At 59.5% G+C, this 115343-nt stretch carries 97 protein-coding genes and 1 tRNA gene (2 of these 98 running past the window's edge); 36 read left to right on the plus strand and 62 right to left on the minus strand.

What is annotated here, in order from left to right; genetic code table 11:
- Positions 1-2769, plus strand: partial view of a DNA topoisomerase III gene (locus VJU77_15745; protein HKP04806.1) — the 3' portion only. Its footprint begins 21 nt before the window's first position; only the last 2769 of its 2790 coding nucleotides appear in the window; its start codon lies beyond the left edge, outside the window; it ends in the stop codon at positions 2767-2769.
- Positions 2770-3131: 362 nt separating this feature from the next.
- Here the strand turns inward: VJU77_15745 and VJU77_15750 are convergent, their stop codons facing one another.
- The 3 genes from VJU77_15750 to VJU77_15760 form a co-directional block, all read right to left on the minus strand.
- Positions 3132-4019: a hypothetical protein gene (locus VJU77_15750; GenBank protein HKP04807.1), complete on the minus strand. Its 888-nt coding sequence runs from the start codon at positions 4017-4019 to the stop codon at positions 3132-3134.
- A 513-nt stretch (positions 4020-4532) separates the two neighbouring features.
- The gene (locus VJU77_15755; GenBank protein HKP04808.1) at positions 4533-5105 is read right to left on the minus strand and encodes a hypothetical protein; all 573 of its coding nucleotides are present in this window, start codon (positions 5103-5105) and stop codon (positions 4533-4535) included.
- Between the two features lie 141 nt (positions 5106-5246).
- Positions 5247-6392, minus strand: a complete 1146-nt coding sequence (locus tag VJU77_15760; GenBank protein ID HKP04809.1) for a TIR domain-containing protein — start codon at positions 6390-6392, stop codon at positions 5247-5249.
- Between the two features lie 112 nt (positions 6393-6504).
- Here VJU77_15760 and nrdR point away from each other — a divergent pair, with 112 nt between their 5' ends.
- The 3 genes from nrdR to VJU77_15775 are packed head-to-tail and all read left to right on the plus strand — an operon-like array spanning position 6505 to position 7991.
- A complete protein-coding gene (gene nrdR / locus VJU77_15765; protein HKP04810.1) occupies positions 6505-7059 on the plus strand; it encodes a transcriptional regulator NrdR in 555 nt (184 codons plus the stop codon).
- Positions 7046-7606: a hypothetical protein gene (locus VJU77_15770; GenBank protein HKP04811.1), complete on the plus strand. Its 561-nt coding sequence runs from the start codon at positions 7046-7048 to the stop codon at positions 7604-7606. The genes nrdR and VJU77_15770 overlap by 14 nt, the downstream gene beginning before the upstream one ends.
- Before the next feature lie 46 nt (positions 7607-7652).
- The gene (locus tag VJU77_15775) at positions 7653-7991 is read left to right on the plus strand and encodes a histidine triad nucleotide-binding protein (protein ID HKP04812.1); all 339 of its coding nucleotides are present in this window, start codon (positions 7653-7655) and stop codon (positions 7989-7991) included.
- On the opposite strand, the gene VJU77_15780 is transcribed toward VJU77_15775, so the two are convergent.
- The 3 genes from VJU77_15780 to VJU77_15790 form a co-directional block, all read right to left on the minus strand.
- Positions 7988-8584, minus strand: coding sequence for a hypothetical protein (locus tag VJU77_15780; protein ID HKP04813.1), 597 nt, complete (start codon positions 8582-8584; stop codon positions 7988-7990). The two genes, VJU77_15775 and VJU77_15780, sit on opposite strands and share 4 nt — an antisense overlap.
- Positions 8571-9101, minus strand: coding sequence for an RNA polymerase sigma factor (locus VJU77_15785; GenBank protein HKP04814.1), 531 nt, complete (start codon positions 9099-9101; stop codon positions 8571-8573). Before VJU77_15785 ends, VJU77_15780 begins: the two co-directional genes overlap by 14 nt.
- A 142-nt stretch (positions 9102-9243) precedes the next feature.
- Complete coding sequence (locus tag VJU77_15790) at positions 9244-10686, minus strand: L,D-transpeptidase family protein (GenBank protein ID HKP04815.1); 1443 nt, start codon at positions 10684-10686, stop codon at positions 9244-9246.
- Between the two features lie 183 nt (positions 10687-10869).
- Here VJU77_15790 and VJU77_15795 point away from each other — a divergent pair, with 183 nt between their 5' ends.
- Complete coding sequence (locus VJU77_15795; protein HKP04816.1) at positions 10870-11163, plus strand: hypothetical protein; 294 nt, start codon at positions 10870-10872, stop codon at positions 11161-11163.
- 117 nt (positions 11164-11280) lie between these two features.
- On the opposite strand, the gene VJU77_15800 is transcribed toward VJU77_15795, so the two are convergent.
- Both VJU77_15800 and VJU77_15805 read right to left on the minus strand, forming a co-directional pair.
- Complete coding sequence (locus VJU77_15800) at positions 11281-13989, minus strand: FlgO family outer membrane protein (GenBank protein ID HKP04817.1); 2709 nt, start codon at positions 13987-13989, stop codon at positions 11281-11283.
- Between the two features lie 115 nt (positions 13990-14104).
- Positions 14105-14195 (minus strand) — tRNA-Ser (locus VJU77_15805).
- A 52-nt stretch (positions 14196-14247) separates the two neighbouring features.
- Here VJU77_15805 and glp point away from each other — a divergent pair.
- The 4 genes from glp to VJU77_15825 all read left to right on the plus strand — a co-directional run bounded on the left by glp (position 14248) and on the right by VJU77_15825 (position 18427).
- Positions 14248-15429 (plus strand): gephyrin-like molybdotransferase Glp, encoded by a 1182-nt coding sequence (gene glp, locus VJU77_15810; GenBank protein HKP04818.1) that lies wholly within the window; start codon positions 14248-14250, stop codon positions 15427-15429.
- Between the two features lie 59 nt (positions 15430-15488).
- Complete coding sequence (locus tag VJU77_15815; protein ID HKP04819.1) at positions 15489-16037, plus strand: MarR family transcriptional regulator; 549 nt, start codon at positions 15489-15491, stop codon at positions 16035-16037.
- Positions 16038-16220: 183 nt separating this feature from the next.
- A complete protein-coding gene (locus VJU77_15820; GenBank protein ID HKP04820.1) occupies positions 16221-17765 on the plus strand; it encodes a TolC family protein in 1545 nt (514 codons plus the stop codon).
- On the plus strand, positions 17762-18427 hold the full coding sequence (locus tag VJU77_15825; protein ID HKP04821.1) for a polyphenol oxidase family protein: 666 nt from the start codon (positions 17762-17764) through the stop codon (positions 18425-18427). The genes VJU77_15820 and VJU77_15825 overlap by 4 nt, the downstream gene beginning before the upstream one ends.
- A gap of 100 nt (positions 18428-18527) precedes the next feature.
- Here the strand turns inward: VJU77_15825 and lpxA are convergent, their stop codons facing one another.
- From lpxA to pyrF, 5 genes are all read right to left on the minus strand, one after another.
- On the minus strand, positions 18528-19313 hold the full coding sequence (lpxA, locus tag VJU77_15830) for an acyl-ACP--UDP-N-acetylglucosamine O-acyltransferase (protein HKP04822.1): 786 nt from the start codon (positions 19311-19313) through the stop codon (positions 18528-18530).
- Entirely contained in the window at positions 19310-20005 is a 696-nt protein-coding gene (gene radC, locus VJU77_15835) for a DNA repair protein RadC (GenBank protein ID HKP04823.1), read from the minus strand. The genes lpxA and radC overlap by 4 nt, the downstream gene beginning before the upstream one ends.
- A gap of 43 nt (positions 20006-20048) precedes the next feature.
- Positions 20049-21074: a polyprenyl synthetase family protein gene (locus VJU77_15840; protein ID HKP04824.1), complete on the minus strand. Its 1026-nt coding sequence runs from the start codon at positions 21072-21074 to the stop codon at positions 20049-20051.
- Positions 21075-21237: 163 nt separating this feature from the next.
- Positions 21238-21897 (minus strand): hypothetical protein, encoded by a 660-nt coding sequence (locus tag VJU77_15845; protein HKP04825.1) that lies wholly within the window; start codon positions 21895-21897, stop codon positions 21238-21240.
- A gap of 9 nt (positions 21898-21906) precedes the next feature.
- Positions 21907-22599 carry an orotidine-5'-phosphate decarboxylase gene (gene pyrF, locus VJU77_15850; protein HKP04826.1) on the minus strand — a complete coding sequence of 231 codons (693 nt, stop codon included), beginning with the start codon at positions 22597-22599 and terminating at the stop codon, positions 21907-21909.
- A 39-nt stretch (positions 22600-22638) separates the two neighbouring features.
- Between pyrF and ispE the strand changes: the two genes are divergently transcribed.
- Positions 22639-23469, plus strand: coding sequence for a 4-(cytidine 5'-diphospho)-2-C-methyl-D-erythritol kinase (gene ispE, locus VJU77_15855; protein ID HKP04827.1), 831 nt, complete (start codon positions 22639-22641; stop codon positions 23467-23469).
- A gap of 3 nt (positions 23470-23472) precedes the next feature.
- On the opposite strand, the gene VJU77_15860 is transcribed toward ispE, so the two are convergent.
- The 13 genes from VJU77_15860 to VJU77_15920 form a co-directional block, all read right to left on the minus strand.
- Positions 23473-24228, minus strand: a complete 756-nt coding sequence (locus tag VJU77_15860) for a succinate dehydrogenase/fumarate reductase iron-sulfur subunit (GenBank protein ID HKP04828.1) — start codon at positions 24226-24228, stop codon at positions 23473-23475.
- Positions 24225-26150 (minus strand): fumarate reductase/succinate dehydrogenase flavoprotein subunit, encoded by a 1926-nt coding sequence (locus VJU77_15865; protein ID HKP04829.1) that lies wholly within the window; start codon positions 26148-26150, stop codon positions 24225-24227. Before VJU77_15865 ends, VJU77_15860 begins: the two co-directional genes overlap by 4 nt.
- The gene (locus VJU77_15870; protein ID HKP04830.1) at positions 26147-26842 is read right to left on the minus strand and encodes a succinate dehydrogenase cytochrome b subunit; all 696 of its coding nucleotides are present in this window, start codon (positions 26840-26842) and stop codon (positions 26147-26149) included. Before VJU77_15870 ends, VJU77_15865 begins: the two co-directional genes overlap by 4 nt.
- Positions 26843-26934: 92 nt before the next feature.
- Complete coding sequence (locus VJU77_15875) at positions 26935-27738, minus strand: methyltransferase domain-containing protein (protein HKP04831.1); 804 nt, start codon at positions 27736-27738, stop codon at positions 26935-26937.
- Positions 27710-28939, minus strand: coding sequence for a glycosyltransferase family 4 protein (locus VJU77_15880; protein HKP04832.1), 1230 nt, complete (start codon positions 28937-28939; stop codon positions 27710-27712). The genes VJU77_15875 and VJU77_15880 overlap by 29 nt, the downstream gene beginning before the upstream one ends.
- On the minus strand, positions 28909-31332 hold the full coding sequence (locus VJU77_15885) for a glycosyltransferase family 2 protein (GenBank protein ID HKP04833.1): 2424 nt from the start codon (positions 31330-31332) through the stop codon (positions 28909-28911). Before VJU77_15885 ends, VJU77_15880 begins: the two co-directional genes overlap by 31 nt.
- Before the next feature lie 39 nt (positions 31333-31371).
- Positions 31372-34335 (minus strand): hypothetical protein, encoded by a 2964-nt coding sequence (locus tag VJU77_15890; protein ID HKP04834.1) that lies wholly within the window; start codon positions 34333-34335, stop codon positions 31372-31374.
- Between the two features lie 246 nt (positions 34336-34581).
- Positions 34582-37458, minus strand: coding sequence for a hypothetical protein (locus tag VJU77_15895; GenBank protein ID HKP04835.1), 2877 nt, complete (start codon positions 37456-37458; stop codon positions 34582-34584).
- A 129-nt stretch (positions 37459-37587) separates the two neighbouring features.
- Entirely contained in the window at positions 37588-38391 is an 804-nt protein-coding gene (locus tag VJU77_15900; GenBank protein HKP04836.1) for a class I SAM-dependent methyltransferase, read from the minus strand.
- Between the two features lie 24 nt (positions 38392-38415).
- Positions 38416-39264 (minus strand): glycosyltransferase family 2 protein, encoded by an 849-nt coding sequence (locus tag VJU77_15905; protein HKP04837.1) that lies wholly within the window; start codon positions 39262-39264, stop codon positions 38416-38418.
- A complete protein-coding gene (locus VJU77_15910; protein HKP04838.1) occupies positions 39261-40328 on the minus strand; it encodes an NAD-dependent epimerase/dehydratase family protein in 1068 nt (355 codons plus the stop codon). The genes VJU77_15905 and VJU77_15910 overlap by 4 nt, the downstream gene beginning before the upstream one ends.
- Positions 40325-40891, minus strand: coding sequence for an orotate phosphoribosyltransferase (gene pyrE, locus VJU77_15915; protein ID HKP04839.1), 567 nt, complete (start codon positions 40889-40891; stop codon positions 40325-40327). Before pyrE ends, VJU77_15910 begins: the two co-directional genes overlap by 4 nt.
- Positions 40891-41310: a RidA family protein gene (locus tag VJU77_15920; protein ID HKP04840.1), complete on the minus strand. Its 420-nt coding sequence runs from the start codon at positions 41308-41310 to the stop codon at positions 40891-40893. Before VJU77_15920 ends, pyrE begins: the two co-directional genes overlap by 1 nt.
- 142 nt (positions 41311-41452) lie before the next feature.
- Here VJU77_15920 and VJU77_15925 point away from each other — a divergent pair, with 142 nt between their 5' ends.
- From VJU77_15925 to VJU77_15935, 3 genes are all read left to right on the plus strand, one after another.
- Positions 41453-42259 carry a phytanoyl-CoA dioxygenase family protein gene (locus VJU77_15925; GenBank protein ID HKP04841.1) on the plus strand — a complete coding sequence of 269 codons (807 nt, stop codon included), beginning with the start codon at positions 41453-41455 and terminating at the stop codon, positions 42257-42259.
- Between the two features lie 86 nt (positions 42260-42345).
- Entirely contained in the window at positions 42346-45357 is a 3012-nt protein-coding gene (secA, locus tag VJU77_15930; GenBank protein ID HKP04842.1) for a preprotein translocase subunit SecA, read from the plus strand.
- Positions 45358-45469: 112 nt separating this feature from the next.
- Positions 45470-47605, plus strand: a complete 2136-nt coding sequence (locus tag VJU77_15935; GenBank protein ID HKP04843.1) for a RecQ family ATP-dependent DNA helicase — start codon at positions 45470-45472, stop codon at positions 47603-47605.
- Position 47606: 1 nt separating this feature from the next.
- Here the strand turns inward: VJU77_15935 and VJU77_15940 are convergent, their stop codons facing one another.
- The 3 genes from VJU77_15940 to VJU77_15950 all read right to left on the minus strand — a co-directional run bounded on the left by VJU77_15940 (position 47607) and on the right by VJU77_15950 (position 53044).
- On the minus strand, positions 47607-47879 hold the full coding sequence (locus VJU77_15940) for a hypothetical protein (GenBank protein HKP04844.1): 273 nt from the start codon (positions 47877-47879) through the stop codon (positions 47607-47609).
- Positions 47880-51071, minus strand: a complete 3192-nt coding sequence (locus VJU77_15945; GenBank protein HKP04845.1) for a hypothetical protein — start codon at positions 51069-51071, stop codon at positions 47880-47882.
- A 182-nt stretch (positions 51072-51253) separates the two neighbouring features.
- Positions 51254-53044, minus strand: coding sequence for a tetratricopeptide repeat protein (locus VJU77_15950; GenBank protein ID HKP04846.1), 1791 nt, complete (start codon positions 53042-53044; stop codon positions 51254-51256).
- Positions 53045-53096: 52 nt separating this feature from the next.
- Here VJU77_15950 and VJU77_15955 point away from each other — a divergent pair, with 52 nt between their 5' ends.
- Entirely contained in the window at positions 53097-53858 is a 762-nt protein-coding gene (locus tag VJU77_15955; protein ID HKP04847.1) for a L,D-transpeptidase family protein, read from the plus strand.
- 60 nt (positions 53859-53918) lie between these two features.
- The gene (locus VJU77_15960) at positions 53919-54218 is read left to right on the plus strand and encodes a hypothetical protein (protein HKP04848.1); all 300 of its coding nucleotides are present in this window, start codon (positions 53919-53921) and stop codon (positions 54216-54218) included.
- 63 nt (positions 54219-54281) lie between these two features.
- On the opposite strand, the gene rsmA is transcribed toward VJU77_15960, so the two are convergent.
- On the minus strand, positions 54282-55631 hold the full coding sequence (rsmA, locus tag VJU77_15965; protein ID HKP04849.1) for a 16S rRNA (adenine(1518)-N(6)/adenine(1519)-N(6))-dimethyltransferase RsmA: 1350 nt from the start codon (positions 55629-55631) through the stop codon (positions 54282-54284).
- 125 nt (positions 55632-55756) lie between these two features.
- Positions 55757-56998 carry a hypothetical protein gene (locus tag VJU77_15970; GenBank protein ID HKP04850.1) on the minus strand — a complete coding sequence of 414 codons (1242 nt, stop codon included), beginning with the start codon at positions 56996-56998 and terminating at the stop codon, positions 55757-55759.
- A gap of 57 nt (positions 56999-57055) precedes the next feature.
- On the opposite strand from VJU77_15970, the gene tkt reads away from it, so the two are divergent.
- A complete protein-coding gene (gene tkt, locus VJU77_15975; GenBank protein HKP04851.1) occupies positions 57056-59041 on the plus strand; it encodes a transketolase in 1986 nt (661 codons plus the stop codon).
- A 213-nt stretch (positions 59042-59254) separates the two neighbouring features.
- Here the strand turns inward: tkt and dnaB are convergent, their stop codons facing one another.
- From dnaB to VJU77_16040, 13 genes are all read right to left on the minus strand, one after another.
- Entirely contained in the window at positions 59255-60739 is a 1485-nt protein-coding gene (gene dnaB / locus VJU77_15980; GenBank protein HKP04852.1) for a replicative DNA helicase, read from the minus strand.
- Positions 60740-60743: 4 nt separating this feature from the next.
- A complete protein-coding gene (rplI, locus tag VJU77_15985; protein HKP04853.1) occupies positions 60744-61286 on the minus strand; it encodes a 50S ribosomal protein L9 in 543 nt (180 codons plus the stop codon).
- 182 nt (positions 61287-61468) lie between these two features.
- On the minus strand, positions 61469-62374 hold the full coding sequence (locus VJU77_15990; protein HKP04854.1) for a hypothetical protein: 906 nt from the start codon (positions 62372-62374) through the stop codon (positions 61469-61471).
- Positions 62375-62626: 252 nt separating this feature from the next.
- Complete coding sequence (locus VJU77_15995; protein HKP04855.1) at positions 62627-65410, minus strand: protein kinase; 2784 nt, start codon at positions 65408-65410, stop codon at positions 62627-62629.
- A 20-nt stretch (positions 65411-65430) separates the two neighbouring features.
- Positions 65431-66186 (minus strand): hypothetical protein, encoded by a 756-nt coding sequence (locus VJU77_16000; GenBank protein HKP04856.1) that lies wholly within the window; start codon positions 66184-66186, stop codon positions 65431-65433.
- 80 nt (positions 66187-66266) lie between these two features.
- Positions 66267-66824, minus strand: a complete 558-nt coding sequence (gene sufT / locus VJU77_16005; protein HKP04857.1) for a putative Fe-S cluster assembly protein SufT — start codon at positions 66822-66824, stop codon at positions 66267-66269.
- A 62-nt stretch (positions 66825-66886) separates the two neighbouring features.
- On the minus strand, positions 66887-67387 hold the full coding sequence (locus VJU77_16010) for an iron-sulfur cluster assembly scaffold protein (GenBank protein HKP04858.1): 501 nt from the start codon (positions 67385-67387) through the stop codon (positions 66887-66889).
- Positions 67384-67932: a rhodanese-like domain-containing protein gene (locus VJU77_16015; GenBank protein HKP04859.1), complete on the minus strand. Its 549-nt coding sequence runs from the start codon at positions 67930-67932 to the stop codon at positions 67384-67386. The genes VJU77_16010 and VJU77_16015 overlap by 4 nt, the downstream gene beginning before the upstream one ends.
- A 152-nt stretch (positions 67933-68084) precedes the next feature.
- Positions 68085-69344, minus strand: a complete 1260-nt coding sequence (locus tag VJU77_16020; GenBank protein HKP04860.1) for a 2-oxo acid dehydrogenase subunit E2 — start codon at positions 69342-69344, stop codon at positions 68085-68087.
- A 2-nt stretch (positions 69345-69346) separates the two neighbouring features.
- Positions 69347-70315, minus strand: a complete 969-nt coding sequence (locus tag VJU77_16025) for a transketolase C-terminal domain-containing protein (protein ID HKP04861.1) — start codon at positions 70313-70315, stop codon at positions 69347-69349.
- A 10-nt stretch (positions 70316-70325) separates the two neighbouring features.
- Positions 70326-71357, minus strand: a complete 1032-nt coding sequence (locus VJU77_16030; protein HKP04862.1) for a thiamine pyrophosphate-dependent dehydrogenase E1 component subunit alpha — start codon at positions 71355-71357, stop codon at positions 70326-70328.
- A 560-nt stretch (positions 71358-71917) separates the two neighbouring features.
- Positions 71918-75742 carry a chromosome segregation protein SMC gene (smc, locus tag VJU77_16035; GenBank protein HKP04863.1) on the minus strand — a complete coding sequence of 1275 codons (3825 nt, stop codon included), beginning with the start codon at positions 75740-75742 and terminating at the stop codon, positions 71918-71920.
- 121 nt (positions 75743-75863) lie between these two features.
- Positions 75864-77183, minus strand: coding sequence for an amino acid permease (locus VJU77_16040; protein HKP04864.1), 1320 nt, complete (start codon positions 77181-77183; stop codon positions 75864-75866).
- Positions 77184-77294: 111 nt separating this feature from the next.
- Here VJU77_16040 and VJU77_16045 point away from each other — a divergent pair, with 111 nt between their 5' ends.
- Positions 77295-78632, plus strand: a complete 1338-nt coding sequence (locus VJU77_16045) for a dipeptidase (protein ID HKP04865.1) — start codon at positions 77295-77297, stop codon at positions 78630-78632.
- Positions 78633-78743: 111 nt separating this feature from the next.
- On the plus strand, positions 78744-79781 hold the full coding sequence (locus tag VJU77_16050; GenBank protein ID HKP04866.1) for an NlpC/P60 family protein: 1038 nt from the start codon (positions 78744-78746) through the stop codon (positions 79779-79781).
- A gap of 12 nt (positions 79782-79793) precedes the next feature.
- Here the strand turns inward: VJU77_16050 and VJU77_16055 are convergent, their stop codons facing one another.
- The 4 genes from VJU77_16055 to VJU77_16070 all read right to left on the minus strand — a co-directional run bounded on the left by VJU77_16055 (position 79794) and on the right by VJU77_16070 (position 82091).
- Positions 79794-79994 (minus strand): hypothetical protein, encoded by a 201-nt coding sequence (locus VJU77_16055; protein HKP04867.1) that lies wholly within the window; start codon positions 79992-79994, stop codon positions 79794-79796.
- Entirely contained in the window at positions 79991-80668 is a 678-nt protein-coding gene (gene queC / locus VJU77_16060) for a 7-cyano-7-deazaguanine synthase QueC (GenBank protein ID HKP04868.1), read from the minus strand. The genes VJU77_16055 and queC overlap by 4 nt, the downstream gene beginning before the upstream one ends.
- A gap of 75 nt (positions 80669-80743) precedes the next feature.
- A complete protein-coding gene (queF, locus tag VJU77_16065; GenBank protein ID HKP04869.1) occupies positions 80744-81154 on the minus strand; it encodes a preQ(1) synthase in 411 nt (136 codons plus the stop codon).
- A 79-nt stretch (positions 81155-81233) separates the two neighbouring features.
- Complete coding sequence (locus tag VJU77_16070) at positions 81234-82091, minus strand: hypothetical protein (protein HKP04870.1); 858 nt, start codon at positions 82089-82091, stop codon at positions 81234-81236.
- 79 nt (positions 82092-82170) lie between these two features.
- On the opposite strand from VJU77_16070, the gene VJU77_16075 reads away from it, so the two are divergent.
- On the plus strand, positions 82171-82566 hold the full coding sequence (locus tag VJU77_16075; GenBank protein ID HKP04871.1) for a DUF6572 domain-containing protein: 396 nt from the start codon (positions 82171-82173) through the stop codon (positions 82564-82566).
- Between the two features lie 5 nt (positions 82567-82571).
- On the opposite strand, the gene VJU77_16080 is transcribed toward VJU77_16075, so the two are convergent.
- Entirely contained in the window at positions 82572-83102 is a 531-nt protein-coding gene (locus VJU77_16080) for an adenine phosphoribosyltransferase (GenBank protein HKP04872.1), read from the minus strand.
- 112 nt (positions 83103-83214) lie between these two features.
- Between VJU77_16080 and VJU77_16085 the strand changes: the two genes are divergently transcribed.
- Positions 83215-83670 (plus strand): DUF3828 domain-containing protein, encoded by a 456-nt coding sequence (locus tag VJU77_16085; GenBank protein HKP04873.1) that lies wholly within the window; start codon positions 83215-83217, stop codon positions 83668-83670.
- Between the two features lie 9 nt (positions 83671-83679).
- On the opposite strand, the gene VJU77_16090 is transcribed toward VJU77_16085, so the two are convergent.
- Positions 83680-84612, minus strand: coding sequence for a hypothetical protein (locus tag VJU77_16090; protein HKP04874.1), 933 nt, complete (start codon positions 84610-84612; stop codon positions 83680-83682).
- A gap of 67 nt (positions 84613-84679) precedes the next feature.
- Here VJU77_16090 and ccsA point away from each other — a divergent pair, with 67 nt between their 5' ends.
- The 7 genes from ccsA (at position 84680) to VJU77_16125 (ending at position 92972) form a co-directional block, all read left to right on the plus strand.
- Positions 84680-85468, plus strand: a complete 789-nt coding sequence (gene ccsA, locus VJU77_16095; protein ID HKP04875.1) for a cytochrome c biogenesis protein CcsA — start codon at positions 84680-84682, stop codon at positions 85466-85468.
- Positions 85465-86508: a glutamyl-tRNA reductase gene (hemA, locus tag VJU77_16100; GenBank protein ID HKP04876.1), complete on the plus strand. Its 1044-nt coding sequence runs from the start codon at positions 85465-85467 to the stop codon at positions 86506-86508. The genes ccsA and hemA overlap by 4 nt, the downstream gene beginning before the upstream one ends.
- A 6-nt stretch (positions 86509-86514) precedes the next feature.
- Entirely contained in the window at positions 86515-87426 is a 912-nt protein-coding gene (hemC, locus tag VJU77_16105; GenBank protein HKP04877.1) for a hydroxymethylbilane synthase, read from the plus strand.
- A complete protein-coding gene (gene cobA, locus VJU77_16110) occupies positions 87419-88939 on the plus strand; it encodes a uroporphyrinogen-III C-methyltransferase (protein HKP04878.1) in 1521 nt (506 codons plus the stop codon). The genes hemC and cobA overlap by 8 nt, the downstream gene beginning before the upstream one ends.
- A 3-nt stretch (positions 88940-88942) precedes the next feature.
- Entirely contained in the window at positions 88943-89656 is a 714-nt protein-coding gene (gene grpE / locus VJU77_16115; GenBank protein ID HKP04879.1) for a nucleotide exchange factor GrpE, read from the plus strand.
- 126 nt (positions 89657-89782) lie between these two features.
- The gene (locus VJU77_16120) at positions 89783-91345 is read left to right on the plus strand and encodes an Hsp70 family protein (GenBank protein HKP04880.1); all 1563 of its coding nucleotides are present in this window, start codon (positions 89783-89785) and stop codon (positions 91343-91345) included.
- Between the two features lies 1 nt (position 91346).
- Positions 91347-92972 carry a formylglycine-generating enzyme family protein gene (locus VJU77_16125; protein ID HKP04881.1) on the plus strand — a complete coding sequence of 542 codons (1626 nt, stop codon included), beginning with the start codon at positions 91347-91349 and terminating at the stop codon, positions 92970-92972.
- 127 nt (positions 92973-93099) lie between these two features.
- Here VJU77_16125 and rpsU read toward each other — a convergent pair whose 3' ends face one another.
- The 3 genes from rpsU to yajC form a co-directional block, all read right to left on the minus strand.
- Entirely contained in the window at positions 93100-93297 is a 198-nt protein-coding gene (rpsU, locus tag VJU77_16130; protein HKP04882.1) for a 30S ribosomal protein S21, read from the minus strand.
- A gap of 153 nt (positions 93298-93450) precedes the next feature.
- Positions 93451-95805 carry a protein translocase subunit SecD gene (gene secD / locus VJU77_16135; protein HKP04883.1) on the minus strand — a complete coding sequence of 785 codons (2355 nt, stop codon included), beginning with the start codon at positions 95803-95805 and terminating at the stop codon, positions 93451-93453.
- Between the two features lie 15 nt (positions 95806-95820).
- Entirely contained in the window at positions 95821-96153 is a 333-nt protein-coding gene (gene yajC / locus VJU77_16140) for a preprotein translocase subunit YajC (GenBank protein HKP04884.1), read from the minus strand.
- Positions 96154-96387: 234 nt separating this feature from the next.
- On the opposite strand from yajC, the gene VJU77_16145 reads away from it, so the two are divergent.
- Together VJU77_16145 and VJU77_16150 are read left to right on the plus strand one after the other, a co-directional pair.
- Entirely contained in the window at positions 96388-97443 is a 1056-nt protein-coding gene (locus VJU77_16145; GenBank protein ID HKP04885.1) for a DUF4365 domain-containing protein, read from the plus strand.
- Positions 97444-97452: 9 nt separating this feature from the next.
- Entirely contained in the window at positions 97453-98664 is a 1212-nt protein-coding gene (locus VJU77_16150) for a restriction endonuclease (GenBank protein HKP04886.1), read from the plus strand.
- A gap of 127 nt (positions 98665-98791) precedes the next feature.
- Here the strand turns inward: VJU77_16150 and VJU77_16155 are convergent, their stop codons facing one another.
- Together VJU77_16155 and VJU77_16160 are read right to left on the minus strand one after the other, a co-directional pair.
- Positions 98792-100540, minus strand: a complete 1749-nt coding sequence (locus tag VJU77_16155) for a hypothetical protein (GenBank protein HKP04887.1) — start codon at positions 100538-100540, stop codon at positions 98792-98794.
- Between the two features lie 10 nt (positions 100541-100550).
- Positions 100551-102026 carry an MBOAT family protein gene (locus VJU77_16160; protein HKP04888.1) on the minus strand — a complete coding sequence of 492 codons (1476 nt, stop codon included), beginning with the start codon at positions 102024-102026 and terminating at the stop codon, positions 100551-100553.
- A gap of 221 nt (positions 102027-102247) precedes the next feature.
- Here VJU77_16160 and VJU77_16165 point away from each other — a divergent pair, with 221 nt between their 5' ends.
- From VJU77_16165 to VJU77_16175, 3 genes are all read left to right on the plus strand, one after another.
- Positions 102248-103276, plus strand: coding sequence for a hypothetical protein (locus VJU77_16165; protein ID HKP04889.1), 1029 nt, complete (start codon positions 102248-102250; stop codon positions 103274-103276).
- 213 nt (positions 103277-103489) lie between these two features.
- Positions 103490-103858 carry a hypothetical protein gene (locus VJU77_16170; protein ID HKP04890.1) on the plus strand — a complete coding sequence of 123 codons (369 nt, stop codon included), beginning with the start codon at positions 103490-103492 and terminating at the stop codon, positions 103856-103858.
- Positions 103859-103874: 16 nt separating this feature from the next.
- Positions 103875-104144: a hypothetical protein gene (locus VJU77_16175; GenBank protein ID HKP04891.1), complete on the plus strand. Its 270-nt coding sequence runs from the start codon at positions 103875-103877 to the stop codon at positions 104142-104144.
- 38 nt (positions 104145-104182) lie between these two features.
- On the opposite strand, the gene VJU77_16180 is transcribed toward VJU77_16175, so the two are convergent.
- The gene (locus VJU77_16180; GenBank protein ID HKP04892.1) at positions 104183-105595 is read right to left on the minus strand and encodes an HAD family acid phosphatase; all 1413 of its coding nucleotides are present in this window, start codon (positions 105593-105595) and stop codon (positions 104183-104185) included.
- A gap of 5 nt (positions 105596-105600) precedes the next feature.
- Between VJU77_16180 and VJU77_16185 the strand changes: the two genes are divergently transcribed.
- Both VJU77_16185 and VJU77_16190 read left to right on the plus strand, forming a co-directional pair.
- Positions 105601-106857 carry a hypothetical protein gene (locus VJU77_16185; GenBank protein ID HKP04893.1) on the plus strand — a complete coding sequence of 419 codons (1257 nt, stop codon included), beginning with the start codon at positions 105601-105603 and terminating at the stop codon, positions 106855-106857.
- Positions 106847-107665: an SGNH/GDSL hydrolase family protein gene (locus VJU77_16190; GenBank protein ID HKP04894.1), complete on the plus strand. Its 819-nt coding sequence runs from the start codon at positions 106847-106849 to the stop codon at positions 107663-107665. The genes VJU77_16185 and VJU77_16190 overlap by 11 nt, the downstream gene beginning before the upstream one ends.
- A 134-nt stretch (positions 107666-107799) precedes the next feature.
- On the opposite strand, the gene VJU77_16195 is transcribed toward VJU77_16190, so the two are convergent.
- Positions 107800-109011: a tRNA guanosine(34) transglycosylase Tgt gene (locus VJU77_16195; GenBank protein HKP04895.1), complete on the minus strand. Its 1212-nt coding sequence runs from the start codon at positions 109009-109011 to the stop codon at positions 107800-107802.
- Between the two features lie 61 nt (positions 109012-109072).
- Between VJU77_16195 and VJU77_16200 the strand changes: the two genes are divergently transcribed.
- Both VJU77_16200 and VJU77_16205 read left to right on the plus strand, forming a co-directional pair.
- On the plus strand, positions 109073-110962 hold the full coding sequence (locus tag VJU77_16200; GenBank protein HKP04896.1) for an ATP-binding cassette domain-containing protein: 1890 nt from the start codon (positions 109073-109075) through the stop codon (positions 110960-110962).
- On the plus strand, positions 110959-112596 hold the full coding sequence (locus tag VJU77_16205; protein ID HKP04897.1) for a hypothetical protein: 1638 nt from the start codon (positions 110959-110961) through the stop codon (positions 112594-112596). Before VJU77_16200 ends, VJU77_16205 begins: the two co-directional genes overlap by 4 nt.
- Here the strand turns inward: VJU77_16205 and VJU77_16210 are convergent.
- The 5 genes in view from VJU77_16210 to VJU77_16230 are tightly spaced (at most 6 nt apart) and all read right to left on the minus strand, a layout consistent with a single transcriptional unit that may run on beyond the window.
- The gene (locus VJU77_16210; protein HKP04898.1) at positions 112545-113312 is read right to left on the minus strand and encodes a DUF2071 domain-containing protein; all 768 of its coding nucleotides are present in this window, start codon (positions 113310-113312) and stop codon (positions 112545-112547) included. The two genes, VJU77_16205 and VJU77_16210, sit on opposite strands and share 52 nt — an antisense overlap.
- Positions 113313-113318: 6 nt before the next feature.
- A complete protein-coding gene (locus VJU77_16215; protein ID HKP04899.1) occupies positions 113319-113705 on the minus strand; it encodes a DoxX-like family protein in 387 nt (128 codons plus the stop codon).
- Positions 113706-114122: a hypothetical protein gene (locus tag VJU77_16220; protein ID HKP04900.1), complete on the minus strand. Its 417-nt coding sequence runs from the start codon at positions 114120-114122 to the stop codon at positions 113706-113708.
- Entirely contained in the window at positions 114119-115012 is an 894-nt protein-coding gene (locus VJU77_16225; GenBank protein ID HKP04901.1) for a TIGR01777 family oxidoreductase, read from the minus strand. The genes VJU77_16220 and VJU77_16225 overlap by 4 nt, the downstream gene beginning before the upstream one ends.
- Positions 115009-115343, minus strand: the 3' portion of a protein-coding gene (locus tag VJU77_16230; GenBank protein HKP04902.1) for a hypothetical protein. Its footprint extends 76 nt past the window's final position; the window shows 335 of its 411 coding nt (coding positions 77-411); its start codon lies off the right edge, out of view — the gene reads right to left on this strand; the stop codon is at positions 115009-115011. Before VJU77_16230 ends, VJU77_16225 begins: the two co-directional genes overlap by 4 nt.

Here is a 115343-nt window from a genome sequence, read left to right on the forward strand (position 1 = left end):
GCCGAGAAACCCAGCGTGGCCGCCGACCTGGCGCGCGCCCTGGGCAAGGTCCCGAAAAAGGGCGACCACTTCGAGAATGAGGAATACGTCATTTCCTCGGCGGTCGGTCATGTCGCCGAGCTGCTGATGCCGGAGGACATCGACAAAAAGAAATACGGGTTCTGGCGGCTGGAGACGCTTCCCATTATTCCCGAGAAGTTCGAGCTCAAGCCGATCGACAAATCGAAGGACGTCTTCGCGCGGCTGAAGAAGCTCATCGCCCGGAAAGACATCACCCAGGTCATTAACGCCTGCGACGCCGGCCGAGAGGGCGAGCTCATTTTCAATAACCTTTGCGGGCTGGCGAAGAACAAACACCCGGTCAAACGCCTTTGGCTGCAATCGATGACGCCGCAGGCCATTCGCGACGCCTTTGGTCATCTCCGCGAAGAGAGCGAGATGCGCGGCCTCGCCGATGCCGCCCGGTCGCGGAGCGAAAGCGATTGGCTCATCGGCATCAACGGCACGCGCGCCATCACCAAGCGGATGTTCGGGTCGCGCGCCGGGAACGTGGCGTCGGTCGGCCGGGTGCAGACGCCGACGCTTGCCATTGTTTACGAGCGCGAGCTGGAGATTCGGAATTTCAAACCGCGGGATTATTGGCGCGTCACGGCGAAGTTCGAGATTAGCCAAGGCCAATACGAAGGCACTTATCAGCGGCCGGATTTCAAAAAGGGCGCCGACGAACACGATCGGGCCGATCGGATTTGGGAAAAGAACGCGGCCGAAGCCGTGTTGGCGGCCTGCCAGGGAAATCCAACGGCGAACGTCACGGAAGAGAAAAAGGCCAGCTCGCAGATCGCGCCCCGGCTTTACGATCTGACCACGTTGCAGCGGGAAGCCAACGGCCGTTTCGGGTTTTCGGCGAAACGGACGCTCCAAATCGCGCAGGCCCTGTACGAGAAGCATAAAATGCTGACCTATCCCCGCACCGATTCGCGGGCCCTGCCGGAAGATTATCTCGGGACCGCGCGCCAGACGCTCGGCAACCTTTCCGGGACGCTCGGAGATCACGCCCAAAAAGCGCTAAAGAATGACTGGGTCCGGCCTAACAAGCGAATTTTCAACAACGCGCAGATCAGCGATCACTTCGCGATCATTCCAACGACCTCGGAAGCGAAGCATCTCGACGACGCCGAAGCGAAAATCTACGACATGGTGGCGCGGCGTTTCGTCGCCGTTTTCTTCCCGGCGGCCGAGTTCGATGTCACCACGCGGTTCAGCCAGGTGGCGGAACACAAATTCAAGACCGAAGGAAAAGTCCTGACCGCGCCCGGTTGGCTGGAAGTTTATGGGCGGGCGGCGGTGGACGAAGATTCGAAGGACGGCAAGGCGCTGCCCGCGTTGAAACCGGAAGATCACAACAAGGCGAAAACCCTCGAGGCAAGTCTGCTGGCGGAAACGACCAAGCCGCCGCCACGTTATACGGAAGCAACCCTGCTTTCCGCGATGGAAACGGCCGGCAAACTCGTCGAGGACGAAGAACTGGCCGACGCGATGAAAGAACGCGGACTCGGCACTCCCGCGACCCGCGCCGACATTATCGACGGCCTCATTTACCAAAAGTACATGGACCGGAACCAGCGCGAACTGGTGCCGAGCGCGAAGGCTGAGCAGCTCATCCAATTTCTCGAGGCGGTGAAAGCGTCCGACCTGACGAGCCCGGCGATGACGGGGGAATGGGAGCATCAGCTCCGCGAAATGACCCGCGGCAAATTCTCGCGCGAGAAATTCATGGCCGGCATCGTTGAGGAAACAAAGGGCATCGTCGAGCGGGTGAAGAATTTCGAGGAAGACGATTCGGTCGCGCGCGAGACCGACATTCTCTCGCCTACCGACAAGAAGCCGCTCCGCGAAACGTTGCGCGGCTACAAATCGCAGGATGGCGAGTTCATGATCTACAAGGTCATCGGCGGCCGCCGGATGGAGGAATCCGAGATTCGCGAGCTGGTGGAAAAGGGCGAGATCGGTCCGCTCGATGGATTTATTTCCGCGAAAACGCGGGCCAGTTTCGCCGCCAAGCTCAAGCTCGGTCGCGATGAAAAGACCGGGAAATGGAAAGCCGAGTACGACTTTGGTGACAACGTCGATCTCGGTTCGGTCGAATCTTTCTGGACCGATCCGGCCACGGGCGCCGAGCTTTGCGAGATCGGTTCGAATTACGTCCTGCGCGAAAAGGAGAACGGCGAATGGAAGCAGGCGTTTCGTGTTCCGCGCCTGATGTGCAAAAAGGAAGTTACCCGGGAACAGGCCATCCGCCTGATCGAGCAGGGGAAGACCGACCTCATCCAGGGGTTCACGTCGAAGAAGGGCCGGCCGTTCGATGCCTTCCTCGTGCGCAACGACGCCCGAATCCGCTGGGAGTTCCCCCCTCGCGCGCCGAAGAAAGACAAGGACGGGAAGCCGATCGAGCGCAAGCCGCGCGCGAAAGTCGATCTTTCAAAAGCGCACGTTCTCGGCGAAAGCAAAGCGCACAAAGGCGGCGAGCTGGTCGAAATGGAAGACGCCTATTACGTGCGCAAACCGGACCAGGATAACCGCGCCGTCTTCAAGCTCACCAAAAAACTTTGCGAACACGAGATCACGCCCGAGGAAGTAAAAGAACTTCTCGTCGAAGGACGTTCGCACCTGATCGAGGATTTCATTTCCAAGCGCGGCAACAAATTCGCCGCCCACCTCGTCCTCTCCGCAAAAAAAGACAAAGCCGAATTCGAATTCCCACCGCGCTGATCGAGGCGAAGCGCTTTGGCGCGCAGGGGTGGTCGCCGTTTGTCAGGGCATTCAGATCGGCGGCCTAGTCCAGAACAAACGGCGTGGGATTCTTTTGGCGCAGGCGTTTCTCGGGAGAACCGAAATCGCGCATATAGGACTTGCGAGAGTGGGCGAAGTTTTGGATCGCATCGGGCCAGGACATTTTCGACGGCCAGTGCTTCATCTGCCGAAGCTCAAACTGCAGGCAGGCTCAGGTCCACGCCCAGCGCTATGGCCGGGATCGGTGATCCGGGCTTGGGTGAGCAGAAAGAAGGGCGCCGGCCACACCACCCGAAGTGTGGTTGATTGTCCTCCGCAAGATTTGCGTTGCGCCCCAGTGCTTACGATTTCAGCCGAATCTGTTCAGGCAACGACGCCAAGACCGTACAAAGTCGCTTCCGGAGATATTCATGGAAGTCATTGTGACGCGGATCATCAAGTGAATAAACGTCGCCGTAGCAGTCGTGATAAAGAAAGGTTAGTAGATCCGTAAGCGTTTTTCGGTTCAACCGATCCCCCCACGGCGTTTCGTCAGCTCTTGCCATTAAGAGGACGAGTTCTTCTTCCTTCGCAAGCGGGTCGTCTGCCACAGAAAGCCGGGGTCTTGTGTACGTAAAATCGAGCTCGCGGATCAAAATGCTCAGCTGTTTTCCCACGTCTTTGAAACGCCGTATCCGCGCGACGCGCTTTCTGCGTTCCTCGACATCCACCGTCAGATTCGGCTTTTGGACTTCGAACACAACCGTGCGGCATGCAGGCGTGCATTTCCGAAGGGTGTTGAATAACTGGCGGACAAGGCGAATGCCTACACCAAGTCGTGCCTCTTTCACCGATTTATCGATGCCGTAGTATGGGATAATCGCCGATCGACGGCTCGGATAGTAGCACGACCAAATAAAGCCGATCACTTCCCCGCGAATTTTCGCGATGAAAAACATGTTTTCGACCGCAACATGGCGCGATGGACTTGTTTCCGCGTCATCGCCCAAAAACTCGGCGATTTCGTTCTCGGTGTAATTCGTACCATCTGGGGGAAAAAGGCTGGAGTATAATGCCAACAATTCATCGACATCCCGACCAGTTCCGATTCGCAGTCGGCGAATTGTGATTCGGCGCGAGCGCCACCATCTGACTCCAAACCCGACTAGCGCGGCGACTGCTGCGGCAGCTATTCCACCCAGCATGTTTTCCACTACCGACCGACTCATTAAAGCCTTGAGGAATTCCACAGTATATTCTGGCCGGGAGTGACGTCCCGGGCGGGCGGCATGGGGTTTCGAAAATCGGCGCCGTTATTGGTTCCGACAATTCCGACACGTTTGATCATGTCGAAGCGCACCTGTTCGCGTGCGTTCACGAAGGGGTTCTTCTTGGTTGTGGCTGGTTATGGGGTTAGGGCTCCGACCACCGAAAGAGCGGGGGGTTCCAGGAGATCTCCGTTCAATCTGGGGAGGAAACTAATTACTGGTGGGAGAGTAAGGGGAGCGGGCGATGTGTGTCACGAAAAAAACCAAAGCGCGTACCGGAAGTCGCCGATGCCGGCCGTTTTGGCTCCAGCTAAATCCATTCGCGAGGGCCGCGCGGGAGTCAGTCACGCAAGCGGGAAACGTTTTCGCTGACATCGAATTTTTTGGCCGGCGCGAAGTGCCATAGGGAGCGAAGCCGAACTTGGGACGAGGGGCGGCGTCGACTTCGCGACGCGGCTACAGGAGGGAAAGCGCGGCTGCGGGGGCGGGGGGACGCTACTGTTGAAACGTGCTCCCTGACTTGGCGGGGCAGGTGCGGGTTTCGGTGGTGGAAGTGCCCGCGGGGCCGCTCCGGAGTATCCAACACTCGCCGAGCGTGGAGCAGTAGCAGATCTCCATCTCGACGCGGAAACGCTCCTTATCCAAGGCAGTCCGAAGGGCAGCGTCTTTTTCCAAAGTCAGCGGGCCGCCATCGGAACCGTGCGGGACGAGGATGTCCATGGATTCGCCGGCAGCAAAAACGTGGCTGCTGACAGTGCTCAGGCTGAAAAGGTAGCGGCCGGGCCCCATCAGTTTCACGAAGGCTTCGGTCCAGGTGCGCACCGGTTGGCCGTCAACCTTCATCAGGACATGGCGGACGATCGCGGGTCCCACGCCTTTGTTTTCAACGACAAACTTAATCTGCGGTTCGTTGCTGGTGTTGTACTCGAGAATCGGCCAGACTGCGGCGCGGACCTGCTGGCGTTGCACGTAGGCGGTGTAACCGGAAACAAAGAGAGCCGAGACGCCGACCAGCGTGGCGATGATCGTTTCGTATCGGACAACGCGCGTTGCGGATTCGTTGGACACTGCGCGATGGTAAGGGGGGCGAGGGGCGACGGGCGAGGGAAAATGACGAATGACGAATGACGAAGAAATGGCGGGCCGGGAGCGGTCGACCTAAAATTCTCCGGGAGAAAGTTTCTCGCAGAAACCGTCGACCGCCGGGGTTTACCGTGCGTGTGGCTTGGTTCGGACGTTGAGGCCTACCAGCTTCCAGCTCGCCTCCTCGTTCTCGTACTTCACCTCGAAAAAGACGTCCTGAGCCGGGAGATTGTAGCGACCCTTGAATACGAGCCAGCCGTTGTTGTCTATGGCGGGAGACCCGTCAAGGGTCGGGTCTACATCGGCGATCTCCGCGAAGTCGATGTTCTGATCCACGAACTCGTGAAAAATTTCCTGGAGCTTGCGCGGAGTGGTTTCCCTTTTCCAGGCGGTTCCGAGACTGGCGTGGAAAGCTTTGAAGTTCCTGGCTTGGACGGCCTCGTTAAAAAGCAGGAGCGTGTCGAGGGCGAGCTTTTTGAGCGCTTTCTCCGGTGGGATTCCGTCGGTGTTTTCCCCGGCAGATTTTAGTTTCGCCTCAGGCCCACTCGGAGGGGCGGTGAGTTTTGAGGGCGGAGACAGTCGGCTGGGCGCCGGCGAAGAGGAGACGTGGGACGTGGTGGGAGAAGCACGAAGAAGATAAAACACCACTCCAGTGATCGCGACGCCGGCGATCAGAAGGAGAGCGAGGATCCCGACAATAATCAGCGTCCAATTTGTTTTTCCTGGGCGTTGCGGCGCGGCTGGCGCCGGTGAGGGGCGGCTCTGCGGTGCGGAGTAAGTTTGCGATGGCGGAATAGGCAGAGACGGCGGGGGCGGTGGCACCATGACTGGGCGCGGTGGAACGATCTCTTCCGTCGAGCCAGCTCTTGGCGTCGAGAGGATAGCCTTGAGCGTTCGCGCCAGGCTATCGAGATGCTGGCCAAGCGGCTGCGAAAAGGCATCCAGCCAGTGCGCGGTGGAGATGAAATACTCCAGCGCTTTCGTCGGTTGGACGTCTTCGATCCGGAAGGGAATGGTGTAAACGCCTTTGTCGACAGCGCGTTCGATCTCACGCTTTATCTGGGGCGATCCATTCGCGCTGGCGGAAAAAATCAAAACCATAATCCGGCTCGATTCGATCGCATCAATGATCGATTCCCCCCAGTCGGCGCCCGGCACGACATCACGAGGCGCCACCCAGCACCGGATGCCTTCGGCCTCAAGCCGAGCCACCAGAGCGTCGGAGACGGTCTTGTCTTTGGCGGAGTGACTTACAAAAACATCGTGCGCCATTTGGGATCAGGAGTGGTGGTAACATCGGCGCGACAAAACAGCGAGCGAAAACTTTTCTCGCAGAAAGCGTTGACGCCACAACTAATGGTGTGCTACTTACTCCGCCGACACTATGCGTTGTCCCAAGTGCGGTTTTCGTGACGACAAGGTCATCGACTCCCGCCAGTCTCGTGATAGCTCCAGCATCCGCCGCCGCCGCGTTTGTTTACAGTGCGCGTACCGCTTCACCACTTACGAGCAAATCGAGCGCTCCGATCTTCGCGTCGTGAAACGCGACCGCACGCATGAACCATTCGATCGTCGTAAACTCGTGAACAGCCTGGCGAAAGCATGCGAGAAACGCTCGATCAGTCTCGTCACGCTCGAACAGGCAGTGGATGAAATTGTCCACGAGCTCGAGACCAGCGGGCGCGAAGTTTCCTCGGCGACGATCGGCACGAAAGTGCTGGAGAAATTGCGGGTGATCGATGAGGTGGCCTATCTGCGCTACGCATCAGTCCACCGCCGCTTTGAAGAGGTCGATCAATTTGTCGACGCCATTCAGGCGCTCGGCCGCCGCGTCAAACCAAATGCGCTCCAGCCCGAATTATTCGAGCCGGAGATGGCGCCGGCCGGTTCGGGCGCCCGCGAAACCGAAACCAAAGTCGAAAGCCATGGTCGCGTTTAAAGAAGAATTTCCCTATCTCCGCTGCGATTCCGGACAGCTGTTTGAGTTCGATCAGGCGTGGCTCCACGCCGCGATTACGCGGGCCGCGGACCAGGCTGGTTATCCGCGGTGGTGGTTGACCGATCACGTCACCGAAAGCATCGCGTTTTATCTGCGGCTCCGAAACGACGAGTCGGTCGTGCCGTTCGATCAACTTTCCCAAACTGTCCGCTACGTTTTGAAGGTGATCGGCTACAAGGAAATCGTGCCGTATTTTGTGCCGTCGCCGCCGCCGATCTCGTTTTCGCTGCTCGAGATTGCGCAGGAAGCAGGCGCCGGCTACGAGCTCGCGTTTTTTGATGGCCTGGAAAAACGAATCAGCGCGCTGGTGAGCGCGGGCGCCGACAGTCTGCATCTCTGCGATCTGCAAGCCTGCGTCAAACATCTGCGCGGCGCGAAGACCTGGACGCGCACCTGCGACACGTTGCGCGAGGAAGTGATTTGCTTCGTTCGCGAAAAGCTCGCGATGGATCCTGAGCTTCAGCATCTGCGCTGCTTCATGCGGTAGGGAAGTTGAGAGTTGTTGGTTGAGAGTTGAGAGCCGTCGTAGAGCGATGACCATCTTCGAGAAAATCATCCGGCGTGAGATTCCGGCGGAGATTGTCTGGGAAGATGATGAAGTGCTGGCGTTCCGCGATGTGAATCCGCAGGCGCCGGTGCATGTGTTGATCGTCCCGAAACGGGTAATCCCGCGCCTGGCCGATGCGACGGCCGACGATGCGGCGTTGCTCGGAAAGCTCGTGTTCGCGTCGCGGGCGGTGGCTGAGAAACTGGACCTTCTGAAATCAGGCTACCGGGTGGTGATCAACAGCGGACCGGACGCGGGCGAGAGCGTGCCGCATTTGCATCTGCATGTCCTCGGCAAGCGAGCGCTGGCCTGGCCGCCGGGTTAGGATTGTTGACGAAGTTCAGCGAGCATCTGGCGCAGGCTCGCCCGGCGCGGTTCGAGATGTTTCCGGACGGCGCGTTGATTCAACCAATAGATTCCGATGGAAAGCACGATCATGGTTCCGAAGAAAGTCGTCAGATGAGAGGGATCGACGCTCCGTGGCAGGCGGTCGTGCGCGGAGGCTCGATCCAGGACGATGGCAAGGGTACCGATGGCGCACGGCAGCAAATACCACCAAAAAACCGAGCGCAGTAAACGGATCTGCGTTTCGGTTCCCCGGATCATCTGCTGAAGCTGATCGGCCACGCTGGCCTGATCCGCGCGAAACCTCTCTCCGACTCGGCTTCTGATGATAAACCCCGCCACGAACAGACAACTCGCCACCGCAATCCAGCGAAACCCGGTTTGCCCAACATTTCCGAACACGGCCGCGAGAATGAGAGCCGCTCCGATCTCCCGTAGATCTCGCCACCAAATTGTTCGCCGAAATTTCCGGTCCCCCGAGCGGACGGCGGCTGCAATCTTCGCGATATCTTTCGGGTCCGGTTTGATCGGTCCTTGCTCGTTCCAGATATTTTCCAAATCAGACGGGTTCATGAGGCCGCGGGGTTCCTTTCATTAATCTGCCCAGGTTATCGCGAACGCGGGTGAGGCGACTTCCGACAGCGTTGGCGGAGATCCCGATGGTGCCGGCGATCTCTTCATAGGAAAAACCCTCGAGGTGCAGGAGGATCAAGGCTCGTTCTGCGGGGCGGAGTTGCTGAATCGCCCGGTAAAGGTCGTCGATCGCATCGCGTCCAGACGAATCGACCGGCTGCACAACGGTCTCGACCAACTGCGCAAAAGGCGCGGAGCGATCGATAATGCGTCCGCGCCGACTTTCCCGACGCTGCCAGGTCAGGGCCGCGTTCAGACTGACGCGATAGAGCCACGGTCGCGGGTTTTCAATTCGCGGGAAATTGGGGATCGACCTCCACCATTGGAGCAGAATTTCCTGCAGGAGATCTGCCTGAGCGCTGGGATTAAATTCGAATGCGCGCGCGATTCGGACGCAAATGAAAGAATACTCGCGGAGCCACGTAGCAAACTGCGTTTCCTGCTGCACCCGGGTCACATCATTTCTCCTCCCAAATAGTAGTCGCAGCGCGGGGAGATTCCTTTCGGTTCGCTGTAGCCGGAGGATCGGTTAGCCCGGCCTTCCTCGAAAACGCGTGTCCGGCCGGATCGAAAATTTCGGCGACACCGCGCCCTTCCAGCTATCGAGCAGGGCTCGGGCTTGGAGAAGGCGCCGGTGAATGTCCGGAAGGACGGGAACGCTTGTGATGTCGAGTCTTGGATGGAGCGGGAGGCGGTGTGGGACGAACGGTAGCCGGCCCTGGAGGGGGACCCGAAGGCCGGACGGGACCCGGCATCTGGGTGAGAGCGGGAGCAGGCGTGCGAAGGGGAACGGGAGAGGGACCGGGACCCGTGGTGCGAACAGGGCCCTGAGGCCGAACCGGGCCCTGCGTCCTGGTCAGAGCCGGGGCAGGTGAGCGGAGGGGAACAGGAGAAGGACCGGGAACCGTGGTGCGAACAGGACCCTGAGGCCGAACCGGGCCCTGCGTCTTTGTGAGAACCGGGGCAGGTGAGCGGAGGGGAACAGGAGACGGACCGGGAACCGTGGTGCGAACGGGACCCGGACCGGGACGAACAGGCGGAGGGGCTGTAGATCGAACGAGATTAGGCGCCGGGGTTCGAAGAGGGGCCGGCGAAGAGGAACGATAAGGAAAGGTTCCGGGCGCGCGGGAAACAACGGGCGCGGGAGAACGAACAGGAGTGGGAGCAGGAACTGTCGTGGTAACGGGACCCGGGCGAACAGGACCAGGGACCCGGGTAAGAACGGGAGCGGGAGAACGAAGCGGAATGGGGGAGGGCGCAGGAACGGTAGTGCGAACTGGGCCGGGACGCACTGGCGCGGGCGCCGTTGACCTCACGACATTCGGCGGAGGAGGAGCAATCGTGGTCAGAGCGGGAGACGGAGTGCTGACCGGACCGGGACGGACAGGCGCATTTCGAACCAGAGCCGGCGCTGGAGGCGCAACCGTGGAAGGAGCGGGAACCTGCGGCGGAGCCGTGACGACGTGCATGACGGCTTCCTGTTTCACAATCACTGGGGTGCCGGGCGCGGAGTTATTGAAAAAGACTTCCGCCATCTCTTTTGGCAGGCGGATGCAACCGTGAGACGCCGCGTACGGCGGCACGTAGCCCTGGTGCATCGCGTAGCCGCCCCGGAAAAACATCGCGAACGGCATCCGCGCTCCATCGTAATGAGAGCCCGGCGGTTTGGAATCCTTGCGCACGTCGATATTCGATTTCGTGACGTTCCCGGCATCGTCGACATAATCGCCGAAGACGCTCGAGACGTGCTCCGCATCCTTCCAGAAAACCGTGTAATAACCGGGCGGCGTCCCAAAGCCCGGCTTGCCGGTGGATACCGTGGATTCGCCGACCAGATTCTTGCCCTTGTAGAAATAAGCGCGCTGCTCGGAAATGCTGACGATAATTTTCGGGGAGCCGGGAACCCCGTCGCCGTTCCAGTAGCCTGGCGGCGGCGTCGGCGGGGCCATTGTGGTCGGGGCGGTAGGGACTTCGGCGCAGCTGGTGATCAAGGCGAGCGCGCCCAGGGCAAGGGAGAGGCGAAATAAGGCGGCGCGGCTCATTTGGATGCGCAGATTAATGTGTTCGGCTTCGTGTTCAATCTCAAAGATTTAAGGTCGCGGCCGGCTTCCCGGAGAGGGCGCGACAGGAGTGAAACGGTCGGAAAATCGCGCGTTGCGACGCAGTTGTTCTTGCCCGGGGCAAAAGTTCCTGATTCTCTCACCGGCGGAGGACAATTTTCACCTATGCATCGTCGTTTGATCGCCATCCTAGCCGCCACGTGTCTCGCCTTTGGGGGCGCGGGATGCGCTTCGAAATCGAACAAAGATTACGACGAAATCCTGATGCCGGCCCAGACCGGCAGCGTTCTTCAACGCCGGGTGCAGGTAAAGAAAATCGAGCCCGAAGAGAAGCCCAAGAAGAAGAAAGACAAGGAGAAGCCGTCCTCCCCCAAGCCGAAGCCGGATGAGGAGCCGTCGGCCGAAGCCACGCCCAAGCCGGAGCCGGAGAGCACTCCGCCGACGGAACGTTTCCGGTAGGTGGAGACGGATTCTGGAGACGGCCTGCCCTCAGGCCGTTGAGAATATGTGTGACCGAGCGCAAGCTCTCCGGCACGAGGGCGTGCCGGCTCCAATGGATTGCGTGCCGGCTCCATCTCATTTTTTCGGCGCGTGAGGGGCAAAGGAGGCCACGATCTTTTCGAAACGGGCATCTCCGCGTAACGGGTCCCAGTAGGGATGCAGGCGCAGTTGCCCATAACTCGAGGAAGCCGGAAATTTCGTGACCGCTTCCAGTTGCTCGGTGGCCAACCCCTTTTCGCCTACCCAGGCATAAATGATGGCGAGGAATTCCCGCACCCGGACTCCATTGAGCGCGTCTTTTTCAATCGGCAGCATCTCCGCCGCGCGCCGTCCTTCTCGTAACGCGTCCTCTTTGCGCCCGAGCCCGGCATCAATCAATCCCAGCACGCAAAGCGCCGGCGGATAATCGTTCTGGGCCGCGAGCACCTTTTCCTGTTGCACGCGCGCGGCGGCGAAAGCGGCCTGCGCCCCGGCGGTATCGCCGCGAACCCGCGCGGCCAAACCTTCCCCGAACTTCGGACTGAACAGGATCGCGTCAGGCCCAAAGGTATGTTCTCCCAAAGCAGCCAGGGCGCGAAGCGCGGCGGCGTGGTCCCGCTCGCACAAGGCCAGGTAAAGCCAATTATCGGCAAAGCTGGCGCCGGCCGTCGGTTGTTTCTCCAGCAGTGCCTCAATCTCCACATGCAAGGGACGGGTGTCAGCCTTCCAATCGAGGAACGCCTGGGCGCGTGATATTTTCGTGTCGATATCCTCCGGCACAATCGAGAGCGCCCGTTCCAGGACTTCGACCATTTCCGCGTAACGACGCAGGCCCTCATAACTCAGGGCAATTTGTTGGAGCGTGCCGAAGTTACGTGGATCAAGCTCGATGGCGCGTTGGAGATGCCGGAGGCCTTCCTCCTGCCGGCCCTGGCGGCGAATGATGTAGCCGCTGAATTCAAAAATACGCGGATCGTTCGGCAGGGTCCGGCTCGCGATCGTCAGCTCAACGAGCGCGCGATCGTAATCGAGGTAGGCCTGATACAGGTGTTGCGCCTGGGCCAGGTGGGCCTCGCCGCTGTCGGGCCGCAAGCGGAGCGCGTTTTGGATCGCTTGCTCCGCCAGCGCCAGCCGGGCCGGCGTGTGGTCGACGCCGCTGAAATAAGCGAAATCGTGAACCCAGGCGAGGTCGCAATAGGCGAGAAGGAAATTCGGGTCTTTCGCCACCGCCTGATCCAACAAATTGGCCGCCCGGGTGAGCTTGTCTTTAAAGCCGGCGCCGAACGCGCTCGTGGCGATGATTGCTTTGGCCTGATTGTAAAGATCCCAGGCTTCCAGGTTGATCGTCGGCGGCTGCTCGATCGCGGCCTTTTCGCCGGCGGAAAGTTTTGCCCGCAACTGCTCGACAATTTTTTTCGCGATCTCGCTTTGGATCGCAAAGACGTCGTCCAGCGGGCGATCGTAATGCTCCGCCCAAAGGTGGGCGTCCGTCCGGGCGTCGATTAACTGTGCGGTGACCCGTACGCGATTGCTATCGCGCTGCACGCTTCCGATGAGGACATGCGCAACCTTCAAGGCCTGCCCGATTTCGGGGAGATTCCGGCTGGCGGTGTTCTTGTATTGCATCACGCTGGTGCGGCTGATGACTTTCAAGTCGGCGACCTTGGCCAGGTTGGTCAGGATTTCGTCCTGCACGCCGTCCGTGAAAAAAGAGTTCTCCTGGTTTGTGCTCAGGCTTTCGAACGGAAGCACGGCGATCGATTTCTCCGGGATTGCCGGCGCGACCGGGCTCGATTCGGTTATTTTCGCGAACTTCGAACGGGCCGAGGGAAAAAGAAGGAAGCCAACGGCCAGAAGAGCGAGAAGGGAAACAACCAGGGCGAGTTTGCGGCGCCCCTTTCGGAAAACTCTCGAAACCCGGCGGGCATCGATCGGTTTGTCATCGAGAAATCGTTCCAGGTCGTCGGCAAAAGCAGCCGCGGTGGGGTAGCGCTCCGCTGGTTCTTTCGCGAGGCATTTCAGGCAAATCGTTTCGAGATCGCGAGGGACACCAGCCCGATGCCGGGTGGGAGAGGCCGGGTTCTCGGTCGCCACCCGGACCATGATGGAGGTGTCGCTTTCGTCCGGCAAAAACGGCGGCCGGCCGGCCAGCATTTCGTAGAGAATCGCGCCGAGCGAATAGATGTCCGCCGCGGCGCCGACATCGCGGCTCGTCCCCCGCGCCTGTTCCGGCGCCATGTAAACCGGCGTGCCAATGACCGCTCCGGTCAGGGTGAGCGCAGTCTCCGCCGTGAGCCGCTTGGCGATTCCGAAATCGGTCACCTTCGGCACGCCTTGCGGATCGAGCAGAATGTTGGCCGGCTTCATGTCCCGATGAACGACCTGGTTTTGATGCGCGAAATCCAGGGCGCGCGCGACCGGGACCAAAAGCTGCGCCGTTTCGCGGGGCGTCAGGATCCCAGCCCGGAGACGATCCGCCAGCGAACCGCCTTTTACATATTCCATCGCGAAATACGGAGCGCCGTCGTGTTCTCCAACGTCGTAAACGTGGATGATGTTGGCGTGGTGCAGGCCGGCGGCGGTCTCTGCCTCCGCGAAGAAGCGCTTTAGTTCGGGCGGACCGTAATAGCCGGTCAACATTTTGAGGGCGACGATCCGGTTCAGCTTTCGCTGCCAGGCGCGGTAAACCACGCCCATCCCGCCGCGCCCGAGTTCTCCCTCGATTTCGTAACCACCGATGGCGCGGTTGCCGCCGCTCGTCACCAGCATCGTCGGATCGGATGAAGTAGAGTCAGGATCAGACACGGTGAATTGAGTTTGCGCAGTTTCGCCGGCTTGCTCAAGAACGCGATGGCGCCGCCGGATTCCTGGGGTCAGAAATTGGAAATCGAAATTCGAAATTCGAAATTCGAAAATGTCATGGCGGTGAGGGAGGGATTCGAACCCTCGGTACCCTTTTGAGGTACGGCGCTTTAGCAAAGCGCTGCTTTCGACCACTCAGCCACCTCACCAACAGATTGCGAGAATATGAGGTTGAGGGATACTCGTCAACCTGACCGGCCCATGATTACCGAAGATGAGGCGCTCAAGCGCATTATGGCAAGCGTTCGGCCGCTGCCGCCGCGGACCGTGCCGCTGATCGAGGCGCGGGAACAGTTTGCCGCTTCCGATGTATTGGCGCGGGTGGCGCTGCCAGCCTTCGACAATTCCGCGATGGATGGTTACGCCGTTGTGGCCGGCGCCTGCGCGGATGGAAAGGGCCAGCGCGTCGTCGGCGAACAACCCGCCGGGGTGGATCGCGGGCTTCGCCTCGCCGCAGGGGCGGCGATTCGAATTTTTACCGGCGCCCCCATCCCGGCAGGGGCAGACGCCGTCGTGATGCAGGAGGACGTGCGAACCGAGGAATCGCAAATTTTCGTGAACACAACGGTTGAGCCCGGTGAGTTTATTCGCCGGCGCGGCTGCGACCTGAGCGAGGGGCAAAAAATTCTCGAAGCCGGCGCTCGCATCCGCTCGCAGACCCTGGCGTTGCTGGCGGCGCAAGGTCTTGCCGAAATTGCAGTGGGCGGCGCCGTCCGGGTGTCGATCGTCACGACCGGCGACGAACTTGTGCCACCGGGGGGATCGCTCGAACCGGGACAGATTTTCGAGAGCAATTCTATTCTCCTGCGAGCGCTTGCCGAAAGGCACGGTGCGACGGTGGCGGACGTGCAGCATTGCCCGGATGACGCGGCTGCCATCGAGGCTGCGTTACGAAAAGGATTGGACCACCATGTCTTGCTGGTAATCGGCGGCATCTCGGTCGGCGCGCGTGATCTCGTAAAGCCCGCTCTCAAGGCGGTGGGCGCCCAAACCGATTTGTGGCGCGTCCTGGTCAAGCCGGGAAAGCCGTTCCTCTTTGGCCGCGCCGGCCAATGCTCGATCTTCGGGCTGCCGGGCAACCCGGTTTCGGCGTTCGTGACCTTTCTCATCTTTGTTCGCCCCGCAATCCTGCGTCTGATGGGTGCGCACGAAGACGAGCTCGCCTTCCCGCAAACGGAAGCAACCCTCGCCGGCGAACTAACGAACGAAGGGGACCGTCCGCATTACGTTCGCGGCCGGCTGGTCGATGGGAGGTTTGGGGTCGTGGGCCGGCAGGAATCGCACGCCCTCTACGGTTTGAGCCGGGCCAACGCCCTTCTTCGGGTTGCGCCCGGGGAGAATCTTCGAAGCGGAGCCATCGTTCCGGTCGTCAAGCTGGATTGATTGCCGTTTTTACCGCGAGGGCGTTTGACACCCTGCGCGGGCATTTTAGCTTATGCGCGTTGAACTCCGAGTCACGCCTTAGCCTCAATGGCACCGACCAGTTCCGCGCCGATGCGGAACGCCTCTCGCACTTCATCCTCGAGATGCAGCGCTGCTTCCTTCTCCATCTCTGCAAGCAATTGGCGCCGGGAAACGTTTCGTTCCCGCAATACTTTCTTTTGGCGGCCCTGGACCAGAAAGAGATCCTCACCATGTCCGCCATCGCGCAAAAGATGGGACACACCACCGCGGCGGCCAGCGGGTTGGTGGATCGGCTGGAAAACTTGAATTACGTGGTGCGTTCGAGCGCTCCCGAGGATCGCCGCAAGGTCATGGTTTGCATCACCGCCAAAGGCTCGGCCCTGGTGCGACGGATTCGAGAAGAGATGGTGGGCAACGTTATGAAGGTGATGAGCCATCTCACGCCCAACGAACAGAAGGCGTGGCTCCAGATTTACTCCAAGATTAATGATTACTGCCAGGCCAAGGAGGAGTCCCAGCCGGCGCCGCGCAGTAAACCGCGACGAAGTCTGCTGGCTTCGCGGCGTTTCGAAAATGGAACGCGTTGATCCCGAACCCGGGAACGATTGGCGGAGCACATCATCAACCCCAAATTTATAAACAGCCATCGACCAGCCGTTTACGTCATGAATTGAGGATGCGGCACGCGGCTTGCATAGCACTCAGCGCTAAAGCTCCCGATCTCTTCGCTCCTTCGCCGATCCGAATCTGTTTATCCTGCGTCTCTTTCCATGCGTAAAGCTTCTGTCTATCTCTTTGTTTGTCTCACGCTCGTGGCGCTCGTGCCTCTGGCTCCGTTCCTTTTTGCCGGAACTGAAACGCTGACCGAATTGCGGATGCGCCAGACAGCGATGCCGCGATTCACGCTCGAACAGGCAGTGCTCACCGCGCTCATGCGCAACGCCGACATCCAGAAGGCGCGCCAGGATATTGAGCGCACTAAGGGTCTTTACATCCAGATGCGTGCGGAAATTTTGCCGAAGATCGAAGCGCTCTATAACGTTCAGAATACTGATCCTCACCTTGGCTCCATCTCGTCGGGCTCGAGTGGCGGCCTTTCCGGGGTCCCGACCCAGTACAGCCTTTCGCTTCAGGCGTCCCAGGTCGTGTTCGCCGGCGGGCGAGTCATTTCGAACATTCGCGCGGCAGCGTTCACGCGGGACAGCAGTTACTTCGGGTTTCGGAACGTCGTGGACACGGTCATTTCCACGGTGAAACAGCAGTTCTACCAGGTCTTGCTCAACCGGGAGCTGATCAACGTCCAGGAGTCTTCCGTGAACCTGCTCAAGAGCCAGTTGCAGGATCAACAGAATCGATTCGAGGCCGGCACCGTCCCGCGGTTCAACGTCCTCCAGGCCCAGGTCGCCCTGTCGAACCAATATCCGCTCCTGATTGCCGCTCAGAATAGTTACCGCATTTCGCTGCTCCAATTAGCCAAGACGCTCGGGCTCGATTTCGATCCGATGCGCGCCGGCCAGCAGCCTTTGGAGGCAGTGGGCACACTGGAGTTCCACCCGCGGCACATTCCGCTGGATATGGCGATCGAGATGGCCAAGGAGCGGCGGCCGTTCCTGAAGCAACAGAAGGCGGTGGTCCTGAGTAATGCCGCCCAGGTCAACGTGGCGCGCTCTGGTTATTTCCCAACCTTCAGCGTCACCGCCGGCGAAGATTTCCGCAGTTCGCCAATCAGCGAAAACATCGACCAGGTCCGCTCGGGGTATGTTTTTGGGGGCACCGGTTCGTGGGCGATCTGGGATTGGGGCGCGACTTACGGGGCGGTCAAACAAGCCAACGCCGTGCTCGAGCAATCAAAGATCACGCTGGACGACGCCAATCGGCAGGTGGAACTGGAAGTGCAGCAACAGGATTCGAACCTGAGACAGAGCGCCGAACTGGTGAAAGCGACCGAGGAAAGTGTCGGGCAAGCCCAGGAAGCGCTGCGCCTCGCGAGCGCGCGTTTGAGCGCGGGCGCCGGAACGCAGTTGGAAGTGCTGAACTCGCGGGTGGAAGTGACCCAGGCGGAGTCGAACCGGATCCAGGCGCTCTTTAATTACAACGTTGCCCTGGCTGAATTCGATCGTGTGACCGCGACCGAGGTGGTCTATTCCAACGAGCTCGATGACGCGCATACGCGCGACAAGACCAGGACCGACGCCAGACCGACCCCGGCGCCGAAGCCGACGCCGCTCCAATTGAACCACGCCGGGAATCGCCCGCCGATTCAAACCCGAACGACGACGACGACGCGCACCACGCGCACGACGGGCAGTAAGTGAGCGAAGCGCGGCTGCCGGTCGAACATTTCCCGGCGCTGAGCGCGCTGCCAGGGATAGTTCACGGTTTCACGCTGCGTTCGCCCGGCATCGAAATGTCGCACGACAAGCAGGAGGCGCTGGCCCGGCTGGATGGCGTCCATCGAGATATCCGGGAGCAACATGGACTCGGTTCGATGCCGTTCGTTACCGCGCAGCAGGTGCACGGAAACCGGATCGGCGTTGTCGATGACGCGACTGCTGACAACGCTTGTTTTGAAAGCTGTGATGGCCTCATCGCGCAGCGGCGGGGCATTTGCCTCGGTATTTATGTTGCCGATTGCTGCGCCGTTTATCTCGTCGATCCGGTCCGCAAGGCGATAGGGTTGGTGCATTCCGGAAAGAAAGGGACCGAGCTTGGTATTGCGGCCAGCGCCATCAAGGCCATGACGGAGCATTTTGGTTCGCGCGCCTCGGATCTCGTCGTCCAACTCAGTCCGTGCATTCGACCCCCGCATTATGAAATCGATTTCGCGGCGGAAATTGTGCGGCAATGCCGCGCTCTCGGGGTGGCGTCCGTGCAGGACTGCGGCGTTTGCACCGCGTGCGACCTGAATCGCTATTATTCCTATCGCGCCCAAAAAGGCCGCACCGGGCGGATGCTGGCGTTCCTGGCGCTTCCATAACGCTCTTCTGTAGCCGTCGCCCTGCGGGCGACGCGAGAGAACGCGCCGCGACAAACGGAATCGATGCGTCGCCCACAGGGCGACGGCTACAGAAAGCCAGCTAATCTTCCGTCGCGCCGCGGCCGTAGCCAACGATCCCGCGCTTCCCGGCGTTCGCCACGAATTCGAAAAACTCACGGCCAATCGGACCGAACTCCTCCGTCGCGGCTTTTTCCAGCGCCTGCTTCGTATTGAGCCCGCTGCGATAGAGCAGCTTGAACGCCCGTTTGACTTCATCGCGCTCCGCCGCGCTCAGGCCGGCCCGGCGCAGACCGACGATGTTCATGCCGTAAACCTCGTTCTTGGCCGCGGCCATAAACGGCGGCAGATTTTTTGTGAACCGACCTTCCGCCATCACGAGCCGCCCCATCCGGATGCCCTGGTGAAAACGCGAGCCTCCGCCGATGAACGCCCGGTCGTCGATTCGCACGTGGCCGGCGAGCAGAGCGTCGTTCGCGATCACAACGCCGTTCCCCAGGATGCAGTTGTGGCCGAGGTGCGTGTTGATCATCAGAAAATTTTCGTCGCCCAGGAGCGTCGCACTTCCTTCCGTGCTGCCACGATGAATAGTGCAATGCTCGCGAATGACATTCCCGCTTCCAATTTCGACCGTGCTTTTGGTTTGCGGAGAAAACCCCAGCTCCTGCGGCGCGGCGCCGATCACCGCGCCATGGCCGATAAAATTCCCCGGGCCCATCTTCACCGAGCCTTCAATCACGACGTGCGATTGAATCACGCATTTCTCGCCAATGATGACTTCGCCACCGATCACTGAATAAGGACCAATCTCAACGTCGGCGCCGATCTGCGCGCCCTCGTCGACAATCGCGGTCGGATGAATCTTCATAGCACGCCGGCCTCCTTGAAACTGAAGTAAGACGGCCGTCCCTCGGCAGGCGCCCCAATGATAATGTGGTCGAGCAATTTGATCTGGAGCAGCTCCGCGGCTTCGACCAAACGTCTCGTCAGGCTGTGGTCCGACTGGCTTGGAGAAGGATCGCCGGAAGGATGGTTATGGACCACGATGACCGCATAGGCCGAAGAGATCACGGCCGGGCGGAAAACATCCCGCGGGTGCGCGATGCTTTCATTGACGCTGCCGAGCGAGACCTCCTCCATGCGAAGCAAATGATAGCGCGTATCGAGCAGAATGACTCGGAGAGATTCCTTATGCAAAGCGCGCATCTCGGCGGCGACGAGATCGTGGACGAGCTCAGGCGAATCGAGTTTCTGGCGGGAAAGCCGCTCGTTAGCGAGGCGCCGGCCAAGATCGAAAGCGGCCACGAGCTGAATTGCCTTCGCCTTGCCGATGCCCGGAATGGCTTCGATTTCTGTCACCGAGCAGCGGCTTAAGCCGGAGAGCGAACCGTATCGTTTCAAAAGTTGGCGTGCCACTTCAACGGCATTTGCGCCCGGCAAACCGGTGCGCAACAAAATTGCGATCAATTCCGGATCGATGAGCGCCGTCGGTCCATGGGCGAGTAATTTTTCGCGGGGCCGCTCGTCCTGCGGCATTTCGCGAATTTTGATTTGGGCCATTCGAGTGACGCCTTGGGGGGAGGCGCCGTCCCATCCAGCAATTTCAGACACGAAACTGATCGAGCATTTCCCGGAGTGCGTCACCCAGTTGGAAAAGCGAATCGGTATAGCGATTGGAGGGGAGCGCATGCAATTCAGCCTGGGCTTCCCGCAAACAATCGTCTCCGGCATCGAGCGAAGATTTCAGGGCGCCATTTGGCGCGTCGATCTTGAGCAATTTGGTAATGGCGCCGGACTTTTCCTCGAGGATGAGCTCGCAGTACCGTTCGCGCTCGGTCGCCGGCGCCGAATGCAAGAGCATGAGAATCGGCAACGTCATCTTTCCTTTTCGCAAATCAGTTCCAAGCGTCTTGCCGATGTCGGCTTCATTGCCGGCGACATCCAGGCAATCATCGAAAATCTGATAAGCGCCGCCGATCTTGCGGCCGAAATCTCGGAGGGTCCGGATGGTTTCGGGATCGGCCCCGTTGAGGACCGCCCCCAGTTCGGCCGCAGCGGCAAAGAGCGAGCCGGTCTTCATTGCGATGATGCGCAGGTAATCGTCGATGCTGAGATGCAGATCGAACCGGCGTTGCGTCTGGATAATTTCACCGGAGCAAACGTCCCGGGCCGCGCGGGCAATGACGCGGCTGATTTCGGCATTGTCGAAATTGGTGGAAAGATTGAGCGCCTGGGCGAAGAGGCAGTCTCCCAAAAGGACGCTCAGGGAATTGCCCCACCGCGCGTTGACCGTGGGTTGGGCCCGGCGCCGTTCGGCTTCGTCCATGATGTCGTCATGCACGAGAGTCGCGATGTGGATCAGCTCCACGATGACGGCGAGGTCGATATGTCCCGAAGTAATCCCGCCGCTGACGCCCCCGCTGAGCAACGCCATCACTGGCCGGAGGCGCTTGCCGCGACTGCCGATGGCGTACGTCACATACCCTTCGACCGCGGGATCGAACTCGGCGGCCTGCCGGGCCACGCGCGCCTCGACTTCATCCAGTTCGGCCTGGACGCCGAGGACGACCCGCGCCAAAGCGCCGTCGCGCGAGGTAGCATGAGCCTTTGAATCAGCGAAAACTTCCACAAACGCAGGATAGAAGGACGGTCTATGGCTGTCAAAACAACAGGAGTAACTGGCATGGAGATCTCTCCACGGCTCGATGGAGACGGCCTGCCCTCAGGCCGTGGAGAGAACGCGACGCGCAAACCCACCGGCACGGTGGCGTGCCGTCTCCATGGCGCTCCCGTTACCGTCGCGTCAGCCACTCGTGAGTTGCATATTTCTTTTCCGCAATCTCCGCGGCTCGGTCGTCCAACTTCGGCGGGGGGGTGAACCGCTCGAATCGCGGACAAAGGAGGGCGGCGAAATCTTCGCGGAAACGGTCCGGCAAATCGTTTCGTTGGATACTGCCCTGGTGTAGAAGACCGGTGCGCGAGCGGCGATGGGCCGCACCTGCGATTTTGTGTCCGCCGCTGATCACATCCGCCCGGACCGCATTCGCGAAGCAGGCTTCGGAAATTTTTGGCGCCGCGCTGCCGGCCAGGAGCGCGTCCACGCCATTCGCCTGGAGCGCCCGGCAAATCGCGTCGTGCACCGCGGCGTAAACCTCGAGTGACGATCGCTGGAAAAATGAATGGTCGCGCGGAACTACGACGGAATAGGTCAGGTCCGAACCGTGCGGAACGATTCCCCCTCCAGTCCAGCGTCGAACGATATCGCGTCGCTCGGATTCCGGCGCGACTTCAGCGTAGCGTCCGAAATAACCGAAGGAGATTGAGGGGCGTCGCCACCTATAAAAACGCAGGACAGGCGTAGTGGAATCAGTGAGCAGCGCCTCATCCATCGCCATATTCAGCGCCGCCGGCTTCGGCTCGACGTCATCGAACACCTGCAATCCGTCGAGCATCGCTCCCGCTCAGGTAAGTTCCGCGAGGACTTGTTGGACGGCCGCCTTCGGATCCGCAGCCGCGACGATTGGGCGCCCAATTACCAAATAATCAGCCCCGGCTTCGATCGCGTCGCGCGGCGTCGCAAAACGCTTTTGATCCCCGGGCGACGAACCCGCCGGCCGAATTCCCGGCGTTACAATCTTGATCTTCTCGCCAAATTCGGCGCGCAGCATTTTGGCTTCATGGGGGCTGGCCACGAGTCCATCGATTCCGTTCGCGACGCCGAGCCGCGCCAGGCGCAAAACCTGTTCGCCGGTTTTCCCAGAAACCCCGGTCTCGGCGAGAGTTTCTTCCGCCGAACTGGTGAGCACCGTTACCCCAAGGAGCAGCAGGTCGTTTTTCCGCGCGGCGACGGCCGCCCGAACCATTTCGCTCCCGCCGCTCAAATGAATTGTCAGCATTTTGACGCCGAGCTCGCCGGCGGACTCAACCGCTTTCGCAACGGTGTTCGGGATGTCGTGCAACTTCAGATCGAGAAAAACCCTTGGGCCGAGATCGGAAATCGAGCGGACCAGCGCGGGCCCGTTGGCGGTGAAACTTTGCAGTCCGATTTTGAAAAAACCGACGTCCTGGGCGAGAAGCGACGCGAGTTTCAGCGCTTCCCTGGTGGTGGCGACATCGAGCGCCACAATAATTTTCTCGGCCAGGCGCGAATTCATTTTATGCTTCCGGAACTTTCGCGGAATTAATCGCACATCATGGAGATTTTGGCACCGGCGAAGATCAATCTGTCTTTTCGAATCAAAGGACGGCGCGCGGACGGTTTCCACGAAATCGAAACCCTCATGGCGCCCATTTCGCTCGCGGACCGGCTGACGATCGAGAGGGCAGGGGACGACGGGCGTATTCGCTTTTCCTGCGACGATCCTTCCCTGCCGGTGGGTGACGACAACCTGGCCGTGCGAGCGGCCAGACTTTTCCAGGAAACCACCCGGATTTCCGCTGGGCTCAGAATCGTTCTCGAAAAAAAGGTTCCGCACGGAGCCGGCCTGGGCGGTGGCAGCAGCGACGCCGCGTCGATCTTGCTCGGCCTGAACGAGCTTTTTGCTACCGGTCTCGACGCGACGAAACTGCTCGAGCTCGGGGCGCAGCTGGGTTCCGACGTTCCGTTTTTTATCGTCCGCTCGCCGGCGATTTGCCGTGGACGGGGTGAGATCGTCGTTCCGACCAACTTGCCCGCGCGTTTTCAACTGCTCCTGGTGAAACCGGCTTTTGGCGTTCCGACGCCGTGGGCTTACGGGAGATGGAAAGAATCCAGGGAGATTCCCGGCGTTGATTATTCCCCGCAGGAATTTGGCGGCGTCCGGTTCGTCAACGATCTCGAGCGGCCGGTGTTCGAGAAATATGTTTTTCTCGCATCCCTCAAGAACTGGCTTCGAGAGCAACCGGGCGTAGGCGCCGCCTTACTTTCGGGTTCTGGCTCGACGGTGCTCGCGGTCCTGCGCGAGAGCGCCGATGGAGAAAGCCTGGCGGCGCTCATCCGGCAGAAACTCGATTCGTCCCTGTGGACGCAGCTTTGCGCTACCTGATTCTCATTCGCCGGCGTTGCGGCGCAGACTGGCAGTGGCGTACTCGCGATTGAGTTTGGCGATGAAACTGGCGCTGATCGAAGCGGGGCAGACGGCTTCGCACTCATAGGTGTTGGTGCAGTTTCCAAAACCTTCCGCATCCATCGCGGTCACCATTTTCAAAACGCGCGCCGTGCGTTCCGGTTGCCCCTGCGGAAGAAACGCAAGGTGCGAGACTTTCGCAGCAGTGAAGAGCATGGCGGACGCGTTGGGACACGCAGCCGCGCACGCTCCGCAGCCGATGCAGGCCGCCGCTTCCATGGCGCGATCGGCGTCGTGTTTCGGAACAAGAGTCGCGTTCGCTTCCGGAGCCGACCCGGCGCGAGCCGCGATAAATCCGCCCGCCTGCACGATGCGATCCAGCGCGCTTCGGTCGACCACCAGGTCTTTGATGAGCGGGAAGGGTTTGGCCCGGAACGGCTCGACCACAATCGTGGCGCCATCTTTGAACCGCCGCATGTAAACCTCGCAGGCCGCACCCGGGTGATCGGGTCCATGGGCTTCGCCGTTAATCGTGAGCGAGCACGTGCCGCAGATCCCCTCACGGCAATCGGAATCAAACGCGATCGGCTCTTCGCCCTTCGCGATCAACCCTTCATTGACCACGTCGAGCATCTCGAGGAACGACGTGTTCGGCGACACGTTCGTCGCCTGGTATTCGACAAGTTTGCCTTTTGTCTTCGGATCCCGTTGCCGCCAGACCTTGAGGCGAAAGTTCATTTGTAGCTCCTCTGGGTTAGCTGCACGGTTTCGAACACCAGCGGTTCGCGATGGAGTTTGGGCGGCGCGATCGAGCCATTTCCCTGGAATTCCCAGGCAAAGACATCCGCGAAATTTTCGTCGTCGCGCAACGCTTCGCCATCCGGGGTCTGGTGTTCTTCGCGGAAATGGCCGCCACACGATTCATCGCGGGTAAGGGCGTCGGTGCACATAAGCTCGGCGAATTCGAGAAAATCGGCGACACGTCCGGCGCGTTCCAGCGATTGATTGTAAGCCTCGCCATCGCCGAGAACGCGCACATCGCGCCAGAATTCGTCACGCAACTGCGGAACCCGGGCCAGCGCTTCCTGAAGTCCGGCGGCGTTTCGGGCCATTCCGCATTTGTCCCAGAGAAGAAGGCCAAGCTCGCGATGAAACGAATCGACCGATCGTTTTCCATTTATCGCGAGCAGCTTTTCCGTCCGGGTCCGAACGTCGCTTTCCGCTTTGCGAAACTCCGGGTGATCGGTGGATGGGCGCTTACCGATCTGCGGAGCGAGGTAAGAGGGCAGCGTGTAAGGCAGGACAAAATAGCCATCGGCCAGGCCCTGCATGAGCGCGCTCGCCCCCAGGCGGTTCGCGCCGTGATCGGAAAAATTTGCCTCGCCGACCACATGCAGCCCAGGGACGTTGCTCATCAGGTTATAGTCCACCCAGAGTCCTCCCATCGTGTAGTGGACCGCCGGATAAATGCGCATCGGGCGCTGGTAGGCATTTTCGCCCGTAATCTTTTCGTAGATGTGAAAAAGATTGCCGTAACGTTCGCGGATCGTGTTTTCGCCCAAACGCGCGATCGCGTCCGCGAAGTCGAGATAAACTCCGCGCCCGCTCTCGCCCACGCCTCGCCCTTCATCGCAAACCTCCTTTGCGCTCCGCGATGAGATGTCGCGTGGCGCCAGATTGCCGAAGCTGGGATATTTTCGCTCGAGATAATAGTCACGCTCGGCCTCGGGAACCTGAGCGGGCGGGCGTTTGTCGCCGGATTGTTTCGGCACCCAAACGCGCCCGTCATTCCGGAGCGATTCCGACATCAAAGTCAGCTTGGATTGATTTTCACCGCTGACGGGGATGCAGGTCGGGTGAATCTGGGTGTAACAGGGGTTGGCAAAGAGCGCGCCTTTTTTGTAGGCGCGATAGGTGGCGGTGACATTGCAGCCCCGAGCGTTGGTCGAGAGATAAAAGACGTTGCCATAGCCGCCCGTCGCCAGAACGACGGCATCGCCGGAATGCGCTTCGATTTTTCCCGTGACCAGGCTGCGGGTGATGATCCCTTTCGCGTGCCCGTCGACCAGGACAAGATCGAGCATCTCGGTCTGCGGAAACATTTTCACGGCGCCCGCCGCGATCTGCCGGCAAAGGGCCTGGTAGGCGCCGAGAAGAAGCTGCTGGCCGGTCTGGCCGCGCGCGTAGAACGTTCGCGAAACCTGGGCGCCTCCGAAGGAGCGGTTCGCGAGCAAGCCGCCGTATTCGCGCGCGAACGGCACTCCCTGCTCGACGCATTGATCGATGATCAGATTACTGACTTCCGCGAGGCGATAGACATTCGCCTCCCGGGCCCGGAAATCGCCGCCTTTGATCGTGTCGTAGAAAAGGCGGAAGACGCTGTCGCCGTCGTTCTGATAATTCTTGGCGGCGTTAATGCCGCCCTGGGCGGCGATGCTGTGGGCCCGGCGCGGGCTGTCCTGGTAGCAGAAGCACTTTACGTTGTAACCGAGCTCGCCCAGAGTGGCCGCGGCCGAGCCCCCGGCCAGACCACTCCCGACGACGATAATCTCAAACTTTCGCCGGTTATTGGGAGCGACCAGCCGGGCGTGGTCCTTATGATTGGTCCATTTGTCAGCAAGAGGACCGGCGGGAATTCTGGCGTCCAGGCGGCCGATCATAGCTGTTGCGCCGGTTTCACGAGATGAAGAAGAACCGCGACCGGGATGGAGGTGTATCCGATGAAAATGAGCCAGGCGAAAATCCGGCCGGCGGTGGCGAGCTTCGGAGTCAGCTTCTTGTCGTTCAATCCGAGCGATTGAAAAAAGCTCGAAGTTCCGTGGCTAAGGTGAAGCGCGAGAAGGAACATTCCCAGGACGTAAAACCCCGAGACAAAGTAATTCTGAAAGCCGTAGACCATCATCGAGTAGACGTCGTAGCGATTGAGCGGGTCGGCTTTCAAAAGGAGAAAGCGTGGATCGGTCACCCGGACGGTGAAATGGGCGAGATGATAAAGGATGAAGGCAAGGACGATCAGCCCGCTCAAAGCCATGGAGCGTGAGGCGAAGGTCGCCTTCACATTGTCTTTTTTCTTGTAGGCCACCGGGCGGGCCCGCCGATTCTCGAGGGCCAGGCTGATGGTGTAAAAAATGTGGAGAAGAACATTCAGGAGGAGGAAACTACGGATCACCCAGAGAAAGGGACCGAGTTGCCGCAGATGCTCGGCATAGGAATTGATCCAGTCGGGACCGAGAAAAATCTGGAGATTGCCCAGGAGGTGGCCAAGCACGAACGCGATCAGGACCACGCCGGTGATCGCCACGATCATTTTTTTGCCGATTGAGGAGCGGTAAAATGAGGAAGACGCGGTCACAGGCTTGAGAAGCTCCAGCCGATCGGCCGCTGGATGCCTGAAATTAGAAGTCGGCCAAAGGGTGTCAAGCAATGCGCGGCGGATGGAACCGCTTAGGGCGCAGGAGAGCGGGCCACGATGGTCTGGAGCGAAACAACCTTGCGAAATGGAAACTCCGCGTAGGGCTGTCCCCCCCGCCAGTTATGATGACCCTGCGGCGAAAGAAAAAATGTTTCCACATCGGCCCGGAGCTGCTCCACCAACTGCGCGATCGGCTCAGGCGCGGTCTGTCCGCCCAGCTTTTGTTGCTCCGTGAGAATTGCTTGCGCCACGGTGAGGTCGTGCGCGTCGCCAATCCCCTGGAGAATGAAATCGAAACAATGAATGGAGAAGCCGTTGGGCGAAAGAAATTCCGCAATGGCCTCGAAACAGTTGGTGAGCGCGGGCGGTGGAAGGTGCTCGAGGACGGAGACCGAAAAAATCGCGTCGAAAGAGCCCGGCGCCAGGCCGCCCATTCCGGGGCGAAAATATTCCCGGCGAATTTTGACGTTCGGATACCGTTCGACGTATTGCTGATAATCAGTCGGGCCGTTTCCGAATCCGTCGTACGGATCGACGAGCGTGACCTCATAACCGAGCTCGTTGAGGAATCCGCTAACGATTGGTTGGCCGCCGCCGATTTCCAGAAGCCGCGCCGGTGGCGGCACATTCGCAAGCAAAGCTTTTACGGCCCAGGGGCGTTGCACATTTTTCAGATCGCCGTCCATGGCCGTGACCTGGGGAAGCTCGTCCAGGCTTTCGCAGTAATCGCGGACCGTTGCGTACGACGTCCCGGGCGGATGGGGCGATTGCGAGAACCGCGCGACGACTTCCGCCGCGGCGGCCGGATTACTTCGAAACCGTGATGGCGGGGACATCTGTCTGGGTTTGCTTTTGCGATTGGGCGGAGACGTCGGCGTAAAAACGCGCCAGGGCCCCGGCGTTGTTTCTCCAGTTGAAATTCTTTCGGCAAAACTCGGTGGCTCCCGCGGCCAGGCGTTCGGCCAGCGATTTGTTTGCGCGCAGGTGGCGAATCGCGTCGACAATGCCGAGCGCGTCAACTCTTGGCAGCACCAGCGCCTCTTCTCCATCGCGAACGAAGCGGCCGACGTTGCAGTTGGGAACGATTACCGGTCTCCCCATGGCGAAAAATTCCGGGAGTTTTCCGGGCAACCGGAATTCGTTGAAGGCATTGTCAGCTCCCGGTTGGACCAGGACATCCGCGAGGCTGAGAATCGCCGGGATTTCCCGGTATTCGACGTATCCCAGGGGGATAGAAATCTTCTGCGCCCATTCTTCGTCCGGGCCGAGGAATGGGTTGAAATCGCGGCCGGTGCGGACCAATCTCGCGGGAATTCCTTCCCGATCCAGGATGGCAGCCGCCAGGTAGAGGCTGCGAACGTCGCGCGCATTGGCGGAATGGACGTTGCCGGTATAACAAAGGACGACCGTCCCCTCCGACAATCCGAGCTGCGCGGGCAGTTCCGGATCTCGCGGCCGCGGAAAGAAAAGCTGGTCGTCGGCGCCCGGCCAAAGGACGAGCTTCGGGATCTCAGGCGGCACGAAGCGGTCGAGGCGATCCATGATCAGGGTTACGCCGGCCGCGGAAGCGATGAACGCGCGATAATGTCGCGGATGGGAAAGATTCGCGGGAATCTCCACGGACCGCGACCGCGCCAGCTTTTCAAAGGAGGTGCCGAGATTCACTTCGAGAATCAGCTCTTCGTTGTCTTCGAGATGAACAAAGAGCGAGAAGGTGCAGAAGCCGGCGAGTTTTTCGCAGAAGAGGCGAACGTTTTCGCGCGGCGTCCAGGCATGGACCACGTCGGGCGAGCGGCCGTCGGGAAAAATGCGGGTCCAATCTCCGTCTACCTGGGGGAAGCGATGGACGGAATAATTTTGGTCGCCTAGTCCAGTCCCGCTGTCGCGGCCATCTGGAAAGGCGACGGCGGTGGAATGGCCGAGGGCCGCGAGCTGATTGGCAAAGTTATGGACATGGACAGCGCTATTGGCGCTGAAGTCGTGGTAAAGGACGAAGAGGATGTTACTCACGCGGAGCGGCGGCTGTAATCGCCGCATTCCAGGTTGAGATTGGGATTGTAGTAGGGGTCGCCGCGCTCGATGACCTCTTCCCATTGATCGAGGAGAAGCATGCGGTCAATCATGTCGTAGTAACTCTGGCGCGAAACGGATTCGTGATGGAAGAGGAGCGCTTGCGGTGTGTAAATGATGCGCAAACCGCGCGCCCGCAAACGCAGGCAGAGATCGACGTCCTGATAAGCGGTGAAGAAATGTTCGTTGAAGCCGCCGATCTCTTCGAAAAGCGATTTCCGAATCATGAGACAGGCCCCCGTGACGGCGGACACCTCCCGCGCGCAAAGGAGACTGCCGGCATAGCCATCCACTTCGATCGGAAAACGTCGCATCGTGTGGTCCGCCGTTCCTCGCATTCCGAGCGCCACGCCCGCGTGCTGCACAGTCCGGTCGGGATAGGCGAGAAGCGCTCCGGTCGCTCCGACATCGTTTTGTTCCGCGTAGTAAGCGAGCTGTTGCAGCCAATCGGCGGTAATGACTTCCGTGTCGTTATTCAAAAAAACCAGGAGCTCGCCGGTCGCGGCTGCAGCCCCCTGGTTGTTCGCGCGGGAAAAATTAAACGGGTTAGGGAAGAGGATCCGGCGAATCGGAAATTCTCTCATGAGGGCCAGCGCACTCTCGTCCGTGGTCTCGTTGTCCATCACGATCACCTCAAAATCCGGGTGGGATGTCGTGGCGAAAATGCTCTTGAGACAACGCCCGAAAACATCCGGAGCATCGCGGGTGGGAATGATGATGCTCACTCGGCGCAATCTTTCCCGGTTTGCGGGGACGAAGTTGAGCCGATGCGGCAGCTTCGATTGCTCCGCTCGCGCGGCCAGGCCCATTCGCTCCAGATGGGCGTTCACCGCCCGCGCCTGCAACGCTCCGAGGTTTGGTTTCGCGTCCGTCGTTGCCGCAATGCTTCCGGGGGTTTTCCGCCAATGGTAAAGCACCTGCGGGATATGCCCGATACGAGGCCCCATCTCGCTTAGCCGGAGCATGAATTCGAAATCCTGGACGCCGTCGAACGCCGAATCGAAGCGCGTTTTCCGGGCAAGGTCGCGGCGGACGCAAAGGAGATGACCGACATACATGACGCCGCGAAAATATTCCGGGGACCAATCGGGTTTGAAAAACGGTTCAACCAGATCGCCCGTCGCGTCTTCGATCTTGTCCTCGTCGGAGTAAACAACGTCATCGCCTTCGCGCAGCTTTTCCTGCATCGCTTCGAGCGCGAAGGGATGGAGCAAATCGTCGTGATCGAGGAAGCAGACGTATTCCCCCCGGGCCAGCTCGAGCGCCTGGTTGTTCGCCGCGCTGATGCCGGCCTTCGCCGAAAAGCAGATCCGGACGCGTGGAGAGATGCGGTCGAGTAGTTCGAGAAGTTTTCGCGTCTGGGGATTCTCCGAGCCATCATCGACGAGGCACCATTCCCAATCGGCGATGGATTGGTTGAGCAGGCTCAGGGCTGCTTCCGCCAGCCATTCCGGCTTCGAGTTGAAGGTTGAAGTCAAAATGCTGAAGAACGGAGCGTCGGAGGTGGCCCGCTGCGCGTGTTTGTCGAAGGCAGGCTGAAGAAGTTCGAAAGCCTTGGCCGCGGAAAGTGAAGGCAGCTTTAGAATTCGCTCAGGAAACCTGGCATCTCCCGCGGATTCTTCCTCGAAGGTCGCGTCTCCTTCTCCGGGTTCTCTTTCCAGCTCATGCTCGAAGAACGGTTGCCACTCCGATCCCTGCTCGATCATTTCCAACCGCACCATCGATCGTCCCGGGGGCACTCGGAGTTCGATAGTGAAACCGCTTCGGCTGGCCAGGGGCCAGTCGCCGAAGGACCCGGCTACGTCCCGCCGCTCGAGTCCGTAGCGCGCCAGCCGGCCTTTGCGTCCGATTTTCGCCCGAACGCCGGCGATCTCTTTTCCGCTCCGCGAAAAGCACCATCCTTTGATCAGCAGAATCTCGCGGCTCGTTTTCCATTGTTTCGGCAGGTCGAGGGCGAACGCGAGATCCCGGTTGTCGATGCGATCCGGTTTCTCGGAACGATGGAAGAGTTTCCAGATCGGCTTGATGATTTTCCACGCGGCCGAGTGTTGGATTTGCTCGAGCAAACGCTCCCGGCTTTTCAAACGGGCGGTCGCATCCGCGCGTTTTACTTTCAGCGACCAGACTTCCTGTTCCGCGCGTTCGAGCTGCGATTCCACTCCGGCCACGCCAGTCTGGAGAAGACGGGCGAGTCTTTTCGCTGTGGCCAGATGGCGATGGGCAGAATCGAGCGCATCCCCGTCCGGGATGCGTTTTTCTTGCGAAGGCTTTGCCGCCTGCCGGCGCAGGTCCATGAGCGAACGCTGGAGTTGCTCCAGCTCCGCCGTTAACTCCAGCAAGTATTCGTTCTGGTCAGGCACGAGAGCGGTGGAGGCCCTGTTGTCTTGGCCAGACCGGAATCACGCCTGGCGGGGTTTGGATTTGAAGACGATTCCGAGCCACAGCAAGAGCGAAACTATTCCGATTGCCGATATCCACAACGAAATCGTCAGGTGCCGCGGCCAGTAGGAAAAGGAGAAGGTGTAATAGCCCGGCTCGGGAAGAAAAATGCCGCGAAAGGCCGCGTTGACTCGGAAATAATTTGCGGGTTTGCCGTTCACGAGCAGTCGGAAATCGTTTTCCGCGTAGGGTTCGGTCAAAACCATCACGCCTCTCTCCGGCGCGTTAACTTTGAAGGAGGTGCTGTTACTCGTAAATCGGTAGCCGATTGCCTGGACGAGGCGCCGGTCGGACGAAGGCGAAGGGTCCTTGAGCGTCCCTAATTCAGCCTGCCTGGCCATTTCCTCATTTGGGACCGCCGCGAACGGTTTTCCGTCGCCTTCTTTCAACAGCTTGACGAAATCGCTATCCGTCTCGTAAGGCGTCACCCGATTTGTGAAAAAGGCGCGCGGCCACGTCTTGCTGGATTCGAAAATATTCAAGTCGAGAGAGGTGATCTTCTTCAACGAAGTAGTCATTTCCGCCTGGCTCTCGGGGCCGCCGAGAAAATAGCGGACGTTGAGCATATCGAAGAGAGGCAGGTCGTTTGAAAGTTGATCGTCAATCGGGCCGATCTGGGAACTACAAAAGAAAAGCTTCGCTCCGGAAGCATCGAGCAACGATTTGTAGTATTTGTTCAGCAACGGATCCGGGCCGTCGATCTGCTCGAGGCCAATGGCTCCGCCATAGCCGGGGAACAGATTATGGTCGAAACCGGCGCTTCGCGAAGGCTCAGCGGAGCGCTCGGCGATCATCTTAACGGCAGGAGATTCAGCGAGAAGATCAGTCCGCTGTTGCGGGTTCATGACGTAGGGGTCGAACGGCGTTCTGGCGTGCATTCCCTGCTTCCAGTGGATGAGGACGAAGAGGAGAACCAAAGAGAACATTCGCCAAAGCTGGGCGCGATTTCCGGTAAGGAGCCGCCGGCCCAGCCATGGGCCGAGAGTCACGGCTGCGACCAGGAGAATGGTATAACCCCAGAAGAAGTTCGATTTTGGAATCTGCTCGCCGATCTGAAGCAACGTTTTCGTGGAGCGTTGGGCGGCTTCGGTCGTTCCAAAATACGCGGCCAGCAGGATGGCCAAGGCAATCAGGAAACGGACGTAGGTTTGCCGGAAATCGGGCGTGCGACCCTCCTCCCAAAAAACTTTGATGCCGCAACCGGCCAGGAGAAGCAGGCAGATGATCGCCACGCACGAAAATGTGTTGTCGATGTGGTAAATATTTCTGAGGAACGGAATCCGAACGATCAGGGAGGGTGGAACGATCCCAAAGACGAACGCGAGGGCAGCCAGACACGTGATGCCGATTCCCCATACGAGCCGCGGACGATCGATCCGGTGCCGGCTCAGGCAAAACCATAAGACTCCTGTGAGGACTAAAAAGTTCGTTGAAGGATCAAGGTGAAGTTCGTTGGCGTTGAATTGCCGGTAAAAGATGTCGTCGAACAATCCGATCAACAGGGCCGGCGAAATCTGAAAGGCGCCGCCGGTGTCGTAAACCGTCCACGAGGTCCGGACGGTATGGAGAAAAGTCAGCCAGACCGGCGTGGCGATCAGAAGGAAGAGGGCCTGGGCCGCGAGCGCCTGGAGCAGTTTCGCGATTCGCTCTGTCTTCGAAACAGCCAGAAGAAGAGTGAGACAGCCGCAAAGGTTGAGGGCGAGGAGGAGGACATAAGCTTCCTTGACGGTGCCGCTGTTCATGACTGTCCAGTTGGCCAGGACCATCATTCCGAGCCAGAGGGCGGAAGCGCGGCCGCGGGGCGCGTCGATCAATCTTAACCAGCAAAGCAACAGCGACGGCGCATAGCACATACTGAAGAATGCCGGGTGGGAGTATCGATAGGCGAAGAAGCCGATGAACGGCGCGGATGCGGCGATGAGCGCCGCCGCGGGAAGGTGCCGGGTGAGCTGAAACACGCAAAGTCCGAGACACGCCGCAAAAAGAAACTTCGCCAGGAGGTACTTCAGGTCCCAGGCGCCGGACGCGCCTTTGGCGAACAGGACAAGAAAATGAAGCGGATCGCCAAACATCGATTGCCCCTGGCCAAGGAGGGGAAGGCCGGCGCAATCGTAGCGGTTCCAGAGAGGCAGCTCGAAGTCTTTGAACAATGACCGCGCCTCTACGACAGATGTCGGCCACGAATACCACATCGGCGCCCCGAGATCGGCGCCTTTCTCGTCGTCTGTCCCCCTCTCCGTGGAACCCGGCACGGTCGGCATCCCACCGTAGAGAAGATAGGTGTGGCTGTGATTATTTGGAGAAAGGAAACTCTTTCCGAAAAAGACGATCGGATAACAACTGGCCACCACGGCGAGAGCTGCGGTAAGGAGGAGAAATTGCAGGGGATGAGCCGATCCCCAGGTCGCTACCGCCTTGCTCCAAAGGGTTGCTCGCGGCCTTATCTTTGAAGCGAGGAAAGGAGCGGCCAGCAAGGCCAGCGCTGTCGCGAAAAAGAAGGAGACAAGAAAACGCCGTAGATTTGTGCCGAAAGAAGGCGTGGCAAAGCTTTGCAGCAGGAGAGGCTCGTCCAGTTCCAGGGTCAGGATCGGATCGTCGGCGTTGGGTGGGGTGGCGAGGCTGACGGCTGTTTCGGTGACCCCGAGCAACTCGATCTGTTGTGAGACTTTGATCTGCGCCGGCGGGATGGCTCGGAAGAGATTTCCCGACCGATCGACAATGCGGGCATTGGATAACCTCATCGTGTTCTTCGCCCGATCGGTCGGATCGAATCGAAAGCTTGAAAATCGTCCCACCGGCAACGGAAACGTGTACTCGACATCGTGATTATCGCCTTCCACCGGGAGGCGAACCGAATTCAATTCGTTGATGCCGGAACCAGTGTCGTAGTAGAGCTGGGCAAAACCGGAGAGCGCCGAACGCATCGTGAGCTGGAAAGAAAAAGCGGGCGTTTGAGGCCGCGGCCAAAAGGTGAAGGCGGTGGCGGCAAGGAGGCCTACCGCCAGGGCCGGGGCGAGTCTGGATCGGACGAACAGGGAATTAATTAGAGGTCGACTCCTGGAGGAGGCCGCCGGGACGTCGGCGTTGGAGTTTTGTGGCACGGGCGCGCAGCCTAGTAAGGGACGCGCCAGATAGCAATCCCTCGCTCCGGCTCGCGGCGCCGGCTCTTCCTAATAGACGTAAGCTTCCAGGACGCCGATGCCGATCCCGCCGTTCTTGCCGCGCAGAATAGCCGTGTAGGCGCCCGGGGGCAGATTGGTCTTCAGGAGCGCTGCTTCCGCATCGTTGGTGGGCTGCAAACCAGTCGCCTGGATCGCTGCCTGGTTTGTTCGCCAATCATCATTCGAATCGATGGTGGCGCCATAGCCATCGTGCAATTCCAACATCGGATCGGCGAGGGGATTGGTGATGCCAAAGGCACTCAGGGATGGGCCAATGCCCCGCACAACCACGTTGGTCGCACCCGGACCGCCTCCCATGATGAATCCGCCGATCATTACGTCGTTGCCTGTCTGGACGAAGCCGCGGGTGCTGATATTGACCAGCTTCGAGGCCGGATCCGGGTCAAGGTCGTAGGCCTCCACCACTGCGATGCCGGTGGCGTTATTAGCCCCCCCCACGACCGCCGTGTAAGCGCCGGGATCAAGCGTCGCAATCAAAGCGGATTCCGCGTTGTTCGATGGAGGAAGGGTCGCGCCGATGTCGATGAACTGGCTCGAAGTCAGGGTTCCGCCGAGGTTGGTGGTCCGCCAGTTGTCGTTCGTCGCGATGATCTGGCCCGTCCGGTCGTGCAGTTCCAGGTAGGGATCCTGCAACACCCCTGTGAATGGCAGAGAAGGGCCGATGGCCCGGACAAGGATGGTCTTGGGACTCGGTCCTTGGACGATGAATCCTCCGATCAGGACCTGCTGGCCGGTCCCTACTGGCAGGCGGGTGGAAATGTTCAGGGCAACACCCGGTGCCGGGATCGTCGAGTAGGATTGGCCGCCGACCGTAAGGGTGTGGGTGGCGTTGGCGGAAGACTGGGCGACGCCAGAGGCGTTTTGCGCCGTGCCGTCCAGCGTGGGCGTCGCGCCGCTCGAGGCCCAACCAAGGTAGGCCGGGAGCGGTAAAGTCTCGCCGGGTGCGCCCGTGGAAGCCGTCATCTGCGGCACCATCAGGACGGCGCCAACGGCGGCCGGCCCAGTGAGGGAGGCGTTCGCTATCGGCGCCTTGACCACCGAGCTTCCATCCGAAAAATGCACGGTCAGTGCATTGATCTCGGGAACGCTTTTCGATCCCAGCGAGTCGATGAAAAAGGCTGACGAATCCGGCGGACTAATCTGATTGGACTTGTACTGCAGCAGGTTGAACGGCGCCGTGGAGCGGTATCCGTCGTAGATCGTGGCGGGACCGCCCGAGTTGTTGCTGATCACGCTGTTTTGAATGAATCCGGTCGCGTTCCAGTCGGGAAGACCACCAGCGGCCGGCTGGGCAGTCACCACGAAGGCCGAACCACCGCCCGGATTCGTGAGGTGGTTTTCCACCAAATTGCAGGCGTCGATATTAAGATTGCCCCCAAAGAGGGTAACGGCGCCGCCCAAAACGCCGGCGGTGTTTTGCGCGAAGGTCGTGTTCAGGATGGTCGCGTCGCAGCCCCAAACAAATTCGAAGCCGCCGCCATACTGTGACGCGCTGCAATTCTCCACGATGCAGGATTCCGTATTGAGCGTGGTGAAAGCGGCGGTCAACGCCCCGCCGGTACCGTTGCCCGCGTCGTCCACGGTCGCGAGATCGGCAAATACGACCCGCTTCAGGGTCGCTCCTGTCCGGTTCTCCGCCTGGGTCCCGTTTGGTTGCACGGTGATGCCGAAAGCGGCATGCGTATCACCCCCAAGGAAAATCGCGCCGCCCTGCCGGGCACTGGGAGTTCCGGGACCCTGGCCCCGAAAGAGGCTATCGGTCACCGTTATCTGCGCCGGGGGGCGATTGAGGGTCCCGCCATTGGTCGTCTGATCCGGATTGTCCGCCGATAGCACACAGAGCGCGCCGCCCAAACTCTCGCCGTTGGTGGCGCTGCCGAAAGCGCGGTTCGCCTGGAAAACGCAGTTCTTGATGTCCGTGATCGAACGGTAACTCCCAATGGCTCCGCCCTGCTGGGCTGAGTTGCTCGTGAAGCGGCAATTGTAAATCCGCGCATTTACCTTGTCCTCCATGAAGACCGCGCCGCCGGAGGTGGGATCAGTATTGGTCCCGGTGGCATCCCGCACCGCCACGTTATTGAGGAAGAGCGAATTGGAGATCTCCAGGTCCATGACTGGCGTTCCCCACGGACCGACCACGTAGATGGCGCCGCCCACATAACCGGCCTGATTGTTCTCGAACCGGCAGTTGGCGATCTTGATTGAACAGGAGTTGCCGTGGATCGCTCCCGCGGCGGAGAAATACGAATGGCCGGGGAGATTTGTCCGGTTCCCGGCAAATCGACAGTCCCGTAGATACACGCGCGAAGCATAGGCGCTGATCGCGCCCGCATAATTCTTGGAGGTGTTGTTGTTGAACACGCATCCCTGAAAGGAAACATTCGAGGTGTCGATCCAAAGAGCGCCGCCCCCGGTCACCGGGGGATTGGCGGCGTTGTTCTCGAATACGCATTGAATGAAATTAGCCTCCACATGGGAGATGCTCACACCACCTCCGTGGAATTCCTCGGTTGAAAGGCCGTTCGTGAAAGTCAGCCGCTCGAAGGTCACCGGCTTGGGAGTCGTGAAAGTCAGGATGCGGGTGCTGTTGTTGCCCGACAGCAGGACATTGGCTCCGGCCGCGGCCCGGACCGTGAAACTCCTGCTTCCGCCACTGAGGTCCGGGTAGATCGTCCATCCTCCGTCGGGCGCGGTGTAGGTCCCCCCGACGAGCTCGATAATGCCGCCTTCCGGCACCTCATCCAGCGCCTGCTGCAAGGCTCCGGCGCTGCTTACCGGGATTATTTGCTGCCCGTCCGCGGGAAAGGGGATCGACCCGGCGGCGGCGCACAGAGCGAGGCAGAGAAATTTTAACGTTTTCGACATAAATAGGCGACCTTTTTGTCGCGTTTTTCGAAGCAATAGTCAAGCCATGGCCCACCGTAGACTGGGCGGCACTGGAATTCCGGAGAGATTTGCCGATTTGTCCCATCGGCGATCGCTGGAGAGAGGCTATCAGGCCTTTCGCAAGATTAGAACGTCCTGGAAAATTTCCCCCGGTCCGCCGGTCGACCAATAGCCGCGGATGTGGCGCTCGAGCCGCAAATTTGCAGAGCGAACCAGTTTCGTTAGCAGGTCGCCATCGAAGGCCACGGCGAAGGTGGGATCATCGCTCTTTTCGGCGAAGAGTTCGCCGGTTGGGGTCCGGTGCTTGAAACTGAATGCGGCCCGCCCGCCCTCGATTCTCGATGCCGCTTCGGCGTCCAAAACGAATACGGTGACAAAAGCCCGGCCACCATTTTTCAGCGCATGGTAAATCGAAGTCAGCATTTCCACGGCAGGTGCGAAATCCAAATGGGTGAAGAGAGAAATAGAAATTGCCAGATCGATGGATTGCGGAGCGACGGCCTCCGCGAGTTTGGCTATCCCTATTTCGCCGCCTTCCGGGCGCCAGGCGTCGTAAGTGCGGTTACTTTCGTTTGAGAGCAGGAACTTAAAGCGTGGAAACCGGGGCGTAATGAATTTGCGTCCGAAGTCGATGAGCCCGGGAACAATGTCTATCCCGGTATAGTGACTCTTTGAGTCGACGTATTGCGTAAGTGCCGCTGCGATTCGCCCGCATCCGCACCCCACATCCAGGATCGAATCGCCGCCCGGGTTCAGCTCTGCGTATTTTACTATCGCCGCTACGACTTCTGCCGCGACCAGCTCCGGATCTCCTCCACCGACAACGTCGGACAAGGGATGACCATTGATCTGTTCTGTCTGCATCGCTCGAAAAATATCGCGAACAGACGCGAGCGAAGGAGATGTTGGCATTATTTTTCCTGCGGCGCGCCGTTTTTATTTGCTGCCCGGCTTCACGACCGGAATCTCAGGCAGGTCGAACGGCAGTTTGTCTCCGGTTTCTCGATTTTCCAAAGGAGAAGGCGGCCGCCGGTAATCCCCGACGCTGAAATATTTTTCCAGCCAAATGTAAAGGCAGATAAACAAATAGCGGCTTCCCATTTCCTTGATCTTCAATTTGGCGACGCCGCTGCGCCGGTTTCTCCAGGTGATGGGAATAACGGTCCAGGTAAATCCGCGAACAATGGCTTTGAGAGGCAGCTCAACGGTGATGTTGAAATGTGGCGCAATCAATGGCCGGCAGCCGTCAATAGCTTCCCTGCGATACGCTTTGAAGGCGTTGGTCGTGTCGTTCAGCCTGATCTGAAAAAGAATCTTCAGAAAGTAATTTGCGAGCCGGTTCAGGAGTAATTTGAACTTCGGATAATCGATTACCCCTCCTCCGCGGACGAAGCGGCTGCCAAAAACACAATCGTAACCCTTGTTCAGTTCCTTCCAGTAGCGCACGACATCCCGGCAATCGTCGGATTCGTCCGCCATCATCATGACAACCGCGTCGCCTTTCATCGAATCGAGGCCTCGAATAACGGCTCGTCCGAACCCATGCGGCCCCGTATTCTGCACTGGCGCCAGGCTCGCGATCCGCCCCTGGACTTGCTCAAGAATCGACCAGGTGCTGTCGGTGCTCCCATCGTCGACGACCACGATTTCATGGGGAATTTGATTGAGACGCAACTCCACCTCGAGTTTTTCCACGGTCGAAGCGATACATCCTTCTTCGTCGCGTGCCGGAATCACCACTGACAGAAGCTTCAGGTCCGCAGGCACGGAATTTTCGCCGTTCATAGGACAGCGGACATTTCGAGCCAGCTTGGATTCGCTTCGGCATGACGCGCGATTCCGTCGAGAATTGATTCCAAGGTTGTGGTCGGCTGCCAGTCCCAGACCCGACTGGCGAGGCTGCAGTCGAGGACCAGCCAGGGAACATCAAAGGCCCGCGCGGCGGCTTCGCTTCCGACTTCGTGGGGGCCAAAGCGGGCGGCGCACCATTCGCTCAGTTGCGCGAGCGACATGCTATTTTCGGTCCCTCCGGCGAAGTTCACGATGCGCGGTTTGGTCGAGTCGATCGTCGCGAACTGTTTTTTCAAGACCGAAACCAGATCTCTGGGGTGGAGGCAATCGCGAGTTTGATGGCCGCCGCCGTCGAATCCCAAATACTTCAAAGGAGCACGCTGCTGCCAGGCATGGATCCAGAAAGAAAAAATTCCCTGGGCGGCGTGCCCGAATTGACCGGCGCCGGCGAGCACGCCGCAGCGGTTGATCCAGACCGGGAAGCCGAAGGTTTCGCCGTATTCCAAGGCGAGACATTCCGAGGCGAGCTTGCTGCTCCCGTAAAGTGAAATGGGCGCGGCGGTGGAGAAATCTTCCGTCACGCCCCGGGGGGACATGCCTCGAGGCAGATCGGAAGCGGGAGCGGGCTGAAACGCTTTCTCCTTTACGACCATCGGGATCGCGGCGAGCGCCTTCAGCGAATAAACCCTGCTCGTGCTTAGCAAAACAAATCCGGCGCCATTTTTTTTGGCCAGCTCGAGCAAATTGACGGTGCCGTTAAGATTATTCTCAACCAACCGGCGGCTGCTGACTGAACCATCCACTCCCGCCAGCACGCTTGGCTCGGCGGCCGCGTCGATTATCCAGTCGATCCCTTCGACCTGCTCGAGATCGCATGGCAAGCGGACGTCCGCATGGAAAACTCTGGCGCCGCGCTGCCGCAACCGTTCGACACTCGTTTGGCTTCCGGCCCGGCTGAAATTATCGCACCCGGTAATCTGGACGGCGGAATCCTCGAGGAGGCTGAGCGCCAGGCTGCTGCCCGCGAATCCGCATATCCCCGAGATAAAAATTTTCATTTGCTGCCGGGTTTGATTGCCGGGCTGCCGGCCAGGTCGGGAGGAAGATCGTCCGCGGCAAAGGTCTCAACATTCATTTCGATGAGACTGACAAACGGACATCCGTAATCGGGGTGGGCGCCGCCGCTGCGATCGACAATGACTCCGACGCCGGAGACCTTCCCGCCCTTCGCTAGGACGATGTCGATGGTTTCCTGGACCCGGCCGCCGCGGGTGACGACGTCTTCGGCGACAATGAATTTCTCGCCCGGCGAAATCGTGAAGCCGCGCCGCAAGACCAGCCCGCCCGCTTCTTTTTCGACAAAGATGTGCCGTTTCCCGAGGGCGCGGCCGACTTCCTGACCGACGATAATCCCGCCCAGCGCCGGTGAGATAACGGCGTCACAATCGATGTCGCGCAATTTGTCCGCCAGCCGCGCGCACACGTCGGCGGCGATCTCCGTGTGCTGGAGGAGGATGGCGCACTGAAAAAATTGGCGGCTGTGCAGGCCGGAACGCAGGACGAAATGACCGTCGAGAAGCGCCCCGGTCCGGCGGAAAAGCGCGAGCAGGTCGTCGCTCATTAGCCCGACGTATCGCTGACGGTTTTTCCCGTCGCCCCACCTTCGTCGAAGGCGATGGCCTCGATTTCGACCCGTGCATTTTTCGGCAATGTGGAGACGCCGACCGTCGAGCGCGCCGGCGGATTCTCCGTGAAGTAGGTCGCATAAACCTCGTTCATTTTCTGGAAGTCGCCGAAGTCGGCCAGGAAAACGGTGGTCTTGACGACATTGGCGAGGGTAAGCCGCTCCGCTTTCAGGATCGCCGTCACGTTGTCGAGCACGCGGCGGGTTTGCTCCGCAATATCTTCGGAAACGATCTGCCCGCTTTTCGGGTCGAGCGGTACTTGCCCCGCGCAAAAAACCAGAGACCCGGCCCGGACCGCCTGCGAGTAAGGCCCGATCGCCGCGGGCGCCTCCGTCGTGGAAATGATTTTCTTCATCCGGCAAGCCTAGCGGGAAAAAGCGGGCTGTCATCCCGCGGCTGGCGGAGCGGGCCGAGGGCCTCGCAAATGGGAGTGGCGTTTGCGCTCGATTACTTTTCGCGTGCGAATGGGGTCGATATCGCCGAGTCATCAACCAGCGTTGAACACGAACCCAATCGATCCCTCCTCCGTGGCTGCGGATTTGGAACGCGACGGCTTCGCCGTCATCAATTTCCCGGAATCAAACCTCGATCGGATGGCGGAAGATATCTGGCAATCATTGCAGCCCTTTTACAAATGGGACGATTACCGGGCCGGAAAGACGGAGGGATTGCGCGTGGGGGACACTTGGAAGTGGAAGAAAAACGTGCGCAGCATCGCGACAAATCCGGTCATTATCGAGTTGCTGAGCAAGCTCTACGAGCGGCGCGCTTTCGCCTTTCAAACTCTGAACTTTGCGGTCGGGACTCAACAGCATGTCCATGCCGACCTGGTTCATTTCTGCGCGCATCCGCCGCACTTCATGTGTGGAGTCTGGCTGGCCCTCGAAGATGTCACGCGCGCAGCCGGTCCGCTGATTTATTATCCCGGTTCACACAAGTGGCCGGTGATCTTGCCAGAGACCATCAACATGCCGCGCGCTTCCGCGGATAATCCCTATGAACATTATCATCTCCTTGAGAAAGCATGGGAGGCCGAGATCGAAGCGCGAGGCGCCACCCCCGTCGCCTTCCTTGCGAAGAAAGGACAAGCCCTGATTTGGGACGCAAACCTCTGGCATGGTGGCGCTCCGCAGACCGACCGCTCGCTTACCCGTCACAGCCAGGTTACGCACTATTTCTTCGACGGTTGCTCGTATTGGTCCCCCTTGACCGGAGAAGAGAAGCACCCGGTGGCGATCGAGCCGCCGCCAGCGAAGGCAAAGCCACAGCCGCGTCGTCGAAAGTTCGCCTGGTTTGGCCGGTAATGCCTCGGGAATAATCGCCTTCGGCGCCCGGCGGGCGGTTCACCGTGGTTGTTTCTCACCGAAATCCGTCAATATTACTCTTTCCCATGGTTGGCTGGATTCTAAAGAAAATACTCGGGTCGAAAAATCAGCGCGAAATCAAGCGCCTGATGCCGACCGTGCGTCGCATCAACGAGCTCGATGAGCAATTCAAGTCGCTCTCGGACGACGAGCTCCGCGCGAAAACGGCCGCCTGGCAGGCCGAGCTGAAAGAGATCCAGGAGCTGCCGGACCAATGGAGAAAGCTCGACGAGATTTTGCCCGAAGCCTTTGCGGTCGTGAAAAATGGGGCGCGCCGGCTGACCGAACGACAGCACGAATTCACGGTCTGCGACCAGCCGATGACCTGGAACATGGTCCATTTCGATGTCCAGCTGGTCGGCGGGATGGTGCTGCATCGCGGGCGAATCGCCGAAATGGCGACCGGTGAAGGCAAGACGCTCGTGGCGACGTTGCCCCTCTATCTGAATGCTCTCACCGGAAAGGGCGCGCATCTCGTGACCGTGAACGATTACCTCGCCCGGCGCGACGCCGAATGGATGGGCCAGCTCTACAATTTCCTCGGCCTGACGACCGGATGCATCCAGCACGATCAATCGCCGGACGAACGCCGCCAGCAATACGGCATGGACATCACCTACGGGACGAACAGTGAGTTCGGCTTCGATTATTTGCGCGACAACGGGATGGCCACGACGCGCGAACAGCAGGTCCAGCGCGGCTACAATTATGCGATCGTCGACGAAGTCGATTCCATCCTGATCGACGAAGCCCGGACCCCGCTCATCATCAGCGGCCCGTCCACGGTTTCGACTCACCAGTACGACCGGTGGAAACCACTCGTGGACCAGCTCGTCCGCAAGCAAAACATGCTCTGCAACCGGCTGGCCAGTGAAGCGAAGGAACTTTTCGAGCAGGGCAAAACCGACGAAGCCGGGCTGGCCCTGTTCAAGGTGAAACTCGGTCAGCCGCGGAATAAACCGCTCCTCCGGATGATGGAAGACCCGGAGAAACGCAAGGCGATCGAGAAAGCCGAGCTCTCCTTTTACCAGGACACGCGCAAGGAGGAGTTGTTCGCCCTCAAGGAGGAACTCTTTTACACGATCGATGAGAAATCGAACGAGTCCGACCTATCGGAACAAGGGCGCGCCTTCCTCAACCCCGACGAACCCGATTCGTTCGTTCTGCCGGATCTGATCAGTGAATTCACCGACATCGATCTCGATCCGTCGCTTTCCGACGAGCAGAAGGAGAAGGCCAAGGTGGAGCGCCAGCAGCATTGCGACGCCCAGGCCGAGCGGATTCACAACATCTCGCAGTTGTTGCGGGCGTATTGCCTCTTCGAAAAGGATGTCGCTTACGTCATCGAAGACAACAAGGTGGTCATCGTCGATGAATATACCGGCCGGAAAATGCCGGGCCGGCGTTGGAGCGACGGGCTACACCAGGCGGTCGAAGCCAAGGAAGGCGTCCAGATCGATCGGGAGACCCAGACGCTCGCCACCATCACGATCCAGAATTATTTCCGGCTCTATCACAAGCTGGCCGGCATGACGGGCACGGCGGACACCGAAGCCGCTGAGTTCCACGACATTTACAAGCTCGATACCAACGTCATCCCGACCAACCGGCCGGTGGCGCGGAAAGATGCCAACGATCGGATCTACAAGACCCGGCGGGAAAAATACAACGCGGTCATTGCCGAGATCAAAGAACGGCACGCGAAAATGCAGCCGGTCCTGGTCGGCACCGTCAGCGTGGAAGCGTCGGAATTACTGAGCCGGATGCTGAAGCGGGAGAAGGTCGCGCACAACGTTCTCAACGCGAAATTTCACATGCAGGAAGCCGAGATCGTGCAACGCGCGGGCCAGGCCGGGACGGTGACCATCTCGACGAACATGGCCGGCCGCGGCACCGACATTAAGCTCGGCGAAGGTGTGGCGGAGCGGGGCGGCCTTTTCGTTATCGGGACCGAGCGTCACGAATCGCGTCGCATCGACCGGCAGTTGCGCGGACGCTGCGCACGGCAGGGCGATCCCGGCGGTTCGCGTTTCTACGTCAGTTTTGAAGACGATCTCATGCGCAACTTTGGCGCGGCCGATCGGATGACGAAAATCATGGAGCGTTTCGGCCTCGAAGAAGGCCAGGAGCTCGAACATCCGTGGCTCAACAAATCTGTCGAAACCGCGCAAAAACGCGTGGAACAGCGCAACTATCTGGCCCGGAAACGGACGCTCGACTTTGACGACGTGATGAACAACCAGCGCGAGGTTGTTTACACTTATCGCAACGACACGATCGATTCAGAAGAACCGCGCAAACTGGTTTACGAGGTCATCGAGGAAGCGGTCCCCTGGAAGGTAAAAGAATTTCTCGGCACCGGGGCAGCGGGGGACGAGCCGAATTACGGTGGGCTCCTTAACTGGGTCAACGTGACGTTCCCTCTCGGCCTCTCGAAGGAGAAGGCTCAATTCGAGACGCGGACTCCGGATGAGAATGCGCAGTTCCTGATCGAGAAAATCAAGGACACCTACGAGCGCAAATCCAGCCACGAAGAACCGAGCGCCGTGAAGAGCCTGGAGCGCTACATCATCCTGAACGCGATCGACCGGCTCTGGCAGGAGCATCTCTACGCGATGGATGCATTGCGCGAAGGCGTTTATCTCCGCAGCTATGCCCAAAAAGATCCTCTGATCGAATACAAGACCGAGGCCTACGACATGTTTGTCGAGTTGATGGCAAATATTAAGAACGAAGTGCTGCACAACCTGTTTCGGAGCACTTCGAATTTGCAGGCCTTCGAGAATTTCCTGTCGACGCTTCCGCAATTTCTTCTCCGCGAACATGCGCCCTCGGCGTCGACGGCAACCGGTCCGACGCCGGGCTTTCACGGTGACCGAATGTCCGGTGGCGACACTATGTCTGGCAACGGCGATGGTTCCGAATTGAAGCTCGACCTGGCGCCCGTTCGGCGAGAGGTCCCAAAGGTCGGCCGGAACGAACCGTGCCCCTGCGGCAGCGGCAAGAAATTCAAGAATTGTTGCGGCCGGGTGGCGTAAGCAAGGAGCGGCGGTTTACAAACCGCCGCAAATCGAAAAGGGCGGTTTGGAAAGCGCCCCTCCTTGGGTCGCACTTGTGCGCGTCTCGCCATTCCGGCAGAATTCAATCCGCATGACCCCTCACGACGTTCTCGAAAAATATTTTGGTTTCCGCGAATTCCTCGACGCGCAAGAGGAGGTCATAACGGCCATCGCCGGCGGCGCGGATGCGCTTGTCGTGATGCCGACCGGAGGCGGCAAGTCACTTTGTTATCAATTGCCCGCGCTCCTCCTCGAAGGAACCACGGTGGTCGTCTCGCCGTTGATCGCATTGATGAAAGACCAGGTGGACGCGCTCGAGCGCCGCGGGATCTCGGCCACGCTGATCAACAGCACCCTCACGCCGGGCCAACAACAGGAGCGGATCCGCGCCCTGGCTCGCGGTGAATTCAAGCTGGTTTACATCGCGCCGGAACGCTTCCGGAGCCGTTCGTTTCTCGAGGCGCTGGGCCAAAGCACGATCGCCCTTTTCGCCGTGGACGAAGCCCATTGCATGTCGATGTGGGGCCACGATTTCCGGCCCGATTATTTCCGGCTCGGACAGGTTCTCGAGACGTTGGGCCGCCCTCAGGTGGCCGCGTTCACCGCGACCGCGACGCCGGAAGTGCGGCGCGACATCCTCACCCATCTGGCGTTGCGCGAGCCGCGCGAATTCGTCGCCGGATTTGCCCGCCCGAACCTGAAGCTGCTCCTTACCCACGTTGCCAACGAAGCGGAAAAATATGGGCGGCTCAACGCGCTGATTCGCGAGAACAAGACCGGCATTGTTTATTGCTCGACGCGGAAGCGAGTGGAGGCGGTCGCGGAAACCCTCAAGCTCGCGAACATCTCCAGCATTCTTTACCACGGCGGGATGAACGACGACGAGCGCGAGAAAGCGCAGAACGAGTTCATGCAGGGCCGGCGCGACATCGTGGTGGCGACGAACGCGTTCGGAATGGGGATCGATCGGTCCGATATCCGGTTTGTCGTCCATTTCGATGTGCCGGGAAGTGTCGAGGCGTATTACCAGGAAGCGGGTCGCGCGGGACGTGACGGCGAGGCCGCGACCTGCGAGCTGCTCTTCAATCACGCGGACACCCGGGTGCAGGAGTTCTTCATCGAAGGGAGCAATCCGCCGCTCGAATTCATCGCCCAGACTTACGAGATGCTGCGTCGCGAAATGGACTCGAAGAATGAGCTTCAGATCTCGATCAAGGAAATGGCGGCCCGGCTCGGTGACGAGCGGAGCGACATGATGGTCAGCTCTTCGCTGCACGTGCTCGACCGCGAAAATTACATCGACCGGTTCGATATTCCGGGAAAACGGGTGCGTGGAACGCGAGTGCTTCAGCCCGAGGTGCGCGGGCATCAGCTGAAGCTCGATGCAGCAAAGCTTCGCGAAAAAGAGCGGCGGGACCGGGCGAAGTTGAAGATGATGATCGACTTCGCCTACGCGCGGGAATGCCGGCAGCAGGCAATCCTGCGCTACTTCGGCGAGGCCGACCCGGCCCGTTGTGGGAATTGTGACATTTGCCTGGAGTCGGCGGGCCCGGCGCGTCCTCCGACCGAGGAGGAAACGATCATCGTTCAGAAAGCCTTGAGCGGCGTGGCCAGGATGTCGGCGAAGATCAACGGGGAATGGCAGCCGCGCTTCGGGCGAGGACGGATTGTGCAGACGCTGGTCGGCAGCCGTTCCCAGGATATCCTCACCGCGCAACTCGACCGTCTTTCGACCCATGGATTATTGAAAAGCGAAGGCGTCGCCTACCTGAACCAGCTCCTGCGCGAACTCCAGGACACCGGGATGCTGGTCTCGAGCGGGGGGCAATATCCAATGGTGACCCTGACGCGGCGCGGCGACGAGGTGATGAAAGGCCGCACCGATTATCAGCTTCGCTGGCCGCAGCGGAGCGCCTCGGAACGATCGCCAGCACGAAGAACGAGGGCGAAGACGGCGTCATTAGAGGAAGCGATCCCGGTCGACGCGGAGATTCTCGAGCGGCTCAGGAAGCTCCGGCTCGATTTGGCCCGGGCGCACGGGAATGTGCCGGCCTACATTATTTTTCCAGACGAGACTTTGCGGGCCTTCGCGCGACTAAAGCCGGCTTCGGTGGAAGCTGGGCGGCAGATCCGCGGGGTGGGGGAAGTGAAGGCGCGGAAATACTTGCCGGCGTTTATTGAGGAAATCCGAAATTCGAAATCCGAAGCTCGAAACAAATTCGAATGAGCTAAATTCGAAATCCGACCGCTCCTGCCGGCCGGAAGACCGCGCAAAGGTGGATCGGCAAAGGTGGATCGGCCGCTCCGCGGGCGATGGTGGTGAATATGCGCTGGTCCTCGCCCATCGAGCGGCGGAGCGCTCGATCCCCTACCTCAAATTGCAAAATATCGACGAGACCGATACCGTCGCTTTTGCCGAAATAGGTGGATCGGCCGCTCTGCGGGCGATGGTGGTGAATATGCGCTGGCCCTTGCCATCGAGCGCGGAGCGCTCGATCCACCTAGTGCAAATTGTAAATTTCGACCAGGCCGATCCCGATGCCGCCACTCTGGCCAGCCAGAATCGCGGTAAAGCTTCCCGCGGGCAGCGACGTGAAAATCCCCGACTCTTTCTGATCCGAAAGCGCGAAACCATTTGCGATTAGCTGCGCCGCGGCAGCCGAATCGTCCTGCCAGTTGTCATTCGAAATAAGGAGGGCTCCGTTGCTGTCGCGTAACTCCAGGATGGGATCAGCCAGGACGGGATTAAGACCGGCTTGAGCGAGCGACGGTCCGATGCCGCGCACGACTACACGCGTGGGATTGCTGGACCCGCCGAGAATGAAGCCGCCGATCATGACATTTTCGCCTGTCCGGACGAATCCACGCGTGCTGATGTTCGCCAGCTGCGAGGCTCCGCCTTGGTTCGTGTCGTAAACTTCCACCAGCCCCACGCCGGTCCCCTGGTTCTTTCCGGCCACGATCACGGTGTAGGCTCCCGGCTGAAGCGGCGCCACCAGTCCCGACTCGTTCGAGTTGGTGGGAGCCAGCCCGAGCGCAGTCAACTGCGTCGCCTGGGCGGGATCATCCTGCCAGTTGTCGTTTCCGAGGATGAGGGAGCCGTCGCTGGCCCGAAGCTCCAGGGTAGGGTCGGCCAGGGGGTCGCTGATTCCAAAGCCGGAGAGCGATGGTCCAATGCCGCGCACTGCCACGGTCTTGGTGGCGGTGCCGGTGATAATAAAGCCGCCAATCACCACGTTGTTTCCAGTTTCAACCCGAAGCCGGGTCGAGATGTTTAAAGCCTGGGCGGTGTTGGGCGTAGCGGTAGCCGTTGGAGTGGGCGTTGCCGACGGGGCAACGGTAGCGGTCGCCGTTGGACTCGGAGTAGATGTAGGCGTCGGCGTGGCCGTCGCGGTTGGAGTGGCGGTTGGTGTCGGCGTGGCCGTCGCGGTCGCGGTTGGGGTCGGAGTAGCTGTCGGTGTTGGCGTCGCGGTTGGGGTTGGTGTCGGCAGGCCCAAATCGGTCCCGTAACTTCCCTTGCCACTGGCCAGCATGAGTCGGGAGAAACCCGCAAAGGCCAGTTCGCGGGGATTCCCCACACCCTGGAGGCCACTGGCGAATGGCGAGAAAGTCATGCCCCCGTTCTGCGAGCGCACGACTTGAGATCCTTCACTCGTCAGACTGACAAAGAGCAGTTGCCCGTTAGGGTGGCAGGCGATGTCGTTGGCCGAGCCGGCGCCGGTCCAGCCCGTGGATACCCAGGTTTGGCCGCTGTCAGGACTGCGGAATAGCCCGCTCGAACTGAAGCTGAGCGAGCCCACCAGGAAGAACGTTTGTGGGTCGTTAGGCGAGGCGCACAAGTGGGGTGCGCGCAAGAAGGTGGGCAAACCCGAGCTGGATGGGACCCACGACATTCCGCCGTTGGTGGAGCGCCGCACCCCGGCCTGATTACCGCCAGATAAATCGTCGTAGGCCGCGAGCATGACCTGATCGAGTCCATCCTCGACGATCTCGATGTCGATTACTTTCTGGGAACTGCTGAACTCGTCGACCTTGGTCCACATCCCGCCGGCATTGATGGAGCGCCAGATAGTGCCCTCGAAGCCCGCCACTCCGAAGTCCGCGCCTCCAAGCAGGATCAGGTTCGGATTGTTGATGCTAAAACGGATCGTGGCGAGATCTGATTCAAATAGGGTGCCCTGGTCGGGGCCGAGAGATGTCCAAGTGCCGTTACTCTCCCGCCGATAGAGACCCTCCGGGGCAACGGTCGAAGGGCCGCTGGAGATGGCGTAAAGCGTTCCATTCGGAGCAAAGCGAACGGCGCTATACCGGGTCGGCGGCGCCGATTCCAATTTCCAAGTCGTGCCACCGTCCGTGGAAGAGAAGACGCCGCCATTATTCGAACCTTGAAATGCGACCGCCAGCTCGTTCGGGTTGAGCGGGTTTGCGTGAATGGAAAACAGATCGATCGCCGAGATGCCGCGTGACGAGCTGGTAAACGTGTTGCCGCCGTCGGTAGAGCGAAAGACCGCCAGGGAAGTGGTGCCGAGAAACAGCGTGGTAGAGTTGCCCGGCCGAAAACGCAGGGAACGTGCGGCTAGCGCCGAAGTCCCGCCGATGCCGATCTGCCAGGTTGCGCCGCCGTCGATGCTGCGGTGGACGCCGGTGCCGTCCGTGGCCACCAAGATTTTTTGCGGATCGTTCGGATCGACGGCGATGTCGGTGACCACCAGCCGTGGCCAGGTGTTATCGTGCCGCGGGGTCCAGGTCATACCGAGATTGAGCGACTCATACAGGCCGACGTTTTGTCCGCCGAAAAGCTGACCGCCGCCGACGAGCAGCCGCGTGCCATTGTAAACAACCGCTTGCATTGGGTTGTTCGGCAGGCCGGCGGAACGATTCGTCCAGGAGCTTCCACCGTTGGTCGTCACCCACACCTGGCCACCGCCGAAGGCGCCACCAAAGACGGCGATTACGGTGTTCGAATCGGTCGGATGGACTGCGATTGCCTGGCAGCTCACCGCCTGGCCCAACGGCGGCGTGAGATTGGCCCAAGTGACGCCCCCGTCGACCGAGCGCATGACGTTGATCGGCTGCGCGCCGTTCGCGTCGGCTACCCCTGCCCAAAGAATGGAGGGATTCGATGGGTCGAGCGCGATGTCCAATACCTGGTCGTTAGCTCCGATGCCGAGGTTGCGGGGTGTCCAAGTGAGGCCGCCGTCAGTACTTTCCCTGATGCTGTCCAGGGTGGCGATATACACCTTGCCGCTAGCTGCAAATTCTATGTCGTAGACGCTCGTCCCAATCAGAGCAGGCACCTCCGACCAATTGTTGCCTCCGTCAGCGGAGCGATAGAGGCTGGTGTCGGTGCCAGCCAGCACGATGTTTGGATCGACCGTCGAGACGGCGACATCAGTGACATTGCCGCCTGGAGGGCCGAGTAGCGACCATGCGCCGATTCCCGCGAGGGTAGCGTCCGAACTTTTTGCGTCTCGCGAACGAGGCAACGGAATGCTGTTCGGACGATAACCTCGCTCGTCCAGGCGCCGTGCCGCCGTCCTTTCAACGGTTGCCCTGGAGAGCGCGCCCGAGCCGAGCTCTGGCGGGCTTGCAGTGGCGGACAGCGCGAAAAAGATGCTGGCGAGAAGCAGAACAGGAACGGTTCGAACACGGAGGTTAGAAAAGGCTGATTGCGTCTCGGATTTTCGTTTCATAGTTTGACGAATAGTTTGGGCAACGGTGCTCGTTTCCGCCCGGAAGGAGGGCACAACCTGACATCTTTTTAGTGCCTGTCACGTAAAAAGCTAAGGTCGTTACTATTGGAAGGGAGAGCCTGTCACCCCGAGCGTCGATTGCGGCTAAGAAATCCGAAACTCGAATCTCGGATTTTGCCCCATCAGGGCTGCGGCACTTCCGCGTGCTCGCTCAGATGGACGTCGTAGTCGTTCGCCTGCTCGAGGGCTTCGGTCGCCTGGCGGCTGGATCCCGATTTGGCGAAGAGCCGGCTCAACATTTGCCACGACTCGGCCCGGTACCATTGGGTTTGCAAGCATAGCTGTAACTCATGAATCGCGGTCGGTGGGCCGGCGACTTGGTCCAGGACTTCGATGTAGCGCTTCTCGATTCTCCAATGCGGCGGGCCCGTCCGGGCGGCGAGCCGAAACCGCAGCGGATCGACTTTCTCGTGCTCCTTGAATTCAAGAACGGCCAGCAGTTCGTAAGCTTGCGCGTCTACCAGCGGCAGATCTTTGGCGCGGCCGAGAAGCTCCCGGGCAGCGGCAAAATCATTTTGCCGGATCGCGACGACCGCCAGGTTAATTACCGCGAGCGGCTGGTTCGGCTCCTTCTTGAGTGCCGTCTCCAGGTGCGCTTTCGCGGCGTCCAGTTTCCCCTCGTGCAACTCGAGGCTGGCGAGGTTGATCAGCATTCGAGCGGAATCTCCGCCGGCCGCGATCGTGCGCTCGAGAAAGGTGCGCTGATCTTTCCAATCGAAAGTTCGCAGGCAGGTTCTGGTTCCCAAAAAGACCAGCCAAAGCGCCAGCACTGGGATGAGGACGCCGGACGGAATCCGGAGATTCGAGAGGGCCAGGGCCGCAGCCAGGAAAAGAAAGGCGCTCGGAAGGTAGACCCAATGCTCGGCGATCGTGGCGTTCAGGGGTAAAACTCCGCTGACCGGAATGTAAGTAATGAGAGCGAGCACCAGGCAACCAAAGACCGCGGGCGCCTGCCGGCGGCTTCGGATCGACCAATAGATCGCGGCGGCGATCAATATCACTCCCAGAAGAGTCTGGAGCTCGCGCCACGCAGAGTGGGTGAGACTCACTTCGTTCGGACCGCTTGGATGCGATTCCACGTCGCGATCCATGTGAAGCTGGGCTGGCAGCAGAATCAGGCCGGTATATTCCGCAAAAGCCCGGGCCACGATGATCGGCCTAACGAGCAAGGGCGCCGGCGGGCGGAGCCGGGGAGGCGGTATGTGTTCGGCCGGTAATCGCAGGCTGAAATAACTCACGCCGACGAAAAGGAGAACGACGGTGGCGGGCAGAATCTGTCTCCAGTTTTTTCTGAGAATGACAATCGCGCCCCACAGGATCGGGAAAATTAGTCCGCTTTCCTTGCTCAAGGCGCTCAGGAGAAAAAGCGTTCCCGCGGCGAGAAGGAGAGTGAATTTCCGCGACCCGATCGCGGCCAGGGAGCGGATCGCGCAAAACAATCCGAGGAATCCGAAGGCCGCCGCGAGCGGATCAGCCCGCCCTGAGATGTACGCCACCGCGGAGGTATGGAGCGGATGAATTGCCCAGGCGAGGGCGGTCAGGAAGGCGAGCAGCCGCCGTTTTCGTTCCTCGATTTCCCAGAGACGAAACAGCTCGTTGCCCAGGAGGAGCAGCGCCAGGGTTGCGCCGAGATGGCAAAGAATGCTGGTGAGATGATAGCCGGCCGGCTTGAAAACGAACGCCCAGTAATCGAGCAAATAAGTCAGGCGTTGAATCGGCCGGTAGAAGTCCGACGCAGTCGCATCGATAAACAGAAAATGCTGAAACGCCTCGGGGGCGAGCTGCCAGCTGCGGATGAGGGGATCGCGCAGGATCAGGGCGGTATCGTCCCACACAAAATCATTGCGCAAGGAAGGCGCGTAGAGCGCCAGGGTCACGAAGACCAGAAAAAGGAAAGGCAGGATTTTTTTCAACAGCGCAATTGGGTTGGACAGAAGCAATAAGATGCGCGTCTAAGTTTGGGAAATGCTAAGAAAAACTTTTGTTGGACTGGGCGCGCTGGGCTTGCTGGTTAGCAGCGCATGTGCCGCGGGTGTGCCGGACGATTGCACCCAGTTGATCGTGGGGATCGCGCCTACCTGGAACTCCATGCGGGGCGAGTTGCAGTTATTCGAACGGTCCCCGGGCGCTGCCTGGCAGCCGGTCACCGCGCGGTGGCCGGTTCTCTTTGGCAAACACGGACTCGCCTGGGGCAGCGGGGTCGACGGGCAAAACGAAAGCGGCCTGCGCAAATCCGAGCGCGACGGACGCGCGCCGGCCGGAGTCTTTCGGATCGGGAAAATTTATACCTACGATGCGCAGCTTCCGCCCGGCGCTGATTTTCCGTTCCATCAGGTCACGACCGCCGACGCCTGGATCGATGACGTGAAGCACCCGGAGTACAACCGGTTTGTCACGATTCCCGATCCGGCGAACCCGCCGCCCTGGTTTGCAAAACAAAAGATGCGGCACAACGATTTCGCTTATCGGTGGCTGGTGGAGGTCCGGCACAATTCTGATCCGCCCGTGCCCGGCGCCGGCAGCGCGATTTTTTTTCATATCCGGCGCGGAGTCGATCGTCCCAGCGCGGGATGCACCACCATGGCCGAGTCCGACTTGGTGAAGCTGATCAGCTGGATGCGTTCGCCCCGGCATCCCTGCTACGTGTTGCTGCCGGCCCCCGAATACGACAAGCGATGGCAAGGCTGGCACCTGCCGCCGCCATCGTCGTGGAAGACTGAACATTAGGACAGGGTGTGTTTGCAGTTGTGTTGTGGCTACTTAGAGTGAGCGATCCCCACAAGATTCATGAAAAAACGAGCTAATCCCGATTCGGAACAAAACATCCGGCGCATCGATACGAAGCCTCGCGCCAAGAAACAAACCCACGGTTTCCAGGTGCACTTTCTGCGGGGCGGAGAGACAGTCACGCGCTTGTTTAGCGATTCCGGGTACGGAGGCAAAGAGGGCGCGCGGCGCGCGGCCCGCAAATTTAAGCGATCGGCCATGAGCGATCTGCCGGAACGGGTTTTTCGGGGGCCGGTGAAGGCCACCAAAAAGCGAGGCAAGAAACAGGCGAAAGGGAAGAAGACCCGCGGACGCCGCTAGGCTTCAAGTTGTAGCGACGGCGCTCTGTCGCCGTAAATCTGCTTTGCCTCCGCTTCGCGCGCGTTACGCCGACTGAGCGGCGTCGCTACAACAAAATGCCGCCCAGCATTCCAGGAATCCGGGAGCAAAATCGTCCGGCCGGGCTTTGATCCAGCCGGAAACGACCTCAGGCGGGAAAAACTCGCCATGCTCGATCTCAGACCGGGCCAATCGAAAGGGCCCGTCGTGCTGGCCCTGGTAAAGCCAGATGAACTCCTGGCCAGTCCGTTCCGAGGCGGGAAGCTTGGCCACGCGAGTTAACTCGGTGGCAACCCCCAGCTCTTCCTCCAGCTCCCGGATGGCCGTGGCGTCGTAATCTTCGCCAGCCTCCACATGGCCGGCGGCGCTGGAATCCCAAAGCAGGGGATGCCGGTCCTTCCAACTGGATCGTTTCTGCAAAAAAAGCTCGCCTTTCTTATTGAAAAGCAGGATGTGAACGGCCCGGTGGCGCAAGTTATTCCCATGCACTTCCCCCCGGGGAGCCTCGCCCAGTAACTGGTCCTTCTCGTCTACCACGGGAAAACGCTCGGAAGCGCGTGAATCCTCGATGGCGGCGGCTCCGGACCGGGCCCGATTCGAGAGCGCAATCCATTGCTCGAGATTCAGCTCTTCGGCCCGGGCCAGGGGATTGAAGCCAATCGCATTCGCGGCCTCCGCCCAGTCTGGCAATTCCTCCCGGAGCAAATTTCGAAGTTGCTTGCGACGCTGGGAAAATCCCTGTCGCACGAGCCGAGAAAAAACTTCCGGGTCGTGCTGCGGCAGTTCTCCCGGCGTGCGCGGTGTAATGCGAATAAAAGCAGAATCGACATCCGGCTCAGGGAGAAAAACGCTCGCCGGCACGGTGCGCAAATATTCGACACGATATTGAAGTTGAATGACGAGAGTAAGCGCGCCGTAATCTTTCGTCCCGGGCGCCGCGGAAATGCGCCCCGCCATCTCCTTTTGTAACATTAACAACCATAATGAGATAGGACTTGGATACTGGGTGAACTTTAAAAGGAGCTGGCTCGAGATGTAGTAGGGAAGATTTCCCAGCAGCTTCACCCGCCGCTTCGCGAACAACGGCCGAAGATCGAAATCGAGTGCATCCATGTGAAGCACTTCAAGCCGGTCGTTCTTGAAACGCGTCCGCAAAAATTCCGCCAGTCGCCTGTCTTTTTCGATCGCGAGAACCTTGGCGCCAGATTCAAGACCGAACTCGGTGAGCGCGCCAAGGCCGGGGCCGATTTCGATTACGAAATCGTCACGAGTCAGGTCTGCTTTTTCGACGATCCAGCGCGCGAGGTTCCGGTCGTGCAGAAAATTTTGACCAAGCGTTTTGACCGGGGAGACACGAATTTCACGCAGCGTGGCGTCGATTTCGGAGAGCTTCATCGAGAGGAGCCGGCCGGGGCCCGGGAAAGGGGAAAATGCGGCGTTTTGTTCACAAAAAAATGTGAACAATAAGCACCGTATCGGAGATTTTATTCACAAGTTATTCCAATACCTGGCGGCGTCTCTCAGTGCGCCGCTTCGATCTGTTTGACTCGCCGGGTTTCGGGACGAGCACGCTTTTTCCGGCTGGCCAGATAAGTGCGACGGGCGTCATTGAGGGTTATGCCCTCCAGGAAATAACCGATGCTGGCCCGACCAATGGCGTAGGTGCCGGCTCCGGCCACAGCCCCGCAGACCACGTTGCCCCAGCCGGGGAAAAATTTCAGAAGCGCCCGGGTGCCTTCGCGGAGGAGCATCCCGGCTCCCACATTCACCCCCAGGGCTCCGACGAATTCCGTTGCGGCTCGGAGGCTGCGTTCCCGGCCGCTGATATACATGATCCCGGAGACCATCACGAGCTGGAGAGCGGTCAGAATCGGCAAATCGGCCAGGGGAATTGGTTGCGCCCCAATCGCTGCGCAAATTGCGGTAGTGGATTTCACCAGCGATTGGGCGATCTCGCCCTGGACGCCACGGTCCCCGGCAAGCCGGGCCATTTCCACCCGCGCCTGGTTCGGCATACCTCTCGCGAGCAGGGAAAGGAACGATTGCGTCTGGCTCGCGGACGAGGCGCCGGACTCGCCGGAAGCGATCTCCACGACTTGGAGAAGATGCTCCGCAATTCCCGGCTGCTCCTGGAGCGCGGTTTGGAGAAGCTCTTTCGTCTTCGCATTTGCCGCCAAACGATTTTCTTCCAGGTGAAAATCGTGGCGAGCGCTCTTCGCGTTCCGCAAAACAACGCCAACGACTTTGGGTTTGGTCGCCGCCGCCGAAGCACTCCGGAGGAAGGTCGCGACATTTTCGAGCTCGCTCTGCACTTCCCGGACGCCCTCACCCTCGTTCGCGAGATGAATCAAAATGTCGGCCGGATGCTCCTCCAATTCCTCGCGGATTTTTGGGATGGTCCGTGCCTCGGCACCCCTCGCATCGAGGAACGAAACGGCGCCGCGCCCGCTCAAGTCCATCGCATGCCAGCGAAACAACTCCATCAGCACATCGCGCGATTCCGCCGGTGGCTGCTCGCCGCCGAACAGCGTCGCGACTACCTCCTGGAGGGGCAATTGATTCGACCCACTGAGCACGAAACGCGGCGGCCGCTGTTGCAGGAACAATTCCTTCAACGGGGTCAGCTCATGCAGAACCGGTCGCTGGATGGTCTCCGGAAGCTTGTGCAGGAAACCCTCGAGGCGTTCGATGATGTGGAGAAGGCCGGGGCGGTTCACGGCATTTTCGATTTTCGATTTTCGATTTTCGATTTTCAATTTCATCAGAAAGCGGCTGGATTGCGCTTGGTTTCGATAGACACGCGAACTATACCCGTGTTCATGAGTTTAAATCTGGAAATTCTTTCACGCGCGGCGGACGAGGCGCGCGGATTGGCGATGGACGCGGTGCAATCGTCGAAATCCGGCCACCTCGGTCTTCCCCTGGGCTGCGCGGAAATGGGCGCGGTCCTTTACGGCTCCGTCCTGAAGCATAACCCGGATGAACCGCGCTGGATCGGCCGTGACTATTTCGTCCTCTCCGCCGGCCACGGCAGCATGTTCCTTTACGCCTGGCTGCATATGAGCGGTTACGATTTGCCGATGGCGGAGATCAAAAATTTTCGACAATTGCACAGCAAGACGCCGGGCCATCCCGAATTCTTCGAGACGCCGGGAGTCGAATGCACGACCGGCCCGCTCGGCCAGGGGGTGGCCAATTCCGTTGGCATCGCGGTGGCGATGAAAATGGCGGCGGAACGTTTCAACACGAGCGAGCACCGCATTTTCGATCAGCACTGCATTTGTCTCGCGGGGGACGGTTGTTTGCAGGAAGGCGTTTCCGCGGAAGCCGCGGCGTTCGCCGGACATTTCGGGCTCGATAATTTGATCCTGATTTACGATTCGAACGCCGTCACCCTCGATGCGCCGGCGACGGCCACGCAAAGCGAGGACACCGCCATGCGCTTCAAGGCGTACGGCTTCGACGTCCAGGAAATCAACGGCCAGGACATGCAGGCGTTTCTCGACGCCCTCAATAACGCGAAGGAGAACAACAACGGCCGGCCGAAGTTCATCATCGCGCACACCTTGATCGGCAAAGGCATTCCGGAGGTCGCGGGGACGTTCAAAGCGCACGGGGAAGCGGGCGTGAAATTCGTCGATGCGGCCCGCAAAGGTCTTGGCCTGCCGGAGGAACATTATTTCGTCTCGAAAGAGACCTACGATTATTTCGCGGAGCACAAAAAGAAGCTGCTCGCGGATTACGGCGTCTGGGAAAAAATGTATGGCGATTGGCGCCAGAAAAACGCGGAGAAGGCAAAGCAGCTCGACGACGCGATCGACCGAAAGGTGGATTCCGGGCTTTTGGCGAAAATTCCGGAATTCCCGAAGGATGCGAAGATCGCGACGCGCAAGGCCGGCAGTGACGCGCTTCAGCCTCTGGCGCAGGCGATGCCGTTCTTCGTCAGCGGGAGCGCGGATCTCCATGGCTCGACCTTGAATTACATTAAGGATGGCGGCGATTTCACCCGCGAGACGCCGGGCGGCCGCAACATTCATTTCGGAATTCGCGAACACGCCATGTGCGCGATCATGAACGGCATTTCCTATCACGGAGTTTTCCGGGCGTCGGGCGCGACTTTTTTGGTGTTCACCGATTATTGCCGCCCTTCGATTCGTCTCGCGGCGCTCTCGAAGCTGCCGAACATTTATATCTTCACCCACGACTCGATTGGGGTCGGTGAAGATGGTCCAACCCACGAGCCGGTCGAAACGGTGAGTTCGGTCCGCGTCATGCCGCAGATCGATGTGATCCGGCCGGCCGACCCGGAAGAAACGGCCGGCGCGTTTGTGGCGGCGGCGGAACGCATTGACGGGCCGACCTTGCTCGCCCTCACCCGGCAGGCCGTGCCGATGTTGAACGATATCGACGTGAAAACGCGCCGGGAAGGCGTCAGTCGCGGCGGTTACATCGCGAAGCGCGAAACCGGCAAACTGGACCTGATTCTGTTGTCCTGCGGCAGCGAGTTGCAGCACGCGATGAAAGCCGCCGGCGAGTTGGGCGAGGGGACGCGGGTTGTTTCGATGCCCTGCTTCGAGCGCTTCAACCGGCAATCGGCCGAGTACCGCGAAGAAGTGTTGCCGTCGTCGTGCCGGCGCCGCGTGGCGATTGAAGCCGGCGTGCCGCAGCTCTGGTCACAATACGTGGGCCTCGATGGGAAGATCGTCGGCTTGCATCGCTTTGGCATGAGCGCGCCGGGCGATCAAGTGATGAAGGAAATGGGAATCGACGCCGCCCATGTGGTCGAGGCGGCGAAATCGCTTTAATTTTTCAGCGCCAACGGCGCAGCATCACTTCAAGCCTGGGGCAACGCCCCAGGATAAATAGCAATTAGTCAGCAGCGCTGAAAGCGCGATTCAAAGCTGAGTGGTCGCGCTTCGTGATGACCCGCCGTGAGTCGCGCTTTCAGCGCTGGTGCCCTCCGATTGTTTTACCTGGGACGTTGCCCCAGGCTAAGATGAAATTGCGCCGTTGGCGCGTTACATCGGCTCCGGAACGTTCCGGGCGCGATCTTCGAAGCGGGTGAATTCCTTCAGGAAGGTCAGCGCAATTTCGCCCACCGGGCCATTTCGCTGCTTCGCAATAATCAGCTCGGCTTCACCGGCTTTCTCGGCCCGGGCGTCTTCATCTTCTTCGTAGATTTCCGGCCGCACCAGCAGGCCCACTAAATCCGCGTCCTGTTCGATCGAGCCCGACTCACGCAAATCGCTCAGGCGCGGTTTGCCGCCGGTCCTCGCTTCCGGCTGGCGATTCAACTGGGCCAGCACGACCACCGGCACCTTCAATTCCTTGGCGAGACCTTTTAAGCCGGATGAGATTTCGGAAATTTCGAGCTGCCGATTGTCCTGCGCGCGCCGCGTCGTCGAACGCAACAACTGCAAGTAATCGACTACGATCAGCTTGATGTCCTTCTGTGCCTTGAGCCGGCGTGCCTTCGCCCGCAATTCGAGAATGCTCAGGCTCGCACTGTCGTCGATGAAGATTTGCGCTTCCGCCAGCTTGGAGGCCGCAGCCGTCAAACTCGGAAAATCGCGCTCGGCCAAAAATCCATCCCGCACCTTTTGCAGGTTCACCCGCGCCCGAGAGCAGAGGAGACGTTGCACCAGCTGCTGGCTGCTCATTTCCAAACTGAAAACCGCCACCGGCAATTTTTCATTGATCGCGACATGCTCGGCGATGTTCATGGCCAGCGCCGTCTTACCCATGCTGGGCCGCGCGGCGATCACGATCATCTCGGCTTCGTGCAAACCGTTCGTCATTCGGTCCAGCTCGGCGAACCCGGTCGAGATCCCGGTAATTCCGCCGCGCCTCTCGTAAAGCTGTTCGATCGCTTCGATCGCCTCCATCACCTGGTCCTTCATGGTCAGCATCTGGCCCTTGAAGCGATCTTCGCCCACGGAGAAAATTTTCTGCTCCACTTCGTCGAGCAGGTTGTGCACTTCATCCTGTTCCTCGAACGAACGGCGCACGCTTTCCGTGCAGGCGGCGATGATCTGGCGGAGAATGTATTTGTCCCGAACGATCTCGAGATAGTAGGTCACGTTCGCCGCCGTCGGGACAAAGGTGAAAAGACTCGTGACCGCCGCGGCGCCGCCGACGGTTTCGAGCAGATTCTGATCGCGCAAAACCTGCGTAAACGTGATTAGGTCGATCCCCTGTCCCGCGTTCCAAAGCTCGACCAGGACCGTGTAGATTGTCTGATGCGCGGGGTCGTAAAAATAGTCCTCGTTAATTTTTTCGACGCATTCCGCGATGATTTCGCGCGGCGAAATCAGCATGGAACCGAGGACGCCCTGCTCGGCCTCGACGCTGTGCGGCAACGTCCTGTGAATATCCTGCGAGGAAGCTGTGAATGACCCGCCGCCGTTTTGGCCGCCATTCTTTTGCGGCCAGCCTCGGCCGGGCTCGTTGCCCGATTTCTTGCGAGACTGCTGTCCTCCCCTCAGGGATGGATCAGTAGCCATTCATCTATTTGTGGTCGGTGCGTTTCCTAAACGGTCTCGCCTTTTCGGTGATCTCGCCGGCGGGCGCGGCGGCCGGGGCCGGAGCTTCTTCCTTCGAAGGTTTCACCTGGAAAATAAATTTCGCCGTGACGTCGTGGTGCAACTTGATCGGCACCTCGTGTTCGCCGGTGGTCTTGATTGGATGATCGAGCACAATGCGGTGGCGATCGATTTCGTTGCCGAGCTCGTTCTTCAGGCGCTTCACCAAATCCTGCGCGGTGATCGATCCGAACGCTTTTCCGGTCTCGCCAGTTTCGAGGGTGAAGACCACTTTGAGTTTGCTGATCCGGCGAGAAAGCTCTTCCGCTTCATTCAGTTCCGCGGCTTCGCGCGCGGCCCGTTTCGCTTTCAGGTTGTCGAGCTGACGCAGGCTGCGTTTGGTAACTTCGTAGGCTTTGCCCTGGGGCAAAAGAAAATTGCGCGCGTACCCGCGACGCACTTTTACGACGTCCGCCTCGGCGCCAAGGCCCGGGACGTTTTCGGTCAAAATAATTTCAGTGGAAGGCATGGCAAATTTTGTCTGATAAAGTGCCGCACGAAAAAAATCGGCGAGCGCGGGGGAGAGGATTATAGAATCCTCCACGGTGCTGTCAAACGCTTAGAAAAAGAATCGCCGCGCAGTGATCGGGCATTTGCAGTCTTCAACTTTGAGGCGATTTATTCGCGTCCAGAGCGTCTAGCGAAAGAGATTTATTTTCTGATCGTGCCCTGTTTGTCGACGACAATCACGTGTCCGTCCTTTGTTTCGTAACGTCCAGCAGCGGCGCGAACGGTCTTGCCGTTTGCGCCCCGAATGAATAACTGATTACGAGAAAGACGCGCCTGCCTACCGTCTCGGAATGTAATGGGATCTTCAGGGCGTAGCCGGACTGGACCCTCTTCGAGGACTCTTGGGGGCAACATCGTTGCCATGTGAGCTGTGAGTGAAAACGCTCCGGTATTATCGCTGTAATAACCTGGTGCCGTTTCCTTCCGCCGATCACCAGAATCCGCCAAGCCGAGGTAAAGGCGCGTGGCCGAAGGCGGTACCTCGAACTTCTGAAGATTACCCGTTTTTGTCCCGGTCAAGCCGTCTCCTATAAAAAAGATTTGGCCGATCTCTGGTGTCAATCTCGGGAATGCCGTGCCTTCGCCGGTGGAACTGAAATCCAAGGTCTTCGGCGCCGGGGCCTTCGGCTCTGCTGGGCCGAGAAAAACGCCGACCAGGCACCCGCTGGTCGATGCTCGAAAACCCGAAATGCCCCCGTAAGGCAAGATGATGCTTCCTTCGTTAATTGCTACGCCATCCGGGCCGGTCCCGCTACTGTGGGCGGGATCAATCGCCACTTGCCCGCCTACATCAGAAAAGGTCAGAATCTTTCGCGAACCTGCAACAAACCTAAACAAAACAGGCAGCAGGCCCGCGCCTCCGCCTCCCGGTTCAGGCGGAGACGAGTGACCCGCACCGAAGATATTCGCATTGCCGGGAATAACGAGCGGGGTGCCGAGCCAACCAGGTGCTGCCACGGCATCCGGGTCGCGTGGTCCAGCGGAAGCATCGAAATGAATAAGTATTGTCAGCAACGCCATCGCCGAGCCCCACGCTGTTGATTTCAATCGGAGTTTCCTCGGAACGACATGACTGACCTTATGGAGCTTTGTAATCATACCCGTTCCTTCGGAAAATCTCGTAGTCCGTTGCAGAAAATCGATTGATGGAGCGCGATCTTCTTGCGGCCCGCGTCGAATTCAGGGTCGCCCGCAGCGTTCCATCCATCACTTGATGCGAAGATCGCGCACCCTTTGGCAATCAACTGCGGGACGGTGGACCAGGGAAGGCATCGATTCTCGCGAGCGCGAGATCATTCGTCAGCGCGCTGCTGTTTGCTTCGCCTCGTATTGGCGAAGCAAATTCTCGAAGCGCGGATCGTTACGTAGCGGGTCCCATCGCGGGTGAATTCGCAGTGAGTTCACGTTCTCACCCGCCGGCGCCGCCAGGATATGTGCCAAAAGCGGAATGGCGAGATCAGGTTCATCAGTCATTGCATAAATCCAGGCGGCGTAGAGCGAATCGCTCAGGCTGCCTAACAAGTTCTTTGATTCGGGAAAAATTTCGAGGGCGCGGCGCGCTTCGCGAATTGCATCCTCTTTCCGGCCCAGACCTGCGTAGGCCTCCGCCAACCGCAGATGGCCATTTACATCGAGCGAATGCTCCTCGACCGCGCGCTCCAAACCTGGCCGCACTTGTTCATAGAGCGCCCGCGACTTTTCCTTGTCACCAGCCATAAAGGAGTAGGCGCCCAGGAGAAGTTTTTTGGGTAACATGCCCTTGTTTGTTTCAATAGGATCATGCGGATCGGCGAGCAGGATTTTTTCGGCTTCGGCAAATTGCCGGATGTAAATTCTGCTCGCCGCGAAATCGGCCGCGCGATGACCTTCGGGATCATCGCCGGTGGGGGCGGGCAGATTCTGGAGGGCGGTCAGATCTTTTTTCCAAAAGAGTTGCTGCCAGGCGCGATGGAGTTGGAACATCCATGGGTTGGGCGCGACGGCGATGGCGTGGTCGAGTGCTCCGGCCGCGGAGGCGAAATCGCGAGTAATATGGTAAGCAAAGAACAGCCTGTGCCAGCGCTCGACGCTATTGGGATCCAGTGATGCTGCTTTTTTGAGATTGGCGATAGCTTCAGTGAAATTCCCCTTGTCGAGCTGGCTGCGGCCGATCAAACCGAAAACCTCAGCGCTGTTTGGCAAGCTGCGTTGCGCTATCGTGAATTCCCGCAACGCCGCGTCGAGGTCAATCTCGCCCGCGGAAACCTTGCCCTCCCAATGGAAGCGCCCCAAAGCCAGGTGCGCTTCGGGCAGATCGGGTTGAAGGCGGAGGGCTTCCTCGGCGGCTGCTTGTGCTTTTTGCGAGCGCGCAAAAGAAGTTTCATATTCGTTACGATACAAAGTTTCTAGTTGCGATAGCCGGGCGAAAGCCAACGCGAACGAAGGATCGCGCGCGATCGCTTCCTGGTACAAGCGCTCGGCTTCGTCCAGGGCGGCTCTGGGTTTTTGGTACGGAGCAACCAGATTGTTTGCTTGAAGATAAAGGAGATAGGCCTCGCCATCCTTCGTGGGCGAGCGCTGGAGCCCAGCGTTTTCTTTGGGCGAAAGATTCGCCTCGAGCGCCGCCGCGATGTGCAGCGCCAGCTCGCTTTGGATTGAAAAGGTGTTGGCTAGCTCGCGGTCGAAATTTTCCGCCCAAATCTGCTGGCCGTTCGCAACGTGAATCAATTGAATATTGATCCGGGCCCGATTGCCTTCGCGCCGCACGCTTCCTTCCAGCAGATCGCTGACGCCGAGTGCTTTCCCGATCTCCTTCAGATCGCGCGGACCAGTTTTGTACGCCAGGACGGAATTGCGCGAAATAACCCTCAAGCCTCCGATCTTTGACAGATTCACCAGCACGTCCTCGTGGATGCCGCTTGCCAGGTAGGCGTTGGTCGGATCGTCGCTCAAATTCTCGAAAGGCAGAACGGCAATGCTTTTGTCCGCGGACCAATTCTCCACTGGCGCTTTTGGTGGCAAGAAAAGATAGAGAGCGGCCGACAGGACGGTAAGAGCTGCGGCGGCGAACGCGAAATAGCCTGTGCGGATTCCGCGGCGCGACCGACGGAACCTCGCCAGTTTTGCGCCAAGCTCCTGGAGGCCCGGACGTGCCGCCGGCTCGTTTGCGAGCATCGAGTGGAGAACCGCTCGAAAATGCGCCGGGACTTTCGCTGCTCTCAATTGTGCCAGAGGCGGATTTGCCGTTCGCGCCCTAGAGGTAGAATCTCCAAACGGCGTGTGTCCGGTGAGCACGAACCAGAGCGTCGCGCCTAGGGAGTAAATATCCGACCGGACATCGATCGGCTTGTTTGTGAATTGCTCGGGGCTGGCAAACGCCGGTGTGCCGACAAAACCGGCATGCGTTAGGGTGCGCACGTCGGTCGTTTCCGCGACCGCTTTCGCAATTCCGAAATCGATCACCTTGATCGTAAAATCCACGCCGTTGTCGCCTTCGACCATCATCAGGTTCGACGGTTTGATGTCGCGATGGACCAGCCCTTGTTTCTGAGCAGCCAGGAGCGCTTCTGTGACCTGTCGGGCAATTTCAGCCGCCGCGCGGGAGTCAAGCGGGCCCGTGCGCTGCATCCGTTCCTCGAGCGTTTCGCCCTCGATTAATTCCATCGCGTAAAAGCATTGGCCGGTCTCCTCGCGAATCCCGAAGTGATAGACGGTGGCGATGTTCGGATGGCGCAACGACGCGGCTGCGCGCGCTTCCCGCGTGAATCGCGCGGTGGCCTGACTGCGAGATCGGCTCTGATTGGAGTGGATAATTTTCAGCGCAACGGGCCGGGCCAGCGAAACGTCGATTGCGCGATAAGTGACGCCCATCGCGCCGCGGCCAAGCTCCCACGGACTGCCGTCGTCGTGTCGCGCGATCGTGTAAGCGCCGAATTGGTCGGGCACAACTTCGGGCAGTGAATCCGCGGTTTCTTCGTGGGCGGAGTCATCAAGGCCGACGCGCAGCAGGCAGACCATGCAGCCAAGATCGGCCTCGGCCGAACCCGTATCGATAGTCGTCCCGCAAGTCGGACAAAGGCCCGCGCGATTTTGTATGGCAGGCATTGGGTTGTTCTCGCTTCTCGTTACCCCGTCATCACCTGACAAAGGTACCGGAGTTCTTCATCCACCTCAGCGGAATTCGTGAGGGTGCCGCCGACTTCTTCGCGCAAAATGGCGCGAAACCGGGCTCGCAATCTACCGACGTCGCTCCGCAATGTCACAACTGGGCGACCTAAATGCGGCGCGATTTCATCATAAGGAATCTGTGTTTCAGCTCCCACGGAAAGCTGGGACTTCAGCGCTTGGAACAAAGCGCCTTTGCCTGCGACCGCACATTCCTGCGCGAGTCGGCTCAGCGATTGACGCAGGAGCGACGACGCCCATTCGCGGTCGTAAACATGGTCGGCGCTTCCATTGTTGGCGCGAGCCGCGTGAACCTCAGCTTCGGAAATCGCGACGTCATCGAGTTCTCGCAGAATCGCGCCGCCTCCTCGCTTTTGCGCGCGATCGCGATCGTGTTCGTCCGCGAGAAAATGTTTTAAAGCACCCAGGAGAAAGGAACGAAAACGTCCTTTGCTTCGTTCCGCCCGCGCGTAGGCGCGGTTCTCAATCAGATCGGCAAAAAAACCCTGCGTTAGGTCCTGGGCGTCATGGGCCGGCTTCCCCTGTCGTCTTAGGAAGAGATAGACCGGTTGCCAGTAAATGCCGCAAAGTTCCGAGAGCGCATTTTGCGAATCAATCGTCGGAGTCTGGGATTGGGCGGCCTTCCGAATAATTGTCCAGCGCGTCGAGGCGAAGAGACCTTCGCGGGTGATGTCCTCGCTGGGGGCCGCAGGCATCCGGAGTTGATATCAGGCCGACGAAAGAACAACAAGCTCATAGAGGAAACCGTTCCGGGGCTTGGCGGGGGATTAAGATCCTAAACCATGCCGAGCTTCATCCGGCCGGCTTCGCTGATCATGTTCTGGTTCCAGGGAGGATCCCAGACTAGCTGGACATCGGCTTCATCGACGCCGTCGATCGTGAGGATCTTGCTTTGGGCATCGTGCGCAATCGCCGGTCCCATTCCGCAACCGGGCGCGGTCAACGTCATTTTCACATCGACCTTTACGCCGCCTTCCGGCCGTTTCGTGAGCTGGCAATCGTAAACCAAACCGAGATCGACAATGTTGACGGGGATTTCCGGGTCGAAGCATTGCTTCAATTGATCCCAGACCGCTTTTTCATCGACCTCGCCGGTGAAGGGGGCGGCCGGTTTCGCGGCGCCGTTGGTTGCATCGGATTTTTCGAGGCCCAGGGCGTCAGCATCTTTTTCGGCGACGCGCGCGAGTCCCTGATAGGTCGCCACGGTGTAGCTGCCTCCGAGCGCCTGGGTAATCACACCGGGCGTTCCTTCCGGAATCGTCGTCTTGGTTCCGCTCGGGATCTGAATCGCTTCCACGTCCCGCGATAAGGTGAATTCTTTGTTTTCGTGCATGGGAAATTTCTAGGAGCTACAGATTAACACGGATCTACACGGATAATTGAAGAAACAATTTCCTAATCCGTGTTTGATCCGTGTTCATCCGTGGCCAAAATCACTTTGATTTTCTTCGGCGTCGGGTCAGCCGCGAAACTTTGCAGAAGCGTGGGCGCCGTCGGCTTGCTCTGAGTGTTTTGCGGCGCTTCTCCACCGCTCAAGGCCGATCGCAGGGCGCCCTCGACCAATTGGGCGCAATGAATTTTCACGGGTGGCAATGCTCCCAGGGGTGCGGCCAGCTCTTCCCCCGACATCGCTTGCGCTTCCGCCACCGTTTTTCCCGCCAACAGCTCAGTCGCCACGCTCGCCACCGCGATCGCTGTCTGGCAGCCGAAGGTTTGGAACGTCGCGCGATCGATCACTTTCCGGCCGTCCTGTTCCTTGAATTTCACCCACATCCGGAGCATGTCTCCGCAATCGGCGCTCCCCACGGTGCCAATGGCGTCGGCGTCTTTCATTTCGCCGAGGTTCCGCGGATTCTTGACCGCTTCCTCGATCTTCGCTTGCAGGTCGTCACTCATGCCTGTTCGACGTGATAGCGCGGCAGCTTCGGATCGACCTCGGCGCTGTAGGCATCGATCCCGCCGCGCAGGCTTTTCACGTTTTCGAAGCCGTGTCCCTGGAAATAGGCGGCTGCATCCATGCTCCGCGCGCCCGTGTGATCGTAAATCACAAGAAGATTTGTCCGCGAACCAGTGCCCAGGATTTCCTGCATGAGCTCCTGGGTAAAAAGATGCGAGCTCGGGAGCTTCACGGCGTCATGTTCCTCGCGGGTGCGAATATCGAGCAGGTAAACGACGTCGCCGGCCGCGATTCGCTCCGCGAGCTCGCGCGGTTCAATTTGCATGGCCCGCTCGGCTTCATCGCTTGTCACGATATGTTCGACTACCTCGCCGACATCCAGGTTCTCATTCCGCGCGCAAACCCCGGTGAGCGTTTCGTCCGGACTGAACCCGCAGCTGGCGCAGCCCCCGATATGATATTTCCGGAACAAAGCGCGTTGGGCCCCGGGGAACTGTTCGAGCAGTTCCTTCATCGTGATGTTGGGATCGATGGCAGTGACCATTGACTGAAGGTATTTGCCAAGGCAGGCGGCGCAACCTCTCGGGTAGGGTGGGCGTCTCGCCCGCCGGTTTTCGCGTCACGCGAAAATAATCTTTCAAGTTCGCGAACGCGAGACGCGTTCGCCGGCGGGCGAGACGCCCACCCTACCCGAGATTACAGCTTCGCCGGCTCGGCCAGAAGCTCGACGATCCGCTTCAGCAAACGTCCCGCGCCGCCCCCATCGAGGCTGCGGTGATCAAAACTCAAGGTCAACTCAGCTTGAGTGGTCGGCACGAATTGCTCCTTCTCCTCATTCCACGTCGGCGATTTTTTCCCGGCGCCGAGACCGAGAAGCAAGGTCTGATCAGGCAACGGAATCGGTGTTCCCCAGTCCAAACCGAAAGTGCCGAAGTTCGACACCGAGGCGATGCCTCCGGCGGTTTGCTCAGCGGTTATTCGCCGGCGCCGCGCGAGATCGACGAGCTCTCCATATTGTTTCGCCAGGTCGCCCAGCGAGGTCTTGTCCGCGCCGCGCACAACGGGGACCATGATGCCTTCCCCGGCTTCCACCGCGACACCGATATCGATCGAGCCGGATCGAATCGCCCGTCCACCGATCAAGCGGGCCGCGGCTTCCGGTTGTTCGCCGAGAGCGAGGGCAAGCGCGCGAAGAACATAAAGCGCCGGACCCGGCTTCGGATGGCGTTTTCCCCGGTCCTCTAGAACCGGGTCGAGACAAACCGAAAGCCCCACTGTCGCCAGCGGGCGGGTCCAACTGCGGCGCATCGCGTCGGCGACGCCGGTCCGGATTGCGCTCGGCTTCTCCGCGGAAAGTCCTTCGATGCCGCCAAGAAAACTCTCCAAATCTTTGATCGTGACGCGACCGGCCGCGCCCGTTCCGGCAATGCCGGCGAGGTCGGCGCTGGTCAGGCTCAACTCCAGCATTCGCGCCCGAACGCGCGGTGAGAGATATCCGGCGCCCTTCGCACTCGCCGGCACCGGCAGACCACCCGAGCCGTCGCCGGCCGTTGTGGCCACCTGCGGCAACGCGGTTTCATCCACCTGGAAATGCGAGCCGCTTCCATTCTGCGTCTTCACCGCCTTCGCAGACTCTTCCTGCCGGCCGGGGATTTCTTTCGCGACGTCGCCGGTTGGTTGCGGCGAGCGTTTTTGAAAACGAGCCGCATCGGCTTCGCTGGCCTCGACGTAACCGAGCACAGCGCCGACGGCGTAGGTCCCTTTCACTTCCGCCTCAATCTTCATGATCTCGCCGGCGCAGGGCGTGGTCACGCCCATGACCGCCTTGTCGGTCTCGACTTCGATGATCTCCTGGTCGGCCGAAACCTTGTCGCCCGGTTTGATCTTGATGGAAACAATCGTGGCTTCGGCCATCGATTCGCCGAGCTGCGGCATGGTGATTGGGACTTGCGGCATAATTATTCAGCTAAGATCTGGCGCGCTTTCGCGGCGATCGTTTTGGCGTTCGGGCGATGCTCGCTCCAGATATTCGGGTGATAGGGGATCGGAGTGTCCTTGGCGTTCACCCGCCCGGGCGCCGCGTCGAGCAAATGGAATCCTTCGCTCGCCACTCGCGCGATGACCTCCGCCGTCACGCCCCCCCACGGAAATGCTTCGCCGACGCAAAGCAGGCGGCCCGTGCGCGCGACGGAAGCGAGCACGGTATTCGTATCGAGCGGTTTCACCGTCCGGAGATCGATTACTTCGATCTCATAACCTTCGGCGCTGAACTGTCTGGCGACCGCGAGCGCTTCGTGAAGCATCGCGCTGTAAGTCACAATCGTGAGATCGCGTCCCGGCCGGACGATCCGAGCCTGTCCGATCGGCATCCTGTCACTCGGCAGCGCGTCCGCTTTGAGGTGGTAATAAAGATATTTGTGTTCGCAATAGACCACCGGGTCGTCGATCGCCACCGCGTCGATCAACATCGTGTAAGCATCCTCGACGGTGGCCGGCGTCATCACGATCACCCCTGGATAATGGGAGTAAAGTCCCTCCATGCTTTGGCTGTGAAACGGGCCGCTCCCTTTCGTGCCGCCGGACGGCAACCGTACCGTGATCGGCACCGGAACGTTCGTCCGGTAAAAGTGGGTGCCGGCGTTATTCAGAATCTGGTTGAGCGCGATGCTGGAAAAATCGGCAAACTGCATCTCGACGATCGGCCGCATTCCCTCCAGGGCGGCGCCGATGGCCGTGCCGACCATCGCGTCCTCGCTGATCGGGGTGTTCAACACGCGCCCGGGAAATCTTTCCGCCAGTCCTTTCGTCGCCTTGAATGCGCCGCCGAATTTGCCGGCAATGTCCTGACCGTAAATGAAAACGCGCTCGTCTTTCTCGAGAAGATGAGCCTGGGCTTCGCGAATGGCTTCGAGGTAGGTGACGCTCATTCGTGCTTCGTCATTCCGGTCGATCCGCCAACTGGCGGACCGAGAGCGCGCACCAATCTTCTTCGCTCGCCTGCGGCGGGTCTTCCTGCTGCGCGGTCGCGACCGCTTCCTCGACTTCGGTGGCGATCTCCGCGCGCAGTCGCTGCAACGCCTCGCGGTCCATCAACCCCTGCTCAACAACAAACTTTTCGGTCCGCACCAATACGTCCTGCGCGAACGGCTCGCGTTTGATTTCGTCGGAGACGTAGCTGGCGTCGTCGTGTTCGCCGTGGCCGGCGAGGCGCAAAGTTGACGCGACCACGAGCTGCGGGGGCCGGCCGGCGCGGGCGCGTTTCACGGCCGTTTCGATAACGTCGAGACAGGCGGCGAGATCGGTCCCGTCGACGGTGTAGCCTTCGTAACCGTAACCTTTCGCGCGATCGACCAAATCGGCGCAGGCAAACGTCCGATCGTTAGGCGTGGAGTAGGAGTAATGATTGTTCGTCGCTACCACGACCAGCGGCACGTGCTCGACCGCGGCGATATTCATTCCTTCGTGGGTGGCCCCAGTTTGCATGCCGCCGTCGCCAATTGTCGTCAGGCCAACAAACCCCTTTTCGCCCTTCATTCGTTTCGCGAGCAATTTGCCGGTAATCACCGAGGTCATCGCGCCGAGATGGCTGATCATGGCCAGTTGGTTATCAAGGGGGCGGCCCCGGTGAATGTTGCCGTCCCGTCCGCGCATTGGCCCCGCTTTGGAACCGAGATAGGTGCGCGCCACGTCGATGAGCGGTTCGCCAAAAGCCGAGCGCCCCGCCTGGTCGCGAATCAAGGGCGCAAAGACGTCGCCTTTACTTTTGTCCAAAAACATTCCGCAGGCCGCGCTGACCGCTTCCTGCCCACGGCCGAGGTAAACCCCGCCGACGATCATGCCGCCGCGATACAGGGCGGCCAGTTTCTCCTCAAAAATCCGCGTGAGCAGCATCCAGCGAAACGCCTCGAGATATCGTTCGTGGGGCGCTTTTTTCGAAGTCGTAGCGCCGCGTTCCGCAGTTTGGAGCATCTAAGATTTTGGCAGCAAGGGTATGGGGCGGCAAATGACATTTTGCTTGGAGAACCACTGTGTCGTCATCCCAAGGCGGGCAGACGGCGAAAGACCTCCCAGAAGCCCGGCAAACGTCCCCACGTTACCAGAAGGTGGGATCGAGGGGTTGGCTGCGATTCTCGCGAAAGCACTTTCGCGGGCGTTGCCTCCGATTCACGTTCTGGAAATTATGATCGGCGGCCCGAATGGAGTCGCCGCCAGGGCGAAGTTGAGCAAGTGGCAACGGTGCGCTGCCTTCGCTTTTTTCCTTTGGTTGTTCGGGAGCGTCGAGATATCCACTTCCACAATACCGCGAATGCCTGTAATGCGACTCCGGTAATGATTCCCGATAGAACCTGAGCGATAATCTCCCCCACAGGTAATATCCAGGTGGCTACTCGCCAATGTGACAACCGATTTTTTAACACTACTATCGGTGCGTATAGAATGTCTCGCAGAAGGGGGTGGGGTGTTGAAATAGAAAAGATTGCGAGGTCCCTCGGCGCGCTGCGCCAGCCTCGGGTTTACAGCGAATGCGCTTACCGTCGCGCGGCGCGCGGCGTCTCGTCCGCTTCGCTAGCCATCGCGAAATGGGCCTGGCGCGGCTGTTCGTGCGTCGTGCCGTTGCCATTGCCATTCGAAGCGCGGCTCCGGATCAATTGTCCGTCGCTGCCGCGATCGGCTTCGAGTTTCATCCCCACCAGCTTGCTTACGCCCCGCTCTTCCATGGTGACACCGTAGAGGACGTCGGCCTTGGCGATCGTGCGCTTGTTGTGGGTGATGATGATGAACTGGCTCTGCGAAACAAAGCGGTCCAGCACCTTGATGAAGCGGTTGATGTTGCTCTCGTCGAGTGGCGCGTCCATTTCGTCGAGAATGCAGAACGGGCTCGGACGCACCATGTAGATGGCGAATAGAAGCGCGACCGCCGTCATCGTCCGTTCGCCGCCGGAGAGGAGCGACACGGTCTGGAGCTGTTTCCCCGGAGGCCGGGCGGTGATTTCAATGCCGCAATTGAGCGGATCGTTTTCATCCTGAAGCGACAGGTCCGCCCGGCCGCCGCCGAACATCTCCGAGAACATTTCTCCGAAGTTGATCCGCACCTGGGCGAAGGTTTCCGCGAAAAGTTTCTGGGTCGTGCTGTTGATCCGCGCGATCACATCCAGGACTTCGCGGCGCGCCGCGACCAGGTCGTTGTTTTGGGTTTCGAGAAAACGGTAGCGCTCCTCGAGCTCGTCGTATTCGTGCACGGCATCGAGGTTCACCGGCCCCATGTTATCGAGCTGGCGGGTGAGATCGGCGATGATTTGCTCGAGGCTTGCTTCCTGGTGGATCGGCCGCTCCGCGGGCGATGCGTCCGGCGCCACGGCTTCGCCGCCATCGAGCGGCGGAGCGCTCGATCCACCTTCGGATTCGATGACGCCCTCCGGTTTCGCGCGCTTCTTAGTGATGACGCTCAGCGTTTTTTGGAACGCGTAGGGATCTGCGGTGAAGGCGCGCAAATCCACCTGGTAACGGCGCATCACGTGTTCGGCCAGGTTTTCGATCCGGAGTTGAAGCTGGGTCTGCCGAACCTCTTCGTTGCCGCGCAGATCGCGCAAATCGTTCAGGGAATTTCGGAGGTTGCGCAGCTGCGATTCCTTTTCGTTCACGATGGTCAACCGTCCGCCGCGTTCTTCCGTCAGAGTGGCGACATTCTTTTCCGCCGCTTCCAACTCCGTTGTCTGGCCGCTGATTTTGCTCTCAGCCTCTTCGGACTCCCGCGCCTGCCGTGCCAGACGGTCCTGATAAGTGGCGATATCGGCCCGACGCGCCGCGGCCAGATCGGCAAGTTCCGCTTCACGCGCCGCCATCGGCTCACGGTGATGGACGAGGCTTTCGTGCCGCTGCCGTTCCGTCGCCAGGGCGAGGCGCAACTCATTCAATTTCTCTGAAGCTTCTTCCTCGACGGCGCGGGAATTTTCGCGGGCCTGTTCGGCAGCGCTCTGCCGGCCCTGAGCCTCGGCGAGCTGTTTGCGATCCGATTCCAGCTCCTGCTCCAGTTGGGCGATCCTTTCGTCGGCGCTTTGAATCTGTTTATCGAGCGTGCTCCTCTCGGTTTGCAGTTGCGCCAATTTTCGTTCTTCGTCCGCAACCGCGCGTTCCGCGGAAACAATATCCAACCCGGTCTGAGAGAAACTTTCGTGCGCCGTTTCGTGGCGCCGGCGCGCTTCTTCCACTGCGGCGACAGCCGAGTCGAGTTCCTCGTTCGCGTGGTCGCGACTTGCGACCGAACGATTTTTCTCCGTCTCGAGCGCCTCGCATTCCTGGCGCAGGCTGGTCAGGATCGCTTTGCGGCCGAGAAGGGAATCGGTCGCGGCGGTCGGGCTTCCGCCGAAGATCACTCCCTCGAGGGAAACAAACTCCCCGGTGAGCGTGGCAAATTGCAGCTGCGGCGACCGCTTCTTGAGGGTGATGGCCGAAGCAAGGTCGGGGACAATCGCTACCCGTTGCAGAAGACGCCGGGCCAGCGGCGCCAACTCGGCCGGTGCATCCAACTTGTCTTTCGCCCAGGCGATTGCTCCCTCGGGCAGGCTACCCGCCTCGACATCGGGAGCGTCGCCCGCCAACTCGGGAATCGCCAGCGCGGCCAGGCCCAGCTTTTTGTCGGTAAGCGTTCGGAAAATTTTCCCGGCCAATTCGGTATCGTGCAGGACGACCGCATGCATGTTGCGACCGAAGGCCGCTTCGAGAGCGGGAACAAATTCAGGATCGACATTCAGGCTCGCCACCAGCGCGCCCGCGAGGGCCGGCCGAATCCGCTCCGGATCGTCGAGTCCCTTCAAAACCGCCTGCGAACCTTTCTCGAGGCCTTCTCCTTCTTCAGTCATCTGACGGAGAACCTCGAGCCGCGCCTGTTTCTCCGCGCTGACCCGTTCCAGCCGCGCAATCTCTTTCTCCGCATTGGCGACGGCCGTCTGATTTTGCCGGACCTCCTCTTCCGCCTGACGCAAATTTTCTTTCCGTTGCTCGGCGGTCTGCCGCTCGGTTTCCATCGCGGCGCGGGCGCTGGAAAGATTCGCGCGAGCTGCTTCCAGAAGACGCGTTTCCTCATCGACTCCCCGCACCAACTCCGCGATTCGCGCGGAGGTCGCGTCGCGGCGAGCGGTCATGCCGGCGAGATCGTTCTGCAAGGTGGTAATCCGGCTCTCGAGTTTTGAAAGCGAGAGCTGCAAGGCTTGGAGTTCCTCCTCCTTTTGCACGCGCTCGCCGCGAGCCGACTGCAATTTTTCGGTGAATTGTTCGACTTCGCGCTCTTTGCCCGCGAGGAGCTGGTTGGTGCGGGCGATCAGCGCGTCGGCTTCCTGGAGTTGAGTGGCCTGCTCGGTCCGCTTCGCTTCCGCGGCCGCGATGTCCGCCTCGTTGCGCGCGATCAGTTCGCCCAGCTCCTGGGCGCGCTGCCGATTGAATTCGATTCGGTTGCGCAACCCGGCCAGTTCGCTTTGCAGCCGCTGCACTTCCGCGCGGGCGTCGCTGATCTCGCTGTCGATTTCATCCAGGCTTCGCCGTTTGCCAGCCAGCTCGTTCTCGTTCGATTCGATCCCGGCATGGGCGGTTTGTTCCGCTTCCTGGAGCCGCGCGACTTCGGCTCGCCCGCGTTCCGCGTCAGCCTCGAGCGTGTCGAGCACTCCGCGCGAGTGATGCGTATCGAGAACCTGCAAATCGGCCAGCAACGACTGATAGCGGCGAGCTTTCCCCGCCTGGCGCTGAAGCGAACCGATCTGCCGCTTCACTTCCTTAATAATGTCGCCAATCCGAAGGAGATTCGCTTCCGTCGCCTCGAGTTTGCGCAGCGCTTCCTTCTTTTGCGTTTTGTATTTGGTAATGCCGGCGGCTTCTTCAAAAACCGTGCGCCGATCTTCGGGCCGCGAGCTCAGGATCAAATCGATCTTGCCCTGTTCCATGATGGAATAGGCGCTGCGACCCACGCCGGTGTCGGCGAAAAGCGCCTGGATATCGCGCAACCGGCAGGGCGTCTTGTTGAGGAGGTATTCGGAATTTCCGTCGCGATAGACCCGGCGCGTGACGCGCACATCATGCCAGTCGACGCCCAGCTCGCTGCCGCAATTGGTGAAGGTGAGCGAGACTTCGCCGAATCCGACCGGCTTGCGCGTTTCGGTTCCGTTAAAAATGACGTCGGCCATTTCGCCACCGCGAAGGGCTTTGGCCGATTGTTCGCCGAGCACCCAGCGGACGGCATCGAGCACGTTCGATTTTCCGCATCCGTTAGGCCCGACGATGGCGGTGACGCCTTCGTGAAACTCGAAAATGGTTTTTTCCGCGAACGATTTGAAACCGATGAGCTCGAGCGAGTGAAGATGCATGGACGCGAGGATGACCGCCGACGCCAATTAACAGCTTAAGCGGGTTGGGTTGCAAGGAAAATAACACCAGATCACGGGCTGGGGGAGCTCCCGACCACAATATCTTGGGCCGGGCTCCAGCTCAGGCCCGGCGCCGATCCAACAGGGCCCGAACAAAATAGAGCCCGGTGGCCACCACCAGCGCCGCCCCGGTTATGGCGAATTCTTCCCGGGTCGCGTGGGCCAGGATCCAGACGATCACCAGGATGGCGGCAACTGGGATAATGCCGCCGCCGGGAAAGTCGAAAGGCGCTGCCCCATCACAGCGGACATCGCGTTTCTTTAAGACCACAGCGGCGAGACAGCACATTATGTAGAGGAGGAGCACGGCCATGTTCGAAAGGACGGCGAGTTGCTGGAACGTGGAGTTATAGGAAAGCGCGAACGCAATCGTCGCATAGGTCGCGATCGCGATATGGGGTGTATGAAACTGCGGATGCACCCGCGCGAACCATTTCGGAATAAACCCGTCGCGCCCCAGGGCGAAAAGGATTCGGGGGGAGCTGAGGATATCGCTTGTGGTCCAGCCGAAAGCCGAGACCGCCAGGCCGATCAGCATCATGAGTCGGCCGGCGTTACCAAGAAAACGGCTGGCGGCGGTGGCCAGCGCACCGTTACCCGCGGTGGCCAGCTCGTTACCCAGAACGCCCTGGGCCACGAACTGAATCGCGATGTAGAGCAGGGTGGTGATGCCGAGTGCGATGAAAATGGCCCGAGGAACGGTGCGCGCTGGGTTCTTCACTTCGCCGCTGGGGACGAGCGCGACTTCGACCCCGACAAATGCGAAAAGCAACTGGAGAACACTTCGCCCCAGGGTGTCGCCGGCGGGCCAGCCGGGCCAGGCGAGCGCTTCGGGTCGGATGAAAAACAGGCCGGCCACGATGAAGACAAGCAGCGGCGCCAGCTTGACGAGCGTGACTGTTTCCACGGCCCGCGCGCCAAATCGCACTCCGCGGATATTAATGAAGGTGAGGAAGGCGAGGAGACAAAGGATAACGAGGAAACGTCCGATTGGCGTCGCCAGCGGCGGGACCAGTCCCCCGACGGAACCCGCGATCAGATCGATGACCCCGGAGATCGCGAGGATCGCGGTGAGAAAATAAAGGACGCCCGCGAGAAAACCGAGATAACGGCCGAACGCGACTTCGACATACGCGTAGAGACCGCCGGTGAGGGAAACGCGGCTGCCCGCCATCGCGAAGGAACTGACGAAGAGGACCATCGCGAGGGCGCAGAACACGTACGCGACCACGGAGGCGCCTCCGAGTTGAGCGGCGACCGCCGCCGGCAACGCGAAGATGCCCGCGCCGATGGTCGAATTGACGATGTTCGCGGTAAGCCCAGGCCCGCCGATGGCGCGAACCAGTTGGGAGTCGGCAGGGCGCGGTTCCTCGGCAGGCATGCCGAACATTGACTGCTGGATGGAAGCGAGACAAGCGTTTCGCGGGACGGGCCGCGGGTCGCGCGAAGGTAGCGATAGCCAAAGGTGAGGAAGTCGGTTTAGTTTGGCGCCATGCGCGACAGCTATCTTGAAGATTACTATTCCTTTCTGCGGTTCCCGAGTGTCTCCACCGATAAGGCGTTTGCCGGTAAAGTGACCGACTGCGCGCAATGGGTGGTGAAGAAGCTGCAGAGCATCGGTCTTGAAGCGGAGCTCGTTCCGACCGCGGGCCATCCGATTGTGTGGGGCCGAAACAAACATCAACCGGGACGGCGCAGCGTCATGATTTACGGACACTACGACGTGCAGCCGCCCGACCCGCTCGATCTCTGGGATTCGCCGCCGTTCGAGCCGGTGCTCAAGAATGGTTATGTCTTTGCCCGGGGCGCGACCGACAACAAAGGGCAGATTCTCGCCCACATCCTTGGCGTTCAGGAAATGATGGAAAAGGACGGCGACCTGCCGGTAAACCTTCACTTCGTGATCGAAGGCGAAGAAGAAATCGGCAGCGGGAACCTGCCGAAGTTTCTTTCCGACAACGCCGCGGCGCTGAAGTGCGACATCGCGGTAGTGTCGGACACCGGGATGGTCGCGAAAGGCGTGCCGACGATAAGTTACGGTCTGCGCGGGGTGACGGCGCTGGAAGTCAAAATCACCGGTGCGAAGATGGATTTGCACTCGGGAGTTTTCGGCGGCTCGGTGGCAAACCCGATCACCGCGCTCGCGCGTTTGCTGGCGACTTTGCACGACGCGGATGGACACGTCGCGATTGAAGGATTTTACGACCAGGTGAAACCGCTCGAGGACTGGGAACGAAAAGCATGGCGTGAACTGCCGATCGATGGAGATAAAGCTATTCTCGACGAAACCGGCGCGCCCGGGCTCTTCGGGGAAAAAGATTACAGCACGCTCGAGCGAATCTGGGGGCGGCCCACGGCGGAAATTAATGGCATCGGCGGTGGCTATCAGGGCATGGGAACCAAGACGGTCATTGCGAGCCACGCCATGGCGAAGCTGACGTTTCGCCTCGTGCCGGACCAGGATGGCGACGAAATCCTTAGTCTGGCCGAGAAGCATTTGAAAAAACATCTTCCACCGGGCGTGACGATGGAAATTACCCGCGGTCACAGCGGGCCCTGGTATCTGACCGATCCGCGTTCGCAGTTTGGGGAAGCGGCGCAACGGGCCTTGAAGGAAGCGTTCGGCAAAGAGGTCGCGGTGATTCGGGAAGGCGGCAGTATTCCCATCGTCTCGCAGTTCAGGGACATTCTTGGCGTGGAGACGTTGTTGTTGGGGCTCGCGCTGCCGGACTGCCGGGCCCATTCGCCAAACGAGAATTTTCCGCTCGAGAATCTGGAAGGCGGCATTCGCTTGAACAAAGCGGTGCTCGCCGAGCTGGCGAAAGGCTGATTCATGGAGACGGCCTGCCTTCAGGCCGTTCCGAAAAAGCGAAGCGCCCTAAAACCGGCACGGCGGCGTGCCGGCTCCAATTCGCTCTCGTCTGTGCTACTATCCGAGGCCATGCGACCAGCGAGAATTCTGATTACCGCATTCGCCTGTCTCGCCATCCTTGGAAGCTTCGCCTGGCGCGCGCCCGCCGAAGATTTCAGCACCACGGTAAAGAGGATATTCGCTTCCCCGACGCCCGCGCCGCGCAAGAAGAAGAAGAAAGCGACCGCGGAAAAATCGCCGACCCCGAAACCGAGCCCGAGTCCGGAGAAATCGGCGTCACCTAAGAAAAAGGCGGCCGCGAGTCCCAGCCCGTCAGAAGAGCCGGAGGCCAGCGCGTCTTCGAAGAAAAAGAAGAAAAAAAGTTCGCCTTCTCCGACGCCGGAGGCGTCTCCGAGCCCGAGCAAGAAAAAGAAGCACAAGAGTTCGCCGACGCCATCTCCCTCGCCGGAGGGATCGCCCTCGCCGTCCGCCAGTCCGGGCGCTTCACCCGAGGCGAGCAAGACGCCCAGCCCTTCCCCGTCTCCCTCGCCGAAGAAGAAAGGCGCGCCCGCCACGATTGCGGCCAGCGAAATCGCCGGCTACGAAAAATATCCCGAACCGGTTCGCAAAGTAGTCGACCTGGCGCTCGAACTGACGACGCGCAATCTCGATTACAAATATGGCTCGGCGGATCCGGCCAACGGCGGCATGGATTGTTCCGGGTTCGTTTTCTATGTCCTAACGCAAAATGGGGTCCGCGACGTTCCGCGCGATTCAAGCCAGCAATACATCTGGCTGCGGAAAGCGGGCACGTTCAAGGCGGTGAACAGCCGGCACGAAGATACTTTCGAGCTCGACGAGCTGATGCCCGGCGATCTTCTTTTCTGGACGGGGACATACAATATCGAGCGCGATCCGCCGATTACGCATGCGATGATTTATCTCGGCCGCAAGAAGGAGGGAAACCAGCGCATCATGGTGGGCGCCAGCGATGGAAGGACGTACGAAGGCGAATCGCGGTATGGCGTGAGCGTGTTTGATTTCAAGATGCCGCGGGCGCGAACTAAGACAGACGAGGGCCGGACCAGTCCATCGTTCATCGGCTACGGCCATGTGCCGGGGCTGTAGCGCGATTCCTAATCAAGGAACGGCGGTTTGAAACCGCCGATCGGACGGCGGTGTAGACACCGCCGCCCCTTGGGGCTTCGACTGCGGTCCAAGCGTCTTCTGCAGATCGCGCTGATGTTTGAACCACGCGGCCGCGACGAGCAACAGAATGAGAATGATGATTATCCTTTGTTCCGGTTGGGTAAGCGCGAAGATATTCAGAAACCGTTTCACGGCTTGGCGTAACGAATCGGATCGACCAAACCCGCTTCGCGAAACCCCGCGAGGCGAAGCCGGCACGAATCGCATTCCCCGCAGGCCAGGCCGCCGGCAGTCGGGTCGTAGCAACTGTGGGTGAGAGAGAAATCGACGCCGAGTTCGGTCCCTTTCCGGATGATCTCAGCCTTCGACATCGTGATCAGGGGCGCGTGGATTCGGAACCGGGTTCCTTCCACGCCGGCTTTCGTCGCTACCCCGGCAAGCTTCTCGAATGCGGCAATAAATTCAGGACGGCAATCCGGATAACCGCTGTAGTCGATGGCGTTGGCGCCGATGAAAATGTCCGCGGCGCCGAGGACCTCGCACCAGGCGAGCGCGTAGGAAAGAAAGATGGTGTTGCGGGCGGGAACGTAGGTGACCGGGATTTCGTCCCTGGCTTCACGATTCTTCGGCACGGGCATATCGCCCGTTAACGCTGAGCCGCCGAAGGCGCGGAGATCGATCACGGCGATCCGGTGTTCGTGCACGTCCCGTGAGGCGGCCACGCGTTTGGCTGCGTCGAGCTCGAGCTTGTGCCGTTGCCCGTAATCGAAGGAAAGAGCGCAGGGGACAAATCCCTCGCGGATGGAGATGGCGAGGGTGGTCGCCGAATCGAGGCCGCCGCTCAGCAGCACGACCGCGCGTTTCATTTTCTGGTAGGGACGGCGCGCTGCGCCGTCCGGATAATTGCGTGCGTCCCGGGCGGACGCCGCAGCGCGGCGTCCCTACCTTGCATGCTCGGCCCGAACGGTGAGCGCGATTCCGCCGCGCGCGGAGAACTGAGCGGTCACAATCGCTTCCAGTGGCGAACAGGCGCGCACGAAATCGTCCAGGATCCGGTTCGTGACCGCTTCGTTGAAGGCGCGTTCGTTGCGGAACGAGGCGAGATAGAACTTCAGCGACTTGCTTTCGACGCAAAGTTTCGCTGGGACGTATTCGATCGTGATTTGCGCGAAATCCATCTGGCCGGTGACCGGGCAGAGCGAAGTGAAATCGGCGGTCTCGAATCGGATGCGATAGGCGCGTTTTGCCGGATTCGGGAACGTCTCAAGTTTTGCTTCGGCGGGGGAAGCCGGCAGTTCGGCTTCGCTTCGGCCGAGTAAGGTCAAGCCCTCGGATTTGCTTCGTTTTGCCACGGCGTCATTAAACGCGGGGAAGGCGGCTCCTTCAATCGCTTTCGAGCACGAGCACGAGCACGATTACGATTACGACGTGCTAATCCGGGTGCCGCAACATCGGATCGGCCAGGGCCTTCTCGCGGTCGCCGGGTTTGTTGTAATTCCAGTAAGCGACCTTCAGGCTCCGCTTCATCTTCAAGCGGCTGCCGTCGGCGGCGTTCCATTGCCGGAGAAGATTTGGGAAATTGCGATCGAGAATGAAATGGTCGATGCCGCCGCTGTGCTCGACCGCAACGTCGATTTCGCGCTCGGTCGATTTGAAGGAAAGTTTTGCCGGTTTGAAGACGAAATTGTCCTTCTTCGAATTGATGATGCTACCGGCGAGCTGGACTTCGATTGGCGTCGAGGGCTTTTGGAAATCGAGGGTGCGGACCACCAACGGCAACTCGTCGTAGAAGAATCCGTTCGCTGGGATCGCGACGTTTTCCTTTCCCCCGGCCATTCCGTCCAACGAAGTGTGATACTCGTAACCGAAGGCCGCGCCCTCCCGGCGCCCTTCCTTGTAGGTGTTGCCGACGCTGTCGCTGCTGGTAAGCGAAAATTTGAGGAGCTGCGCGTTATCGACCCGCCAGAAGCTCGAATGCATTTGCTGCTGAACGGAAAGGCCGGTCGGCACGTGAAGGATCTGGTTGAGCTTCAGGACGGGAACGGCGCCGGATTGGCCCGGATTATCCGGTTTGACGAGTTGCTTCGGGTCCATCGGCTCGCGCACGAGGATGTGCAGGACTTCGCAGGGCCGCGGCGCTCCGTCGCGCGCGATCTGGGCGTCGTAAAGGTTGAACTCTGCTTTGGCGTCGCCCCAGTAGCTGTCGTTTTGCAGGAGGGCGGGGGAGAATTGCGCGGAGACGTGAGTCCCGATGATTAAGCAGGCAAGGAGCAACAAGCGCGGCAACATTGAGAAACGTCCAACGTCCAACGCCCAACGTCCAACCTCGAATGGCAGAAGCTTCACCTCATGCCATAGTCATCGCGCAATGGCAGAGCATGAAGATGAACACGCAAGAGCACGTACTGGGGTCGCGAATCCAGCGGTGATCGATCTGTTTGGGGTGGACCAGAAAACCGGGGAAGTGCTGCTGGCCATGAATGAGTCCCGGCCCTGGGACGGATCGGACGAGCAGCTCCACGAGCTCCAGGAGAAGTTCAACGCCTACGTTTCGTTCCTGCTCGACGGTGAAATGCTCACCGCGCATCCGGAACTGGCCGGGAAGCCGGCCCGAATCGAGCTGCGCTGCGACGAGATGCCGGACGAACGTGCGCTCGGCCTGCTAAACCTGATCCACGACCAGCTCGCGCTTCAGGAAATCAAAATGGAGGTTGTCGTGCGACAGAGCGGATGCGGGGAGAGCTGTTCCTGCCACGCCCGCTAGCGCGCTTAATACTTCAGGAACGAAACCACCGGCGTGGCCTCCAGCTTCTGGCGCCCGTGCAGGAATTCCAGCTCGATCAGGAATTGCGCCGCGAGCAAATCGCCGCCCATTTTTTTGATTAGCGTCGCAGCCGCGGCGGCCGTGCCACCGGTCGCGAGCAAATCGTCGATGAGGACAATTTTTTCCCCGCGCTCGATGGCGTCGACATGGAGCTGCATTTCGGCTTCGCCGTATTCCAGCGAGTAGGTGGCGCTCTCTGTTTTGTAGGGAAGTTTCCCTTTCTTGCGCAGAGGAACGAAGCCGATTCCAAGCTCGTACGCGACCGCGGAGCCGAAGAGAAACCCGCGAGCATCGATCCCGACAATCTTGTCGATTTTCTTTCCCTGGCACTGCTCCAGGAACGCGTCGATCGACGCGCGGAAAAGTTTCCCATTGCCCAGAATCGGGGTGATGTCCTTAAAGAGAATACCCGGCTTCGGGAAATTCGGTACGTCCCGGACTGCTGCGCGCAGTTTATCAATCGAATCGGAGCCCATCGCCCGGACGCTAGCGACTCGGCCCGAAAGGTCAACGCCGGCAGCGATTCCCTAATCGTCGAGCTGAACTAAAAGATGGCGGCCGATGAGATTTTGAGCGTTGATTCGGGCCATGAAACCAGTCGCGTCAATTCTCGTCGCAATTATTACCCTCACGTTTTGCCATTCCGTCCCGGCGGCGGAGCCGGCCCCTGCACTTAGCTCAAATCCAGGCGAGACGATCCGGGGTTTTTATCATTGGTATGTCACGGAACTGATTGCCAACCGCGATCCCATGAGTAACCGAACCGAATTGAAGCATTTTGCCACCGCCCGGCTCCTGAATGAAATAGGCAAAATGAAGAGGGGCCCCGAAGGATTGAACGGGGATTATTTTGTCGATGCCCAGGACTTTGATAACCAATGGGCGAAAAAGATCTCAATCTCCAACGTGCAGATCAGCGGCAAGAACGCCACCGCGGAAGTGATGTTGAAAGGCGCGACCGCGGATATGAACCGTAAACTCAAGGTCAACCTGGTACTGGAAAGCGGGACCTGGAAGGTCGATAAGGTTCAGGGCCGCGACTGACGCGACCGATTATTTTTCGGTCAGCTCCAGCTGTTCGGCCTTGCCGTTGGTCGCGAGCCAATGTTTGCTGCCGAGAACGTAGTGCACTCGCTTTTCATCGGGCGAAACGCCGATGCTGACGCCGTGATACTCTTCCTCGATGATTTTTAGCGAGTGCAACGCAGCCTCGTAAATCGGCAGCCGTTCTGCCGGGGCGAAGGGCCTGTTCATTCCGTGTTCGTCCCTGTTCCGGCGCGGGCGGTCCAACTGTGCCAACCAGCCGTCACCCGATCCACCCATCCTGGCCAAGTGGACGTAGACGGTTTCGGCCGCTACTCCGATATCGGAAACGCCGATTTCAGCGGGCGTGCTATTTTCCGTCTCAAGCGTCGCGAGGGGAGCGTATCGGTAGGCCGAGATAGAATACTGTTCGAAGTCGTACTTAATTTCGCCATGCCATAAGTCCCCGTAAGCCGCGAAAAACAATTCTCCATTAGCCGCGAAGACCAGGCATGAAGGAAATGGGTGGCGACGCATTCGGACGGATTTCCACTCGTTCGGGGGTTTATAGCGATAGAGCGGCGAAACCTCCGAATCGGTCGTGACGAACAAAGCGCCGCTTTTCGGGTCGAACGCGACCCGCCAGAAGGCTGCTCCAGGACTAGCGTCGCGGATTTTTTTCAGCGCCCCGGTCTTCGGGTCGAAGGCGCAGAAATGATTTTGCGTCGTGCAATACAACTTGTCGTCGCTGGTGCAGGTAATCCCACGCAGCTCCTCGGCGACCGGGATTGTACGAATTGTCTTCGCGGTGAGATCGATCTCTTCCACCGCGGGGTTATCGCCTTGAGCGATCGCATAAACTAGGTTGCCGTCCGCGGAAAAGGCAGCGTCGCCGGCGAGGGCGGATCCAGTAAGACAAATTGCGAGGGCAAGAACACCGAGAAGCCTGAGGCGGAAAGACATTGGTGAAGTTGAAGTCGAATAGAAGCTGCTTTGCCCCGGGCGCAAGCCGCTCTAGAATGGCCATCCCGTGGATCGCCAATTCATCCTCCTCTCGACGCTCTGCTACGCCGTGGCGGTCGCGCACACGCTGGCGACGTTGCGTGACGGCGTCTTTAGGCCTCGCCGGTTCAATTTTGTCGCGATCCTCCTCGGCTTCCTGTTGCAGAGCGCGTTTCTCTATGTGCGCGGGCACGCCATCGGCCGGTGTCCGATCACTAATCTTTTCGAGGTCTTCATCTTTCTGGGCTGGTCGGTCGCGCTGATTTACCTGGCGGTCGGGCCGGCGTATCGGTTGTCGCTCATGGGCGCATTCACGACGCCGCTCGTCCTCCTGATCCAGGGGTTTGCGCTCCTGGCGCCGGTCGATATTCCGCATCGAGCGCGCCTGGCGGTAAACCCATGGCTCGAATTCCACGCGTCGATCTCGATGATGGCGTATGGGGCATTCGCACTCTCGTGCGTGGCGGGCGTCATGTACCTCGTCCAGGAACGTCAGCTCAAGACGCATCAACTCCATTCCATCTTCTATCACCTTCCGCCGCTCACGAATCTGTTTGCCGCGATCACGCGCCTTCTCTGGTTTGGGTTCGCGCTTTATACGGCCGGCCTCGCGAGCGGCTTTTTCACGGGCGAACCGTTGCCCCGGGTGAAGATGGTCTGCGCCATCGGGGTCTGGATTTTTTACGGAGTGATTTTGCAGGTCCGGCATCTTGGGCATCTGGCGCCGAAACGGATCGCGACCCTGTGCATTCTGGCCTTTACGGCGGCGGTCTCGGTCCTGTGGGCCATCAACTTCGTCTCGCAACGCACGTCATGAACCTGTTTTGCGTCGGCCTCAGCCATCACACCGCGAATGTGGAAACGCGCGAGCGTTACGCCGGCGGGCCCGCCGAGGCGGACTTGCTGGCCACTGGGACGATGAAAGAAGCGCTCGTGCTTTCGACCTGCAATCGGGTCGAGATCTACGGGGCCTCGGAGCAGCCCCTGGCGACGAAGGAGCTCATGCCCGCGCTCTGGCAGTCCCCGGCCGGCCTCGAGGACACCGACGTGTTCTATCGCTACGACGGGGAAACCTGCGCACAGCATTTGTTCCGAGTGGTCGCAGGTCTCGATTCAATGGTGATCGGTGAAACGGAGATCCTCGGCCAGGTCAAGAAGGCCTACGAAACGGCGCGGCAAACAGGGAGCGCGGGGCCGACGTTGCACCGGCTTTTTCAGAGAGCGTTTCGCGTGGCAAAACACGTGCGGAGTACCACCGAGATTACGCGAGGAGCTGTTTCAGTTGGCTCCGTTGCCGTCGAGTTGGCCGGCAAAATTTTCGGGGACTTGCGCGAGCGTAGTGTGCTGATCCTGGGCGCGGGGGAAACCAGCGAACGCACCGCGCGCGCGTTGAGCTCGCGGGGCGTGACCGATCTGCGCGTCAGCAATCGTTCCCGGGAACGGGGGGAAGAACTGGCGGCTTTGGTGCAGGGCCGGGCGGTGCCGTTTCAAGACTGGACCCGGGAATGCCGCGAGATCGATATTCTCATTTCCTCGACCTCGGCGGACGAACCGCTCCTGACGCCCGAACTCCTGGCGCCGATGCTGCACGGCCGAGCCGACCGGCCGCTCTTCATCATCGACATCGCCGTGCCCCGGGATGTGGCCCCGGAAGTCAATGACATGGACGGTGTTTACTTGTACGACATCGACTCTCTCCAATCGATCGCCGATCAATCGCTCGCCATGCGCCGCCAGCAAATGGCAGCGGCGGAAAAGATCATCTCCGGGCACGTGTCCGATTTCGCGGCGCGTTTAGGCGGCCGTCCAGCGGGTTCGCCTTCTCTGAATTCACGGCCGCTGGCGTCGGAGCTCTAGCGCTCAATGGGCGCGCGGACGATCATTCTTGGCTCACGGGGCAGCGAGCTGGCGCGCGCGCAAACGGCAATGGTCGAAGCGGCGCTTCGAAAGGCGTGGCCGACCCTGGAAATTGAAACGCGGGTCATCTCGACCCGGGGAGATGTTCGCACGGCGGAGCCTCTCGATCGGCGCGCGGGCCGCAAAGGTTTGTTCACCAGCGAAATCGAGCACGCGCTGGCGGCGGGCGAGATCGATGTCGCTGTTCACAGTGCGAAGGATCTGCCGAGCGCGATGACGGAAGGATTGCAAATCGGCGGTGTGCTGCCTCGTGCCGCGGTCGAAGACGTTCTGATTAGCAGGACGGATTCATCTTCAACGGGAGCAATTGGAACCGGAAGTGTCCGGCGGCAATATCAACTACGTTGGAAATATCCGGACGCTCAGACAGTCGATTTGCGCGGAAATGTGCCGACGCGGCTCCGCAAATTAATCCAGAGCGACTGGCGCGGAATCATGTTGGCTCGGGCGGGATTAGAGCGCCTCGGCTACGACCTCAGGACAGGTTCATTTTCCTTCGAAGGCGCAACTCTTCGCGCCGAGCCCCTGCCGTCCGATGATTTTCCTTCGGCGGGAGGGCAGGGGATTATTGCTCTTCAAATTCGAGGCAATGACCTTGCGACCGCGAAATTGGTCGAGGCGGTCAACCATCGCGACACGCTGTTGTGTCTCGAAGCGGAGCGGGAGTTCCTTCGGTTGCTAGAAGGGGACTGCGGGTCGCCGGTCGGGGTGCTGGCCACAATTGCCGGCGCGACGATGAACATTCTCGCCCAGGTTTTCGAACCTCCTCGCGTTGAACCGCGCTCGGCCCGAGTTGAAGGTGACGCCTCGTCGCGGATGAAATTGTCGCGGCAACTATGGGAAGCGATTAATGGCTAACAAAAAGGGACAATGCTTTCTGGTCGGCGCCGGGCCGGGAGACCTCGGCCTGGTGACGTTGCGGGCGAAAGAGTGCATCGAGCGGGCCGAGGTAATCATTTACGATTACCTTTGCAACCCGGAGATGCTCCGCTGGGCGCCAGAGAGTGCAGAGCTGATTTTCGCTGGAAAAAAGGCCGGGGCGCACACGCTTTCCCAGGACGAAATCAACGCGTTGCTGGTCGAAAAAACCGGAGAAGGAAAAAACGTGGTTCGGCTCAAAGGCGGCGATCCGTTTCTTTTCGGGCGCGGGGGAGAAGAGGCGCAGGCGCTGGCCGCCGCAGACCTGCCGTTCATCATTGTTCCAGGCGTAAGCTCGGCCATTGCGGCTCCGGCTTATGCGGGGATCCCGGTTACGCATCGCGGCAAAAACTCGCACGTTACCTTTTTTACCGGCCACGAAGACCCGGGAAAAAGCGGAAGCGCGATTGATTTTGCAGCGCTCGCGAAACTCGGCGGCACCCAGGTAATGCTGATGGGAGTCGAGCGCATCGGAGCGATCGCCCAGGAAATGATGGCGAGCGGCGTGCGGAAGGATTTGCCGGTGGCGTTGATCCGCTGGGCAACGACTGGCCGGCAGGAAACGCTGGTGGGAACCCTCGAGAATATTGCCCAGCGCGCGGTGGCGGCAGGTTTTGCGGCGCCGGCGGTGGCGGTGTTCGGCGAGGTCGTGGAGCTGCGCCACGAACTGAATTGGTTCGAGAATCGGCCCCTCTCTGGCAAACGCGTCGTGGTGACGCGAACCCGTAAACAGGCCGGCGTCCTGACCGAACAACTGCGCGCGCTCGGCGCCGACGTGATCGAGTTGCCCACGATCCGGATCGAGCCGCCGACCGACCTTCGCGCCTTCGCGGAACTGGTCCAGGACGCCCACGCTTACGACTGGATTGTCTTCACGAGCCCGAACGGGGTGAGCGCGTTCTTCGATCTTTTCTACAAACTCTATGACGATGCCCGCGAGATGGGTGGCGCCCGGATCGCAGCCATCGGTCCCGCGACCGCGCAGCGGATCAAGGATTTTCACCTGAAAGTGGATCTTCAGCCCGACGAATTCGTGGCCGAATCGCTGGTCCGGGAGTTTCGTAAGGAGGGCGGCGTGGAAAATCTGCGCATTCTAATCGCGCGGGCGGAGAAGGCGCGCGATTTGCTACCCAGGGAGCTCTCGGCTTTGGGAGCTATTGTGGACGAAGGGTTCGCCTACCGCACTGTCCCCGAAACGCGCGACGACAGTGGCGCGCGGCGCCGGTTATTGGAGGAAGGCGCAGATCTGATCACGTTTACCAGCTCATCTACCGTGGAAAATTTCCTGGCTCTCGGGTTGCCGTGGCCGGCGAACATGCAAGTTGCCAGCATTGGGCCGGTTACGTCGAAGACGGCGCGGGACCGAGGCCTCGAAGTGGCCGTCGAAGCGCGGCGTCACGATATCCCGGGACTGGTCGAAGCAATCCGCAAATTCTTTTCCAAGAACGCCTGACGAATGAAAACGCCAATGGAGATCAAGATTACGGATGAATTTGCGTCGGCCATGCAGCAGCTAAGCGCCGAGGCCGAAAAGACGATGCCGGAACCGTGGGAAACGGACGGGAGCGGCGAGCAGTTTTCCCAGATCCTGGAAGAATTGAAGGGTCTGAACGGGCGGATGACGAGATTTGAGGAAAACGTCATGGGCCGGCTCCAAAAATTAGAGGGCGCCGAGAAAAGCGACCTCTCGGAGCAATTCCGGAAAATGGACGAGCACATGGCCGCCCTCCGCACGACGGAGACGGTCAATCAGCGGTTGTTCGATTCGCTCCACGAGGAACTGATCAAGTATCGCGACAATTTCCTGCACGAATCGCTCCAAAAGCCTTTCATTCGCGATCTGCTGACCTTGTTTGACGACCTGAGCGGCCTTCTCGCCCAGGTGGAAACCGCCATCGAGGGAAGCGAGAAGAAGCGTGGAATGCTGGGCCAGTGGCGCGAGAATTTGGAGAACGCGATCCATTCTCTCACCGAAATCCTGCACCGGATGGAGGTGAGCGAAATCGAACCGAAGGAGATGGTGGATAGAGCCCTGCATCGCGTGGTCAGTTACGAGCCGGCCGACTTCGCGGAAGAGGAAGGGCGGATTGTGATGCGCGTGAAGCGTGGATTTCTCTGGCGGGACAAGGTTTTGCGACCGGAAGAAGTGGTCGCGAAACGATTTGGTTAAGGCGGCTCCGGCCCGCTTTTCTCACGCGGGAAAATACGCACAATTGCCTCCGGGCGGAGGCATGGAAATTGCAACTACGCAGGGTGCGAAACAAAGGTTCGCCTCGATGGCGGCCTTCTCCCACATATGACTCGAAGAAAAGTAGTTGGAATCGACCTTGGCACCACGTTTAGCGCGATGGCGCACATCGACCTTTACGGGAAGCCACAGATCATCCCGAATTCCGAAAGCGAACGCATTACTCCGTCAGTGATTTTGTTTGATGGAGAGAGCGTGATCGTCGGCACCCTGGCCAAGAACAACTCGGTGGCGGAGGCCGAGCGCATCGTCGATTTCGTCAAGCGCGAGATCGGCAAGCCGAAGGAGCAATTTCACCGCGAATTCAACGGCAAGATCTATTCGGCGGAGGAGCTTTCGGCGCTCATTCTCCGCAAACTAAAGGCCGACGCCGAAAAATATTTGAAGGAACCGGTCACGGATGCCGTGATCACCGTGCCGGCGTATTTCAACGACGCCGAACGCACCGCCACGATAACGGCGGGCCAACTCGCCGGTCTCAATGTGCTTCAGATCATCAACGAACCGACGGCCGCCGCGGTGGCTTACGGCTTGGACAAGCTCGACGAAGACCAGACCGTCTTCGTTTTCGATCTGGGCGGCGGTACTTTCGACGTCACCATCATGCGGATTGAAGGCCAGGGAATCCAGATGATCGCTACCAATGGCGACCATCGCCTCGGCGGAAAGGACTGGGACGATGTCATCGTGAACCATGTCGCCGAGGAATTCGATCGCGCCCATGGCGAAAATCCGCTTCTCGATCTGGAAAGTTACCAGGATTTACAGAGCCGCGCTCTGGCGGCGAAGATCCAGCTTTCGAGCCGCCCGCGCACCGCGATCGTCCACAGCCACAATGGCAAAAGCGTAAAAGTCGAACTGACCCGGGACGAATTTGAGCTCAAGACCCGGCATCTGGTCGAAAAGTGCAAAACGATCTGCGAGATGGTTCTCCAGGAAGCAAACATGGAGTGGAAGGACATGGACAAGGTTCTTCTCGTCGGAGGAATGACCCGGATGCCGATGGTGCGCGAAATGGTAAAAAGCCTTTCGACCGTGCCGTTGGTGGACGACGTCAACCCGGACGAAGCCGTGGCCGTGGGCGCCGCCATCCAGGGAATTCTCTCCCTCCTCCGGGAAGAGGAACGCTCCGGGGTGAAGACAGTGTCGGATAACACCCGCCAGCAATTTTCTTCCCGCGAAGGCGGGCTGATTCAGGTGACGAACATCACTTCGCATACGCTTGGGGTAGTGCTTTGGGATGAAGCCCATCTCGAGGAATACGTTTTCCCCATGATCCGCAAGATGACCGCCATCCCCGCCACGGCGAAGAATTCCTTCGGGACGGCCAGCGCCAATATGGGGCGGGCCGTGGTGCGAATCGTGGAAGGAGAGAGCACGCTCCCCGCGGAATGCACTCCACTCGGCCTCTGCGATGTCGAGTTGCCGGCCTTCCTGCCGAAAGGTTCTCCCGTCGAGCTGACCTACGAATACAACGCGAACCAGGTGCTCGAGGTGGCCGTCTACGCCTCCGGGAACCGGGCCAACGTAAGGATTGAGCGAAACACGGGGCTGGCACCGGATGAGGTGGAGCGAGCGACCGCAGGGTTGGGCGCCATCGCGGTGACCTGAGATGATGCAACTCGAGGGGATTTTTCCCGTTCCGTTGCCGGACGACCCACACAAATGGGACGGATGGAGCAAGTACAAGTCGCCAAACTTTTACGAACGCCTTTGCCTCGATCCCAGCGCCAATCCGAGTAACGAATTGATCGAGCAGCATTGCCGTGAATTGATGCGGTGGTGGCAAAAGAAGCTCCCGCTCAAGAATCAACCCAGCAATCCGCTCGCTCAAATCCTGCGGCCCGGCCTGGATGAATCGTCCCGTTATCTGACGGAGGCGCGGGTCGAGCTCCTGGATCCGGTCCGCCGCCAGCAATTGGATTCCGAACTGGCCGCGCAAGCGACCGAGCAGGCAGTCATCGAATTCCACAAATATCTCACCTTTGCCCTGGCCGACGGGGCCCTGACTGCGGAAGAGGAACGAAGCCTGCATCGGTTTGGAGCTGAGCACGGCCTCACGGAAGAACAGGTCGCCGCCTACATCGATGCGGAATTAAAAGACAGCGGCGCAAGACGCGTTGCCGTGAATGCGCCGCCCGCCGCGCCTGCGGTGGCACCGGCTGCCAGGGAGCCGCGAGCGCGCCGAACAAAATCTCTGGATCCCAAAGAGGATTTCCTCCGGATGCTTCGCCTCAGCAACCTCGATAGCGACGGCATGGCGGACGATACCCGAGATGCTTTCGTCAACATGGCGGAGAATCTCGGCATCGAGATCGATGAAGCTGAAGAGCTGGTCGATCAATATCTCGAGGAAGCCGACAAAATGTCGGACGTCGCGGCCGCGCCGGCGCCGGCACTGCGGATGAATGGGGTTCATCCAGCGCCAAAGCCGGCGGCTGTCGAAGTTCCCGCCGCTGCTGCCGCGGTCGCCCCAAGCCCCGAGACTGATCGGGTGCGTTTGGCCAATTACGTCAATTCGGCCGGCGCCCCGATGCTCTTCATACCATCGGGCGAATTTACGATGGGGAGCGAAGCGATGGATGCGGCGCCGAACGAGAAACCGCTGACCAAGGTAACGCTCAGCAAATTTTACATCTCCCGTTTTCCAGTGACGAATGCTGAGTACGAGCAGTTCGATCCCAGTCATGGCCGCAAGCGCGCGCCCGGGGCGGGGGATCGTCATCCGGTCGTGTACGTGAGCAGCCTGGAAGCGATCAAATATTGCCAATGGCTCTCCACCCGGGAGCGGAAGAAATATCGATTGCCCTCGGAGGCTGAATGGGAGTTCGCTGCGCGGGGAGTCGATGGCCGCAGGTATCCCTGGGGAAATCACGAGAACCGCGGCGACCTGGCGAATTTCGCGGACCGCAATACCGTTTTCGCCTGGAGCGACCGGGATATCGATGACGGATACCCGGAGAGCTCACCAGTTGGGGCATTCCCCTTCGGCGCGAGCCCGTTCGGGGTGGAAGATCTGGCGGGAAACGTCTGGGAATGGTGTCTCGATTTCTTTGAGCCGTATCGCGGGATCGCGAAAGTGAATCCTCACGGACCGACCAGTGGCGCCAAGCGGGTTTATCGCGGCGGCAGTTGGAAGTCCCGCTTCAAGAGTGTGCGAGCCACCGCCCGGAACTCAAATGTGCCGAATTATTCCTGCAACGATCTCGGTTTTCGAATCGTGTGCGAGTGCGATTAGCCACTGGAGCTCTGACTTTTGCTGTTGGTCTTGCTCTTACTGAGAGAGCTTTCCGGTAGCAGCAGGAGAAACAAAAAAGCGGTCGCCGCAGCGACCGCCTCTGATCATCTATCGCGTAAACCGCGTTCTACGACGGATTAAACCGAAACTTCGTCCGTCCGCGCTTGGCGTTAGCCTTGGCTTTCCGCCGGCTCTTTTGGTTGGGCGTCTCGAACGCCCGGAGCCGCCGGACCTCTTCAAGAATCCCTTCAGCATCAAGCTTGTTCTTCAAGCGCTTGAGCGCCCGGTCGACTGGCTCTCCTTTACGAACAATGACTTCTGGCATGGTGGTCTCCTCGCTTCAAAAATGTGCCGGGTTTGACCGGTGCAGCCGAGCCTACTCGGGTGAAAGGCGGGCGTCAACTATTGTGAATAACTTTCGCTCAATCCCGGCTAAACGGCGGCTAGCCAGCCTTAAATCGGCGTCCGAGCGTAAGCCCTAAACCGTTCTGCCTGTGGCAGCTGCAGCTTTTTGTGTGATTTCCCGGCGAAGCGATGAGGCGCTGCCGCCCCGGGCCCGGGTCCACCACAAAACAATCGGCGAAGCGATAAAGATTGAGGAATAGGTCCCGACCACCACGCCGATGATAATCGCCAGGGCGAAGTCGCGCAGAACCGCGCCGCCGAGGAAGAAGAGGCAGATGATCGGGATCAGCGTCACCGTGCTGGTGAGGATGGTTCGGCTCAACGTCTGGTTGATGCTGTCGTTCATGATCTGCTCGATCGAGCCCCGCTTGCTGCTGGCCAGGCCCTCCCGAATCCGATCGTAAACAACGATGGTGTCGTTAATTGAATAACCCGCGATCGTCAGGACGGCGCCGACCATGGTCAGGGTGAGCTCGCGGTTCAGGAGCGAAAAGACGCCGACCGTGATGATGACGTCATGCAACAACGCGACAATCGCGCCGACCGCAAAGGAGAGCTCGAATCGGAAGGTCACAAAAATCAGGATGCCGAGGATACCGAGGCCGAGCGCGATGAGGGAATTCCTGGCCAACTCGCCACCGACCAGCGCGCCGACGCGTTCCGCGCCTTCGATCTTGAATTGCGAATCGGGCATGGCCTGCATCACCTTTTGCTCGACCTGGTCGCTCGTGTGGAGCGGCGTTCGGATGGTGATGTAGTATTTGCCGCCTTGGGCCGATTCCTGGATCGGCGCGTCGCCATATTTCATTTCTTCCAGGACATGCCGGACCTGCGAAATCTCGATCACTTTTGGCGAGCTGAGCGTCAGAAGATCGCCTCCCTTGAAATCGACGCCGAAGTTTCTCTCTCCCTTGATGTAAAACGATCCGGCGCCCGCGAGAATCAGGGCGAGAGAGCAGAGGACCGCCGGCAAACCTTTGCCGAGGAAGTTGATATGCTGCGAGGAAATGAGGTGCAGCATCGAGACCTTTTTCACCCGATCGGTATCGACAAACCAGCCCAGGACATTGCGCCCTACGATGAGCGCCGTGAAAAGGGAGGCGAGAATGCCGAGGGTAAGCGCGATGGCGAATCCGCGCACCGGGCCGGTCGCCTTCCAGAATAGAATTACCGCCGTGATGAGCGTGGTGACGTTGGCGTCAAAGATTGAGCTAAAAGCTTTTTGGTAAGCGGCCTGCATGGCCACCTTCAAGGATTTGCCGAGCGCCATTTCCTCGCGCAGCCGTTCGTAAATCAGAACGCTCGCGTCCACCGCCAGACCGATCGTGAGAATGATACCCGCGATGCCCGGCAGGGTGAGAACGACTCCGCCCGGTATTAGCTGAAACGACCCGATAAGCAGGACAATATTGACGAGCAGAGCCAGGCAAGCGATTACGCCGACAAAGCGGTAATAAAGGAGGACGCAGACCAGCGTAATCACAAGGCCCAGCAGACCGGCGAAAATGCTGGCGCGAATCGAGTCGAGCCCAAGGGTGGGGGAAACGCTTCTTTCTTCTTCGATGCTGACCGGGATCTGGAGTGGGTTCTCGAGCACGCTCGCCAGGCTCCGGGCTTCCTGTTCCGAAAACCGCCCTGTGATCTGGGCGTTGCCGCCATAAATCGCATCGCGGATCACCGGAGCCGAAAAGATGACTCCATCCAAAACAATGGCAAACCGATAGCCCTTCGATTTTTCGGTAATGTTGCCGAAGATCGTCCCACCTTCGCCATCGAAGTGGAGCGACACGCCCCAGCCTTCATTGCCGTAATACGCGTTCGAGCTGCTCACGTGCTCGCCGCCGAGGTCGGGCTTTTTCTTCACGAGCAATCGCTCGGGCTCAACTTTTTTCCCCGGCTCCTGGTGGGGCATAAGAGACTCGATCTTATATTCGGGCGGAATCACGTCCGTCCCGGCGTCAACCGCCCGCAAGCGGTCGCCGTTGTCAGGATAGACCATCCGAAATTCGAGTCTTGCCACCCGGGAAAGTTGCTGGCGCGCTTCCTGGATCTTTTCCGTGCTCAATCCCGGGATTTGGACCAGGATCCGATCCTTGCCCACGGGACTGATAATCGGTTCTCCGGCGCCGAACTGATCCACGCGTTTCCGGATTACTTCGACCGCCTGGTCTAGCGTTGCAGTCGTCACTTCCTTCTCGGCCGTGCTCTGCAATTTGATCAGGAACGAAGTGCCGCCCTTGATGTCGAGGCCGAGCGGGATTTTGTCCTTCGGCGGATAAATCATCGCAATGCTCAGCGCGACCGCAACGAAGACGAGCACGAAGGCCAGGACCCGCTTCCGCGTCCCGTAATCGGTCGCGAAATACCATCCGAAAAGTCCGAGCCACACGAGCTCGATGAAAAACATGATTCCAGGACTGATGTGCATTTCGGAGGTAATTAGTTACGACGCTTTGGCGTCGTTTGTCTTCAGGACATTGGTCACGGCGGATTTTTCCATCTCCAGCTTCACGTTGTCCGCCACTTTCACGATCACGGTAGTTTCCTTTACGTTGGAAATCAGGCCGTGGATGCCGGACGCGGTCACGACGCGGTCGCCGGTCTTAAGGGACGACACGAGCTTCGCCGCTTCCTTCTGTCTGCGCATCTGGGGCCGCAGCATCACGTAATACATGATGACGAAAATGAAGACGAACGGGAGCATGCTGATCAGGCCCGAACCGGCGCCGGCTGGCGAAGCGGCCGGAGCCTGAGCGAGAAGCAGAGAGAAAATCATGGCGATGAAGTTGTTGGTTCGGACGCTTTGCGGTCAGTCCCGCGCAAAGCCGGACGAGCGGCTTCTTAGAGAGCACAGGGAGGGCTAAAATGCAAATGCGCTGAAGCGCTTCTGTCATTCCAGGTTTGCAACCGATATCATGAAATTATGGAGCAGCTTGAGAATGCGCAGACCCTCGCCTGGCTGACGAACTTCCTTGCCGAATAGACCCATTCGCAACCAATCATTTACGGAATGTCAAAAACGCGCAGCAACCAGCAACAGACTGGCTCGCATGGCGAGCGCATAGTGGCACTGCTCGCGGAGAACTCCGGTTGTTGGCTTGCCCGGCACCAACAAGAGGACTTCGGCATTGACTTGGAATTTGAATTGACCCACCCCGCGGTCGTCGGAGAAATCCTTAAGGTGCAGGTAAAGTCGAGCGAAACAATCGGTCGTCGCACTGGCGAAATTGAAGCCATTCTGCCAAAATCTTTGATTCATCTCGGAGAGAATCTTCGCGTGCCCCTCGTGCTCGTGATCGTTGAAATCAGCACACACCGGGCGTGGTATCTTTGGATTCAACGTTGGTGGCTTCACGCCCGACAAAAAGGTGCGCGTCTGGATCAGCTTCCCGAGTCGAGCACCGTCTGGGTTCCGGAGGAACACGAATTGGTGGCCGGCCTACAAAGCGAGTTAAAAGACATAGCGCGGGGGCAAACTCCGGAGCAACTCGTCATCAGTCTAAGCGGTGCCGTGAAGGCTGCGGTCCAACAACGATCATCGGTATTACTCGCCCCACTGATCCAGTTGCTGGCGAGTGTTGGGCCGTTGCCTGATCCTTTTCCTATTGGTTTGGTGATTGATCGTGTCTTGGAGATGGGCGGAAAAATTTGGGGTACTCCCGAAGGCAATCGAGAGACAGGGATGCTTTTCACGATTTGCGGCGCATTTGGCGACCGGTTTACGGCAGAACAGATCGACCAGTTGGTTTGGCGGGGAGAGAATTATTCCCGGACCGGGATAAACGCGCTCGATGCCCTTTATACTTCATTTCCTCGGCATGTTGTGGGCCTGGATTTGTCGAGGCGCTACGCAAACTATGGCGAATTACGACCGGCATTCTACTGTGCGCTAAGAGAGGCGCATCCGACAATCAGCTACCTTTCACTTTTGGCGGCTGCCCATGGATTTCGGGCGCACGGCATAAGGCTTATTGATGTCGATGAATCGACACTTTTCGACAAACTCGCAAGTCGTGGTCCCTCAGCGATTCTCGATTACGTCGAGGCGGTGAAAGAGTCCCCTTAATACGTTGCTATGCCTCCAAAAAACAACAGCAGCGCACTATCCCCGGTATTAGGGGACTTCGTTTTTTTGGACCATCGCTTGGGAGATCATCCACTGGTCCGGGCTAACTTTATCGTCGAAAGAATAGCTCGTCGAAAACTCGTCTTTGATATCAAAGCTGGTCGCGATGCCCCTGTGCCGACCGATGAGCGCATTCCAGCGCTGGACGAAATCTTATCGGATATCCTTCAGATGATCTACCAGCGCGGACCCTTTAATCCTCCTGGAATGTTTTTTCACACCCTCAGCGGCTCGAAAGTGATACTCGAAGCGGACGCCCAAGATCCGCCAATCGGTTACCTTTGCTTGGATACGAATACGGTTAGGTTTCGTGAGGAAGAGCTGGCGGATCGAATAAGGAGGGAGGGATGGTTGCTCGCAACAATTGTCGCTTACCTTCAAGCTGAGGATACAGGAGTCGAATCTACCGTAGTAACAGTATTAGCGAACTTCTTGCGTGAGGTCCGGAAGCACATGGCTCTTTCACGGGCGGTGGTGGCGGGCAGAATTGGTTTATCGGTTTCAGATCTGGCGCGGTGGGAACGCCAGGGGCCTCCTGATTCACAGTCCCTAGTGTCCTGGTTGCGTGCAGTAAATCTGCTCGCAGCTAGTAAAGAAACTATCGTTTCAACGATCGACGTAACAGACGAGGTTTTTCGAGCAATCCGCGCGAATCCACGCGAACTGGACCGACTCTCGCCAGAGCAATTTGAACGCTTTGTCGCCGGTCGCTTCGAAAATATGGGATACGATGTTACACTTACGGGTGCGGCAACTCAAAAGGATGGCGGAATCGACATGATTGCGGTGCCAAAGACCCGTAGTCTGGGCGCATTTCTCCTCGCTGGCCAAATCAAGCATCACCGCGACGGTCAAAAGACCGGAAGGGCCGCCGCCGACCGGCTTCTGGCTTGGAGGAACAGCCCGTTTTCGATGGGAGTGTTGGTGACTAATTCCACGTTTACTTCGGATGCTAGGTGGATCGCTGAGCAGCAACAAAACCGCTCCTTTCTTCGTCTGCGGGATTTCGATGACTTAAGGCGCTGGATTGAAGGAAGGTTCACGACTGACGAGGAGTGGCGTGAGATTCCTCCCAGCATACAACTTGCGCCCGGAATTCACGTAAAAGTTCCTCGACCGCGTATTGCAAGTTTCGATCCTGAGTTGCTCCGTCGACGGTAGACGAGAATTCACCACGTACTGGGGACTCTCGAGCGATTAACAAAGGCTGCGGGATGAAGAAGGAAGGAAGCGGCTTCGGCTTGGCAGAGTTTCGCCCTCCCAAGGGAACAGTCAGCCGCCTGCGCGGTTAATTACTGACGAGAACTCCCCAGCAGGGCTCTTCGAGTTGCACGGCGGGATCGTCGATTTCGCTGCGGTTTATCTTTTCGTATTTGTCGGAAACGTCCGCCCAGCGGCGCAGGCGGAGGGTGATCCGGTCGCCCGGTCTCAAGCGACTCGCCGGAGTGGGGACATTGTCTCGCATGCTCTCGGCATAAACGAGAGCCTCCAGGTCACCGCCAGTGCCGCGCCCATCGATAACGAGATCGGTCAGGTGGAAGGCCAGAACGTGATCCCGGTAGGGAACTGAACCGGGCTGCGGGACGGTTGAAATCGCTTCGACCGTTCCGCTCGCCGTCACTTGTTCGCCTTCCTTCGGGACGAAGAATTTCGCCGGTCCGGGCTGGCCTAGTTTCATATCCAGCATCTTCCAATCGCCGAAAGCCAGCTCTCGCGCCGCAAATTCCCAGATGACCAATTTCTTGCCGGCGAGGCGATCTTTTCCGCGAGCCAGCTCACGGCTCAGGATTTCACGAGTGGCAAACGCGCCGTCGCTATTGCGAAGAATGCAATCGAGAGGAACGCCTCCCAGCGCGAGACTCAAGTGCTCGGCGAATCCGGCCGATTCGCCCCAGCCAAGCGGTTCCAGCGAAAAGATGTTCGAAAAGCTGTCGCCCAGCAGGAGGATGCTGGCGTCTTTCGATGGAAGCCAGGGCGAATTTCCGACCCGGACTTCGTTAACAGTTACGCTTTCGGACGGGTAGAGCTTTTGGGATTCCGACAGCTTCAACATTCTCGCGATATCGCCGGTGCCCTTCATTTCGTGGGCGGATTTCTGAGAGGTTGTGGTGTTGGAGCTCTCCGGGCTGTTGATCAACGCCGCCAGTTTTTCCGCCACGAATTCCATCGTTTCCGGGCGCCAGTGGGTATCGGTCTCCAGATAAAATGGAGCGTTCGGTTCGGTGGTCCTGCGTTGCGCCAGGAACGGGGCCGGATCGAAAACGCGGACCCCGGCCTTCTGCAATCGCGTTTTGAATTCGGAGAACGACGGATTTTGCAGAATGCTGTCTGATCGGGCGCCGGCAGAGAGTCTGGCACTCTCCACGCCCGGTTTCATTGGGATCGGCAGAACGATCAGGTCGATGCCGCGCGCTTTTAGTTGATCTCGAAAGGCGGCAATGGCTTTCACTGGATCGGGCTGGACGCTCTGTGCGTGGAGGCGGTGCCGCATTGGCCCCGGATCGAGGAAAGGCTGGCCGGTTACGTAATCGACGTCTGGCCGATAGAAGAGCCAGCCGTCGCGGCCCAGGTAAACCTGTTCGTTACCGGCTCCGAGTTTCACGAGCGCGAGCTGCACGCGTGGGAGCAGCCACTCCGAAACGACTGATTCCGCTTCAAGCTGCTTTTCCGCCGCCTTCAAATCGGCACCATGCGGAAGCAAATGCCAAAGGTCCTTTGCGGTTCGGACCGCCCGGACCTTCGTCCAGGCAGGATACGCCCGGTAAATGTTGAATGTCCCCACTCGACCCTCCTGCGGGGCCCGCATCTCGACTGCGAACTGGATCGCGGGAACCAGGAGAATCGTGACGAGGAAAAGCAGGATAAGGAGGAACCGCGAGCCGGGGGTAAATCGGGTATGCTTCAGGGCCATTTCCGCCTCGGATTCCCGCGAAAGTTTCCGATGCGTTTCCGGCGTCGGCTCGCTGTAGCGCGGCAACGAATGCTTCGGCTTGAGCGGCTCGTCATGGCCAACTGGAATGTCTTTTTGCTCTGCCACGTTCGAGTCCCTAGAAAATGAAATAGATAAACGGGTTGTATTCCTGGGTGGCCAGAACCACGAGGGCGAGCCAGCCAAGCGCGAAACAGAGCGCTGTTCGGGGCAGGCTCATGTTTTGCGTCCAATCCCAGGTCTGCCTTCCAGCCCAGACGACGAGCGCCGCAATCCCGATCGAGAGCAGGTAATACGGCTTGTAAAGAATTCCGCTCAGCAACGCCGCCCCGGGCTGGGCGTGACCGAACCCGAACATGCTGGCCAGATACTCCAGCGCGCGGGGAAGATCGGACGCGCGAAAGAAAACCCAGCCGAGCAACACAATCAGGAAAGTGAAGCCGATTCGAAATGGCCGGGGAAGATTGTGATAAAAACCCTCGCGACCCTGGCTCCGTTCAAAAGCCAGCATCCCGCCGTGCAGACCACCCCAGATGACGAAATTCCAGGAAGCGCCGTGCCAGAGCCCGCCCAGCAACATGGTCACGACGAGATTCAGATAAGTGCGTCGAGTCCCGCGACGGTTCCCGCCGAGCGGGACGTAGAGATATTCGCGCAGCCAGGTCGACAGCGAGATGTGCCAGCGCCGCCAAAAATCCGTGATCGATTCCGAGCAGTAAGGTGAGTCGAAGTTTTTCGCGAAAACGAAGCCGAACATCAGCCCGAGTCCGATCGCCATGTCGGAGTAGCCGCTGAAATCGAAATAGATCTGGAAGGCATAGCCGAGAGAGCCGAACCAGGCGTCGAGCGTGCCGATCGAGCCGGCGTCGAAAGCAACATCGGCGATTTTTCCGCACGGATTGGCCAACAGGATTTTTTTGGCCAGCCCCAGCATGAAGAAGGCGACGCCACGCGCGAATTTGTCCGAGGTCAGGACGCGATGCTTGAGCTGCTCGGCCAGGAACGAAAATTTCAGGATTGGCCCCGCGACGAGGTGCGGGAACATGGAAACGAAGCAGGAAAAGTCGATGAAGTTCGCCATCGCTTCGGCTTCGCCGCGGTAAACGTCGATCGTGTAGCTGAGCGCCTGAAAGGTGTAGAAGCTGATCCCGAGCGGGAGAACAACGCGAAAGAAAGTGTCGAATTGCGCGTGCTCGAGGCCGAACGCCTGGATGAGAGCGTTGTAACTTTCGATTCCGAAATTGAAGTATTTGAAGAAGCCCAGCGTGGCGAGGTTGAGCAAAACCGAGATGAGGATGGCGTGGCGTTGCGTGCGCGTTCGCGAAGTGCTGCGGGGCAATCGCTGCACCGGTTTGCGGAGGACCCGCCAAAAGCGCCAGGTGTCGTGCGCGATGATCAGGCTTACCAGCCAGTCGACGAAAGTCGTCGCGAACATGAGCGGCATGAAACGCGGCTCCGCCCAGCCATAGAAAGTGTAGCCCGTCAGAATGAGCCAGAAATTTCGCCAGCGCTGCGGAGCGCGAGCAAGGGCGTAATAACCCAGCAGCACGAGCGGCAGGAAGTAATAAACAAAAATGTGCGAACTAAAAACCACAGCCGGTGGATCGCGTCCCGCTTTTGCGGGATCGCGCGATGGCAAGCATGGCGGGAGAGCCGCAATTGACAAGCATCGAGCGGCGGAGCGCTCGATCCACCTAAGGGGCATCGAGCGGCGGAGCGCTGATCCGCCTAAGGGGAAATATCCGGTTCGCTGAGAACAAAAATCGCGAGCTCAGTTGAAAGAATGCGTATTATCGCTACCGACTTTCAACTCCAATGAGATTTTTCTGGGCCCTGCTTCTTTCGATTGCGAGCGCCGCAGTTGTCGCTGCGCAGGATTTCCCCGGCGAGCTGGGGAAAATCGTTCAGAACCTGGAGAAAACCAAGGCGGCGGCCGTGGCCGGTAACGACGGCTGGCTCTTTTTCGGCGGCGAGCTGCGGCTGCTCTCGGTCGGCCGGTTCTGGGGCGATGATGCGCGAAAAGTAAGCCGCGCCCACAAGCCGGAGCTGGCCGATCCGGCTCCCGCCATTCTCGATTTCCAACAACGGCTCACAGCGCGCGGGATCGAGCTGCTGGTTGTGCCGGTTCCGCCGAAGGCGGCAATTTACCCGGAGAAGATTGTGGCCGGTTCCGATGCCCGCGCGAACGATCCGGCGCCCACGCTGCATCGCTTCTATGAAGAATTGCGCGCAGCCGGAGTCGATGTCCTCGATTTGAGCGCGCTCTTCATTCAAAACCGCGATCACCAGCGCGGCCCCGTTTTCTGTAAAACCGACAGTCATTGGTCCGGGATCGGTTGTGTGCTGGCGGCACAGGCGATTGCCGAAAAAGTCCGCGGGAAATTCGGAAAGACGGAAACGGCCAAACAATACACGGCGGAATGGAAGGATGCCGACCGCGAAGGGGATCTTGCTTCGCTCGTCGGGCGGGACGGGCGCAAGTCGCCTCCGGAAAAGATCGCCGTCCAAAGCGTGAGCGAAAAGGGGACCGGCGCCGCGGTTCAGGACGATCCCAACAGCCCGCTCCTGCTCCTGGGCGACAGTCACACGCTCGTTTACCACGATCGCGAATTCCTGCCGGTGCGCGCCGGGCTGGTGGACCAACTCGCTCTCCAACTTGGGTTCGCTCCCGATCTCATTGGGACCAGCGGCTCGGGTGCGACGCCGGTCCGAATCAATCTCTATCGGCGAAGCGTGAAGGACGCAGGGTATCTTTCGAAAAAGAAGGTCGTGGTCTGGTGTTTTGCCGCCCGGGAGTTTACGGAAGCAACGGAAGGCTGGGCCAAAGTACCCGTAGCGAAGTAGCGCTTATTTTTTTCGGCGGCAGGCTCGGACTGCGGAGTCGTGGTGTTCGCCCTGAACCCAAAAAATGGTGGCTAAGGTTTGCTCGGTCGGGTAAAGAAAATTCGTATGTGCGGGTCCCCCAACACGTTTTCGCTGAAAGATAAGCTCGATTACGCTTGGAAATGGTTTGAATACCACGCGAGTCAGCGACTGGTTGCATTCAACTTTCTCCTGGTGCTGATGGGCGCTTTATCGTTGGCCTATTATACAGCGTTCAAGGACAGAGAATATTTGTACGCGCTCGTCGCTGGTCTCTTCGGCGCGTTCATTTCGTGCGCATTCCTCAACATCGACCGGCGAAACGAACAGTTGGTCGACCGGGGACGAGCGGCCTTGAGAGAGCTTGAAAGCTTAAAGGAATTTTCGCCGGAGAAGGACGACATGTGTCGGCTCCTAACGTTGGACAACCAGCACCGTCCTCCAGCCATTTTCTCGCACGCTTGGTTGCGATGGATTGCGACCTCGCTGTTGCTCCTTTTCCTGATTGGGAGCACTGTTTCAGCGCTGAAAATGGTCGAAGCTATGAAAGCCTTGGTTCCATAACTCGAGAGCCGCACCAATGCCCTACATCAAACAAGAGAGACGAGAGGCGATTCGCGCCGGCGCCAAACCATGCGATGCAGGCGAATTGAATTTCGCCATCAGCATCCTCGTCGACGAATATTTGGCGGCCAAGGGGCCGATTCGATACGCTCACCTAAACGAGGTCGTGGGCGCTATAGATTGCGCCAAACTCGAGCTTTACCGAAGGGTGGCCGGCCCGTACGAGGACGAAAAGATTGTCGAGAATGGGGATGTTTACCAAAGCAATGCGCCCCGCGGGCATTGATCTGCTTGCCAAGCCGGGATACGGGCGAGCGCATCTGCTCAAATCAAGGGTGCCCAATCCAGAGCTATTGAAGCGCCCAAATAGGCGACTATCAACGAGATTGCGTTCACTATCACAAAGAGATCCAGATTCAATCTGCCCAGCTCGGACCTGCGCCCCAACATCCAATAGGCGGCAATTTTGAACCCCAGCCAGATGACAATAAGGATCGGGTGACTCATGAGGAAGAGGGTCACGTAGATGAGGGTGTCCGCGATCCCAACCAGCACAACCAGACCGAAGGATTTGTCGCCTGAGTCGGATTGCGTTGCGTCTTCCGTAGCGACCGATCGCGAGCCGCCGTTCGAGGCCGCCAACATGACCACGATTCCCAACAGCACGGCGCTTCCAATGGCGGAAAGAAGGTAAGCCCACATGCGGGCGCTGTGGCTGGCTTTGGTCGAGGGTGGCGGCGGGAAAGGCGTCACCGGGTTGGCGGCAGAAGGGTTAGCCTCTGGCACGAGACGGTCGAGGTCGCGGCGACCTCGACCCAGAGCTGTCTGCAACCATTCCCCGTATGCTGGATTTGGCAGGATGATCCACTCCACTCCGATTTTCAGGCGGTCCTTGTCGATTGCGGCCTTGCGATCTCTGACGGCGGCATCCAACTCCCCATCGGTGTCATTAACTACCGGGCGAAACTTTAGGGTTTCGTCAAAATCCCGCAGGTTGTCTCCAAGATAGAATAGGACGCTGTAGCCGGCGGAAGTTACCTCGTTAAAGCGAGCCGTTTTATCACTTGCGCCTGTTTTTAGTTTCAAGAACTCGTCACCGATGGGCCTGCCAAGAAGCGAGCCGAGGGCGTACTTCGTTTGAGCGCGAAACTTATCGTTGCGATTGCTGATAAAAAAGAGGGCGACGTGGTGGTTGTCCGCTTCGGAGATGAACTCCTTTGCGCCTGGCACGAGGGCCAGCTTATCAGGGTGATTCTGCTCCCAGTCATCCCAAAGGCGTTGGTCGTAAGCGAGACCGCTGCGAAGCTGCATGGCCATAAATCCCGAATTGTCGATGACGGTTTCATCCAAGTCGGTGATGACAGCGAATTTTCCAGACTGCCCGGCGACTTTCTTCAGTCGCTCGATTGCCAGGTTATACGCCTGATAACAGAGGGCCCGATATTCAGCCGATGTCTGCATGTAAAGACTGGCGTCGAGGTTACGATGCGGAGGGTCGTCAGCCTTAAATGATCGCGGTGCCTGTTGGGCAACGACCGAACTGATCGCCAGAAAGGCAAGCAGAATGCAGATTGCCATCTTTCTGCGTGGGATCTGACCGCGGATGTCCAAACCGGGAGAGGAATTCATCGGGGAAGAATGGGGTTCGGATGATTTTGTTCGGCGAGTCCGGTTTTGCCAAGCAATTCCTCTCCCAACGTTGACGCTTGACGCGCAATGCGATTCGCTGGAAACCATTGCCGGTGTTAAACCGCTCCAACCAAGCAATCGCTTTCATCCTTCTCTGGTTGCTCGCCGCGCTCCCGCTCGCTGCCGCGGAACATCAGAACCCGCCCCAGCAAAACACGCCGCCGCAAGCCGGCGGCCTCAGTGTCCTTATTCTTGGTGATTCGCTCGCGCTCTGCGGATTCGGGAAACGGCTCGACGAACGATTTCGCCAGAGTCCGCAGGTGAAGGCGACGTTCACTTATCTCGCCTGCGGGACGAATCCGTTGAGCTGGTTGAAGGACCGGCCCTATACGCACATCCAAACCCATTGCGGCTTCGTCAGTATCGAAACGAATCCCAGCTCGGGGCACGTGAAGGAATTGCAGGACGTCTATGGCCAGACGCGCGGTCATACGCCGGGTTCGCACGCGGTTCCGAAGCTCGAGGACCTGCTGGCCACGCTCCAGCCCGATATTCTGATCATGCAGACCGGCACGAACCTGTTCGATTTGTTCCCCGATCACAAAAGCGTCAGTCCAAATCGGCACGGACCGGTCCTGCGAAGTTATCTTGCGCCCTTCATTTCCAAAGCGGTGAAGAGTCCGTCGCCGCTCCGAAAGATTTACTGGGTTGCGTCTCCCACCTCGGGAAGAGTTTCAAAAGAGATCCAGGATTTCGTGGTCCAGCAGACGCGTGCTGACATCGGCCATATCGCAAACGTCATCGATAGCCGGACCCTGGTTTCCTACCCGTATCGCCACATGGAGCCCGACAAGGAACATTTCATCGGCGACGACATGGATCTTTGGGCCGACAAAGTTTTCGAGATCGTCGAACGCGATATTGGCGCGCAGCCGATCGCTTCGCTGAAGCCGCTGGCGGAGACCATGGTGGCGCCGCCCCCGGTGACCGAACCGACGCCGCCTGCCGAGAAACCCAAGGAAACGACTCTCCAGGTGCGAGCGAAATTGGTTTCGAAAACGGCGCCGGTTCCGGTAAACGAATTCCTTCCCTACCAGGAATTTCTGGTCGGATATCTCTACGACGTCACGCGTGTTATTGCTGGCGAATATTCCGAAAAGCAAATACTCGTGATGCATCCCGCTTACATTAAACTGGAGGAGCAGCGCCTCGGCCGATGGCGGATTGGGCGGAATTATCGGCTCCAATTGCACGAGCTCGAAAGCACCGTTTGGAAAACCGTGAAATCGAAGGATGATTCCGGGTTGATCAATCTCCAGCCATATATCCGGATCCAGGATGAAGCGAAACACCCTGACTATGCGCACTAGACGAGATTGGTCGAAGCTCATTCAATCCGCGCTTTTGCCGCTGGCTTTTGCCGTCGGCATCGGCAGTTTTGTTCTCGTGGCGGAAGGCAAACCGAAGAAGGCTTCGAAACCAGCCCCGGATGCGCCGCCGCCGAGCGTTCTCATGATCGGCGATTCGCTTTCGGTGGGAAAATTTGGCGAAGTCGTCCAGATGCACCTGGCCAAGAATCATCGCGTGGCTGCCTACGCGTCCTGCGGTTCCTCGCCCGAACATTGGCTCTCCGGCGAACAGGATTTCATCACGAAATGCGGGTATCGGCAAAGGACGAGCGATTCCGATGTTTTCACCGATTGGGTGAATGGCCATGCCCCTCGGCCCACCCGGACGCCAAAGCTGGCTGATCTGGTTCGAAAACATAAGCCGACGATTTTGGTAGTGCAGCTGGGGACCAACTGGATGGACCGCAATTTGTCCGACGAACAGATGATCGAATATTTGGGCCGATTGGTTGACGAGGCGCGGCGAGGGCCGGTGGAAAAGATCGTCTGGATAGCCCCGCCCGATTCATCGCGGCTTCGCAAGGTCCAGGGAAGAGTCCACCAGATTATTCGCCGGGTCGCCGCTCGGAAAAAGTTCGACGTGATCGACTCGCGCAATGTCACCCACTACGTCATGGGCAAGACCGGCGGCGACGGCATTCACTATAATACGGCGGCTTCCGAAGCCTGGGCCCGCGCCATCCAGCGCGACCTGGACGTTAAGATTGCGCTGACCCGGCGGGAAACCAAACTGAGCAGCTTCTCCCGCGACGAATCGATCGGGAACTAGCTGTGTAGCGGCGGGTGTCCCACCCGCAGGCGAAGGGAGAAGCGCGGAAGCGGGTGAGACACCCGCCGCTACACCGGAGTCGTCCGGTACCCGTCAACGCATTGAGCTGCGAAAATCTTGACGGCTTAAAGCCGTCAAGATTCCGCCGCTCCGTTGGAAGTTGGTTCGCGGGTCTGGTAGCCGGCGACGAAGTCCCGACGGAATTCCGCGAAGCTTCCGTCCTCAATCGAAGCGCGGGCGCGCTTCATCAGGGTGAGATAGAAATGGAGGTTGTGGATGGTGAGCAGGCGCAATCCGAGGATCTCTTCCGCCTTGATGAGATGGCGGATGTAAGCGCGCGAAAAACCGCGGCAAGCTGAACAGTCGCATCCTTCTTCCAGCGGCCCCGTTTGCAAAGTGAACTCGGCGTTTTTCAAATTGAGCGTGCCTTGGGCCGTGAACGCTGTCCCGTTCCGCGCGAGGCGGGTTGGCAGGACGCAATCAAACATGTCCACGCCGCGTGCGATGAGCTCGATCAGCTGCGGCGGCGTGCCCAGTCCCATTGCGTAACGCGGTTTGTTTTCCGGCAGATGCGGCTCGCTCCATTCGACCGCGCTCATCATTTCCGGTTCCGGTTCGCCCACGCTCACCCCGCCGATCGCGTAACCGTCGAAATCCATCCCCGCCAGGGTCTGGGCACTCGTGCGGCGCAACTCTTCAAACGTCGCGCCCTGCACGATTCCGAAGACGAGTTGCGTTGTAGCGTGCGCTGTCTCCAGCGCATCGGCCGTCTTGTCGCGCGGCGCATGTCCGCTGGCGACAGCGGACGCTACAACGCGTCTGCGCGACTGTTCCTTGCATCGCTTCGCCCAGCGATGCGTCATCTCCAGACTCCGCGCGGCATACTCGTATTCGCACGGCCAGGGTGGGCACTCGTCCAGCACCATCGCGATGTCGCTGCCCAAGGTCGCCTGAATCTCCATGGCGGTTTCGGGGCTGATGAACGTCGGCGTTCCATCGATATGATTCTGAAAAGCGACGCCTTCCTCTGTGATCTTGCGAAGCTTGGCCAGCGAGAAAATCTGGTATCCGCCACTATCCGTGAGGATCGGCCCATCCCAATTCATGAACCGATGCAGCCCGCCGCAATTCCGAATCACTTCAAGTCCCGGCCTGACAAAAAGGTGGTAGGTGTTCCCAAGGATGATCTGCGCCTCGAGTTCACGGAGTTCGCGCGGACTGACCGCCTTGACGCTGCCCTGGGTCCCGACCGGCATGAAGGCCGGCGTCTCGATCACCCCGTGTGGGGTCGTCAAGCGCCCCCGCCGCGCCTTCGTCGCCGCGTCTTTCTTGAGAAGCTCGAACATCCGGGTCGCAGCTTGCGATGACGAAGACTGATCGCAAGCGAACAATGTGTTATCAGGAGGAATGTCCGAACCGGTCCTAAATTCCGTGGCGAGCGCCAGCGAGCTCGTGGTGCGCTTTGGGAACCAGGTGGTGCTCGATCGGGCCACGGCCACGATTCTGGAGGGCGAGCGGGTTGGCCTGGTGGGGCGCAATGGTTCCGGCAAATCCACTTTTCTGCAAATCGCGGCGGGAGTCGCGAAACCGGATGCGGGCGAGTTCAATCAACGGCGCGATCTCGTGGTCGGTTACATGCCGCAGATGTTTGAGCTCGAGGAGAACGCCACGGTCCACGCCAACATTCTCTCGGGCGCGCAACGCCTTCTCAATCTGATCTCCGAGTACGAGGCGGCGCCGGCAGAAGGCGCGCGCAGCGGAATCCTGCTCGACCAAATTTCACATGCTGACGGCTGGAACCTGGAACATCGAATCAAGAGCCTGATCACGAACCTTCACGCGCCGGATCCGAACCGTTTGGTGAATTCACTTTCCGGCGGGGAGAAGCGGCGGGTCGCGCTCTGCCGTGCGTTGCTGGCACGGCCGGATTTTTTGATTCTCGACGAGCCCACCAACCATCTCGATACCGGTTCGATCGAATGGCTCGAGGACTTTCTGGCGCGTTACTCCGGCACCTGCCTCTTCGTTACCCACGACCGCTATTTTCTGGATCGGATCGCGACGCGCGTGCTCGAGCTCTCGCGCGGAAAATTCCACAGTTACGACGGCAATTACACGGATTACCTGATCGCGCGCGCGGAACGGAAGGCAGTGGAAGAAATGCAGGAGCACAAGCGCCAGAAGTTTCTGAAACGGGAGCTGGCCTGGGTGCGGAAGGCGCCCCGGGCGCGGCGGACGAAATCGGTGGATCGGGTGGAGCGTTACTTTGAGATGGCGGGGCAGGAGGCGCCCGAGGCAGAGCTGGATGTCGATCTCATTATTCCGCCGGCGCCAAAGCTGGCCAATCGAGTGATCGAGCTACGCGAAGTGAGCATGGAACTCGGCGGTCGGACTTTGTTCGACAACGTGTCGCTGAAGCTGGCAGCGGGAGAACGGCTCGGCATCGTGGGGCGAAACGGGCTGGGGAAATCGACGCTGCTCAAGATCATGCTCCAACAGGTCGCTCCGACCAGCGGCTCGGTGGAACTTGGCGCCCGCACCGAAATTAATTACGTAGACCAGGATCGGCTGCTGCTCGACGACGCGAAGACGGTCTGGGAAGAGGTCAGTGAGGGAAGCGAATACGTGCGGCTCGGCGAGGAAAGCATCACCTTGCGGGCGTACCTTCGGCGGTTCCTTTTTACCGAAGAACGGATTAACACGAAGATAAACCAGCTCAGCGGCGGCGAACGAAGCAGGGTGCTGCTCGCGAAGATTCTGAAACGCGGAGGCAATGTTCTCATTCTCGACGAACCGACAAACGACCTCGATCTGGGAACGCTCCGGCTCCTGGAGGAAGCGCTCGTTGCTTTTGGCGGAAGCGTGATCGTGGTCAGTCATGACCGTTATTTTTTGAATCGGGTTTGCACCGCGATCCTTGCTTTCGAAGGAGACGGTGTGGTGCGCTACGCCGTGGGGAATTACGATTACTATTTGGAGAAAAAGAATTGTAGGGCAACCGCTCCGGTTGCCGCCCGATCGCCGGCAGGCGACGCGCCTGCCCCACAATCGAGGAGCGCAAAGCCGCGTAAACTGAAATGGAAGGAAGAGCGCGAGCTGGAAGGAATGGAAGCGGCGATCCTTGCCGCCGAAAGCGAAGTTGGTCGGCTTGAAGCGCTTTTTGCCGAGCCGGACTTTTATCTGAAACACGCGGCTGACCTCACAGGGCTCGAGACGGAATTACGCCAGGCTCGCGACGACGTGGCGCGGCTGTACGCGCGCTGGGCGGAGTTAGGCGAGCTGGCGGCGGCATCGTGAAAACCAACGAAACTCGCGCAACCGGCAACGTTATCTGGAAGCTCATCTTCTGGATTACCTTGGCGGCTATCTTTGGCTGCGCGACGTGGCGGCGGTTCTCGCTCCCTTTGGAGCCGATCGCTGATCTGGACATCTGGGGTTATTTGTCCCCCGCGCTTTTCAAGCTCACTCGCGGCGAATTCGTCCACGCCCACGGCCGTAATTTCGTCTACCCCGGTTTTCTCTTCCTGCTCTTACGGGCATTCGCCGACTTCCGGGCGATTGTTGTCGCTCAACATATTCTCGGGCTGGCCGGCGGCGGCTTCATTATCATGGCCTGGCAAAAAACCCGCAGCTTCACCCCGTTCTCGAAGTTTGGCGATCGCGCCCACACTGTGCTCGGGTTAGGTCTAGCCGCCGTCTTTCTGCTCGCTGGTGAACCAATCAGGGCTGAAATGGGCATTCGCCCGGAAGCAATTTGTGCATTTCTCCTGGCGCTCAATCTTTTTTTCCTGACCGGATTTCTGGCCCAGAGATTCGCTGCCCAAAAGACGCCTGTTGTCTGGGGCATTGGAACGGGCGCTTCCGCGGTTCTCCTCGCCGCTGTGAAGCCAAGCTTCTTCTTTCTGGCCCTGGTCCCGCTTCTGCCCATCGGAGTTTTCCTGGTGACTCGAAATCCTCTCCGGCAAAAGATGCTTATCGCGCTCGGTATCGCGTTTTCGGCAGCTCTGATCGCGGTCCCGGAACATTTTCTCAGTCGCGGGGACGACCGAAGCAGCTTGTTCCTGCCCACGAACCTTTTTGTGGTGCACGCCGATCTGATTCGCGACCAACTGGCAGACGACGTCGCCAAGGAGGCCAATCTTCCGTATCACCGCGAGCGCCTCGACAAGATCCAGAAACAGCTGGCGTTGGAGATTGAGAAATCCGCCGCCGCCGAGGGATCGCACTTTCCTTCGCTCGGGTTCTCTCCGGATTACCTGATGTATACCGCGACCTCCATCGCCGAGCAGGTGGCCCAGGAATTCAATTACGATATTCCCGCGATCACTTCTTTTTATAACTTCTGTTACTGGCGTGCGTGGCAGCAGCGTCCGGGCGCAATGCTGAAGAAAATCGGACGCCAGATAGCGCTATTCTACGCGCCGATTTCTCCTGTCTATGACCGCAGAAAATTCATTCCGCTGGCGATTGTTTACGACATTAGCGCCCACAGTTTTGATCGGGAGTCGTATCGCGAGTTACTGAGCGCGTATCCAGGCACCTTGGAGTTCATCCAGCGTTGCGCGTCTCTCGGTGAAACCGCACCGCCGGTTGTCCAATCCCGGTTGATTCACAAGCTGGTGGTCTTTCTGGCGCGCTCCTACCTCACGCTCCTCGGGCTTACGTTCGTGATCTCGGCCGCGTGTTTTCGAAATGATTGTCGAAAAACGCTGGGGGCGCTGGCGGGTTTAACTCTCCTGGTCTTCGCTTACAACGCCGCGGCATGTCTCGAAGTGGCGATCATGCAGGTCTTCGACGGCCCGCGTTATTCCACGGTCCAGTTTTGTTTTACCGTGTTCGCCGAATTCCTGGCGCTGCGCCTCGTCCTGGAAGGCGTGTTTCAGTTGGTGCGATGGGGCCGGCCCATCCAGACTTCAGCGCCGGGGGAGTAGTTTGCGCCGATAAATCTCGCGGTTTTCCACCAGCGACCGGTGCTCCCAATAAGCGCGTCCTCCTTCATTTCGATCTCGGCGGTAGCCTGTGGCCAGGGCGAATGCCAAACGCGGAAGAAACGAGTCCAATTGCGGTATCGAGTGAAGGCGGTATAGCGTTCAAGCAGAAATTCCGTCAGCGACCCGGCATCACAGGCCTCAAATTGGTGGCCGCGAACCTTGCCTTCATAAATGAGCTGACCCGCGCGGGCTTCGACCATTCCGCGCAATGCGTTCCCTTCGCGCGCGTGATCGTAATCGATCCGACCGAAACGATACGGCAACCCGAAGCTGCGCGGCCCGAGATGGACGGCGGCACGGTTGTTCAGCCATTCGGCGAGGAAATAAATCCCCGGCTCGCCCCGATGACGGACGTAAGTGCGAACGTTGAGAAATTCGTGGGTGGCGATCGGTTTCAAAAGCCATTCGCCCAGGTTCCCGCCGAGGCGCGGCCGCATTTTGGAAAGGGTAAACGCCACCAGGCTGACGAACGCGCTTCCGTCGCGAAGGTCGAGCTCAAAGGGAACGTCCGGTTGCAGGAGTGCCGGATCCGCCGCGTAGTGGACGAAGACGGCCCGGTCCCAGCGCGCGTAGAACATCGGCTCGCCGCGGACTGCGAGCATGCGGCGCCGCGCCGCTTCACTGAAGGTGGTGCGACTCGCGGCGAGACTCTCCATTTGAGATCAACGCGTCTCTTGCGCAGCGCGGGGTGAAAGCGACCAGACGGTGTAGGCGCAGGCGGTGAGACAAAGATCCTTGATCAGCGCGCCGTAGGGATCGGTCAGCATCGCTGGGTTCGCCATCGCCACCAGGACGATCAGGATCCACATGCCGAGAGTGGCGATTGCGACGGCCAGTCGTTCCGCGAACCCCGCCAGCAGCCAGATCGCAAACCCGACCTGGGCCGCGCCGAGCAACTGCAGGAAAAATTCCGGCGTTCCGAAATAGAAGCTGGATCGGCGAACGAGCTCGACTTGATCCGGCCGTACGAACAGGAGCTTCGGAACAAGTCCTTCGTAAAACCAGACCGCGCCCAGGGCGAGTCGAGAAAAAGTGACGACGTTCTTCATTTAGTGAAAGCCGCGGTTGGCGGCGGTGAAGTAAACGGCGGCGAACGCGCCGTAACCGACAAAGAGCATCCAGTGAATGACGGTGCGAAGCCGATCACCCCGCCAATGGACCGCGCTGTAATGGGTCCATTGCATCACCGAGCGGATCGCCCAAAAAACGCCGATCCCGAGCGCGAGCCAGACGCAGAGGGGATGGGCCGCGTTTGCGATATCCCCGGCGAATTGCCAGGTGATTGCGCCGAAAATCGCGAGCGTGATCGAAATGAAATAGACGTGAATCTGGAACACCTCGCGGAGAAGGAGCGGCATCGCGTCGAGGTCCGGGCGCCATTTCATGATTCGAATCAGGAACAGGTTTAGGAAGACGACGCCGAGTTGGGCGAGCGCGGCCAGGCGGAGGAGGAGTTCGAGTTTCATTGTTTTGGATAGAGGTCCGCGAAGGCATCGCGGAGGTTTGGGAATTGAAAATCAAATCCGTGGTCGAGGAATCGCCGCGGCATACAGCGGCAACTGGTCAGGGCGAGGTCGCCGTCGGTTCCCATGACCCACGCCCCGGCTCGCGCGAATGGCGCGGGAACGGGCGGGCTCCAGGGGCGGTGCAACGCGTGACGCAGTGCCCGCATGAATTCGGCATTCGTCACGGGCTCGGGCGAGCACGCGTTGAAATCGCCGCTCAATTCCCGCTGCTCGATCGCCGATACGAACATCCGCACGATATCCGCCAGGTGAATCCAGCTCATGAACTGCCTGCCATCGCCGACCGCGCCGCCCAGGAACCAGCGGGTCAGTTTTTCCAACATCGGCAGCGCTCCTCCATCGCGACCCAAGACGACGCCCAGGCGCAGAACAACTTTTCGCGTCGTCGCCAGCTCCAGCTCGTAGAAGGCGCCTTCCCATTTCCGGCAGACTTCCGCCGGAAAGTCGTCGCCCGGCGGGGAATCTTCATCGGCCACGCGGTCGCCGGTTTCGCCGTAATAGCCGATGCCGCTGGCCTGCACAAAAGTCGTCGGCGGCACCGCGCATCGCCTTATCGCCTCGCCGAGGGCCAGGACCGAATGGACGCGCGACTGTAATATCTCCCGTCGATTCTCCTCGGTGTGGCGGCAATTGATGTTCTTGCCGGTGAGATTGATGACAGCTTCGGCGCCCTCAAGCGCGCTCGCCCAGGGGCCTAGCGTTCGGCCATCCCATTGCAGGTCCGTCAAACCGCGTCCGAGCACGACTGGTTGGTAGCCTTTGGTTCGCAAGGCTGGCACAAGAGCGCTGCCCACGAAACCGCTGCCGCCGGCGAGAATGATTCGTTTCATAGCGGATGGAGGTTGAGGGCTGCAGCGCCGTAAATAAAGACAAGCGCGCTGAAGAGAGATGTCAGTCCGTGATAGCCGATGCGCCGAAATGCCGAGGTAAGAAACGGTCGTGCGTCGAAGACGAAGAACTGCACGGCCAGACGCGCCAGCCAGAAAATCGCGATCATCGCGCAAACCGTCCGGGCGAGGGGAGCAGTCGAGGCGAGTTCGTCCGCTCTAAGAAGGGTCAGCGTCCCGAAGGAGATTATCACCAGGACGATGAAAGCGCCGTAAACCCAAAAGAGACGGCGGAGAAACGGATGGAGCGCCGCGAGATTCCCGCGCCAGTCGA

The sequence above is a fragment of the Chthoniobacterales bacterium genome (assembly GCA_035274845.1).
Lineage (GTDB): Bacteria > Verrucomicrobiota > Verrucomicrobiia > Chthoniobacterales > UBA10450 > AV80.

Excerpts from the sequence above, each read along its gene's own strand:
- VJU77_15970 (HKP04850.1), bottom strand. The coding sequence starts at position 56,998 with ATGAAATTGAAAATCGAAAATCGAAAATCGAAAATCGAAAATGCCGTG.
- VJU77_15920 (HKP04840.1), bottom strand. The coding sequence starts at position 41,310 with ATGAAGAAAATCATTTCCACGACGGAGGCGCCCGCGGCGATCGGGCCT.
- VJU77_16220 (HKP04900.1), bottom strand. The coding sequence starts at position 114,122 with ATGAAACTCGAACTCCTCCTCCGCCTGGCCGCGCTCGCCCAACTCGGC.
- VJU77_16120 (HKP04880.1), top strand. The coding sequence starts at position 89,783 with ATGACTCGAAGAAAAGTAGTTGGAATCGACCTTGGCACCACGTTTAGC.
- VJU77_15890 (HKP04834.1), bottom strand. The coding sequence starts at position 34,335 with ATGCGTTCGGCGCTCTCCGGTTTTGCCCAGCTCTACTACGACACTGGT.
- tkt (HKP04851.1), top strand. The coding sequence starts at position 57,056 with ATGAGTTTAAATCTGGAAATTCTTTCACGCGCGGCGGACGAGGCGCGC.
- VJU77_15935 (HKP04843.1), top strand. The coding sequence starts at position 45,470 with ATGACCCCTCACGACGTTCTCGAAAAATATTTTGGTTTCCGCGAATTC.
- VJU77_16050 (HKP04866.1), top strand. The coding sequence starts at position 78,744 with ATGCGACCAGCGAGAATTCTGATTACCGCATTCGCCTGTCTCGCCATC.
- cobA (HKP04878.1), top strand. The coding sequence starts at position 87,419 with ATGGCTAACAAAAAGGGACAATGCTTTCTGGTCGGCGCCGGGCCGGGA.
- VJU77_15770 (HKP04811.1), top strand. The coding sequence starts at position 7,046 with ATGGTCGCGTTTAAAGAAGAATTTCCCTATCTCCGCTGCGATTCCGGA.
- hemC (HKP04877.1), top strand. The coding sequence starts at position 86,515 with ATGGGCGCGCGGACGATCATTCTTGGCTCACGGGGCAGCGAGCTGGCG.
- sufT (HKP04857.1), bottom strand. The coding sequence starts at position 66,824 with ATGCACGAAAACAAAGAATTCACCTTATCGCGGGACGTGGAAGCGATT.
- smc (HKP04863.1), bottom strand. The coding sequence starts at position 75,742 with ATGCATCTTCACTCGCTCGAGCTCATCGGTTTCAAATCGTTCGCGGAA.
- VJU77_16070 (HKP04870.1), bottom strand. The coding sequence starts at position 82,091 with ATGTTGCCGCGCTTGTTGCTCCTTGCCTGCTTAATCATCGGGACTCAC.
- VJU77_15845 (HKP04825.1), bottom strand. The coding sequence starts at position 21,897 with ATGCTCGACGGATTGCAGGTGTTCGATGACGTCGAGCCGAAGCCGGCG.
- VJU77_15780 (HKP04813.1), bottom strand. The coding sequence starts at position 8,584 with ATGAACCCGTCTGATTTGGAAAATATCTGGAACGAGCAAGGACCGATC.
- VJU77_16190 (HKP04894.1), top strand. The coding sequence starts at position 106,847 with ATGCGCACTAGACGAGATTGGTCGAAGCTCATTCAATCCGCGCTTTTG.
- VJU77_16045 (HKP04865.1), top strand. The coding sequence starts at position 77,295 with ATGCGCGACAGCTATCTTGAAGATTACTATTCCTTTCTGCGGTTCCCG.
- VJU77_15960 (HKP04848.1), top strand. The coding sequence starts at position 53,919 with ATGAAAAAACGAGCTAATCCCGATTCGGAACAAAACATCCGGCGCATC.
- VJU77_16030 (HKP04862.1), bottom strand. The coding sequence starts at position 71,357 with ATGCTCCAAACTGCGGAACGCGGCGCTACGACTTCGAAAAAAGCGCCC.
- VJU77_16125 (HKP04881.1), top strand. The coding sequence starts at position 91,347 with ATGATGCAACTCGAGGGGATTTTTCCCGTTCCGTTGCCGGACGACCCA.
- pyrF (HKP04826.1), bottom strand. The coding sequence starts at position 22,599 with ATGAATTCGCGCCTGGCCGAGAAAATTATTGTGGCGCTCGATGTCGCC.
- nrdR (HKP04810.1), top strand. The coding sequence starts at position 6,505 with ATGCGTTGTCCCAAGTGCGGTTTTCGTGACGACAAGGTCATCGACTCC.
- VJU77_15760 (HKP04809.1), bottom strand. The coding sequence starts at position 6,392 with ATGGCGCACGATGTTTTTGTAAGTCACTCCGCCAAAGACAAGACCGTC.
- grpE (HKP04879.1), top strand. The coding sequence starts at position 88,943 with ATGAAAACGCCAATGGAGATCAAGATTACGGATGAATTTGCGTCGGCC.
- VJU77_16075 (HKP04871.1), top strand. The coding sequence starts at position 82,171 with ATGGCAGAGCATGAAGATGAACACGCAAGAGCACGTACTGGGGTCGCG.
- VJU77_16080 (HKP04872.1), bottom strand. The coding sequence starts at position 83,102 with ATGGGCTCCGATTCGATTGATAAACTGCGCGCAGCAGTCCGGGACGTA.
- VJU77_15900 (HKP04836.1), bottom strand. The coding sequence starts at position 38,391 with ATGCCAACATCTCCTTCGCTCGCGTCTGTTCGCGATATTTTTCGAGCG.
- VJU77_16150 (HKP04886.1), top strand. The coding sequence starts at position 97,453 with ATGCCTCCAAAAAACAACAGCAGCGCACTATCCCCGGTATTAGGGGAC.
- glp (HKP04818.1), top strand. The coding sequence starts at position 14,248 with ATGATTACCGAAGATGAGGCGCTCAAGCGCATTATGGCAAGCGTTCGG.
- VJU77_15955 (HKP04847.1), top strand. The coding sequence starts at position 53,097 with ATGCTAAGAAAAACTTTTGTTGGACTGGGCGCGCTGGGCTTGCTGGTT.
- yajC (HKP04884.1), bottom strand. The coding sequence starts at position 96,153 with ATGATTTTCTCTCTGCTTCTCGCTCAGGCTCCGGCCGCTTCGCCAGCC.
- rpsU (HKP04882.1), bottom strand. The coding sequence starts at position 93,297 with ATGCCAGAAGTCATTGTTCGTAAAGGAGAGCCAGTCGACCGGGCGCTC.
- VJU77_15865 (HKP04829.1), bottom strand. The coding sequence starts at position 26,150 with ATGATCGGCCGCCTGGACGCCAGAATTCCCGCCGGTCCTCTTGCTGAC.
- VJU77_16200 (HKP04896.1), top strand. The coding sequence starts at position 109,073 with ATGTCCGAACCGGTCCTAAATTCCGTGGCGAGCGCCAGCGAGCTCGTG.
- VJU77_15945 (HKP04845.1), bottom strand. The coding sequence starts at position 51,071 with ATGAAACGAAAATCCGAGACGCAATCAGCCTTTTCTAACCTCCGTGTT.
- VJU77_15775 (HKP04812.1), top strand. The coding sequence starts at position 7,653 with ATGACCATCTTCGAGAAAATCATCCGGCGTGAGATTCCGGCGGAGATT.
- VJU77_15995 (HKP04855.1), bottom strand. The coding sequence starts at position 65,410 with ATGCCTGCCATACAAAATCGCGCGGGCCTTTGTCCGACTTGCGGGACG.
- dnaB (HKP04852.1), bottom strand. The coding sequence starts at position 60,739 with ATGGCTACTGATCCATCCCTGAGGGGAGGACAGCAGTCTCGCAAGAAA.
- VJU77_15875 (HKP04831.1), bottom strand. The coding sequence starts at position 27,738 with ATGTCCCCGCCATCACGGTTTCGAAGTAATCCGGCCGCCGCGGCGGAA.
- VJU77_15795 (HKP04816.1), top strand. The coding sequence starts at position 10,870 with ATGCATCGTCGTTTGATCGCCATCCTAGCCGCCACGTGTCTCGCCTTT.
- ispE (HKP04827.1), top strand. The coding sequence starts at position 22,639 with ATGGAGATTTTGGCACCGGCGAAGATCAATCTGTCTTTTCGAATCAAA.
- VJU77_15910 (HKP04838.1), bottom strand. The coding sequence starts at position 40,328 with ATGAAAATTTTTATCTCGGGGATATGCGGATTCGCGGGCAGCAGCCTG.
- VJU77_16020 (HKP04860.1), bottom strand. The coding sequence starts at position 69,344 with ATGCCGCAAGTCCCAATCACCATGCCGCAGCTCGGCGAATCGATGGCC.
- VJU77_15790 (HKP04815.1), bottom strand. The coding sequence starts at position 10,686 with ATGAGCCGCGCCGCCTTATTTCGCCTCTCCCTTGCCCTGGGCGCGCTC.
- VJU77_16090 (HKP04874.1), bottom strand. The coding sequence starts at position 84,612 with ATGTCTTTCCGCCTCAGGCTTCTCGGTGTTCTTGCCCTCGCAATTTGT.
- VJU77_16215 (HKP04899.1), bottom strand. The coding sequence starts at position 113,705 with ATGAAGAACGTCGTCACTTTTTCTCGACTCGCCCTGGGCGCGGTCTGG.
- VJU77_15820 (HKP04820.1), top strand. The coding sequence starts at position 16,221 with ATGCGTAAAGCTTCTGTCTATCTCTTTGTTTGTCTCACGCTCGTGGCG.
- VJU77_16025 (HKP04861.1), bottom strand. The coding sequence starts at position 70,315 with ATGAGCGTCACCTACCTCGAAGCCATTCGCGAAGCCCAGGCTCATCTT.
- VJU77_16040 (HKP04864.1), bottom strand. The coding sequence starts at position 77,183 with ATGCCTGCCGAGGAACCGCGCCCTGCCGACTCCCAACTGGTTCGCGCC.
- VJU77_15895 (HKP04835.1), bottom strand. The coding sequence starts at position 37,458 with ATGTCGAAAACGTTAAAATTTCTCTGCCTCGCTCTGTGCGCCGCCGCC.
- VJU77_16225 (HKP04901.1), bottom strand. The coding sequence starts at position 115,012 with ATGAAACGAATCATTCTCGCCGGCGGCAGCGGTTTCGTGGGCAGCGCT.
- VJU77_16085 (HKP04873.1), top strand. The coding sequence starts at position 83,215 with ATGAAACCAGTCGCGTCAATTCTCGTCGCAATTATTACCCTCACGTTT.
- VJU77_16210 (HKP04898.1), bottom strand. The coding sequence starts at position 113,312 with ATGGAGAGTCTCGCCGCGAGTCGCACCACCTTCAGTGAAGCGGCGCGG.
- radC (HKP04823.1), bottom strand. The coding sequence starts at position 20,005 with ATGGCCCAAATCAAAATTCGCGAAATGCCGCAGGACGAGCGGCCCCGC.
- VJU77_15860 (HKP04828.1), bottom strand. The coding sequence starts at position 24,228 with ATGAACTTTCGCCTCAAGGTCTGGCGGCAACGGGATCCGAAGACAAAA.
- queC (HKP04868.1), bottom strand. The coding sequence starts at position 80,668 with ATGAAACGCGCGGTCGTGCTGCTGAGCGGCGGCCTCGATTCGGCGACC.
- hemA (HKP04876.1), top strand. The coding sequence starts at position 85,465 with ATGAACCTGTTTTGCGTCGGCCTCAGCCATCACACCGCGAATGTGGAA.
- rsmA (HKP04849.1), bottom strand. The coding sequence starts at position 55,631 with ATGAAGCTCTCCGAAATCGACGCCACGCTGCGTGAAATTCGTGTCTCC.
- VJU77_16180 (HKP04892.1), bottom strand. The coding sequence starts at position 105,595 with ATGGTTTCCAGCGAATCGCATTGCGCGTCAAGCGTCAACGTTGGGAGA.
- VJU77_16195 (HKP04895.1), bottom strand. The coding sequence starts at position 109,011 with ATGTTCGAGCTTCTCAAGAAAGACGCGGCGACGAAGGCGCGGCGGGGG.
- secD (HKP04883.1), bottom strand. The coding sequence starts at position 95,805 with ATGCACATCAGTCCTGGAATCATGTTTTTCATCGAGCTCGTGTGGCTC.
- VJU77_16145 (HKP04885.1), top strand. The coding sequence starts at position 96,388 with ATGTCAAAAACGCGCAGCAACCAGCAACAGACTGGCTCGCATGGCGAG.
- VJU77_16015 (HKP04859.1), bottom strand. The coding sequence starts at position 67,932 with ATGGTCACTGCCATCGATCCCAACATCACGATGAAGGAACTGCTCGAA.
- VJU77_16010 (HKP04858.1), bottom strand. The coding sequence starts at position 67,387 with ATGAGTGACGACCTGCAAGCGAAGATCGAGGAAGCGGTCAAGAATCCG.
- rplI (HKP04853.1), bottom strand. The coding sequence starts at position 61,286 with ATGCCTTCCACTGAAATTATTTTGACCGAAAACGTCCCGGGCCTTGGC.
- VJU77_15880 (HKP04832.1), bottom strand. The coding sequence starts at position 28,939 with ATGCGGCGATTACAGCCGCCGCTCCGCGTGAGTAACATCCTCTTCGTC.
- pyrE (HKP04839.1), bottom strand. The coding sequence starts at position 40,891 with ATGAGCGACGACCTGCTCGCGCTTTTCCGCCGGACCGGGGCGCTTCTC.
- secA (HKP04842.1), top strand. The coding sequence starts at position 42,346 with ATGGTTGGCTGGATTCTAAAGAAAATACTCGGGTCGAAAAATCAGCGC.
- VJU77_16000 (HKP04856.1), bottom strand. The coding sequence starts at position 66,186 with ATGCCTGCGGCCCCCAGCGAGGACATCACCCGCGAAGGTCTCTTCGCC.
- lpxA (HKP04822.1), bottom strand. The coding sequence starts at position 19,313 with ATGAAGATTCATCCGACCGCGATTGTCGACGAGGGCGCGCAGATCGGC.
- VJU77_15905 (HKP04837.1), bottom strand. The coding sequence starts at position 39,264 with ATGAACGGCGAAAATTCCGTGCCTGCGGACCTGAAGCTTCTGTCAGTG.
- VJU77_16165 (HKP04889.1), top strand. The coding sequence starts at position 102,248 with ATGAGATTTTTCTGGGCCCTGCTTCTTTCGATTGCGAGCGCCGCAGTT.
- VJU77_16175 (HKP04891.1), top strand. The coding sequence starts at position 103,875 with ATGCCCTACATCAAACAAGAGAGACGAGAGGCGATTCGCGCCGGCGCC.